This is a genomic window from Rhizobium mongolense subsp. loessense (genome assembly GCF_900099775.1).
Classification (GTDB): Bacteria; Pseudomonadota; Alphaproteobacteria; order Rhizobiales; family Rhizobiaceae; genus Rhizobium; species Rhizobium loessense.
The window spans coordinates 57,412-172,754 of record NZ_FMTM01000006.1 but is presented as its reverse complement, the minus strand read 5'-3'; the positions used below and the strand labels follow the sequence as shown (position 1 = coordinate 172,754).

General features: G+C 58.3%; 98 protein-coding genes, 1 tRNA gene and 2 pseudogenes (2 of these 101 only partly in view). 47 read left to right on the top strand and 54 right to left on the bottom strand.

The window, feature by feature from the left end; all coding sequences use genetic code 11:
• Positions 1-341, bottom strand: the beginning of a protein-coding gene (locus BLP23_RS20160) for an autoinducer binding domain-containing protein (protein WP_092586623.1). 400 nt of this gene lie to the left of the window's left edge; only the first 341 of its 741 coding nucleotides appear in the window; the start codon lies at positions 339-341; the stop codon falls past the left edge of the window.
• 306 nt (positions 342-647) lie between these two features.
• On the opposite strand from BLP23_RS20160, the gene BLP23_RS20155 reads away from it, so the two are divergent.
• Positions 648-2,411: a glucan ABC transporter ATP-binding protein/ permease gene (locus BLP23_RS20155; protein ID WP_092586622.1), complete on the top strand. Its 1,764-nt coding sequence runs from the start codon at positions 648-650 to the stop codon at positions 2,409-2,411.
• Positions 2,412-2,689: 278 nt separating this feature from the next.
• On the opposite strand, the gene BLP23_RS34645 is transcribed toward BLP23_RS20155, so the two are convergent.
• From BLP23_RS34645 to BLP23_RS20080, 16 genes are all read right to left on the bottom strand, one after another.
• Positions 2,690-3,013, bottom strand: coding sequence for a DUF6074 family protein (locus tag BLP23_RS34645; protein WP_092586621.1), 324 nt, complete (start codon positions 3,011-3,013; stop codon positions 2,690-2,692).
• A gap of 142 nt (positions 3,014-3,155) precedes the next feature.
• Positions 3,156-4,469, bottom strand: a complete 1,314-nt coding sequence (locus BLP23_RS20145) for an MFS transporter (protein ID WP_092586620.1) — start codon at positions 4,467-4,469, stop codon at positions 3,156-3,158.
• A 157-nt stretch (positions 4,470-4,626) separates the two neighbouring features.
• Complete coding sequence (locus BLP23_RS20140; protein ID WP_092586619.1) at positions 4,627-5,856, bottom strand: OpgC family protein; 1,230 nt, start codon at positions 5,854-5,856, stop codon at positions 4,627-4,629.
• Between the two features lie 98 nt (positions 5,857-5,954).
• Positions 5,955-14,471, bottom strand: a complete 8,517-nt coding sequence (locus tag BLP23_RS20135; protein WP_092586618.1) for a glycoside hydrolase family 94 protein — start codon at positions 14,469-14,471, stop codon at positions 5,955-5,957.
• Positions 14,472-14,903: 432 nt separating this feature from the next.
• Positions 14,904-15,068 (bottom strand): hypothetical protein, encoded by a 165-nt coding sequence (locus tag BLP23_RS33750; RefSeq protein ID WP_167363946.1) that lies wholly within the window; start codon positions 15,066-15,068, stop codon positions 14,904-14,906.
• Between the two features lie 123 nt (positions 15,069-15,191).
• On the bottom strand, positions 15,192-15,380 hold the full coding sequence (locus BLP23_RS20130; protein ID WP_092586617.1) for a hypothetical protein: 189 nt from the start codon (positions 15,378-15,380) through the stop codon (positions 15,192-15,194).
• Positions 15,381-15,513: 133 nt separating this feature from the next.
• Positions 15,514-16,287, bottom strand: a complete 774-nt coding sequence (locus tag BLP23_RS20125; RefSeq protein ID WP_092586616.1) for an ABC transporter ATP-binding protein — start codon at positions 16,285-16,287, stop codon at positions 15,514-15,516.
• Positions 16,284-17,117, bottom strand: coding sequence for an ABC transporter ATP-binding protein (locus tag BLP23_RS20120; RefSeq protein WP_092586615.1), 834 nt, complete (start codon positions 17,115-17,117; stop codon positions 16,284-16,286). The genes BLP23_RS20125 and BLP23_RS20120 overlap by 4 nt, the downstream gene beginning before the upstream one ends.
• Complete coding sequence (locus BLP23_RS20115) at positions 17,114-18,049, bottom strand: ABC transporter permease (RefSeq protein ID WP_092586614.1); 936 nt, start codon at positions 18,047-18,049, stop codon at positions 17,114-17,116. Before BLP23_RS20115 ends, BLP23_RS20120 begins: the two co-directional genes overlap by 4 nt.
• The gene (locus BLP23_RS20110) at positions 18,046-19,113 is read right to left on the bottom strand and encodes an ABC transporter permease (protein ID WP_208603178.1); all 1,068 of its coding nucleotides are present in this window, start codon (positions 19,111-19,113) and stop codon (positions 18,046-18,048) included. Before BLP23_RS20110 ends, BLP23_RS20115 begins: the two co-directional genes overlap by 4 nt.
• A gap of 18 nt (positions 19,114-19,131) precedes the next feature.
• Complete coding sequence (locus BLP23_RS20105) at positions 19,132-20,775, bottom strand: ABC transporter substrate-binding protein (protein WP_092586612.1); 1,644 nt, start codon at positions 20,773-20,775, stop codon at positions 19,132-19,134.
• 46 nt (positions 20,776-20,821) lie between these two features.
• Positions 20,822-21,880: a dipeptidase gene (locus BLP23_RS20100; RefSeq protein ID WP_092586611.1), complete on the bottom strand. Its 1,059-nt coding sequence runs from the start codon at positions 21,878-21,880 to the stop codon at positions 20,822-20,824.
• A gap of 152 nt (positions 21,881-22,032) precedes the next feature.
• A complete protein-coding gene (locus BLP23_RS20095; RefSeq protein WP_092586610.1) occupies positions 22,033-23,058 on the bottom strand; it encodes an ABC transporter permease in 1,026 nt (341 codons plus the stop codon).
• A gap of 34 nt (positions 23,059-23,092) precedes the next feature.
• Positions 23,093-24,634: a sugar ABC transporter ATP-binding protein gene (locus tag BLP23_RS20090; RefSeq protein ID WP_092586609.1), complete on the bottom strand. Its 1,542-nt coding sequence runs from the start codon at positions 24,632-24,634 to the stop codon at positions 23,093-23,095.
• 78 nt (positions 24,635-24,712) lie between these two features.
• Positions 24,713-25,642 (bottom strand): sugar ABC transporter substrate-binding protein, encoded by a 930-nt coding sequence (locus BLP23_RS20085; protein WP_092586608.1) that lies wholly within the window; start codon positions 25,640-25,642, stop codon positions 24,713-24,715.
• 1 nt (position 25,643) lies between these two features.
• Positions 25,644-25,952, bottom strand: coding sequence for a hypothetical protein (locus tag BLP23_RS20080; protein WP_139187092.1), 309 nt, complete (start codon positions 25,950-25,952; stop codon positions 25,644-25,646).
• 21 nt (positions 25,953-25,973) lie between these two features.
• Here BLP23_RS20080 and BLP23_RS20075 point away from each other — a divergent pair, with 21 nt between their 5' ends.
• Positions 25,974-26,483, top strand: coding sequence for a DUF1993 domain-containing protein (locus BLP23_RS20075; protein ID WP_092586606.1), 510 nt, complete (start codon positions 25,974-25,976; stop codon positions 26,481-26,483).
• A gap of 4 nt (positions 26,484-26,487) precedes the next feature.
• Here the strand turns inward: BLP23_RS20075 and BLP23_RS20070 are convergent, their stop codons facing one another.
• The 3 genes from BLP23_RS20070 to BLP23_RS20060 form a co-directional block, all read right to left on the bottom strand.
• Entirely contained in the window at positions 26,488-28,005 is a 1,518-nt protein-coding gene (locus BLP23_RS20070; RefSeq protein ID WP_092586605.1) for an alkaline phosphatase family protein, read from the bottom strand.
• A gap of 9 nt (positions 28,006-28,014) precedes the next feature.
• Entirely contained in the window at positions 28,015-28,995 is a 981-nt protein-coding gene (galE, locus tag BLP23_RS20065; protein WP_092586604.1) for a UDP-glucose 4-epimerase GalE, read from the bottom strand.
• A 169-nt stretch (positions 28,996-29,164) separates the two neighbouring features.
• On the bottom strand, positions 29,165-30,100 hold the full coding sequence (locus tag BLP23_RS20060) for a HEPN domain-containing protein (RefSeq protein ID WP_092586603.1): 936 nt from the start codon (positions 30,098-30,100) through the stop codon (positions 29,165-29,167).
• Between the two features lie 361 nt (positions 30,101-30,461).
• Here BLP23_RS20060 and BLP23_RS20055 point away from each other — a divergent pair, with 361 nt between their 5' ends.
• Positions 30,462-31,898, top strand: a complete 1,437-nt coding sequence (locus BLP23_RS20055; RefSeq protein WP_092586602.1) for a DUF6880 family protein — start codon at positions 30,462-30,464, stop codon at positions 31,896-31,898.
• A gap of 237 nt (positions 31,899-32,135) precedes the next feature.
• On the opposite strand, the gene BLP23_RS20050 is transcribed toward BLP23_RS20055, so the two are convergent.
• Positions 32,136-33,062: a cyclic di-GMP phosphodiesterase gene (locus tag BLP23_RS20050; RefSeq protein ID WP_139187091.1), complete on the bottom strand. Its 927-nt coding sequence runs from the start codon at positions 33,060-33,062 to the stop codon at positions 32,136-32,138.
• A 611-nt stretch (positions 33,063-33,673) separates the two neighbouring features.
• Here BLP23_RS20050 and BLP23_RS20040 point away from each other — a divergent pair.
• Positions 33,674-33,979, top strand: coding sequence for a hypothetical protein (locus tag BLP23_RS20040; protein ID WP_233426772.1), 306 nt, complete (start codon positions 33,674-33,676; stop codon positions 33,977-33,979).
• A 145-nt stretch (positions 33,980-34,124) separates the two neighbouring features.
• Here BLP23_RS20040 and BLP23_RS20035 read toward each other — a convergent pair.
• A tRNA-Ser gene (locus BLP23_RS20035) sits at positions 34,125-34,214 on the bottom strand.
• 304 nt (positions 34,215-34,518) lie between these two features.
• Between BLP23_RS20035 and rplU the strand changes: the two genes are divergently transcribed.
• The 4 genes from rplU (at position 34,519) to BLP23_RS20015 (ending at position 36,484) form a co-directional block, all read left to right on the top strand.
• The gene (gene rplU / locus BLP23_RS20030; RefSeq protein ID WP_092586598.1) at positions 34,519-34,836 is read left to right on the top strand and encodes a 50S ribosomal protein L21; all 318 of its coding nucleotides are present in this window, start codon (positions 34,519-34,521) and stop codon (positions 34,834-34,836) included.
• Positions 34,837-34,870: 34 nt separating this feature from the next.
• The gene (gene rpmA / locus BLP23_RS20025; protein WP_022717527.1) at positions 34,871-35,140 is read left to right on the top strand and encodes a 50S ribosomal protein L27; all 270 of its coding nucleotides are present in this window, start codon (positions 34,871-34,873) and stop codon (positions 35,138-35,140) included.
• A 124-nt stretch (positions 35,141-35,264) separates the two neighbouring features.
• Entirely contained in the window at positions 35,265-35,897 is a 633-nt protein-coding gene (locus tag BLP23_RS20020) for a GNAT family N-acetyltransferase (protein WP_028740006.1), read from the top strand.
• Positions 35,897-36,484, top strand: a complete 588-nt coding sequence (locus tag BLP23_RS20015) for a GNAT family N-acetyltransferase (RefSeq protein WP_092586597.1) — start codon at positions 35,897-35,899, stop codon at positions 36,482-36,484. Before BLP23_RS20020 ends, BLP23_RS20015 begins: the two co-directional genes overlap by 1 nt.
• Before the next feature lie 38 nt (positions 36,485-36,522).
• Here BLP23_RS20015 and BLP23_RS20010 read toward each other — a convergent pair whose 3' ends face one another.
• Positions 36,523-37,386, bottom strand: coding sequence for an endonuclease/exonuclease/phosphatase family protein (locus BLP23_RS20010; protein ID WP_092586596.1), 864 nt, complete (start codon positions 37,384-37,386; stop codon positions 36,523-36,525).
• Positions 37,387-37,470: 84 nt separating this feature from the next.
• On the opposite strand from BLP23_RS20010, the gene obgE reads away from it, so the two are divergent.
• From obgE to modC, 9 genes are all read left to right on the top strand, one after another.
• Positions 37,471-38,550 carry a GTPase ObgE gene (gene obgE, locus BLP23_RS20005; protein ID WP_092586595.1) on the top strand — a complete coding sequence of 360 codons (1,080 nt, stop codon included), beginning with the start codon at positions 37,471-37,473 and terminating at the stop codon, positions 38,548-38,550.
• The gene (gene proB / locus BLP23_RS20000) at positions 38,537-39,706 is read left to right on the top strand and encodes a glutamate 5-kinase (RefSeq protein WP_092586594.1); all 1,170 of its coding nucleotides are present in this window, start codon (positions 38,537-38,539) and stop codon (positions 39,704-39,706) included. The genes obgE and proB overlap by 14 nt, the downstream gene beginning before the upstream one ends.
• Complete coding sequence (locus tag BLP23_RS19995; protein ID WP_092586593.1) at positions 39,699-40,982, top strand: glutamate-5-semialdehyde dehydrogenase; 1,284 nt, start codon at positions 39,699-39,701, stop codon at positions 40,980-40,982. The genes proB and BLP23_RS19995 overlap by 8 nt, the downstream gene beginning before the upstream one ends.
• Before the next feature lie 37 nt (positions 40,983-41,019).
• Positions 41,020-41,604, top strand: coding sequence for a nicotinate-nucleotide adenylyltransferase (locus BLP23_RS19990; RefSeq protein ID WP_208603181.1), 585 nt, complete (start codon positions 41,020-41,022; stop codon positions 41,602-41,604).
• A gap of 842 nt (positions 41,605-42,446) precedes the next feature.
• On the top strand, positions 42,447-43,694 hold the full coding sequence (locus BLP23_RS19985; protein ID WP_092586591.1) for a TadE/TadG family type IV pilus assembly protein: 1,248 nt from the start codon (positions 42,447-42,449) through the stop codon (positions 43,692-43,694).
• Positions 43,695-43,777: 83 nt separating this feature from the next.
• Positions 43,778-44,002, top strand: a complete 225-nt coding sequence (locus BLP23_RS19980; RefSeq protein ID WP_092586590.1) for a hypothetical protein — start codon at positions 43,778-43,780, stop codon at positions 44,000-44,002.
• A 56-nt stretch (positions 44,003-44,058) separates the two neighbouring features.
• Positions 44,059-44,853 (top strand): molybdate ABC transporter substrate-binding protein, encoded by a 795-nt coding sequence (modA, locus tag BLP23_RS19975; protein ID WP_092586589.1) that lies wholly within the window; start codon positions 44,059-44,061, stop codon positions 44,851-44,853.
• Between the two features lie 49 nt (positions 44,854-44,902).
• On the top strand, positions 44,903-45,601 hold the full coding sequence (modB, locus tag BLP23_RS19970) for a molybdate ABC transporter permease subunit (protein ID WP_092586588.1): 699 nt from the start codon (positions 44,903-44,905) through the stop codon (positions 45,599-45,601).
• Positions 45,598-46,665, top strand: coding sequence for a molybdenum ABC transporter ATP-binding protein (modC, locus tag BLP23_RS19965; RefSeq protein ID WP_092586587.1), 1,068 nt, complete (start codon positions 45,598-45,600; stop codon positions 46,663-46,665). Before modB ends, modC begins: the two co-directional genes overlap by 4 nt.
• Here modC and BLP23_RS19960 read toward each other — a convergent pair whose 3' ends face one another.
• Positions 46,666-47,043, bottom strand: coding sequence for a winged helix-turn-helix domain-containing protein (locus BLP23_RS19960; protein WP_092586586.1), 378 nt, complete (start codon positions 47,041-47,043; stop codon positions 46,666-46,668).
• A gap of 202 nt (positions 47,044-47,245) precedes the next feature.
• Here BLP23_RS19960 and rsfS point away from each other — a divergent pair, with 202 nt between their 5' ends.
• From rsfS to BLP23_RS19915, 9 genes are all read left to right on the top strand, one after another.
• Complete coding sequence (gene rsfS / locus BLP23_RS19955; protein ID WP_028740009.1) at positions 47,246-47,689, top strand: ribosome silencing factor; 444 nt, start codon at positions 47,246-47,248, stop codon at positions 47,687-47,689.
• Between the two features lie 113 nt (positions 47,690-47,802).
• Positions 47,803-48,285 carry a 23S rRNA (pseudouridine(1915)-N(3))-methyltransferase RlmH gene (gene rlmH / locus BLP23_RS19950; RefSeq protein ID WP_092586585.1) on the top strand — a complete coding sequence of 161 codons (483 nt, stop codon included), beginning with the start codon at positions 47,803-47,805 and terminating at the stop codon, positions 48,283-48,285.
• A 142-nt stretch (positions 48,286-48,427) separates the two neighbouring features.
• Positions 48,428-49,834 carry a murein hydrolase activator EnvC family protein gene (locus BLP23_RS19945; protein ID WP_092586766.1) on the top strand — a complete coding sequence of 469 codons (1,407 nt, stop codon included), beginning with the start codon at positions 48,428-48,430 and terminating at the stop codon, positions 49,832-49,834.
• Positions 49,824-51,146 carry a S41 family peptidase gene (locus BLP23_RS19940; RefSeq protein ID WP_092586584.1) on the top strand — a complete coding sequence of 441 codons (1,323 nt, stop codon included), beginning with the start codon at positions 49,824-49,826 and terminating at the stop codon, positions 51,144-51,146. The genes BLP23_RS19945 and BLP23_RS19940 overlap by 11 nt, the downstream gene beginning before the upstream one ends.
• A 77-nt stretch (positions 51,147-51,223) precedes the next feature.
• Positions 51,224-52,417 carry a divergent polysaccharide deacetylase family protein gene (locus tag BLP23_RS19935; RefSeq protein ID WP_092586583.1) on the top strand — a complete coding sequence of 398 codons (1,194 nt, stop codon included), beginning with the start codon at positions 51,224-51,226 and terminating at the stop codon, positions 52,415-52,417.
• 11 nt (positions 52,418-52,428) lie between these two features.
• Complete coding sequence (locus BLP23_RS19930; RefSeq protein WP_092586582.1) at positions 52,429-52,962, top strand: RNA pyrophosphohydrolase; 534 nt, start codon at positions 52,429-52,431, stop codon at positions 52,960-52,962.
• Positions 52,963-53,359: 397 nt separating this feature from the next.
• Positions 53,360-54,112, top strand: a complete 753-nt coding sequence (locus BLP23_RS19925; RefSeq protein WP_092586581.1) for a protein-L-isoaspartate(D-aspartate) O-methyltransferase — start codon at positions 53,360-53,362, stop codon at positions 54,110-54,112.
• Positions 54,109-56,619: a spermine/spermidine synthase domain-containing protein gene (locus BLP23_RS19920; RefSeq protein WP_139187090.1), complete on the top strand. Its 2,511-nt coding sequence runs from the start codon at positions 54,109-54,111 to the stop codon at positions 56,617-56,619. The genes BLP23_RS19925 and BLP23_RS19920 overlap by 4 nt, the downstream gene beginning before the upstream one ends.
• 31 nt (positions 56,620-56,650) lie before the next feature.
• Positions 56,651-57,619 (top strand): DUF429 domain-containing protein, encoded by a 969-nt coding sequence (locus BLP23_RS19915; protein WP_092586580.1) that lies wholly within the window; start codon positions 56,651-56,653, stop codon positions 57,617-57,619.
• 110 nt (positions 57,620-57,729) lie between these two features.
• Here the strand turns inward: BLP23_RS19915 and bfr are convergent, their stop codons facing one another.
• The 7 genes and pseudogenes from bfr to BLP23_RS34635 form a co-directional block, all read right to left on the bottom strand.
• On the bottom strand, positions 57,730-58,215 hold the full coding sequence (gene bfr, locus BLP23_RS19910; protein ID WP_074070070.1) for a bacterioferritin: 486 nt from the start codon (positions 58,213-58,215) through the stop codon (positions 57,730-57,732).
• A pseudogene (locus BLP23_RS34640) lies at positions 58,181-58,592 on the bottom strand ((2Fe-2S)-binding protein). Before BLP23_RS34640 ends, bfr begins: the two are co-directional and overlap by 35 nt.
• A gap of 621 nt (positions 58,593-59,213) precedes the next feature.
• The gene (locus tag BLP23_RS19900) at positions 59,214-59,645 is read right to left on the bottom strand and encodes a type II toxin-antitoxin system VapC family toxin (protein ID WP_208603177.1); all 432 of its coding nucleotides are present in this window, start codon (positions 59,643-59,645) and stop codon (positions 59,214-59,216) included.
• Positions 59,642-59,887 carry a type II toxin-antitoxin system VapB family antitoxin gene (locus BLP23_RS19895; RefSeq protein WP_022717560.1) on the bottom strand — a complete coding sequence of 82 codons (246 nt, stop codon included), beginning with the start codon at positions 59,885-59,887 and terminating at the stop codon, positions 59,642-59,644. The genes BLP23_RS19900 and BLP23_RS19895 overlap by 4 nt, the downstream gene beginning before the upstream one ends.
• A 227-nt stretch (positions 59,888-60,114) precedes the next feature.
• Entirely contained in the window at positions 60,115-63,570 is a 3,456-nt protein-coding gene (locus BLP23_RS19890) for an error-prone DNA polymerase (protein WP_092586577.1), read from the bottom strand.
• Positions 63,567-65,015, bottom strand: coding sequence for a Y-family DNA polymerase (locus tag BLP23_RS19885; RefSeq protein WP_267890097.1), 1,449 nt, complete (start codon positions 65,013-65,015; stop codon positions 63,567-63,569). Before BLP23_RS19885 ends, BLP23_RS19890 begins: the two co-directional genes overlap by 4 nt.
• A 10-nt stretch (positions 65,016-65,025) precedes the next feature.
• Complete coding sequence (locus tag BLP23_RS34635; RefSeq protein WP_233426771.1) at positions 65,026-65,970, bottom strand: ImuA family protein; 945 nt, start codon at positions 65,968-65,970, stop codon at positions 65,026-65,028.
• Between the two features lie 164 nt (positions 65,971-66,134).
• On the opposite strand from BLP23_RS34635, the gene BLP23_RS19880 reads away from it, so the two are divergent.
• Complete coding sequence (locus BLP23_RS19880; protein ID WP_022717564.1) at positions 66,135-66,572, top strand: metallopeptidase family protein; 438 nt, start codon at positions 66,135-66,137, stop codon at positions 66,570-66,572.
• Between the two features lies 1 nt (position 66,573).
• Here BLP23_RS19880 and BLP23_RS19875 read toward each other — a convergent pair whose 3' ends face one another.
• Complete coding sequence (locus BLP23_RS19875; RefSeq protein ID WP_022717565.1) at positions 66,574-66,780, bottom strand: DUF1737 domain-containing protein; 207 nt, start codon at positions 66,778-66,780, stop codon at positions 66,574-66,576.
• Positions 66,777-67,700, bottom strand: a complete 924-nt coding sequence (locus BLP23_RS19870) for an HpcH/HpaI aldolase/citrate lyase family protein (protein WP_092586575.1) — start codon at positions 67,698-67,700, stop codon at positions 66,777-66,779. Before BLP23_RS19870 ends, BLP23_RS19875 begins: the two co-directional genes overlap by 4 nt.
• Before the next feature lie 111 nt (positions 67,701-67,811).
• Here BLP23_RS19870 and BLP23_RS19865 point away from each other — a divergent pair, with 111 nt between their 5' ends.
• The 4 genes from BLP23_RS19865 to BLP23_RS19850 all read left to right on the top strand — a co-directional run bounded on the left by BLP23_RS19865 (position 67,812) and on the right by BLP23_RS19850 (position 70,915).
• A complete protein-coding gene (locus BLP23_RS19865) occupies positions 67,812-68,042 on the top strand; it encodes a hypothetical protein (RefSeq protein ID WP_092586574.1) in 231 nt (76 codons plus the stop codon).
• Positions 68,043-68,131: 89 nt separating this feature from the next.
• Positions 68,132-68,740, top strand: coding sequence for a 3-isopropylmalate dehydratase small subunit (leuD, locus tag BLP23_RS19860; RefSeq protein WP_092586573.1), 609 nt, complete (start codon positions 68,132-68,134; stop codon positions 68,738-68,740).
• A 179-nt stretch (positions 68,741-68,919) separates the two neighbouring features.
• Entirely contained in the window at positions 68,920-70,032 is a 1,113-nt protein-coding gene (leuB, locus tag BLP23_RS19855; RefSeq protein ID WP_022717569.1) for a 3-isopropylmalate dehydrogenase, read from the top strand.
• Between the two features lie 124 nt (positions 70,033-70,156).
• Entirely contained in the window at positions 70,157-70,915 is a 759-nt protein-coding gene (locus BLP23_RS19850) for a phosphatase PAP2 family protein (RefSeq protein ID WP_092586572.1), read from the top strand.
• 228 nt (positions 70,916-71,143) lie between these two features.
• On the opposite strand, the gene BLP23_RS19845 is transcribed toward BLP23_RS19850, so the two are convergent.
• A complete protein-coding gene (locus BLP23_RS19845) occupies positions 71,144-73,030 on the bottom strand; it encodes an MFS transporter (RefSeq protein WP_092586571.1) in 1,887 nt (628 codons plus the stop codon).
• 198 nt (positions 73,031-73,228) lie between these two features.
• On the opposite strand from BLP23_RS19845, the pseudogene BLP23_RS34090 reads away from it, so the two are divergent.
• The 3 genes and pseudogenes from BLP23_RS34090 (at position 73,229) to BLP23_RS19835 (ending at position 75,588) form a co-directional block, all read left to right on the top strand.
• Positions 73,229-73,434 (top strand): annotated as a pseudogene (locus BLP23_RS34090) (hypothetical protein).
• A 111-nt stretch (positions 73,435-73,545) separates the two neighbouring features.
• Positions 73,546-74,580 carry an aspartate-semialdehyde dehydrogenase gene (locus BLP23_RS19840; RefSeq protein WP_022717572.1) on the top strand — a complete coding sequence of 345 codons (1,035 nt, stop codon included), beginning with the start codon at positions 73,546-73,548 and terminating at the stop codon, positions 74,578-74,580.
• Positions 74,581-74,766: 186 nt separating this feature from the next.
• Positions 74,767-75,588, top strand: a complete 822-nt coding sequence (locus tag BLP23_RS19835; protein ID WP_092586570.1) for a lytic murein transglycosylase — start codon at positions 74,767-74,769, stop codon at positions 75,586-75,588.
• An 18-nt stretch (positions 75,589-75,606) separates the two neighbouring features.
• Here the strand turns inward: BLP23_RS19835 and BLP23_RS19830 are convergent, their stop codons facing one another.
• Together BLP23_RS19830 and pdxY are read right to left on the bottom strand one after the other, a co-directional pair.
• Entirely contained in the window at positions 75,607-76,248 is a 642-nt protein-coding gene (locus BLP23_RS19830; RefSeq protein ID WP_092586569.1) for a carbonic anhydrase, read from the bottom strand.
• 69 nt (positions 76,249-76,317) lie between these two features.
• On the bottom strand, positions 76,318-77,196 hold the full coding sequence (pdxY, locus tag BLP23_RS19825; protein WP_092586568.1) for a pyridoxal kinase PdxY: 879 nt from the start codon (positions 77,194-77,196) through the stop codon (positions 76,318-76,320).
• A 271-nt stretch (positions 77,197-77,467) separates the two neighbouring features.
• Here pdxY and BLP23_RS19820 point away from each other — a divergent pair, with 271 nt between their 5' ends.
• Positions 77,468-82,246: an NAD-glutamate dehydrogenase gene (locus BLP23_RS19820; protein WP_092586567.1), complete on the top strand. Its 4,779-nt coding sequence runs from the start codon at positions 77,468-77,470 to the stop codon at positions 82,244-82,246.
• A 31-nt stretch (positions 82,247-82,277) separates the two neighbouring features.
• On the top strand, positions 82,278-83,678 hold the full coding sequence (locus tag BLP23_RS19815) for an MFS transporter (protein ID WP_092586566.1): 1,401 nt from the start codon (positions 82,278-82,280) through the stop codon (positions 83,676-83,678).
• Positions 83,679-83,713: 35 nt separating this feature from the next.
• Here BLP23_RS19815 and purH read toward each other — a convergent pair whose 3' ends face one another.
• From purH to htpX, 4 genes are all read right to left on the bottom strand, one after another.
• Entirely contained in the window at positions 83,714-85,330 is a 1,617-nt protein-coding gene (gene purH, locus BLP23_RS19810) for a bifunctional phosphoribosylaminoimidazolecarboxamide formyltransferase/IMP cyclohydrolase (RefSeq protein WP_092586565.1), read from the bottom strand.
• Between the two features lie 97 nt (positions 85,331-85,427).
• Complete coding sequence (locus tag BLP23_RS19805; protein WP_092586564.1) at positions 85,428-87,101, bottom strand: heparinase II/III family protein; 1,674 nt, start codon at positions 87,099-87,101, stop codon at positions 85,428-85,430.
• Between the two features lie 112 nt (positions 87,102-87,213).
• A complete protein-coding gene (locus tag BLP23_RS19800) occupies positions 87,214-88,599 on the bottom strand; it encodes an RsmB/NOP family class I SAM-dependent RNA methyltransferase (protein ID WP_092586563.1) in 1,386 nt (461 codons plus the stop codon).
• Positions 88,590-89,552 (bottom strand): zinc metalloprotease HtpX, encoded by a 963-nt coding sequence (gene htpX, locus BLP23_RS19795; RefSeq protein ID WP_092586765.1) that lies wholly within the window; start codon positions 89,550-89,552, stop codon positions 88,590-88,592. Before htpX ends, BLP23_RS19800 begins: the two co-directional genes overlap by 10 nt.
• A 108-nt stretch (positions 89,553-89,660) precedes the next feature.
• Between htpX and BLP23_RS19790 the strand changes: the two genes are divergently transcribed.
• A complete protein-coding gene (locus BLP23_RS19790) occupies positions 89,661-89,885 on the top strand; it encodes a DUF1674 domain-containing protein (RefSeq protein WP_092586764.1) in 225 nt (74 codons plus the stop codon).
• A 263-nt stretch (positions 89,886-90,148) separates the two neighbouring features.
• Here the strand turns inward: BLP23_RS19790 and acs are convergent, their stop codons facing one another.
• Positions 90,149-92,104, bottom strand: a complete 1,956-nt coding sequence (acs, locus tag BLP23_RS19785) for an acetate--CoA ligase (protein WP_092586562.1) — start codon at positions 92,102-92,104, stop codon at positions 90,149-90,151.
• Positions 92,105-92,333: 229 nt separating this feature from the next.
• Here acs and BLP23_RS19780 point away from each other — a divergent pair, with 229 nt between their 5' ends.
• A complete protein-coding gene (locus BLP23_RS19780; RefSeq protein WP_092586561.1) occupies positions 92,334-93,041 on the top strand; it encodes a DUF1013 domain-containing protein in 708 nt (235 codons plus the stop codon).
• 71 nt (positions 93,042-93,112) lie between these two features.
• On the opposite strand, the gene BLP23_RS19775 is transcribed toward BLP23_RS19780, so the two are convergent.
• The 3 genes from BLP23_RS19775 to BLP23_RS19765 all read right to left on the bottom strand — a co-directional run bounded on the left by BLP23_RS19775 (position 93,113) and on the right by BLP23_RS19765 (position 96,847).
• Positions 93,113-94,018, bottom strand: coding sequence for a flagellin N-terminal helical domain-containing protein (locus BLP23_RS19775; protein ID WP_092586560.1), 906 nt, complete (start codon positions 94,016-94,018; stop codon positions 93,113-93,115).
• 175 nt (positions 94,019-94,193) lie between these two features.
• Entirely contained in the window at positions 94,194-96,104 is a 1,911-nt protein-coding gene (locus BLP23_RS19770; protein WP_092586559.1) for a propionyl-CoA synthetase, read from the bottom strand.
• A gap of 83 nt (positions 96,105-96,187) precedes the next feature.
• Positions 96,188-96,847 (bottom strand): YggS family pyridoxal phosphate-dependent enzyme, encoded by a 660-nt coding sequence (locus BLP23_RS19765; RefSeq protein ID WP_092586558.1) that lies wholly within the window; start codon positions 96,845-96,847, stop codon positions 96,188-96,190.
• 201 nt (positions 96,848-97,048) lie between these two features.
• Here BLP23_RS19765 and leuS point away from each other — a divergent pair, with 201 nt between their 5' ends.
• From leuS to holA, 3 genes are read left to right on the top strand one after another with little or no spacing between them, the layout of a single operon-like run.
• On the top strand, positions 97,049-99,679 hold the full coding sequence (leuS, locus tag BLP23_RS19760; protein WP_092586557.1) for a leucine--tRNA ligase: 2,631 nt from the start codon (positions 97,049-97,051) through the stop codon (positions 99,677-99,679).
• Entirely contained in the window at positions 99,669-100,190 is a 522-nt protein-coding gene (gene lptE, locus BLP23_RS19755; RefSeq protein WP_092586556.1) for an LPS assembly lipoprotein LptE, read from the top strand. The genes leuS and lptE overlap by 11 nt, the downstream gene beginning before the upstream one ends.
• A 10-nt stretch (positions 100,191-100,200) precedes the next feature.
• Positions 100,201-101,238 (top strand): DNA polymerase III subunit delta, encoded by a 1,038-nt coding sequence (holA, locus tag BLP23_RS19750; protein ID WP_092586763.1) that lies wholly within the window; start codon positions 100,201-100,203, stop codon positions 101,236-101,238.
• Between the two features lie 3 nt (positions 101,239-101,241).
• Here the strand turns inward: holA and BLP23_RS19745 are convergent, their stop codons facing one another.
• From BLP23_RS19745 to hemE, 8 genes are all read right to left on the bottom strand, one after another.
• Positions 101,242-102,126 carry a ParB/RepB/Spo0J family partition protein gene (locus BLP23_RS19745; RefSeq protein ID WP_022718399.1) on the bottom strand — a complete coding sequence of 295 codons (885 nt, stop codon included), beginning with the start codon at positions 102,124-102,126 and terminating at the stop codon, positions 101,242-101,244.
• Between the two features lie 19 nt (positions 102,127-102,145).
• Positions 102,146-102,940, bottom strand: a complete 795-nt coding sequence (locus BLP23_RS19740; RefSeq protein ID WP_022718400.1) for a ParA family protein — start codon at positions 102,938-102,940, stop codon at positions 102,146-102,148.
• 19 nt (positions 102,941-102,959) lie between these two features.
• The gene (gene rsmG, locus BLP23_RS19735) at positions 102,960-103,577 is read right to left on the bottom strand and encodes a 16S rRNA (guanine(527)-N(7))-methyltransferase RsmG (RefSeq protein ID WP_092586555.1); all 618 of its coding nucleotides are present in this window, start codon (positions 103,575-103,577) and stop codon (positions 102,960-102,962) included.
• A gap of 21 nt (positions 103,578-103,598) precedes the next feature.
• A complete protein-coding gene (mnmG, locus tag BLP23_RS19730; RefSeq protein ID WP_092586554.1) occupies positions 103,599-105,473 on the bottom strand; it encodes a tRNA uridine-5-carboxymethylaminomethyl(34) synthesis enzyme MnmG in 1,875 nt (624 codons plus the stop codon).
• A gap of 37 nt (positions 105,474-105,510) precedes the next feature.
• Complete coding sequence (gene mnmE / locus BLP23_RS19725; RefSeq protein ID WP_092586553.1) at positions 105,511-106,827, bottom strand: tRNA uridine-5-carboxymethylaminomethyl(34) synthesis GTPase MnmE; 1,317 nt, start codon at positions 106,825-106,827, stop codon at positions 105,511-105,513.
• A gap of 89 nt (positions 106,828-106,916) precedes the next feature.
• Positions 106,917-108,182: a transcription termination factor Rho gene (rho, locus tag BLP23_RS19720; protein ID WP_092586552.1), complete on the bottom strand. Its 1,266-nt coding sequence runs from the start codon at positions 108,180-108,182 to the stop codon at positions 106,917-106,919.
• 192 nt (positions 108,183-108,374) lie between these two features.
• Positions 108,375-108,911 (bottom strand): protoporphyrinogen oxidase HemJ, encoded by a 537-nt coding sequence (gene hemJ, locus BLP23_RS19715; protein WP_092586762.1) that lies wholly within the window; start codon positions 108,909-108,911, stop codon positions 108,375-108,377.
• Positions 108,912-108,916: 5 nt separating this feature from the next.
• Positions 108,917-109,951, bottom strand: a complete 1,035-nt coding sequence (gene hemE, locus BLP23_RS19710; protein WP_092586551.1) for a uroporphyrinogen decarboxylase — start codon at positions 109,949-109,951, stop codon at positions 108,917-108,919.
• Positions 109,952-110,354: 403 nt separating this feature from the next.
• Here hemE and BLP23_RS19705 point away from each other — a divergent pair, with 403 nt between their 5' ends.
• From BLP23_RS19705 to dnaQ, 5 genes are read left to right on the top strand one after another with little or no spacing between them, the layout of a single operon-like run.
• Positions 110,355-111,176, top strand: a complete 822-nt coding sequence (locus BLP23_RS19705) for a pyruvate, water dikinase regulatory protein (RefSeq protein ID WP_092586550.1) — start codon at positions 110,355-110,357, stop codon at positions 111,174-111,176.
• Between the two features lie 34 nt (positions 111,177-111,210).
• Entirely contained in the window at positions 111,211-111,810 is a 600-nt protein-coding gene (locus BLP23_RS19700) for a Maf-like protein (protein WP_092586549.1), read from the top strand.
• On the top strand, positions 111,803-112,663 hold the full coding sequence (locus BLP23_RS19695; protein ID WP_092586548.1) for a shikimate dehydrogenase: 861 nt from the start codon (positions 111,803-111,805) through the stop codon (positions 112,661-112,663). Before BLP23_RS19700 ends, BLP23_RS19695 begins: the two co-directional genes overlap by 8 nt.
• Positions 112,660-113,271, top strand: a complete 612-nt coding sequence (gene coaE / locus BLP23_RS19690) for a dephospho-CoA kinase (RefSeq protein ID WP_092586547.1) — start codon at positions 112,660-112,662, stop codon at positions 113,269-113,271. The genes BLP23_RS19695 and coaE overlap by 4 nt, the downstream gene beginning before the upstream one ends.
• Entirely contained in the window at positions 113,264-113,977 is a 714-nt protein-coding gene (gene dnaQ, locus BLP23_RS19685; protein WP_092586546.1) for a DNA polymerase III subunit epsilon, read from the top strand. The genes coaE and dnaQ overlap by 8 nt, the downstream gene beginning before the upstream one ends.
• 50 nt (positions 113,978-114,027) lie before the next feature.
• On the opposite strand, the gene secB is transcribed toward dnaQ, so the two are convergent.
• Both secB and BLP23_RS19675 read right to left on the bottom strand, forming a co-directional pair.
• Positions 114,028-114,504, bottom strand: a complete 477-nt coding sequence (gene secB / locus BLP23_RS19680; protein WP_022718412.1) for a protein-export chaperone SecB — start codon at positions 114,502-114,504, stop codon at positions 114,028-114,030.
• A gap of 81 nt (positions 114,505-114,585) precedes the next feature.
• Positions 114,586-115,095, bottom strand: coding sequence for an FxsA family protein (locus BLP23_RS19675; protein ID WP_092586545.1), 510 nt, complete (start codon positions 115,093-115,095; stop codon positions 114,586-114,588).
• A gap of 126 nt (positions 115,096-115,221) precedes the next feature.
• Here BLP23_RS19675 and BLP23_RS19670 point away from each other — a divergent pair, with 126 nt between their 5' ends.
• Positions 115,222-115,343: the beginning of a Tim44/TimA family putative adaptor protein gene (locus tag BLP23_RS19670; RefSeq protein WP_028740146.1), read on the top strand. The gene runs 580 nt beyond the window's last position; the window shows 122 of its 702 coding nt (coding positions 1-122); its start codon is at positions 115,222-115,224; its stop codon lies off the right edge, out of view.

Sequence of the window (115,343 nt, the reverse complement as noted above, 5' to 3'; positions counted from 1 at the left end):
GCATCCGCCATCATCTGTTCCATTCGCCGCTGATGCGGATCGCGGCGGTAGGCGGCAAGGCTTTCCTTCCATCGAAATGGCCTTTGCGCCTGGGCCAGATACCGCACTGTTGGATCTATCAGGACATATTTTTTTGCAACATATGTTTGCGGCCAGTTCTCAGGCCAATGCCCAGCAAGTACGAGACCCCAAGGATCGTGGTTCTGCTTCAGGTGACGCAGCAATCCATAATATTCGAAGCCATAGGAATGAACGGCTCGCCGGAGTTCCTCAACGACATTTTCGGACTTCGTGCATTCCTCTATGACGACGAGCAATTGAACCAAAGAATGGATATTCACAAAAAAGCCCCTTGCCCGGCAATGGGCGATCGGTGAAGGCCGTCGGTCGGACCACCTGAACGTGGCAACGACGGTCTTCGATTAACAAGCTGGCTTTCATATAAGGTTTATGGATTGCTAAAGCTTGGTTTAAATACAAGTGGAAATTGTTGCACTCCCGATCGGTTGAGCAGCTTCGCGCTACGGTTAATCTGTCGAATCCTGCAGAAACATCTCATCTGAATGCGCCGTTAATCGTCGGTTCAGGTGTTCTTTCATAGCATCGCGCCATCCCGTTTTTTGCAGATGCACACAAGAGGTACCGCCGTGTCATTATTCAAGGTCTATGCAAGAGCTTTGCGCTACCTTGGCGCTTACAAGCTCCGCGTATCCCTGGTGGTCGTTGCGAACATTGTTCTGGCTGCGATCACGATTGCGGAGCCTGTTTTGTTCGGTCGCATCATCGATGCCATTTCAGGCAATGGCGAGGTCAAGCCCATTCTGTTCATGTGGGCCGGGTTTGCCGTCTTCAATACAATCGCCTTCGTTCTTGTCGCCCGCGAGGCGGACAGGCTGGCCCATGGCCGGCGCGCGACTTTGCTGACGGAAGCATTTGGCCGCATCATCTCGATGCCGCTCTCCTGGCATCACCAGCGCGGTACGTCGAACGCGTTGCATACGCTGCTGCGCGCTTGCGAAACGCTCTTCGGTCTCTGGCTCGAATTCATGCGTAACCACCTCTCGACCGCGGTCGCCATTGCGCTTCTGGTGCCGACCGCCATGGCCATGGACCTGAGATTGTCCGGCGTGCTGGTCGTGCTTGGTCTTGCCTACTGGCTGATCGGCCGTCTGGTCATGAGCCGAACGAAGGACGGACAGGCTTCGGTCGAAAACCACTATCACACCGTTTTCTCGCATGTGAGCGACTCGATCAGCAACGTTTCGGTCCTGCACAGCTACAACCGCATCGAAGCTGAAACCAAGGCGCTCAAGGGCTTTGCCGACCGCCTGCTGCAGGCTCAGTACCCGGTCCTCGACTGGTGGGCCCTTGCCGGTGCTCTGAACCGAATGGCATCGACCATCGCCATGATGATCATCCTTGTGATCGGCACGCTTTTGGTGCAGGCCGGCGAGTTGCGGATCGGTGACGTCATCGCGTTCATCGGCTTTGCAAACCTCTTGATCTCGCGCCTCGACCAGATGCGCCAGTTCGCTACGCAGATTTTCGAAGCCCGCGCGAAGCTTGAAGACTTCTATATGCTCGAAGACTCCGTTCGCGAGCGCGAAGAACCGGCGGGCAATGCCGACATCAAGGACGTCAAGGGCGAAGTCGAATTCCGCGACGTCTCCTTCGGCTTCGGCAACTCGTCGCAAGGCCTGCACAATGTCTCCTTCTCGGTGAAGGCTGGCCAGACAGTCGCGATCGTAGGCCCGACAGGTGCGGGTAAGACGACGCTCGTCAATCTGCTGCAGCGCGTCTACGATCCGGACAGCGGCCAGATCCTGGTGGATAGCCACGACATCACCAAGGTCACCCGTAGGTCGCTGCGCCGTTATATCGCCACCGTGTTCCAGGATGCGGGTCTGCTCAACCGTTCGATCAGCGACAATATCCGCCTTGGCCGAGAAGGTGCCAGCGAGGAAGAGATGCGCCGTGCTGCGGAAGCGGCAGCCGCGGCGGACTTCATCGAGACGCGCGAGGAACAGTATGACACGCATGTCGGCGAGCGTGGCAACAGGCTCTCGGGCGGGGAGCGCCAGCGTGTGGCCATCGCCCGCGCCATCCTCAAGGATGCGCCGATCCTGGTTCTCGACGAGGCGACCAGCGCGCTGGACGTGGAGACCGAGAACCGCGTGAAGGCTGCAATCGACAACCTTCGCCAGAACCGAACCACCTTTATCATCGCGCACCGCCTCTCGACGGTTCGTGAAGCAGACAAGGTGCTCTTCCTCGACAATGGCCGGATCGTCGAACAGGGTAGTTTCGATGAACTCAGCCACAGCAACGGCCGCTTTGCAGCGCTGCTTCGCGCCAGCGGTATCCTGACGGACGAGGAAGTCCGCAAGGCTCATACGACCGAAGCTGCTTAACTAGGTTCGAAAGCGAAAATGAAAGGCCGGAGGGGAAACCTACCGGCCTTTTTTATCGGGGTTAGAAACTCGGGACGCGCTGCAAATGAGATCGTTGCCGGAATGCACCCGAGCCCTTTCTTCCGCCGCCGCAAAGTGGAATTCGATGCTAAGACAACGCTATGGCATTCGGGTGTTCAGTGAAGGGTTACGAACTGTAAAGCGATACGGCTCAGTACCTCAGACGGGTCTCAAGGCCTTGATGCCGTGACAGCTGCGGCAGCGGACGGTTTATCGCGTCAGAGGCGACGGCGCCCTCTGCCTTGCCTCGCGCGGCTTTCGGATAAAGCGCGCAACTGATGTCTCTCTACCAGAGCGGCCTGAACCGCGGCCTGGAAGGACAAGACGCGCTCCCGAATCTTCTCCTCGCGCAAGCCACATCTTGAAAGCTCCTCCGCCAGCAAACGGCACTCGGCTTTCCAGAACGCGACCGCCGGTTCTCCGTGCAGATCATCAAGCGTTGCGGCGCAGCGCTCGATATCGCCGGGCTGGGGGATGGTTGGAAATATCACGATTTCGCTTGCAGTCAGCGCGGCGAGAGGGGTGTCGAAAGAAGATGCCATCGAATCAATCCATGTTTCCATCAGACTGTTAGGCTTGTGTTGGTTAACGTTTACCTTCTCTCGCGGAATAATGCCGTTGCTGACCGACTAAAGCCAAAGCCCCAGGAGCCGATACTTCTGCTGGGACCTTGGCTTGGCATTGTTAGGATTGCGCGCGCTGTTGCACAGTTGCGCTCTCTACGGCGGGAATCTGTGTACGCGACATCACGCGTCCGACCACGAGCACCAGCAGCGCGGCGGCAGCCAAGCACGCGGCAAGAAAGAACATCGGCGCAATCGTGCTTCCCGTACTGTCCTTGATCCAGGGCACGACGTTCTGGGCGACAAAGCCGCCGAGATTGCCGACGGAGTTGATTGCGGCGAGCCCGGCCGCCGCACCAGCGCCTCTCAGAAAGCGTGACGGCAGGCTCCAGAAGACCGGCTGGCCGGCGAAGATGCCCGCTGCAGCGATGCAGAGAAATGCGAACTGGACGCCATGGTCCGGAATAACAGCAGAAAGGACAAGGCATATGGCGCCCAGCAGTGCCGGAATGACGATATACGGTGTCTTCGAAGCTGCCCTGTCTGCCATCGACGGGACGATGTAAAGCGCCACCGCCACGAGGACCCAGGGTATGATGTTCAGAAAGCCGTTGCCCGTGTTGCTGACGCCGAATTCCTTGACGATGGTCGGGAGCCAATAGCTCAGACCGTAGGCTGCAAGAGGAAAGCCGACGTAGCACAATGCCATGAGAAGTACCTTCGGATTGATGAGCGCCTTGAAGCCATTCTCCGCGTTCTTGTCCATGTCTGCATTTTCCGCCTCAATCCTGCGTTTGAGCCAGCTCTTCTCCGCATCGCTCAGAAAGTTCGCATTCTCTGGGCGATCCGAGAGGTAAAACAGCGTGACCACACCTGCCACGACGGCTGGAATACCCGTCGCGATGAACACCCATTGCCAGCCGGCGATGCCATAAAGCCCGTCGAGATCGAGCAGCATGCCGCCCAGCGGCGCGCCGACGGCATTGGCAAGGGCGCTGAAGATCATGAACAGTCCGACCATCGTACCGCGATAGGCGGACGGATACCAAAGTGTCAGCAGATAAAGGACGCCCGGAAAGAACCCGGCTTCGCAGGCACCAAGAAGAAAGCGGAGAATGTAGAACATCGTCGCATTCTGCGTGTAGGCCAGGGCGATCGTAACTGCGCCCCACGAGAGCAAAATACGCGCAAACCATTTGCTGGCGCCGTACCGCTCGAGCAGCAGATTGCTCGGGACTTCAAACAGGAAATAACCGATGAAGAAGAGCGAGGCGCCGAGGCCGTAGGCATATTCGCTCATTCCAAGCGCGCCGACCATTTCCAGCTTGGCGAAGCTGACATTTTGGCGATCGATGTAGGCGATGAGATAAAGAACGCCTAGGAACGGCATGAGCCGCCACGTGATTTTGGCAATCAGTTGCTTTTCGTCGACCATGAATTTCTCCTTGGGCAATTGCATTTGGGCGGGGAAAAGATACGGCGAGCTCGCCATCATCAATTGTCGGCCGATGGCCGAACTGCAGGCCAAGGCCGATCGATCAAAACCGGCTGACGGTTTCGCCAGCCGGTTTTGATATCGCAAAAAGAGAGAGCTATTTGTCGCGATAGAGCTTTCGTCCATCACCGACGCGGACGGCGACGGGAACGGAAGCACCACGCCCCATCGACCTGGCCTTCGCGGTACCGTCGATGCGTTTGCGCTCGAGGTGGTAGGCATACGCGAACTGACCCGAGATGCCTGCGACGACAAAGAGTGCACCGATCATCTGGTCGTGATTGGTAATGTAGAGCAGCACCTGGCCCGCCATCGCAAGAATTGTCCCTGCCACGAAGATATTCAGCGAGTGACGGCCAATGATGGTCAGCGGATGATCCGACGGACGGCGCAGGATACGAGACAGCACGGGAATATTGATCACGAGGTAGCTGAGCGCCAACACATGCAGCAGCCGCGGCAGTGACAGGAAAGTCTTGTCGAAACCGGTAAGCACAGGCGGCAAGCCAAGTGCTGCCAGTACATTGCCGAGGTCCCAGAGGTGACCGACAACCCAAGCAAAGGACAGCGCTACGTAGCCGGAAGCCAACACGAACAAAATCGGGTGCTCCGGCAGCTTGCCGCCACGCTTGACATGCATGATGCCAACGGCGCCGATCGTGAACAAGAACTGCCAGGAGAGTGGATTGAGGAACCAGTAGTCGGCGATGAGCATGTTGTGCGGCGCTATCTGATAGATGCCCGCAATGAGCCACACAGCACCCGAAACACCAAGCGCCAGAAGCGGATGGGCCGAGTAAAGAAGCAAGATGACCGGGACCATGAGCATCAGCGCGCCGTACATCGGCAATATGTTGTTGTAGCCGATCTGGTGGCCAAGCAGAAGCAGGGCGGGTATTCCCTCCGTCAGGTTCATCAAGACGGCGAGGATATTGATTTCGACCAGCAATCCCGGCCGGTGGAACAACCAGGCGCCGCAAATGAACAGCGCGAGCGTTATGAAGGTCGTGATCATGTGGGCGAGATAGAGGGTGAAGGCGCGCTTGATCGCCTTCTTCGCCATGTCAAGTCGCCTGCCGACCTTGAAGCCGGCGCCATAGGCCAGTCCGACCGCAATGCCCGAGATCAGCACGAAGGCTTCCGCAGCGTCCGAGAAGCCGAAATTCTTCGTCGTCACAAACTCGAATATCTGGCCGGGAACGTGATTGATGAAAATCGTGATGAGGGCAAGGCCACGCAGAACATCAAGCCTCGTGTCGCGCGCCGGTCGCACTGCTGATTGAGGCAAGCGCTCAGCGCCGATGGCGTTTTCCGGCGTAGCCGCCATGATGTTTCTCCTGTTTCGATCTGCAAACGCGGTTGCAGCCAAAAAGTTTCACCTTTTGGCTGCAACGAATCGCCGGAGTGTGAGCGTCGAAAATGCTGCTATCCGACCGAATATCCCTCATGGGGATTGGCGACTTCGCTGCCGTTGATGACCAGAGTGTAGCCGTCCGGATGGGACGATTTTGAGACCGAAATGCGATATTTCACACCTGAGTGTTCGATCTCCGCCGAAAAACCGTCCCAACCGCTCGGCAGTGCCGGACGAACAAAAATCCGTCCGTTTTTCAAACGGATACCGAGAATCCCTTCGACTGCGGCACGATAGAGCCAGCCCGCGGAACCCGTATACCACGTCCAGCCGCCGCGGCCCTTGAGCGCGCCTTCGCCGTAGACATCGGCAGCCACGGTGTAGGGCTCGACTCGATAGTGCTCGGCCGAAGCCTTGTCGCGCGCATGGGTGATCGGGTTCAGGAGTTCGAAGCAGGCCAGTGCATCATCGCCCCGGTTGAGCTCAGCAAGCGCCATAACCACCCACGTGGCCGCATGCGTATACTGGCCGCCATTCTCGCGAACGCCGGGAGGATAGGCCTTGATATAACCCGGATCCCTGACCGACGTGGCAAAAGGCGGGGTAAAGAGGCGGATGATTCGCGCTTCTTTGTCCACAAGACGGTTCAAAACTGCGTCCATGGCCTTGACCGCGTGATCGGGATTGCCTTCGCCGGAAAGCACGCTCCAGGATTGCGCGATCGAATCGATCTGGCATTCCAGGCTTTCCTTCGAACCGAGCAGGCTGCCGTCGTCGAATGTGCCTCGACGATAATAGCCGCCGTCCCAACCTTCACTTTCGAGCGCGGACTTCAGTTGACCGAGATGTTTCGTCCAGCGCTCGACGCGGGCAGCGTCGCTCCGCTCTTGCGCATAAGGAATGAAGGACCGCAGCGCGCCTGCCAGGAACCAGCCAAGCCAGACGCTTGTACCCTGGCCTTGGATGCCGACGCGGTTCATCCCGTCGTTCCAGTCGCCGCCCATGATCAGCGGCAGGCCGTTCGAGCCCTTTCGCTTGATCGCGAGATCAAGGGCCAAGGCAGCATGCTCGTAGATGCTGGCCTTGTCGTCCGAAACTTCCGGACGATAGAAGGAGTCGTGCTGGCCTTCGAGCAACGCCGGGCCCTCGAGGAACGGCAATTCCTCGTCAAGCACGCTCTTGTCGCCCGTTGCGCTGCAATAGTGATGGATCGCATAGGCGAGCCAGACCACGTCGTCCGAAATCAGCGTACGGACACCCGCGCCGGTTCCCGGCAGCCACCAATGCTGGACATCGCCCTCGCGGAACTGCCTCGAGGCAGCGTTGACGATCTGGTTGCGCGCGAGCGATGGCTCCTGAAGCACGAAAGCCAGCGTATCCTGCAACTGGTCGCGGAAGCCAAAGGCGCCGCTTGCCTGATAGAAGGCCGACCGTGCCATGATGCGGCAGCCAAGGCTCTGATAGGGCAGCCAGGCATTGACGAGATTGTTCATGGCCTGGTTCGGCGTCGAAATCTGAACCTTGCCCGTAAAGCTTTGCCAGAAATCACGGTTTGCCTGAACAGTGTCCTCGACAGAGGTCTTGCGGATCTCGGCGATCAAGCTTTGTGCCTCTTGCCTCGAGGCCGTGTCGCCCAGGAAGAACGTGACGTCACGCTCTTCTCCAGCACCGATTTCGATATCGATTGCGAGAGCCGCTGCCGGATCGCCGTCAAGTTCCGTGGCGCCGGAAAGCGCAACGGATGACTTGAGCGCCTGCGGAGCCTGAATCGTGCCCGCCTTGCCGATAAACTCGCGCCTGCTTGTCGTGAAGCTCGACGGCTTCACGCTGGCGGCAAAGAAGGATACCCGGTTCGAGAAGTCGATGCTGTACTGGTTGGCGGCAAGGAGTGCGCCGGTTTCCTCGTCGCGCGATGAGAGGATGAAGGGCACCGAGCGCTGTGGGTTGTTGCCGAGAACCCACTCGACATAGCCGTAGAGCCGCAGCTTGCGCGCGGTGGTGCCTATGTTGCGCAACCGGACGCGTTGCAGCTTGACCGGCCTTTGGCGATCGACCGTCTGTGTCACTTCGAGGGCGATATCGTTCTGCTCGCTGGAGAAGACAGAGTAGCCGAGACCATGGCGTGCCTCAAAGCGGACATCGCTCCTCTGCGAAAGCCCAGCAAAGGGCGTCATCAGCGCGCCACTTTCAAGATCGGTGACGTAAATCGCCTCGCCTGAGCGATTGACAACGGCATCGTTCGACCAGGAGGTCAACTGATAGTCGCGCGAGTTGACGCTCCAGGTGAAACCCGCGCCTTCCGCAGACACATGGAAGCCGAACTTCTCGTTCGAGATCACGTTGATCCAGGGCTGCGGTGTTGCCGTGCCGCCAGCAAGACGAACGACATATTCGCGGCCGTCGCGGGCAAAACCACCGAAGCCGTTCCAGAAGTCGAGATCGCCTTCCTCCTCGATCACGAGCGCCGGCGGCCTGGGCTGCACGACACGCGCCACGCGCTTGACCGGGGTCTTGCGCTGCTCGCGTTCCATTTCCGGCAGGTCGTCCTTGGAAGGTGCAGAAAGGGCGATGGCGCGGTTGATCTGATCGACAACCTTGCCGTTCTTCGCATGGAAGGTGACGCGCGAAGCGGCGATCAGGGCATGATAGGTCGCCTCCTCCATCAAATCCTTCCGGACGGCAAAGATGTGTTGCCGAAGGCCATCGGCCTGGCCAATGCGGCGCACGTTTTCGCACATCTGGTCCACGGCATGCTGCATGTCCTGCGCATAGGAGGATGCACGCTCGTTCATGATGACAAGATCGGCCGTCACGCCACGCGAGCGCAGATATTCCTCCGCCAGCAACGCCTCACGAACGATATCGAGATCCATGTCGTCGTCGATGCGCAGCATGAAGATCGGGAAGTCGCCGGAGATCGCAAGCGGCCACAGCGACGATTGTGACTGCATACCGGCTCGAACTGCCGCAGCATCGGCGCGCAAATCCATGTCGGGATAGACCAAATGCCGGCCGAGATACTGGAAGGCGGCAGCCTGCTGCGACGTCACGCCGACATGGCGCATTTGCACCTGGGTGCGGGTCCAGGCCTGGACAAGCTCATGGTTGAAGGCATCGGCGTGCCGATAGCGCTCGACAGCCTTGTCCACCTCGTCGCGGCTAGGAGCGGCGATCGTCCAGAAGATCACGCTGACTTTCTTGCCGGCCGGCACACGAACCGTGCGGCGCAGCGAAAGGACCGGATCGAGCGTGAAGCCGTCGGTGCCCGAAAGCGTCGCGCCAGGATCGAAGGCTGCGGCATCCGCAAGACTACGGCCGCGGCCGAGGAATTTGCGGCGATCGGTCTCAAATTCCGTTTGCCGGGAAGGACCGGCACTGTCGACGATCAGATGGGCAATGCTCATGTTCGGTTCGCCCGGATCGCGTCTGTTGCGTTCGGCACGGATGACGTCGCCGCGCCTGCCGAATTCCGTCTTCACAAACATGCGGGCGAAAGCCGGATGCGCATTGTCCGTGTCATCCAATGTGATCACCGGTTCCAAATAGGAGGTGACTTCGATGAAGCGGTCTTCCGATCCCATGTTGAGAAGTGTCAGCCTGCGGCCTTCCGCATCATGCTCAGTCGCAACGATGCATTCCAGTTCGCTGCTGAGGTCGCCAACGACCTTGGTGAATTCCGCCTTTTCGTCGGCGAAGAGCACATTGACCTTTTCGCCCTCGACACTTTTTGGTTCGGCCGTGGCCGACCACCATTCATTGGTCGCCGTGTCACGCAGGAAGATGAAGCTTCCCCAGCGGTCTTCCGTCGGGTCGGCTTTCCACCGGGTAACGGCCTGACCGTTCCAGCGTGCGTAGCCGGCACCGGTCGCCGTCAGCATCATCGAATAGTGACCGTTGGACAGGAACATGACTTCGCGATCGCGCGAAAGTGGATCGGCGATCTTGCGAAGCTCCGGCCGCAGCAGATCTTCCTGGATGCTGGCAGGCGTATCCGATTCGTGCTTGCCGCTCATGACGGGGATGTCGCGCGGTGCCTTTTCCTGCAGCAGCAGTTCGGCTGCTTCGATCACCGGATCGGAGTGGAAGAGCTCACGCAGATGCCCATTGAAAGCGACGTTGGCAACCGCCGCAATCGACATGCCATGATGGTGCGCATAGTAGTTGTAGACAACAGCGCATTTCTTGCCTTCCGGCACGCGGGTCGGCGTAAAGTCGACGGCATCATGGAATCCGAATTTGCCGAGCGCACCGAGCTTGCGCAGGCGCTGCAGATTTTCGAGCGCCCCTTGCGGGTCGTATTGGCTGGCGAGGATCGAGGCATAAGGCGCGATGACGGCGTTGTGGCCGAGGCCGCGCTTCAGGCCAAGCGTAGGTACGCCGAAGTTCGTGTACTGATAGTTGAGGTTATGGTCGCGAGCATTGAAGGCCGCTTCCGATATGCCCCACGGAATACCGAGCTTGCGTCCGTAGTTCATCTGCTCGACCACGACCAGATTGTTGGTCTGATTGAGAATACCCCCGCCGCGCTCCTGCATGACGAGCGGCGGCATCAGATATTCGAACATCGAGCCGGACCAAGAGACCAGAGCGCCGCGCGAACCGACCGGCACGACCTGGCGGCCGAGGCGATACCAATGCTCCGTCGGCAAGTCGCCCTTTGCGATGCCGAAGAGACTGGTCAGCCGGCATTCCGACGCCAAAAGGTCGTAGCAGGCCTGGTCGAGCTCGCCGCTTTCGACGCGATAGCCGATCGAAAGAAGCCGGCGTTCCGGACGGAACAGGAAGCTGAAGTCCATCGAGAAGGCGAGATCGCGGGCCTTGTCGCGAAGGGCAATCAGCCGTGGCCGCAAGGCATCGATATTTGAAAGGTCGAACGTGCTGTCGGAAATATGCGCTTCGCAAATCTTGACGAGTGCTTCGGCCCAACGGGTAAGTTCGCCGCTGAGTGCCGACTTCACTTCATGATCGAGATTTGCCGCAAGCTTTTGGATGTCACGCGCAAGAACCGCAAGGTTGATGACGCGGATCGAGGCGAACTCGTGCTCGCGCTTAACGGCGGCGAGCGCGTTCTGGAAGCCGACGATCCGTTCTTCCAGGCGGCGGCGGAGCGGACGGACCGTCTTGCGATCGTCTGGGAGGTCGGCCAGTACTTCGCCGAGGATGCCGGCAGTGTCGCCGACGCCATCGAGATTGCCCTGCATATGCGCCGACGGCGCCTCGGCCCAATTGCGGCAAGCTGACGAAACGGCAATCAGGTGACCGGCGAGATTGCCGCTGTCGACAGCGGAAACGTATCGCGGCCCAAGGGTCTGAAGCGTATCGGTGTGGTACCAGTTAAAGAGATGGCCGCGATACTTTTCCATCTTGTCGATGGTAGCGATCGTCTGCTCCAGCCGCTCGATCGTTTCCTCGAAGGAAAACCAGCCGAACTGGCGACCGGAAACGACCGAGAGCAGATATACGCCGATATTGGTCGGCGAGGTGCGGCTCGCGACGATGACGTGCGGCGTCTCCTGAATATTATCCGGTGGCAGGTAATTCTGTTCTGCCGTAGTGAACGTATCGAAGTAACGCCAGGTGCGGCGCGCGATCTTTCTGAGCTCGCTTGAGACCGAATCGGCGACTTCCAGGCGGTCTTCGGTTTCTGCCGACTGGCTGACATACCAGGCAACGAGCGGCGACAAGGTCCACAACATGGCAAATGGAATGCCGACGAGGAATGCATTGTCGCCGGGAAGTGCTGCAAAGCCGAGTGCGAGCAGCGCCAGCACCGGGGCGTGCCACATCGCGCCGTAGTAGGAGAGAATTGTTCCCTGCCCGCCCGCTTGGACGCTGGCAGCAGTGCGCCATTGCAGCATCAACTTATGGCTGACGAGAAGACGGTAGAGCGAGCGGCCGATCGCATCGGCCATCATGCAAGCCGTATCGGCAATGAAAACGATACGAAGCGCCACCTGGGCGTTCGCAGCGCGGATATCCGACCACACGGTATAAAGATGTGCCCGTGCAACGATATCGCTGGTGCGTGGAATGATGCCGTGTATGAGCGACAGCGTCGGCGCAACGAAGAGGCAGAAGATCAGGAGGATCTGCCATACGAGTGCGCCAAGCGGGCCCATAAAATACCAGCCGAGCACGGAAGCAAAGAACCAGGCGATCGGCGTCAGCGAGCGGCGCAGGTTATCGAACATCTTCCAGCGCCCGAGAGCGGTGACGCCGTATTTTGGATTGAACATATACGGCAGAAGCTGCCAGTCGCCACGCGCCCAGCGATGCTGGCGCGAAGCCTCGACTTCGTAGCGGATCGGGAAGTCCTCGACGAGCTCGAGATCGGTGACGAGTGCGCAGCGCGCCATCGAACCTTCGAGAAGATCGTGGCTCAGCACCGAATTCTCATCGATGCGGTCCCTCAGCGAAGCTTCGAAGGCATCGACATGATAAAGGCCCTTGCCGGTAAACGTGCCTTCGCCTGCGAGGTCCTGATAGACATCGGAAACCGTGAAGACGTAAGGGTCGAGGCCGCGGTTGATCGAGAAGACGCGCTGGAAGACCGAAGCGTCCTTGCCGGTCGTCAGCGACGGGGTCACGCGCGGCTGCAGCACGCCATAGCCGCTTTCGACGCGGCCTGTCTTCGGGTTTATCACCGGACGGTTGATCGGATGATAGAGTTTGCCAACAAGCTTTGTCACGGCATCGCGCATCAGGCGCGTGTCGGAATCGAGCGTCATGATATACTGAACGCCAGCCGGTACAATATTGGCGCCCGGCAGATAGGTCGTGTCGCTGTCGCCGCGCAAAAGCATGTTCAGCTCGTGCAGCTTGCCGCGCTTGCGCTCCCAACCCATCCAGACGCCCTCTGACGGGTTGTAGAGGCGGCGGCGATGCAGGAGATAGAAGCGCGTTTTGCCGTCATAGGCGTAACGTGCCGAAAGATTGGCGATTTCACGTCGGGCGTAGTCCAGCACTTCCAGATCGTTCGGCGTCTCCTCGAAGTCACTGTCCGGCCAGTCGCTCAGCAGCGCGAAATAGATTTCGCCGCGCGGATTGGCGAGATAGTGAACCTCGAGATTGCGAACCAGGTCGTCGACGCTGTCGCGGTTCGAAATCAGGCATGGCACGACAAGCAGCGTGCGTGCATCCTCCGGGATACCTTCCTTGAACTCGTAGCCGACAAGCCGCGATGGCGTCACGAAGAAGGACAGCAAGGTATTGAAAAGACCGGTCGCGCCCTCTGATGCCGGAAGAGAGAACATGAGCAGCAATACGGCGATTTCCAACGTGCCCATGCCGGCATTGGCCATGAAGCGCCCGACGATCGCCATCGCAATGACGGTAAGCAGCATGACGGGGACGGCAATCGACAGCCAGTTGAACTTGCGGACCGTTCGAACAAAATGCTGGACAAAGGTCGGACTATAGTTGGCACGTTCTTCAAGCTTCGGCCGGTGCATGCCGGCGAGAAAGCCGCCGACATTCGGCTCATGCGGTTGCGGCTCCTCGGAGGCTCTGGCTTCGCTGGTCATGTCGAGCGCCAATTGGGCGACTTCCATTTCCGTCAGCGGCGAGCGCTTGGCGAGCTTTTCGATCTGTTTGCGGTATTTGTTGCGTGATCCCGAATCGAGGATCCCGTAATCGGAATTCTCCCAGAGCAGCTTGTCGACATGGCTGACTTGCTCGACCCAGACCGACCATTCCGCATCGTCGATCTCGCGAAGGCTCCGGATGATGTTGCCCATCGTGACATTGCCGGAGGAGAGGCGGCTATGCTCCGCCATCGTCGCTTCCTCGGTATCACGGCCGAGCATTTCCAGACGCTCGTCGAGCCAGGCGATCGCAAGACTAGACGCCTGCGAACCGTCGCGCATGCGATAGAGAAACTGCGTCGAGAACGTATTGTCCTCAGCAAGCGGTTCGAGCGTCCTCAGATACTCTGCAGCCTTCGCCGGATCGTCCAAACGCACGAGTTCGTCGGCCGCCTCGTTCGCGCGGCGGCGTATGCGCCGGCTGCGTTCAACGCGACTGGAAATGCGACGGAGGTTTTCGACGAGAACATAACGCACGAGGGAGGGGACCGCCCAAAGCTCACCGATGCGCAACGTCTCTCCCAGCTGGAAGCCATCGACAAGCGCCGTTAGACTTTCCTGTGACACGGTGCTGTGGGTGTGAGCGACGTAGAGCCAGGCGAGCACCAGCGTGCGTGGTACCTGCACACCATCAACATCGATGGTCGGCAGCTCGCGGTAGAAGCGCCGCGGGAAGTCGCGGCGGACCTCCTGAATTGCCTCTTCGACGATATAGTGGTTGTCGAGAAGCCATTCGGCGGCAGGCGTGATTGTCTCGCCCGCTTCCACGTCGGCCGCGGTCGTGCGGTAAACGCGCAGGATTTCCTTCTCGTTCTCCTTATGTCGTGCAAAAAAATCGAAGGGAGTAAAAGCCGGCAGCGAATCGACGCCTTTGCGGGCGATCGATTCACCCATCGCCTTGATGTCTTCAATCGACAGGTAGGTCGAGCGGACCGAATCGTTGTGGTCGATGTGCTTGACTTCGGTTTCGCGTGACGGGTTTGGAGACGGAATGGAAATGGTCATGGGTTCGGTTCTGGGTCCAAACTAAGGTTATGGTAATTTTGCCTAGCCTTTTGCACCGGCAATTATGACTGCGACATGAACGGCCAAGGGGCTTTCCAGGAAGACGCGAAAGCCACAGATTTCCGATACGAAACGGTTTAGGCCCGATTTATGGCACGATTCTGCCGGTCAGAGCTGCATTTTGCCTCCACCCCCGAAGAACCATCCGGGAAAGTTGGACACCCTCCCGATAAATCAAGTCAAAAGGCACGGAATTGCCCAGCTTTGCTTACCTCAATTTTGGCAGTTCTTGGCTATCAAAATAAAAATCCGGCACCCATCGGGCACCGGATTTTCAAACGTGATTGGACCGCTGTTGTTGTTGGCCGACCCAGCCCGCGGACTTGAGAAGTAAGTTCGCAATGTGCCGGCAATGCCGGCACGACAGCTCGATCAGCCGATAACGCCGCAGACCAAGGCCGCAACGAAAGCGAACGCCGCGGTAAACAGCGTGGCATTGAGCGCAAAATGAAACTTCTGGCGCATTGAAGCCGGCTTCTTGGCCGGTACGGAACCATAATAGTTCGCTTGAGTATGCGAAATACCCAGGTCTGCCATGTGTTGCCTCCGTCTCTTATTATTGGCGCGGCGTCTGCCGGCACTGATATTCCTATATTCTCTATAAGCTAGGTAGAGATAAATTTCCTTCCACAGCGCGAGGGATAGAAAATCTGACCCGGCTCAGCAAAGAGTGCGCCATGCCCAGATCAACGAACGCTCGATTGCGTTTTCTTCTCTTTGGGCACCCGAGGAAGCCTCGATCAATCGGCGATCTCTTTCAGCGGGAATGGAAACGCTTGTCTGCTCGCTCCGTTCGACCTTGGCCGGAGGATCGAGATATCCCATGGTCATTCCGCCGAGAAAGAACATGCCTCACCTCCATGATCACGAAAGCTAACACTCGTTAACAGGATCATGACAGATGAAAATCGGCTGTCAATAGTCTAGTCGAATAGTCTTTTAACGGCTGCTTAACCTTGAATGACCAGTGTTCAAAAGGATTTCAAATATTTGAAAAATCTGCAGTTCTGGTTTTGACGAAGCCTTTGCTCGCGATCATCAAATTTCTCGTGTAATCCTCATGAATGTCCCCGCTGGCCAGCTGGCCGGAGGTCAGCCGTTCGACGACGGCGCCATTGCGCATCACGGCAAGCCTTTCACACATATGGGTAACGACACCAAGGTCGTGGCTCACCATGACAAAGGTCAGTTTGCGGTCACGCCTGATCTGTTCCAGCAGATTGAGCACCTCCGCCTGCACGGAAGCGTCGAGCGCCGACGTCGGTTCATCGAGCAGCAGGATCGACGGCTCGACGATCAGGGCGCGCGCAATCGCCACACGCTGCCGCTGGCCGCCGGAAAGCTGGTGCGGATAGCGGAAGCGGAAGCCGTTCCCAAGGCCGACTTCATCCAGTGCCCGCGCGATGCGCTTCTCGCTGTCGGCAATCCGGTGAATTGCCAATGGCTCGAGCAGCAGCCGGTCGATCGTCTGACGTGGATGCAGCGAGCCATAAGGGTCCTGGAACACCATCTGGACATTTCGATAGAAAGCCTTGCTGCGTTTTGGACCGTGCAGCAGCTGATCATGAATGCGAATTGCGCCACCCTTGACCGGCGCCAGGCCCGCTACCGCACGCAGCAGCGTCGACTTGCCGGAGCCGGATTCCCCAACCAGCCCGAATGAGCCGCCGGATGCCACCGCGATGCTGACATCTCGAAGCGCATGAAAATCGTCATAGACGACGCTGAGATTTTCGACCGAAAGCGCCACACTCATGCAGCCCACTCCGGCTTGCGGTCGAGCACTGGCAGCGGATGGCGGTCTTCTCCGATTTGCGGCATGCAGTTCAAAAGTCCCTGCGTATAGGGATGCTGTGCATTCTTAAGGTCAGAAGCCCTAAGCTCTTCAACGATCTTACCGGCATACATCACGATGACGCGGTCGCAGAACGAGGAAACAAGACGCAGATCGTGCGACACGAAGATGAGCCCCATGCCGCGCTCGGAAACAAGCTTGTCCAGGATCTTCAACACGTCGAGCTGCACGGTGACGTCGAGCGCCGAGGTCGGCTCGTCTGCGATCAGCAGTTCCGGCCCTGCAATCAGCATCATGGCGATCATTGCACGTTGGCCCATGCCGCCTGAGACCTCATGCGGGTAGAGATCGAAGACACGCTTGGGATCGCGAATCTGCACCGCCTCCAGCATGGCAAGCGCCCGTTCGGTCGCCTCGGCCTTGCTGACTTTCTCATGCGTTCTCAGCGTCTCGCAGATCTGCCGGCCGATCGACATCACCGGATCGAGCGAATACTTCGGATCCTGCAACACCATGGCGATGCGCTTGCCGCGCAGGAGCCGCCGTTCCTTCGCTGAAGCCTCTATGAGATCGATGCCGTTGAAGTCGAGCTTGTCGGCCGTGACGATGCCGTGCTTCGGCGTGAGCCCCATGATCGCTCGGCCGGTCTGCGACTTGCCAGATCCCGACTCCCCGACAATGCCGAGGCGTTCCCTGTCCAGCGTGAAGGAAACGCCGCGAACAGCTTCGATCACGCCGGTGCGCGTCGGGTAGCTGACCTTCAGATTGTCGACCGTCAGCAAAGCCGTCATTGGCCGCTCTCCTTGGGATCGAGCGCATCGCGCAGGCCGTCGCCAAGCAGGTTGAAACCGAGGCTGACGATGAGGATCGCAATACCCGGCATGGCTGCGACCCACCATTGATCGAGAATGAAACGGCGACCCGAGGCGATCATCGCACCCCATTCCGGCAGTGGCGGCTGCGCGCCGAGACCGAGAAAGCCGAGACCGGCAGCCGTCAGGATGATGCCCGCCATGTCGAGCGTTACGCGAACGATCAGCGACGAGAGGCAGAGCGGCATGACATGGCGGATGATAATGCGGGCCGGCGATGCACCCATCAGCTTGACCGCCGAGATGTAATCCGAGCGCCGCACCGTCAGCGTTTCCGCCCGGGCGATGCGGGCGTAAGGAGGCCAGGACGTGATTGCAATCGCGATGATCGCGTTTTGGATGCCCGGCCCGAGTGCCGCGACAAAGGCAAGCGCCAGCACCAGCTTCGGGAACGCTAGGAAGATATCGGTGATACGCATCAGCACTGCATCCACCCATCCGCCGGCATAGCCGGAGACCGTGCCCACAATCAGTCCAATCGGCGCCGAGATGATCGCCACCAGCACGACGACGAAGAGCGTCAGCCGCGACCCGTAGATCAGGCGCGAAAGGATATCGCGACCTTGGTCGTCCGTGCCGAGCAGGTACTCGCCGGTACCTGGCGGCAGCAGTCGCGCATTCTTTAGATCGCCGACCACCGGCGAATGCGTGGCCAAGAGATCAGCGAAGGCGGCAACGAAGAGCAGCACGATAATGATAACGAGACCAAGGACGGCAAGCTTGTTCGCACTGAATTGCCGCCAGGTCACATAGGCGCGCCCGAGACGGGCTTGTACGCGTGATTGCGGGCGATCGGAAAGCAGCCACTCGCGGCGGCTCATCGGCGCTGGCTGGCTGGCTGGGACCGTCATCGGCTTCGCGTCCTTGGATCGAGCGTCCGGTAGAGAAGATCGGACAGGAGGTTGATGCCGATGAACACCGTGCCGATGACGATCGTGCCGCCGAGGACAGCGTTCATATCGGCATTCTGCAGGGAGTTGGTGATGTAAAGGCCGATGCCCGGCCAGGAGAACACCGTCTCCGTCAGCACCGAGCCTTCGAGAAGCCCGGCGTAGGAGAGCGCAATCACCGTCACAAGCGGCACTGCGGCATTGCGCAATGCGTGGCCCCAAATTACCCGGGTTTCCGAAAGCCCCTTGGCGCGCGCAGCCACGATATATTCCTGACTGAGCTCGTTCAGCATGAAACTGCGCGTCATCCGGCTGATATAAGCGAGCGAGAAATAGCCGAGCAGCGATGCTGGCAAGATAATGTGCCGGAAGACGTCGTAAAAGACATCCCACTGCCCCTGCCAGGCGCTGTCGATCAGATAAAAGCCGGTAATCGGCGTGAACGTATATTCAAATACGATATCGATGCGCCCCGGGAAGGCCACCCAGCGCAGTTGCGCATAGAATACGACAAGCGAGATCAAGGCCAGCCAGAAGATCGGCACGGAATAGCCGACAAGCCCGACGACACGCACGAACTGGTCGGCAAGGCTGCCGCGCCGCACAGCCGCAAGCACGCCGAGCGGAATGCCAATCAGTGCGCCAAAAATGGTGCCGAGGGTCGCAAGCTCGATCGTTGCCGGAAAGACGCGGCGGATATCGGTCATCACCGGATTGGTGGTCAGCACCGAATTGCCGAAATCACCAGAAAGGATGCCTTTGATATAGATGAAGAATTGCTGATAGAGCGGCAGATTGAAGCCGAGCTCTTCACGCACGCGCTCCACGACATGCGTCGGCGCGCGGTCGCCAAGGATTGCAAGAACCGGATCGATCGGCACGACACGGCCGATGAAGAAGGTGACGGCCAGAAGTCCGAGATAGGTCGTCACGGCAGCGATCAGGAAGCGCCCGATTGCTTTCGCGAGAGGCACGGCACGACCCTTGGCGGGTCGCGCCTCCATTTTTGTTTCGATAATGCTCAACGAACGAATCCTGCCGGATTATTCCTTGGCGATTGGGCCAACGAAGTTCGTATCGAAGCTTGGTCCGAGTTTGAAGTCCCTCAGGTTCTTGCGATAGCCGGCGACTTCGATCTGCTGGAAGATGAAGATGAAGGGGCTGTTCTCCAGGTACTTCTTCTGGATATCCTGGTACATCGCGGCGCGCTTGGCACCGTCGCGCTCAAGCAGTGCTGCCTTGGCCTGCTTGTCGAGTTCCGGCGTTTCGAAGGTATTGCGCCATGCGAGCGTCTTGTTCGTGCCCGCATCCGAATTGTCCGGGTTCGCCGTGAAGGTATCGGCATTCGAGTTCGGGTCGAAATAGTCGGAACCCCATTGGCCGATATACATGTCGTGCGTGCGTGCGCGATATTTCGTCAGCGTCTGCTTACCGTCGCCCGGAATGATCTCGAGTTTCACACCGGCTTGTGCCAGCGTCTGCTGCATGGATTCGGCAATGCCGGTGACAGGCTGAGTGTTTCGCACGTCCATCGTCACCGAGAAACCATCTGCAAGACCGGCCTTTGCCAGCAGTTCCTTCGCCTTGGCGACGTCGAGTTTGAACGGATTTTCGTCAAGCGCGCCGAGCTGACCCTTCGGCAGGAATGTCTGGTGGATTTCGCCGATGCCCTTGATCAGCGTCGAGCTGATCGCATCGTAATCGACGAGATACTTGAAGGCCTGCTGCACCTCCGGCTTCTTCAGGTTCTCATTCTTGAGGTTGAGGCTGACATAATAGATCGTGCTTTTCGGTGCGCTCGTCGCCGCAAGGTCGGCGTTCTTCGAAACAGCGTCGAGATCGCCCGGCTCGAGATTGCGCGCGATATCGATATCGCCTGCCTCCAGCGCCAGACGTTGCGCGGCACTTTCCTTCATGTTGCGGTAGATGACGCGGTTCAGCTTCGGCTTGTCGCCGTAGTAATTGTCGTTCCGCTCCAGGACGACGACTTCGTTGGCGCGCCATTCACGAAGCTTGTAGGCGCCGGAGCCGGCATAGCCCGTCTTCAACCATTCATTACCGAAGTCGTTGTCATACTTGTATTCGGCACTCGGCGTCATCGGCTTGATGTGGTCCATCACCAGCTTCTTGTCGACCACGGAGGCAACCGTCGCCGTCAGGCAGTTCAGGACGAAGCTCGGCGCATAGGCCTTGTCGACCTTAAAGACGAACGTGTTTTCGTCCGCAGCCTTGGCCTTTTCAGTCACGTTGTCTCCGGTCAGGCCGAACTGCGTCAGGATGAATGCCGGGCTCTTGTCGAGTTTGACGGCGCGCTCGAAGGACCAGGCGACATCTTCAGCGGTGACCGGGTTGCCGGAGGCGAACTTCAGACCGGGCTTCAGCTTGAACGTATAGGTCAGGCCGTCATCGGAGACGCTCCAGCTCTCGGCAAGATCACCCTTGACCTTCGTCGTGTCGTTGAGGTCGAGGCGGACCAGCAGGCTATAGGAGTTGGTTGTCATTTCCGCCGTTGAAAGCTCGAAGGCCTCGCCTGGATCCATCGTAATGATGTCATCGATGGCGAAACCTTCGACGAGCGTATCCTTCGGCGTCTCGGCAAAAGCGGCAGGCGCCGTCAGCATGAGCAGCGAAAGCGCGGCACCCGCAGAAAGGGCACGAAAGTTGCGGCTGAGTTTAGTAATCATCATTGATCTGATCCCCTGTTATTGTTTGATTACAAAGCAATATTTTGGCTCAGGCGTTCTTCTCCCCCCACGCCGAAGCCAGGATGCGAAGCCAGTTTTCGCTGGCGAGTTTCCGTCGATCCTCCTCACCATATCCAACGTCCCGGAGAGCGGCAATCAGCTTCTGGTTGCCAGCCGCGTCGCCTATTTCGTCCGGAATTGTCGCGCCGTCGAAATCGGATCCGAGCGCAACGCAATCGATCCCGACGCGGTCGACGAGATAGTTGATATGGCGGATCATGTCCCTGATCGGCGTGTCGCCCTCGGAGCGGCCATCCGGCCTCAGCATCGCAGTGGCGTAATTGAGACCGATTAGCCCCTTGCTCTCCCTGATCGCATCAAGCTGCTTATCCGTCAGATTGCGCGCCACCGGCGTCAGCGCATGCACGTTCGAATGCGTAGCGACCAGTGGTTGATCTGTTGTCTTCGCGACGTCCCAGAAGCCCTTTTCCGTTATGTGGGACAGATCGATCATGATGCCCAGGCGATTGCATTCGCGCACCAGCTCAAAGCCGGCACCGGTCAGCCCCGGCGCAGTATCTGGCGACATCGGGAAGGCGAAGGGCACGCCGTGTCCGAAGACGTTATGCCTGCTCCAGACAGGTCCCAGAGAGCGCAGGCCCGCCGCATGGAAGACCTCGAGCGCGGAAAGGTCGGGCCCAATCGCCTCGCAGCCTTCCATATGCATGACCGCGGCAAAAACACCGCTTGCCATGGCGTTGCGGATGTCCTTCACCGTCCGGCAGAGGCGCCAGGCGCCTGCCTTGTCGAGACGTAACGCAATCGCCGCCATCTCGGTCGCGACGCCAAGTGACGGCAGCCGGTCGAGAGGTGCGGCCAGCGGCGTTTCGTAATGTCCGTTTTGATCGGGATCGGCGAAGACGAGATCGCCCGAGGGCACGTAGATGGCGCAAAGTCCACCAGCGAGACCGCCCTGCCGGGCGCGTGGTCCATCGATGTGGCCTGATGTCGCCCCGTTTAGAAATTCGGCAACCGGGTCGTTGCCGTCCCTTTCATGTGTCCAAAGCCTGAGGAGAACGTCATTATGGCCATCAAATACAAGCTGCATCTGTTTTCCTGCTCTGCCCTGCCGAGCAAATGACAAGCGTGCAGAATAGAAAAGCTGGCAGAATTGGCCAGCCCCCTTCTCAGAAATTTATAGCGGATCGGTAAATGCGCCTTGGCTTGAATGGAAACGGGGCCCGAAGGCCCCATTCTTGATCAGTGCTTTGTCCGCTTCTTCTGTCGGTAGACGTCAACGATGACGGCCGCGACGATGATCACGCCTTTGACGATCTCCTGGTAATAGGCATCCACCCGCAGGAAGGTGAAGCCCGACGTCATCACGCCGAGAATGACCGTGCCGATCACCGTACCGGTAATGCGGCCGACGCCGCCCGTCAGCGACGTGCCCCCGATAACGGCAGCGGCGATCGCATCGAGTTCGTACATCACGCCCATGCCGGCCTGTGCCGTTTGAGCGCGAGCCGCCGTGACGACGCCGGCAAGACCTGCCAGAAGGCCGGCGATCGCATAGACCTTGATCAGGTGTGCTTCGACATTGATACCGGAAACACGCGCCGCCTGCACATTCGCGCCGATTGCATAGGTGAACTTGCCGTAGCGCGTATAGCGAAGGGCGATGTGAAAGATCAGCGCGACGACAAGGAAAACGACGACCGGCCAGATGCCCGTGCCGATGAAATTGAACTGATCCGTAAGCCCTGATACCGGCTGGCCCTTCGTGTACCATTTGGAAAGACCGCGCGCCGAGACCATCATCCCGAGCGTAGCGATGAAGGGCGGAATCTTCGTCTTGGCGATCAACTGTCCATTGATGTAGCCGGCCAGGAGTCCGATCAGCAGGCCGACGCCGATAGGCACGAAAAACGGCATGTCGGTCAGGCCTGGATAAAGCGCGCGCGGCCATGTCGATGCTTGCGCGAAACTCGCCGCGATCATAGCCGTCATGCCGACGACGGAGCCGGAGGAGAGGTCGATGCCGCCGGTTATGATCACCTGTGTAACACCCACTGAAATAATGCCGATCACCGACACCTGCAGGATCATGATCGTCAGGCGTTGCGGGTTCATCAAGAAACTCTGGCCTACGAAAATCCAGCCGAGCATTTCGTAAACAAGCGCAATACCGATCAGCACCAGGAAGATGGTGAGTTCCGGCGGCACACGGTGCCGCCTCGGCCGGGTTGCGAGCGTGGCCTGGCTTTCGGCTGCCTCAGTATTCATGTTAACCTCCCTCCGGCGATTGATTGGGCCGCAATCACTGCGCGGCAAGCTCCATCACCTTGACTTGCGTTGCTTCGTCGCGATTGAGAAAACCAGTCACGCGTCCTTCATGCATGACCATGATGCGGTCACTCATGCCGAGCACTTCCGGCATCTCCGACGAGATCATGATGACCGCGACGCCGTTTCGGGCCATCTCCGTCACGAGTTTGTGGATTTCCGCTTTGGCGCCGACATCGATACCGCGCGTCGGCTCATCGAGAATGAGGATACGTGGGTTGGTCAACAGCCATCGCCCAATCAGCACCTTTTGCTGGTTGCCTCCCGACAGGTTCTCGACGCGTTCATCGAGGTTCGGCGTTTTGACGCGCAGCCTGCGCGCCATGTCCTCGCATGTCGCTTCTATCGCGCCTTCCTGCACGAAGCCGCCCTTGACGAATTTGTCCTGCAGCACGGCAATCTGCATGTTCTCGAGCACGTTGAGAATCAGCAGGCAGCCCGTTTCCTTCCGGTCCTCCGTCAGGAACGCCATGTGGTTCCTGATCGCCACCGTCGGCGAGCTGATATCGACCTTCTTGCCGAAAAGCTCGATCGTGCCGGAGCTTGCCGGCGTTACGCCGAACAGCGTCTCGGCAACGTTCGAACGTCCGGAGCCCACGAGGCCTGCAACACCGAGGATTTCCCCCGCGCGCACGTCGAAGGAAACCTCATGGAAGACGTTGTTGAGACTGAGATTCTTGACCGACAGTACCACGTCGCCGATCGGAACTTCTTCCTTCGGGAACATCTGCGTGATCTCGCGGCCGACCATCATCCGGATGATGTCGTTGCGCGTCACATCGGTCGATGCGTGCGTGCCGATATATTTGCCGTCACGAAACACTGAAAACTCATCAGCAATCTCGAACAGCTCGTTCATCTTGTGGGTGATGTAGACGATCCCGATACCCTGGACCTTCAGACCACGGATGATCTCAAAGAGATGGGCCACTTCGCGCTCGGTAAGCGCCGAGGTCGGTTCGTCCATGATGAGCACGTCGGAATTATAGGAAACCGCCTTGGCGATCTCGACCATCTGACGGCTTGCGACCGAGAGGTGCCGAACCTCGATGTCAGGATCGATGGTTATGTTGAGCCTTTGGAAAAGCTCTTCGGTCATGCGGTACATTTCGCCGTGGTCGACGAAGCCGAACCGGTTCTTGGGCTCGCGGCGGATCCAGATGTTTTCAGCAACCGTCATGAAAGGCATCAGGTTCAGTTCCTGATGGATCATGGCGATGCCGTTTTCCAGCGCATCGAGCGGCGATTTGAGTTGGATCTCAACGCCCTTCAGGTGCACATCACCCTTGTCCGGCGTATAGATGCCGGCCAGTATCTTCATCAATGTCGACTTGCCGGCGCCGTTCTCCCCCATCAGCGCGTGCACGGAGCCGCGCTTCAGCCGGAACTGCACATCATCGAGTGCGACCACACCGGGAAATTCCTTGCGGATGCCTTCAGCGCTCAGGAGATATTCCGCGTTCGGAATTGCTCCGCTTGCACGAACAGCGGCCATAGTGGAAGGGCTGACAGCCATCTCATCTCCTCTCCGGATATCCGACGACGGACGAAGCGGATGCGAGCCGGCTAGGGCCGCATCCGCAATTTCTTCGCCTCAGTTCTTGGCAACGAAGTCCTTGACGTTTTCCGGCGTGACGAGCTGGAAGGGAATATAGACCTTCTTCTCGATCTTTTCGCCCTTGGCGAGCTTCAGAGCCGCGTCAAGCGAGCCCTTACCCTGACCGGCAGCGTCCTGGAACACCGTCACGTCGAGGTCGCCGGCCTGCATGGCGGCGAGCGCATCCTGTGTGGCATCGACGCCGCCGATGACGATCTTGCTCAGATCCTTGCCGGCAGCCTTGAGCGCCTGGATCGCACCGATTGCCATTTCGTCGTTGTTCGAGATGACGGCATCGAATTCAATGCCGCTGGAGAGCCAGTTGGTCATCAGATCCGAACCCTGGGTGCGGGACCAGTTGGCCGTCTGCTCTTCGACGATCTCGATGCCTTTGCATTCGTCGGTCGCGACGACGTCGTGGACGTCCTTGGTACGCATGCGGGCAGCCTGGTTGGAAAGCTCGCCCATCATGACGACAGCCTTGCCCTTGCCACCGAGAAGGCGGCAGACTTCCTTCGTTTCCAGCGTGCCGGACTCCTGTTCGTTGGAAGCGACGAAGGCCTGCTTGTCCGGTAGCGCATCGACATTCACCGGCTCGCGGTTCACGTAGACGAGCGGAATTCCGGCATCGGCAGCAATTTTCGACATGGCGGTGGTGGCATCGGTATCGACCGGATTAACGATGATGGCGTCAACCTTGGATGCGATGAAATTCTGGATCTGGCTCTGCTGCTTGGCGACGTCGTTCTGTGCGTCTTCCACCTGCAGCGTTACGCCATCCAGCGTCTTGGCGTAATCCTGCATGCCGTTGCGCAGAACGGTCAGGAAGTTGTCATCGAAAAGCGCCATGGAAACGCCAATGGTTTCCGCGTGAGCCGCCGTCGACATGACGAGCGCCATCGCAGTGCCCAGGATAAACTTTCTCATTTTATTTCCTCCACAAAGCGGTGTCCGGCTGCACCCTCCTCACGCCGGAACTTCGGGCACTGCCCAAAAGCCGTATTGCGTCGCGCTGCCACTCCCATTCCGCAGCTTCTGTCAAAACGGAACAAACAAACCGTAAAATTTGTCTCGCGGAATATTCATTCCATTTTCCGCACGCGGCGTCAACTGTTTTTAAGGAGATGAAGACAGAAAGCCGCACTGGAAATATGAAGCCATGGGCGAGCAGGCCGATGAAATTGTCAGAGCGCGCGCCTAAATGTGCGGACGTGACGATCAAAACCGCCGCGCTCACGAAAATCCCCAAGGAGAAGCCATGTCCATTTCCATGTACCGCCTGACCGTTCCGATGTTTCAGCGCGGGCTTACGACGCTAAAAAACTACCTCGAAAAGGCCGAGGCTTATGCAAAGGAGAAGGGGATTGATCCGGATGAACTGGTCGCTGCCAGGCTTGCGCCCGATATGCTCCCGCTATCGGGCCAATATCAACGTGCGAGCGACAGCGCCAAGCTGGCGGTCGCCCGCCTGACCGCCACCGAAGCGCCGAAATTCGAGGACAGCGAAACGACGATCGCCGAACTGCGCGAGCGCATCGCCAAGACCGAAGGCTATCTCGCGACGATTGCGCCGCAAACGCTCGAAGGCACAGAAACGAATGAAGTGACGATTGCGCCGGGCGGCAACAAGATGACCTTCCGCGGCGACGAATATGTCGCGACCTTCGCACTGCCGAACTTCTATTTTCACGTCGCGACGGCACACGCGATCCTGCGCAATCAGGGCGTGCCGGTCGGCAAGATTGATTATCTTGGCCGCTTCTCGTGAGTCATCAGGGCCGGCGCGTGACCGGCCCTTCGTTCGTCAGCTCGGTATAGGCGAGCGTCTGATCGAGATGCCGCGCCCGGAGCGATAACAGCCTTTCGGCGCACTCCAGGCGTGTCGCTGCGTAGGCCGGATCAAGAGCGAGATTGTTGAGCTCCATCGGATCGGCCCTGAGATCGAAGAGCAGCGGCGGCAGGGCGGCAAAATGCACATATTTGAACCGTTCGTCCCGGATCACTGCGACATTGCACTGGTTCGATTTCAGGCCGAAGTGGCGCTCCGCTTCGCCATTGGCGATGTCGCGGAAATCAAATTCAAAGAATGCCGCCTCCCGCCAGTCGATCGCATCTTTATGATCGATGAACGAGCGCAATGAGCGGCCGTCGACATGGTTGGCTGTCTCGACACCCAGGCTGTCGCAAAGCGTTGGAAAGATATCCGCCGCACTCGTGAAGCGCTCGACCACGTGACCTCTCACCGCCGCTTTCGGGTCGCGGATGACCAGAGGAATGTGATAGCTGCCGTCAAAAAAACCGCCTTTGCCAAGCGTCCAGTGATCACCCATCATCTCGGCATGGTCGGAGGTGAAGATGACGATCGTATCGTTCCACACGCCGGCATCCTTCAGGGCCTGCCAGATCCGGCCGAGCTGCGCATCCACCTCGGCAATCATCCCATAATAGATCGCCCGGATCGCCGCGAAATCCTGGGCTTTCCAGTCGCTGACCGGACCCTCGGCGCCATATATGAAGCTGCCCTTGTCGTTTCTCGGCATCGAATAGCCAAGATAGGGATGCAGCGCCTCTTCGATCTCACGGCTTTTCGCCCGTGAAAATTCCGGTCCGTCGTCCGGTTTGAACATCCTGCCGAAGGGCTCAGGCACCGAAAATGGCGGATGCGGTCGCAGGAAGGAAACGTGGGCAAACCATGGCGCATCCTGTTCGCCGAGCCAGCGAATGAATTCGCAGGCAAGAAACGCAGTCTGCGTTTCTTGCCTGGAGTACGCGGTGGGTTCCGCCGAAATTTCGCCGCGGGCGGCACCAGGCGGAATATGGATGTCTCGGCTGACCGCATCGCGATGCCCGCGTGAGCGCAACCACGAAAGCCACTGCTTCTCATGCTCGGGCAGGAGCTGGCGTGCGGTAAACCCAGGCAGGAGACCTTCGTAGGTCTCAAGGTGCGGGTCGTTTTCATCAAGTTCGCGCGGATCGGGCGCAGTATCCGTATAGCCGAACAACGTCGGGTCATAGCCGGCGCGCCTTGCCGCCAGCGCCAGATTGTCGAAGCGGCGGTCCAGAGGCGAGCCGTTCCGGCAAACCCGGTGGTTCATCTGGTAAAGGCCGGTATAAAGCGTCGCCCGCGCCGGCGAACAGGGTGCCGCGCCGGCGAAGTGATTGCGAAAAAGAACGCCCTCCCTCGCCAGCGCATCCACATTCGGTGTCCTGACACAGGCGTGGCCGGTGGCCGAAAGGCAATCACCGCGCCATTGATCCGCGGTGATGAGAAGGACGTTCGGCCGCTTCATAAAGACGCCTCAGTGATTGGATCTGGAATGCCAGTTCCACGCCGACTGGATGATCTGCGAAAGATCATATTGCGGTGCCCAGCCAAGCACATCGCGGGCCTTGTCGTTATTGGCAACCAGCGTGTGCGAATCGCCTTCCCGGCGCCCGATATATTCAACCGGGAACGGCCGCTTCGACACGTCTTCGATCGCCCCGAGCAACTCCTTGACCGTCGTGCCCGTCCCCGTCCCGAGGTTTAGCGCAACGGAATCGCCGCCCTTCAATAGATATTCGACAGCGCGCACATGCGCATCCGCCAGATCGAGCACGTGGATATAGTCACGCACGCAGGTGCCATCGCGTGTCTCGTAGTCGCTGCCGAAGACCTTGAAACCCTGGCGGCGCCCGAGTGCCGCATCGATTGCAAGCGGAATGGCATGGGTTTCGGGCTGATGCCACTCGCCGATCCGTCCTTCGAAATCCGCACCCGCCGCATTGAAATACCGCAGGATTACGGAACGGAGACCCTTATACTGGTCGTAGTCGGCGAGCGCTTGCTCGACGATGTATTTTGTGCGCCCGTAGGGATTGATCGGCACCTGCCGGTGCGCCTCGTCAAGCGGCACGCTCTGCGGCAGCCCGTATGTTGCGCAGGTGGATGAGAAGACGAAAGCTTTGATGCCTGCGGCCTGCGCGGCCGAAAGCAGGGTCAGCGTCCCGATAACATTGTTCTCGTAGAAGGAAACAGGATCCTTCACCGATTCGCCGACTTCGATCAGCGCTGCAAAATGCAAAATCGCCGAAGGCTTGTGCTTGGCCAGTACCTCCTCGAGCCGGGCGCGATCACGAATGTCGCCCTCCTCGGCGGGACCCCACCTGACGAATTCGCGATGTCCATTCGAGAAATTGTCGAAGACGACAGGTTTGTAACCCTTGTTCGCCAGATCGAGGCACGTATGAGAGCCGATATAGCCGGCTCCGCCGACCACGAGAACAGTTTCACCTGCCATTTATCACCTTTGTTGCCACATCGGATATGAGAAGACTTAGCGGAGATCGACGGCAAGAAAAAGAAGGAATCCGCAAAACGTGCTGCAGCGCACCATGCCGATATCGCAAAGCCTCAACGGCGCCCCAAATTTTTCGGGCAGCTACCCCGCCCGGTCACGAAAGGCACTTTCACCCGTTCAGACGCTCCTTGCAGATCGTCTCCACAAGCGCCTGCAGATCTTTCACATGCGTTACGAGCCATTGCAGCTCTTCACTGCTGATCGCGTATTCCGACGAATAGCGCGCCTCGACATAGGCGCGCGACAACAGCTCGAATGAACGGCGGGCAAAGCGGGTATCGCGCGGCCAGGCGGAAACCAGCCGCGCATCCGTGCTTTCGGCTTGCGACCGCAGCACCCTGATCCGGTGCGATTTCGGGCTATAGAGATTAAGTGTCAACAGAAGGCTGTGATAGGCACGCTCCGTCGCTTGATGGAGCATGAAAGCGCCGTCCCGCCAAATTTCGTTTAAGATGCTGAACTCCGCAATCGTCAGCGCTTCACGCGAGAGCTTCATCCACTGATTGAAATACCGCTGTGCTTCGGTCTTCGCCTCCTCTGATGTCAGCGCCTTCGGCTGGGCAAGCGGATGGCCGGGCTCCTCGTAGAGCACGATCCCATCCTTGGCGATGTCGGTGAAGAACGGACGGCCGCGGGCAAGCTGGTCGTTGACGTCTGCCAGGCAGTGGACGATCGGGATCACCGGGGTTTCGATCCGGTGGCTGATCTGCTCCTGCAGCAACCGTTCCTCCAGCGCCTCCCACAGCTCATGCTCTTCCGCAAAGCTCTTGGTGTTGACGACGATGAGAAGGTCATAGTCGGAACGGTAGCCGCTTGCGCGATCCTCGACCCAGTCGCCGCGGGCATAGGAGCCGTAAAGGATGACCATGAGGACCTTGCCGGCGGCCTTCTTGCCGGACAGCTTGGTGGCACGGAACTGCTCGACCTCGAAAAACAGGATTTGCAGAATACGGGCGAGCTCTCGACGCTTCTTGTCGGGCAGATGGTCGAGATGGTCTGTCAGGGTCACTGCCGCGTCGAAGCCTTCGGTGGGAATCGTATCCATCGTAGCGGCTCATCGGTTGTTACGCATCTAAACTCTTTACGCGCATAGATAAAACATTACAACCATATTTCGCGGACTTGGTGCCCTGAATAAGATGACGTTCGCCGACATCGAGCAGACGCCGTGTTTTCCGAGGATGGGCTTGCCAGCGTGCTCTGAGCTTCCTGATTGTCGCCGCCATGTGATCTCCAATCGATGTTGAAGATCACGCCTAGGATACCCTGAAGGGGCGCCAAGGATTATCCCTGGCACACATCGATGTTTCGTCTACGGACGGTTGTCGACGTAAAGCTCAACCGGTTGTCGCCCTGAATGCTGCCGGCGTATATGGTTCTCGACGACTGAAATCTTGGAAAAATGGATGGCACCGAAAACGACGCTGAACGCCAAAAACCTGGAAGTGCTAGGCGCCGAGAGGCTGGCCGAGTTGCTGATCGAGATCAGCACGGGCAGCGCCGCGACCAAACGCCGGCTGCGGATCGAGCTCGCCGGAACGCAGAGCAGCGCTGAAGTTGCAAGGGAAGTAACAAAGCGGCTTTCATCGATCGAGCGCTCCCGCTCCATGATCAACTGGCGCCGGGTGAAGGCCTTGAAGAGCGATCTGGAGACGCAGCGGCACGTGATCGTTGATACGATCGCCAGCAGCGATCCGGACGAGGCGGTGGAGGTGATGTGGCGCTTCATGGGCCTGGCGCGTTCGATTTTCGAGCGATGCGACGATGGCAACGGCACGATCATGGATGTCTTTCATCAGGCCTGCGTTGATCTGGGCACGATAGCAAGCGCGGCAAGACCGGACCCGCGCCTGCTCGGCGAACAAACCTTCCGCGCGCTGCAGGACAATGGCTACGGACAGTATGATCGCCTAATCGAGAATCTGTCGCCGGCGCTGGGTGCGGAAGGCCTCGACCGGCTGAAGTCGTTGTTCGACGATTGGGCAAAAGCGCCGGTCGATACGCCGACTGAGGCAGGCCTTGCCGTAATCGGTTGGGCAAGCAGTGGCCCGGGTTACGAAGACGAATTCAATCTCCGCCATCGCGGCAGAACCATCAGGTCAGCATTGGAGCAGATCGCCGATGCCCAGGGCGACGTTGATGCCTTCATCGCGCAGCAGAGCGAGCAGGCGAGATCCGTGCCGATGATTGCGGCAGAAATCGCCCAGCGACTGCTGAAGGCGGGCCGGGCCGGAGAGGCATGGGATGCCATCAATCGCATTGAGATGAAGGGCCGACAATCCCCGTTCGAGTGGGAAAAAGCCCGCCTCGATGTGCTTGAAGCTCTGGGGCGGAGGGACGAAGCGCAGGCCTTTCGCTGGCAGTGCTTCGAACAATCGCTGAACGAGCGGCACCTGCGAGCTTTTCTGAACCGCCTACCGGATTTCGATGATCTCGAAGCAGAGGAAAACGCCTTCGATTGTGTGAGCCACTTCTCGGATGTCCACCAGGCGCTCGCCTTCCTGCTGTCATGGCCGGCGCTCGACAGGGCTGCGACTCTCATTCGCGCGCGTGCAGCCGAACTTGATGGCGATCACTACGAACTTTTGACGCCGGCGTCCGAGCATCTGCAGGAGAAGTATCCGTTGGCAGCGACCATCGTCCTGCGGGCTATGATTGACTTTACGCTCGATCGAGCGAAATCCAGTCGCTATCGCTTTGCCGCGCGACATCTCGTTCAATGTGAGCGATTGTCGACGAAGATTTGCGCCCTCGACACTTTTACGTCACATCCCGACTATGTTGCAGATCTGAGGGGCAAGCACGCGAAGAAGGCCGGATTCTGGACGGCCGCAGGACAGTGACGAAGGATCATCTGCAACGGCGCCAGCCAGACGCCCTCTTAGTTTTCTGATTGTCGCCATGTGGTCTCCAGCGGATGTTGAAGATCGCGCGTAGGACGCCCTCGGGGGTGAGCCAAGGATTATCCCGGCATCCTCACCTATTAATTCTCGCATGCATTCACTGCTCGGCGAGCCGGATCGACTTTTGAACTCCTGGAACGGGTTTTCTCCTCGGCAAACCATCAAACCAAACTGCACTTAGTTAATCAAGCTTCCGAGCCGCAGGACCAGTCTCCTGTCGAAGAGATGTCCCCTATCGAACATCCACTTCAGCGCTTCTGTGCTGGTCCATGCGCGCTTGTAGGGGCGGACGCTCGTAAGGGCGTCAAACACGTCGCACACGGTGCATATGCGAACAGGTAAACTCAGTCGATCAGCTCGAAGGCCAAGCGGGTAGCCGCTTCCGTCAAGGGCTTCGTGGTGAAATCGGCAGATTTCGAGAATCAGGTCAGATACCTCCGGATGCTGCTTAAGGCGGAGGTAGCCACGCTCAGGATGGGTGCGCATTACATGCCGCTCGGCCTCTGTCAGCTGTCCGCTCTTATTGAGGATAGCGTTGGGTATCAGCAACTTGCCAAGATCATGCAACAGCCCGGCTATGGTTAATTCCCTTGTCGTTTCCTCTCCCAGGTCCGACAGGTGACCGAGCCCCGTCATGAGCCCGCTGACCGCGAGCGAGTGGATATAAGTTCCCTCATCCTTGGTCTTTAGCCGCGTGACCTCGACCAAGACATGGGGCGAGGCGACTAAGGAAGCGGTGATGTTCATGGCGGCGGGGGCGAATCGATCGATATCGAACTTGCCTGATTTGATCTCGTCAAAACCGTCCCGCAAAGTCGCGGTTACTTGAGATACCGCATGCTGGATCCGTGTGCGCTGGTCTGATTCACGCAGGGATGTGGGCTGGACGTGCTCGTCCGGCTGGCGGCAAACAGGCAAACCGCAATCGACATTGCTTTTCGCACGGTTGATCAGAACGTATTCCGCCGAAGAGGCGAGTATGGAATGCAGGGCGGAATCCGTTTCAAGCAGGAAGCGTCGTCCGGAGAACTCCAAGTCAGCGCATTCTACCGCTTCAATATACATTCCTTTTCGAAGCAAGGACTTTCGAATACGCAGAACCACGATTAGCGACTCCTCACGTCTGCTAATACTTCTCGTTGTAAGCGTATATCTAATATCTAATAAAAGCGTTACGTGCTTCGAACTGCTACTGCGTTCTTGGATGACAAGTGCCTCCCGCTGTGTCCCAGATCAGCGCCCGAGGCAAATCTCGGTTGATTGAGAACGGGAGGATTTCTGGTTCAACGTAGCCTACAGCGAGGCTTCATACTGCGCCGGCGCACTTGTGCTTGCTATCGGCCTCTGAGCTGTGGAGGCGGCAGAAATCCCGAACGCAAGTTAGAATATCCAAATCTCCAATGATTCCAATGCGTATGGAATAAGGGAGCGTGCGCTACTTATTATCGAGGCGCTAGCCTTTGTAGAATTCGAGATGGCTGCTTCGCATAATGAGTGATGGTATCCAGAGCCGCCAAAGAGAAGGATCCCTTTTTCTCGGCAAAATCCCAGGTAACGAAACACGCTAGAATAAAAGCAGCGATGACGTATCTCATCGTATTCTTATATACGGAGATGCTTAAAGCAGCGTAAAGCACGGCCTCATCGACCCGCTCGTCGGGCATGAGGCATCGCTGAACGCAACATATGCAGGAAAAAGGAGAATAGAAATGCGAATGATGCTCAAAGTTTCGCTTCCCGTTGACAAGGGAAACGCAGCAATCAAAGACGGCAGCCTCGTCACCAAGATTCAATCCATCCTTGCTGATCTCAAACCCGAAGCGGCCTACTTCACTGAATTCGACGGGAAAAGAACGGGCCTGATTTTCTTCGACATGACGGACACCTCGGAGATTCCGGCCGTTGCTGAGCCATGGTTCCTTGCGTTTGATGCCAGTGTTGAGATCAAGGCGGTCATGAACCGCGATGACCTGGCGAAGGCCCGGCCCGGGATTGAGAGGGCAGTCGAGAGCTTCGGCTGAATCAGATCACAACGGCTTGAATAGTGCCCACTACAACGGACGCGCCGTCAGCGTGGCCTGCCATGATTTGTGATCGCAGCCACCCAACGGCAAAGGCTCTCGGCAGATGCCGAGGTTTCACAATCATTTGATTTCAAATAAAATCTGGCGGAGAGGGGGGGATTCGAACCCCCGATGCCCTTGCAGGCATGCCGCATTTCGAGTGCGGTGCATTCAACCACTCTGCCACCTCTCCGCGGTGCTGGTTGGCGCTTGTTTCGCGCGGGCTGTCTCATAGCGATCAAAAGGCAGGCTGGCAAGACGAAATTGTAAAGCTTTTCATCCTTTTGCCTTGACAGCTTTTTGACACTCGCGTATCTCGCTCACGCAATAGGCATGGAGAAGTCCGTGCCTTGCCAGCCTCGCGCTCGCGCGGGGTTTTCACCGGCAGACAGAGTTCCGGGCGAATGCCCTGAAATCCCTGCTTAACTTCGACTGATAAGAAGACAGCCACCTGCGGTTTGCGGGGAGAGCTGGATCGAACATGAAAGGATTAAAAAATGTTCGCAGTCATCAAGACCGGCGGTAAGCAGTACCGTGTGGCAGCCAACGACGTGCTGACCATCGAGAAGCTTGAAGCAACCGCTGGCGACTCCATCGAATTCACCGAAGTCCTCGTAATCGGCGAAGGCGCCGACGCTTCGATTGGTGCTCCCTTCGTCAAGGGCGCTTCCGTCAAGGCCGAAGTGGTCGAGCACAACCGCGGCAAGAAGGTCATCGCCTTCAAGAAGCGCCGCCGTCAGAACTCGAAGCGTTCGCGCGGCCATCGCCAGCATCATACGGTCGTCCGCATCACGGACATCGTGGCTGCCAAGTAAGATCACAAGACTAAAGGTTTAAAGGAGAACTCCAATGGCACACAAAAAAGCTGGCGGTTCATCGCGTAACGGTCGTGATTCCGAATCCAAGCGCCTTGGCGTGAAGAAGTTCGGCGGCGAAGCCGTCATCGCAGGCAACATTATCGTGCGTCAGCGCGGTACGCAGTGGCATCCGGGCGCCAATGTCGGCCTCGGGAAGGACCACACCATTTTTGCGCTTACGGCAGGCAATGTGGACTACCGAACGAAGGCCAATGGTCGCGTTTACGTGTCTGTAATGCCGAAAGCGGAAGCAGCGGAATAAGCCGGTAGCGCTCAAAAACAGCCGGCGTCTCATCGACCCGGCTGGCCGTACCAGGTTCAGTCCAGAAAACAGGGGAGATGGGGCGCCATCTCCCCTTTTTCTTTGTCCATAAGGAGGACTGAACATGCAAGGCGAACTGATAAGGGTTGACCAATCACGGTCACCCCAAGAGCGGCTGAGGCCGGAGCGGTTAAGGACCGATTGCCCTGTCTTGTTATCGGAAAGGCTCGTCATGCGCGCGCCCCACGAGGAAGACATTGACGCCCTTTCCCATCTCGCCAACAACGCCAAAGTCGCCACAATGGTATCGCGTATGCCGCACCCATATACCGCCAATGATGCAGCCGACTTCGTGCGTCGGACGAAGAACGGCGAGATTGGTAAGTGCGTCTATGCCATCACCAAAGCTGAAAACGGCGCCTTCATGGGGTGCTGCGGAGTTGAGCCGCATGCAGACGGGCGTACCGTCGAAATCGGCTATTGGCTCGGTGAACCCTACTGGAACCAGGGCTATACGACCGAAGCGTGCCACGCTCTGGTGGATATGGTCTTTCGCACGCGCGAAAACGTCGATCAGATCGATGCCCGTTGCCGGGTGATGAACATCGCGTCGCGGCGGGTCATCCAGAAGTGCGGCTTCCAGTTCCAGGGCTCAGGCCTTGCCGCATCTCTGGCACTCGGCAGCAACGTGCCCGTGGAATGGTACCGGCTCGACCGGAAGACCTGGATGTCGCTGAGAAGTTGGGGGAGCTTGTGATGAGCGCCGCCATCTTGCAGCGACCCAAGAGCGAGCAAGTGACGCCCGGCCCCGTGCCGGTCGTCACCACGCCCCGGCTGACGCTCCGCCCGCACAGGTTGGCCGATGCGAATGCGATTGCCGAATCGCTGTCCGACTTCGCAGTCACCCGCATGCTTGCCCGCGTGCCCGCGCCCTATGACAGGCAGGACGCGCTTGATTGGCTGGTTCCCGTGACGTCCGGTAGTCTGCCGGATTGGCACTTGGCGGTCACCGATGGCGACGACACGCATATCGGCGTCGTCTCCGTCGAGCTCCGCCACGGCCGCTGGCACCTTGGCTACTGGCTGAACCGCTACTTTTGGCGGCGCGGCTATATGAGCGAGGCTGTCGCAGCCGTGCTGGAGCGCTTCTCCCGGCGGATGCCGGAAAGCGCCGTTCATTCGGGCGTGTTCGCGGACAATCCAGCCTCGCTGAGATTGCAGGAAAAGCTTGGTTTCCGGATGACGGGATGTGCGGAGATCTACAGCTTCGCCCGCAACACCATGGTATCGCACGTCGAAACCGTGCTTCAGCCCGGCGCTCTGCAGATCACGAAGGCTGCCTGACCAGACAAGAACACCGCAGCCGCCGCTGCGGTGTTTTCCTATCCGCCGATCTCGACCCAGACAGGGAAATGGTCGGAGCCTACCGAAGCTGTATCCACATGAGCAGATTTCAGGCGGCCATGCAGTCCGCAACTGACAAAGCAGTAATCGAGATGCATGCGTTTTCCGTGGTTCTTCGGGTCCATCCAGCTATAGCTTGCGGGCGCATAGCCTTCGAGCGCGGCCAGCGCATCGACAGGTGTTCCGATGCGCGGCACGCGGCCGTAATATCCGTCCTTCGTCCCGGCAAACGAGCAATATTCCGGCGATTCCGGCACCATGTTGAAGTCGCCCAAGATGACGTAGTCTTCCGGAAGCGGCAGATCCGTGATCTCGAATTCGCAGGCACCCGACAGGCAACCGCCCTCGAACGGAAACGCATTGATGCGCTCGTTCAAGTAGGCGAGCTGGCGGATGCGCTCGTCGGGCGAAACATGATCGAGATGAACGGAATAGACGCGAAGCGCCCCTTCCGGCGTATGAATGACGGCCTCGGTCGCCCCACGCTGCAAATTGATTTTCGAAACTGTGCGGCTGCGCGGCAAAAGCAGGGTGCGCGCCGACAGGATGGGCCAACGCGAAAGGATCATGTTGCCGAACTGGAAGCGCGTGCCGCGCGGCGGAAAACCCTCTTCACCGGCGTCGACATGCAGATCGCAGGCCGGGCCATAGACCCAGAAATGGTTGGGAAAGAAGGCCGCAAGATCAGCCGGCATGTCGGAAAAATCGTTTCGCGAGAAGCCTCTGGTCACCTCCTGAAGCGCGATGATATCTGCGCCATCGAGTGTCTCCGCAATACGGCCGAGATCATAAATCCCATCAAGACCGAAGCCGTACTGTATGTTATAGCTCGCAAACTTCACGATAATCTTTGACCTTAGCTTGAACCGCCTATATCGAAAGCGGCAGGATGGGGCGCGCAAAAAGCCACCGATGATGGAAGTAAAATGAAATTTCTCGACGAAGCAAAGGTCTATATCCGGTCCGGTGACGGCGGCGCAGGCAGCGTCTCGTTCCGGCGCGAGAAATTTATCGAGTTCGGCGGACCGGACGGAGGCGACGGCGGACGCGGCGGCGATGTCTGGGTTGAAGCCGTCAACGGCCTCAATACGCTGATCGACTTCCGCTACCAGCAGCATTTCAAGGCCAAGATCGGCATGCATGGCATGGGCAAAAACCGCACCGGTGCCAATGGCGACGATGTGACGCTCAAGGTCCCGGTCGGAACACAGGTGCTCGAGGAAGACCAGGAAACGCTGATCTGCGACCTGACGGAAGAAGGACAGCGTTTCCGGCTTGCCGCCGGCGGAAACGGCGGCTTTGGGAATGCGCATTTCAAGTCCTCGGTCAATCAGGCACCGGATTGGGCAAATCCCGGCCTGCCTGGCGAGGAAAAGACGATCTGGCTGCATCTGAAGCTGATTGCGGACGCCGGCCTCGTCGGTCTGCCCAATGCCGGAAAGTCAACTTTCCTGGCGGCAGTCACCCGCGCGCGGCCGAAGATTGCCAATTATCCTTTCACGACCCTGCATCCGAACCTTGGCGTGGCAACGATCGACGGACAGGAGTTCATTCTCGCCGACATCCCGGGACTGATCGAAGGTGCGCACGAGGGCATTGGCATCGGCGACCGGTTCCTCGGTCATGTCGAGCGTACCCGCGTGCTCCTGCATCTAGTCTCGGCGCAGGAGGAAAAGGTCGGCAAAGCCTATACGACTGTGAAGAACGAGCTTGAGGCCTATGGTAACGAACTGACCGACAAAGCCGAGATCGTTGCGCTCTCACAAATCGACGTGCTCGACGAGGCGACGCTGAAGAAGAAGACGAAGGAACTTGCCAAGGCGTGCGGCAAGACGCCGTTCCAAATTTCGGCCGCAACCGGCAAGGGCATGACCGAGGTTCTGCGAGCCTTGCGCGACATCATTGTCGAAGCGAATGCAGGCGGCGAGAAGCCGGCCAAAGCGCCGAAGCTGCGGCATCGCGACATGATCGCGGCCGACGAGGACAGAACGGATGACGACGCGTAAGCCGCTCGATCGCTACCGCCGCATCGTCATCAAGATCGGCTCAGCACTCCTTGTTGACCGCAAGACCGGGCTCAAGAAGGCATGGCTCGATGCAATGTGCGCCGACATCGCCGGTTTGAAAGCAAAGGGCGCGGATGTGCTTGTCGTCTCCTCAGGCGCAATCGCGCTCGGCCGCTCGGTGCTCGATCTGCCTTCTGGTGCGCTGAAACTGGAAGAAAGCCAGGCGGCCGCAGCCGTCGGCCAGATTTCGCTTGCGCGTGCCTGGTCAGAAAGCCTTTCGCGCGATGAGATCGTGGCGGGCCAGATCCTGCTGACGCTCGGCGATACTGAAGAACGCCGCCGCTATTTAAACGCTCGCGCCACGATCAACCAGTTGCTGAAGATCGGCGCCGTTCCGATCATCAATGAGAACGACACCGTCGCGACCAGCGAAATCCGATACGGTGACAATGATCGCCTCGCGGCCCGTGTCGCAACGATGACAGGCGCCGACCTGCTGATCCTTCTATCCGATATCGATGGGCTTTATACGGCGCCGCCGCACCTCGATCCGAAGGCGGAGTTCCTCGAGACGATCGCCGAGATTACCCCGGAGATCGAAGCGATGGCAGGCGGCGCCGCTTCCGAGCTTTCGCGCGGCGGCATGCGCACAAAGATCGACGCCGGCAAGATCGCGACGACGTCGGGCTGCGCAATGATCATCGCTTCCGGCAAAACGGATAGCCCGCTAGCGGCGATTTCAAATGGCGCACGTTCCTCCTGGTTTGCACCCTCCGGCACTCCCGTGACCGCGCGCAAGACCTGGATCGCAGGTCAGTTGCAGCCAGCCGGAGAACTGCATGTCGACGACGGCGCCGTGACGGCGCTGGGTGCGGGCAAGAGCCTGCTTCCCGCCGGCGTTCGCAAGGTGACCGGGGTTTTTAGCCGGGGGGACACCGTGGCAATCATCGGCCCTTCTGGGCGCGAGATCGCTCGCGGCCTCGTCAGCTACGATGCAGAAGACGCCCGCCAGATCGTTGGCCGCAAATCGGCGGAGATAGAAGCGATCCTCGGTTATCCCGGCCGTACCGCCATGATCCATCGCGACGATATGGTGATGACGTCCCAGGTAAATTCGAAATCGGAAAGACAGAAGAAGGACACGGCCCATGCTTGAGACCGTTGTGCAAGGCCCTGACATTGATGCGCTGATGAACGACATCGGCCGCAAGGCCAAGGCAGCGGCACGACCGTTAGGCTTTGCGTCCACCGAGGCCAAGAACAAGGCGCTGTATGCAATGGCCGACGCGATCCTCGCAAGCAAGGAGCACATCCTTGCCGAAAACGCCAAGGATCTGAAGGATGTCGCTGGCACCGATATGCTTGCCTCCTTCATCGACCGCCTGACACTGAACGACCAGCGCATCACCGAAATGGCCGAAGGCATCCGCGCCATTGCCGCTCTGAAGGACCCGGTCGGCGAAGTGATTGCCGCCTGGGACCGGCCGAACGGACTGAAGATCGAGCGGGTGCGCACACCTCTCGGCGTCATCGGCGTCATCTTCGAAAGCCGGCCGAATGTGACGGCAGATGCCGGTGCGCTTTGCCTGAAGGCAGGCAATGCTGTGATCCTGCGATGCGGTTCGGATTCGCGCCGTTCGTCGCAGGCAATCCATGCCTGCCTCGTTGAAGGGTTGAAGACAGCCGATCTTCCAGAGCATGCCATACAGCTCGTTCCGGTTTCGGACCGTGCCGCCGTGGGCGCCATGCTGCGGGGCTTGGAAGGTGCAATCGACGTCATCGTGCCGCGCGGCGGCAAGAGCCTCGTCGCGCGCGTGCAGAACGAAGCTCGCGTGCCAGTATTTGCCCACCTCGAAGGCCTTTGCCACATCTATGTAGACAAGTCTGCCGATATCGAAATGGCAACGAGGATCATCGTCAACGCCAAGATGCGCCGCACAGGCATCTGCGGGGCCGTGGAAACCCTGCTTGTCGACGGCGCTGCAATCGGCACGCATCTGACACCGCTTCTCGAAGCGCTGGCCGAGGCAGGCTGTGAGATCCGCGCATCCGCCACGGTGTTGAAGGTTGCCCCGGGCATTAAGCCGGCGACCGAGGAGGATTGGTCGACCGAATATCTCGATGCAGTCATTTCCGTTGCCGTCGTGGACGGCATTTCCGGCGCGATCGCACATATCCAAAAGTATTCGTCGAACCATACGGAAGCCGTGATCGCGGAAGATCCGGTCGTCGTCGAGCGATTCTTCACCGAGATCGATTCGGCCATTTTGCTGCACAACGCTTCCACGCAATTCGCCGACGGCGGCGAGTTTGGCATGGGTGCGGAAATCGGCATTGCGACGGGCAAGATGCATGCCCGCGGTCCTGTAGGTGTCGAGCAGCTTACCTCCTTCAAATACCGCGTGCGCGGCACCGGACAAACGCGGCCCTGACGTGACGACAGCCGAAATAGACCGTCGCTACCTTCGCATGCCGCACACCGAACGCGGCATGGTCGTCGGTCTTTTCGGCGGATCGTTTAATCCACCGCACCAGGGGCACGCACTGGTTGCGGAGATCGCCATACGGCGCCTCGCCCTCGACCAACTTTGGTGGATGGTGACACCTGGCAATCCGCTGAAGAATCGCAACCATCTTGCGCCGCTTGCCGAGCGGATCGCACTCAGCGAAGCGATCACAACCGATCCGCATATCAAGGTGACTGCGTTCGAACAAACATTCGGCGTCAGTTACACGGCAAACACACTCGCCAGGGTAAAGGCGCGCAATCCGAACATCCATTTCATCTGGATCATGGGTGCCGACAGCCTGCAAACCTTCCACAAATGGCAAAAGTGGCAAGAGATCGCGCGCACCTTTCCGATCGCCGTCATCGATCGTCCCGGCGCGACGCTTTCCTATCTCTCGTCGAAAATGGCAAAAACCTTCGATTTCGCCCGTATCGACGAGGACGATGCCCGCGTGCTCTGGAAAAAATCTGCGCCTGCCTGGACCTTTATTCATGGCCCGCGCTCTGCGTTGAGCTCGACCGCTATTCGCAAAGCGGCTGAGTAGCGGCAATTTCAGGAAGGCTGACAAATGAAAAGCCCGACGGGGGAGGATCCGTCGGGCTTTATAAACTTGATCGACAGCTGGGAGGAGGAGTGCTGCCGACCCATATCTAACGGCTTTGGGAGGAGGAGATCGCCGTTTCGATAAGTATGTTTTATCATAACTTCGGAAAACTGGAATATCGTATATTGCATTGCAGCAATGCGATGTGCGCAGGGCTCCTCGAATCAATATTGCAACATTGCCGCTTTTTGCGGCATTGGGAAGATGGCCTAAGGCGTCGCACAGTCAGTGACCCTCTCAAAGGGTATCCCCGTGAGCGGAATTCTAGTTCCAGAAGAGAGGGCGGAGCGGTCCTCAAGCCGGAGAGGCCACAAAACCAACGAAGTTAGGATCAGGCCGGATTCGCCGCGTCACGCCGTAGCGGTTGCCGACTGGTCCACATATGTTCGGACATAAGTGGCAAACAAGATCACGGCAGGGCAGCATTTGGCCCGACGCGGCCTCCGATGCTGGAGCAATTGGGTCCGGACTCCCGAGCAGCTTACCAGCCGTCTCCGCCTTGGTATCTGATCGACCTCGGCCACCTTGGCCCTCGAAGCTCGGGGCAATGTGCCCCGCGTTTTCCGCGTGGCTGCTACTTGCCGAACAAAATGATGACCTGCGCATGAGCACTTGCGCTGGATAGGTCCAACTGTTCCAGGATGCGTAAAAACGGCGTCTCGGCATATACGGGTAGGACTTGTATTCTTTGGAATACGTACAATTCGAATGAACGTGGCAATCAATCGTATATTGCTAACATCTAATGTGTCGGCTTGGCTACTCGGAACTGGGGCGTACTAATGCGTGAAGTTCTCAAACGGCATGTCGATCGATTTATTCGTGACGAGGTCGGCAACTTTGGAATCCTGACTGCGGTTGCAATCGTCCCCTTGCTGGGGGCGGGCTCCGTCGCGATCGACTTCGTTAATGCCAGTTTCGAGGCCGACAAGTTGCAGGAGGCGCTGGACAGCGCCACGCTTGCGGCGGTGCGCCTTTACGGCGAGGGCTATAGCGAGGCGGAAGCAACGCAATTGGCGAACGAAATGTTCTTCGGCAATTATCAAGAGGCGGGTGCCGTCTCTCAGGGCAAGGATGCAATCAGCCCGGCAGCGGAACCTCCATCTTTGCATATCGCCTATTCCCTGGCGGGACAGCAGGTAATGGCGACAGCTGACTATGCAGTCAACTATCACCCGGTATTCCTGACTCGATTATCATTCCCTATCTCCCGCCGCAGCAGCACCGCTTACCAAGCGGGCAACGAAGCCTGCATTCTCGCGCTCAGCCCGACGGCAGATCGCGCCTTCGAGGTCACCGGTAGTTCGAAGGTCGACACGTCGAAGTGTGCGATCACCGCAAACTCGCGCAGCAACGAAGCCATCTATATCGGTGGATCAGGTAGCCTGAAGACGGAATGTCTTTATACGCCAGGTAAAGTCTCGGCCTCGCCGTCCAAAATCGATCTCGAATGCGACAAGCCGTACGAGGGAACGGCAGCGGCCCTTGACCCGTTCAGACAAAAAACGATGCCGAAAACAGGGGCGTTGGCCAAGAACAGGGGCCCCGGCGAACTGGAGCCCGGGACGTACAAGGGTCTCCAAATCAAGGGCGCTGTGAAGCTGCAACCCGGCGACTATATCATCGACGGGGGCAAGCTGAGTTTCGGGAGCCAGTCGGTCATCACCGGCGAAGGGATCACATTCTTTCTGCTCAACGGCGCTGAAATCGACATTCATGGCGGTTCGACCGTTAACGTCACTGCCCCGACATCGGGGCCATGGGCGGGTTTCGTTATCGTCGCCGACCGCGATAACACTGCATCCGCAGTGATCAATGGCAACAGCAACTCGAACATCAGCGGCATCATCTACATGCCTGCAGCTGAAGAAGTCGAGTATTCCGGCAATGGTACGACGTCTGGCGACTGCGTCCGAATCATCGCCCAGAAAATTACCATGACCGGCAACAGCACTTTCAAGCTCGATTGCAAGTCGGAACTGGCGAACAACGAGATCAATAATCTCGGTGCCGTCCGGCTTGTCCAATGAGGATGTGACGCATTTCGATTGCCCCGTGCTTGGCGGGTCAATTCCCTTGGGAGCCGGCTTTCGGCTACCACATGCGGCGGCATATGTCCTCCGTCGATGCCAAGGAAGCGAATTTCACCAACCCTGTCCTTGATTTCACCTGCCTCCAGTTGGGTACCGTCACCCCTGTTGACCAGGTTCGCATCGACCACACACGCCCCAACCGTCGGCCATCTCAAGGTACCGGCTATACTGCGGCAAGCCTGTCGTCCGTCTGGCCGATTTCGAACAATTTGGACGACGATATATTCCTCGAAACATATCCCTAGCCAATTTGATTGATATCGATATATTCCTCTGAATATTTCGAAGGAGAATTGAAGATATGTATAATCGCCGGCAATGGATGAAACGCGTAGTCGGAATGTTTTCCATGGCCTGGATTGGCGCTGCCGGGCTGCTGCCGCAGCCAGCAGGCGCCACAGATAGAATTACCGTTTTTGCGGCGGCGAGCCTCAAGAATGCGCTTGATGCCGCAAATGCAGCCTGGGGAAAGGAAAGCGGCAAGGAGGCCGTCGCTTCCTATGCAGCGAGCTCCGCACTCGCCAAGCAGATCGAAAGTGGCGCACCAGCCGATATCTTCATCCCCGCCGATCTCGACTGGATGGACTACGTCGCCAAGAAAGGCCTGATCAGGGAAGACACCCGCGCAGACTTCCTTGGCAACCGCATGGTGCTGGTGACTGCCAGCGATAAGGCAAAGCAGGTCGATATCAAGCCGGGCTTCGATCTTTCCGGTCTTCTTGGTGATGGCAGGCTCGCCATGGGAGAAGTGACATCCGTCCCCGCTGGCAAATACGGCAAGGCCGCGCTCGAAAAGCTCGGCGTCTGGACATCGGTGGAGCCAAAGATTGCAGGTGCGCAAAGCGTGCGTGCTGCTCTTGCGCTCGTCTCCCGCGGCGAAGCGCCTTATGGCATTGTCTATCAGACAGATGCGGCGGCAGATGAAGGCGTCGCAATCGTCGGCATGTTTCCAGCCGATTCACATCCGCCGATCATTTACCCTCTCGCCCTGCTTGCCGCCAGCAAGAACCCGGACGCGGTTTCCTATCTAAAGTTTCTAAAGTCGGAGAACGCCGCCCCCTTCTTTACTGCGCAGGGCTTTACGATCCTGAAGTGAATAGGGATTTTATCCTCAGCTTCGAACCGATCTATCGGAGATACCCAACTTGGATTTTGGCCTGAGCAATGATGAGTGGACGGCGATCTTGCTCAGCCTGCGGGTTTCCGTTGTCGCCATGTTCGCGAGCTTGCCGTTCGGCATTGCGGTTGCGCTGCTTCTTGCCCGCGGCCGCTTCTATGGCAAGGCTGTTGTCAATGGCATCGTTCATCTGCCGCTGATCCTTCCGCCGGTCGTCACCGGCTTCATTCTTCTGATCCTTTTCGGACGCAGGGGGCCGATCGGCAGCTTGCTGGATCAATACTTCGGGATCGTCTTTTCCTTCCGTTGGACAGGCGCAGCTCTCGCCTGTGCGGTCATGGGGTTCCCGCTGATGGTCCGAAGCATACGGCTTTCGATCGAGGCGATCGACCGCAGGATCGAGGAAGCGGCAGGCACCCTTGGCGCGAGCCCGCTATGGGTGTTCCTGACCGTCACGCTGCCGCTGACGACGCCTGGAATCATCGTTGGGATGATCCTGTCCTTTGCCAAGGCCATGGGCGAATTTGGCGCAACCATCACTTTCGTGTCGAACATCCCGGGTGAGACGCAGACGCTGTCGTCCGCCATCTACACATTCACCCAGGTCCCAGGCGGCGATGCCGGCGCTATGCGCCTTACGCTGGTTGCTATCGTCATCTCCATGTCAGCGCTGCTGGCGTCTGAATTCATGGCGCATCTCGCGGGCCGAAGGATAGACCCGGAATGACGCTCACCATCGAAACCAGGCACCGCCTCGGTGCCTTCACCCTTGATGCAGCCTTTACCTCCGAGGTCGGCGTGACAGCCCTCTTCGGCCGGTCCGGTTCGGGCAAGACATCGATGATCCGCATCATTGCCGGCCTCGTCCGACCGGATGAAGGCCGGGTTCTGTTGGACGGTACGCCACTCACCGACACGGGCAAAGGCATCTTCGTTCCCCGCCATCGCCGCCGTTTCGGCTATGTCTTCCAGGATGGCAGGCTCTTCCCGCACTTGAGCGTTCGAAAGAACCTCTCCTATGGAAGCTGGTTCGCGCCGAAGGCTTCGCCAACCGGAAACTTTGACCACATCGTCGACCTGCTCGGTATCGAAAGCCTGCTCGATCGGAGCCCTTCCAACCTCTCAGGCGGAGAAAAGCAACGGGTGGCGATCGGCCGTGCGCTGCTTTGCTCTCCGCGTCTTTTGCTGATGGACGAACCGCTCGCAGCGCTTGACGAGGCCCGCAAAGCCGAGATCCTGCCCTATCTCGAACGGCTGCGTGACGAGACACAGATTCCGATCGTCTATGTCAGCCATTCGATTTTAGAAGTGGCACGCCTCGCCAATCAGGTCGTCGTGATGCACGATGGCAAGGTTGAGGCCGCGGGCAGCGCGACCGATGTGCTGAGCCGGCCTTCGGCGGCCGAAGACCGGCGCGAAGCAGGCGCCCTTCTGGAAGGCGCTATCGAAAGCTTCGATGAAAAACATCGGCTTGCGACGCTCGCATTGAAGGCGTCCCGCCTTTATGTGCCGGGTGCTACGGTGCCGTCGGGCAAGCGCGTTCGCGTCCACATTCCTTCCCGCGATGTCATGCTGGCGACCGTCAGGCCGGAAGGTTTAAGTGCATTGAATATTATTGACGGCATCGTCCGACAGATATCGCCTGCGGAAGACGGAACGGTCGAGGTGCAGATCGACTGCGGCGGCGATATCATCCTGTCGCGCATCACCGCACTGTCGGTTGAGAGGCTCGATCTTGTGCCCAACAAGCCTGTCTTCGCTGTCATCAAGACAGTCGCCCTGCAGCCTTGACTATTTTCTTGCCGCTTCGGCCTGACTGCGGTTGCCTTCCAGCCAGGCAAGATCACCCGCAAGGGCAGTTCGCATGGCATCCTCCATATGCCGAAACCGGGACAGCAACTCCTCGCCAAATGGCGTCAGCGCAGCGCCGCCACCCTTCTGGCCGCCGCGCTGGGATTCGACTACCGGCGCGTTGAACATGCGGTTCATGTCGCTGACGAGCAACCAGGCGCGCCGATAGGACATGTCCATCGCCCTGCCGGCTGCCGAAATCGAGCCGGTTTCGCGGATGCGCTCCAGGAGTTCCATCTTGCCGCGGCCTAGGCGATCCTCGTGTGGAAAGCTGATGCGTAGGATGGGAACGAGTTGATTTCTGGCGGTAGTGTCCATTCGGTTCTGCAGTTACGGAAACTCGAAGCCACTTTACGCTTGGCCGTTGGCGCTGTACACAGCCGCCTTGCTGCCGGTAACGACATAAATCTTGAACGCGAATTTAAGTCTTCGCGAAATGATAACCGGCTCGTGTCTTGAAAGATTAACGGTTTGATGCCTATCTTAACCATGATTTGGTTCGCCCAAATCAGTGATGCGCATGTTCTGTTATTGCAGGAAAGGAAAAGCACTGACAACAGTACACGCCAAGGGAAGAACGCTCGCCGTTGTCCCGAAGAGCCTGGAACGTGGCGCCGATGCTGCCGCCCGCGCTCTGCAAGCTGTCCTCACAAGCCTTGAGGACTCCAAAGCTGAAGATATCGTCACCATCGACATTGCTGGGAAATCTGCGTTGGGGGACTATATGGTCGTCGTCTCCGGCCGATCGAACCGCCATGTCCTGGCGATCGCGGATCATCTGCTCACCGACTTGAAAGACGAGGGCTTTGGCGCAGCCCGCGTTGAGGGCAAGGACGGCGGTGATTGGGTCCTGATCGACACCGGCGATATCATCGTGCACGTCTTCCGCCCCGAAATCCGCGAGTTCTACAACATCGAAAAGATGTGGGCAGCGCCGGATATGGACGAAGAAACGCGGCACTGATAGGCGGGCCGGCTTGTCCGGCGCCTGAGCGCGGCAGTAAACAGGCCGGAAACATGAGAACCCGGCCCAAAGCCGGTATTGTGCCTTCTGGGCGCATGACAGGAGCGGATGGGATGCGGGTTGGTCTTTTTGCGGTGGGACGGCTGAAGTCCGGCCCCGAGAAGGATCTTGCGGCCCGCTATTTCGACCGTTTTGCCAAGGCTGGTCCTGCGATCGGTCTCGAATTCTCCCGCGTTGCCGAGGTTGCTGAAAGTCGCGCCGCCAATGCAGAAACGCGCAAGCGCGAAGAAGCAGCCATGCTTCAAAAGGCGATGGCTGAAGGCAGCATTCTCATTCTCCTCGACGAACGCGGCAAGGCGTTGGACAGCGAAACTTTTGCAAAGGTCCTCGGCAACTATCGCGACCAGGGAAAGCGGGATCTGATGATTGCCATCGGCGGTGCCGACGGCCTTGACCCTACGCTTTACGACCGTGCGGACATGACCCTCTGCCTCGGCAAGATGACCTGGCCGCATCAGTTGGTGAGGACGCTCATTGCCGAACAGCTCTACCGCGCCGTCACTATCCTTTCCGGTCACCCCTATCACCGCGTCTGATCAGTCACGCAGCCGTGTTTTGCCAAGTGTGGCCTTGTTCGCCAATCTTTCTGGCAAATGACGGCAAATCGGCATAGTCTCCGCGCGATTTGAAAGTTACCCCTGAACACGTATGACGAGAACTGCCCGCAAGCGAAAGCGACTGATCCTGCCCGCATTCGCGGGTGGCCTCGGCGCGACAGTCATTTTCGTCCAGTTCGATATTGGTGGAGCGGGCGCGTTCGCCCAGAATGCACCAGTCGCAGCGCCTGTGGCCGGAACATCTCAACAGGCCGATCAGACGTTGCCGGACCCGGCTGCCGAGCTTAAAAAAAAGCGCGACGAGACCCGCACTCAACTCGAGGCCATATCAAAAACGATCAATCTTTCGTCAGATAAAGTGGCGGCGCTGCAAAAAAGCATCGCCGATCTGGACAAAAGCAGCACGAACATCCGCCAGGCGCTGATCGATTCCGCCGCGCGGCGCAAGACGCTCGAAAAACAGATCCTCGAAAGCGAAAAGAAACTTGCCGATCTTGGCATCAAGGAGGATGCCATCCGCCACTCGCTTCATGGGCGGCGCGGGCTGCTTGCCGAAGTGCTCGCCGCCCTTCAGCGCATGGGCCGCAATCCGCCGCCCGCTCTCCTTGTCACGCCGGACGATGCGCTTGCCTCGGTGCGTAGCGCCATCCTGCTGGGTGCTGTCGTGCCCGGCATGCGCAAGGAGACCGACAAGCTTGCCGCAGATCTCGCCAACCTCGCGGCCTTGCAGGCTGCGAGCGTGCTGGAGAAGGCAAATCTAACCGCCACCATGACGAATGGTATCGAAGAGGAGCGGCGCATGGACCTGCTCCTTGCTGAAAACGATAAGCTAAGCCGTAGCAACGCTGCCGATCTCGAAGCCGAAAAGAAACGCTCTGAGGAACTGGCAGGCAAAGCGACGACGCTCGAGGGACTTGTGGCTTCGATGGAATCCGAGATTGCCTCCGTGCGCGAAGCCGCTGAAGCAGCCCGGCAAGAGGAAGAGAACCGGAAGCTGCTCACGGACGAGCAGCGGGCACAGGCCAGGGCACTTGCCGATAGCGGTGTGCCCGATAAAAACCGCATTGCGCCCGCATATCCGTTCGGAGAATTGAAGGCGAAATTGGAGCTGCCCGTGGCGGGCGATACTCTGCGCCACTTCGGCGACGCCGACGGCACTGGACACGAGGCCATGGGAATGACGCTAGCCACCAATCCGGATACGGTGGTGACTGCGCCAGCGGATGGACTGGTGGTTTTCGCCGGCGCCTTTCGCAGCTACGGCCAGATGATCATCCTCGATGCAGGCGACGGATATCACTTGGTCCTCTCTGGAATGGACATAATCAGCACGCGCCAAGGAAAATTCGTTTTCGCAGGCGAACCGCTTGCGGTGATGGGTGCAAAAAGAGTCGCGAGCGCAACAGCATTGGCGCTGGAAACCAACCGGCCAACGCTTTACATTGAATTTCGAAAGGACGGAAAACCGGTCGATTCCCGACCGTGGTGGTCCGCCAAAGACACTGGAAAGGCACGCAATGATTCGTAGGGCTTCTCTTGTTCTGGTCGGCGCATTGATGGGTGCGACTGCCATGAGCGTAATTTATGCGGCAGGAGTGCCGGCCGAAGCGGCCGGGGCATCCACCTACAAGGAACTCTCCGTGTTTGGGGACGTCTTCGAGCGCGTCCGCGCCCAGTACGTCACACCGCCGGCAGAAGACAAACTGATCGAAAATGCCATCAATGGCATGCTGTCATCCCTCGATCCGCATTCGAGCTATATGAATGCCAAGGATGCCGAGGACATGAGCACCCAGACGAAGGGTGAATTCGGCGGTCTCGGCATTGAAGTCACGATGGAAGACGAACTCGTCAAGGTCATCACGCCGATTGACGATACGCCCGCGGCCAAGGCAGGCGTTCTTGCCGGCGATTATATTTCCGAGATAGACGGCCAGTCCGTCCGCGGATTGAAGCTCGAAGAAGCTGTCGAAAAGATGCGCGGCGCCGTCAACACCCCGATCAAGCTCACACTCATCCGCAAGGGTGCGGATAAGCCGATCGAGTTGACGATCGTTCGCGACATCGTCGCCGTACAGGCCGTCAAGTCTCGCGTCGAGGATGATGTCGGCTATCTCCGGGTGATCTCCTTCACCGAAAAGACCTATCCGGACCTCGAAAAGGCGATCGCCAAGATCAAGGCGGCGGTTCCGGCCGACAAGCTCAAGGGTTATGTGCTCGATCTGCGTCTCAATCCCGGCGGTCTGCTCGATCAGGCAATCAAAGTTTCTGACGCACTGCTGCAGCGTGGCGAAGTGGTCTCGACCCGGGGCCGCAATCCGGACGAGACCCGCCGCTTCAATGCCGGCCCGGGCGATCTCACGGATGGCAAGCCGGTGATCGTGCTCGTCAACGGCGGCTCGGCCTCCGCTTCGGAAATCGTCGCCGGTGCCCTGCAGGATCTACGCCGCGCGACTGTTCTCGGCACGAGGTCCTTCGGCAAGGGCTCTGTCCAGACGATCATCCCGCTTGGCGAAAACGGCGCACTCCGCTTGACGACCGCGCTTTACTACACGCCGTCGGGCCGCTCGATTCAGGGCACCGGCATTACGCCGGACATCAAGGTCGAAGAGCCGCTGCCGGACGATCTGAAAGACAAGATGGCAACCGAGGGCGAATCCAGCCTGCGCGGTCATATCAAGGGCCAGAGCGAGACCGATGAGGGCTCAGGTTCCGTTGCCTATGTTCCCCCGGATCCCAAGGACGACGTGCAGTTGAATTATGCGTTCGACCTGCTTCGCGGCAAGAAGACCGACCCGGCCTTCCCCCCGAACCCGGACAAGGCGGTTTCCGCCAAGTAACTTTTGTAGGTCATCAGGCCGGATTTTTGATCCGGCCTGATTTTTGCTGTTTCCCGGTTTTGGAGCGGGCGAGGAAATTGGGAACGGATTTGCATGCACCATTGGGCCAGAACCGCAAGGCTGGCCGAAAGCGGCCGAATATCCTGCGGATCGGCCGGATTGCCGCCAGCCTCTGCCTGATAGCGATCGGCGGCTTTTCTCTCTACACCATGCTCAGTGACGATGGACTTCAGCGGACAAAGCCACCTGTTGCCGATCGAGCGGCGTCACCACCCACAGATACCGTTCAAAAACCCCCGACGCAGAGCCAGGCCGCAAATGGCATGCCTCGCTCCGATCCGCGTTCCGGTGCGAATGTCGAGCGGATGGTGACCGGGGACGGCTCGGTTGTGACCAAATACAGCCCGCGGCCACGCGATGACCATGGCCCGGCGCTAGTGGACGCCATGCAGGTCGGCCAGGATCCGCGCATGGCAGCGATGCCGAATGAGAGCCTTCTGGAAGACAGTCAATTTGGCCGCCTACCCGTCATCGGACCGGATGGCCGTCGCCCGATGGATCAGTATGCGCGTCCATGGTCCGGCGCACGCGGCACCCGTGTGGCGATCGTGGTCAGCGGTCTCGGCCTCAGTCAGACGGGTACGCAGCGCGCCATCAAGGAACTTCCGGAGGAAGTCACCCTCGCATTTGCCGCAAGCGGCAACAGCCTGCAGCGCTGGATGCAGGAGGCGCGCCGCAGCGGCCATGAGATCCTCCTGCAGGTTCCACTGGAGCCCTTCGATTACCCGGCAAACGATCCTGGCCCTGAGACGCTGCTGACCTCGAAGTCGCCAGCAAGGAATATCGAAAACCTGCACCGCGCGATGGGCGAAATCACCAATTATACGGGTATCATGAACTATCTGGGAGGGCGTTTCCTCTCCAATCCAGACGCGATGGAGCCGGTGATGCGCGATATCGGCAAGCGCGGCTTGCTGTTTCTCGACGACGGTTCGTCTGCGCAATCGAAGACGGAAGCTGTGGCGAAGGGAACGGAGCTTCCCTATGCTTTTGCAGATCTGCAGCTCGATGGTCAGGTCGATGTCAACGCCATCCTGAAGAGGCTTGACGAGCTCGAGCGCATTGCCAAGCGCAACGGCCAGGCAATTGGCGTTGCGGCGGCTTTCGACGAGAGTATTGAGGCAATATCCAAATGGAGCGAAGAGGCGGGCATGCGCGGCATCGAGATCGTCGGCATCGCAGCGCTTTCTACAGATCCAAAGAATCCTTGAGGAGCTTCCCCTTGAACCAGGCGACAACCAAAGCCGAAGACCTTCCTTACCGTCCCTGCGTCGGCGTGATGATCCTCAACCGCGACGGGCTTGTATGGGCAGGCCGGCGTGTCCCGGTTGGCAATTCCGAATATGATGGCTCACCACAACTGTGGCAAATGCCCCAAGGTGGCATCGACAAGGGTGAGGATCCGCTCGAAGCGGCATACCGTGAACTCTACGAGGAAACCGGTATCAGAACGGTGACCTTGCTCGCGGAGGCGAGAGATTGGATCAACTATGATCTGCCGCCGCAACTGATCGGCATTGGCCTTAAGGGAAAGTTTCGCGGCCAGACGCAACGCTGGTTCGCCTTTCGCTTCGAAGGCGACGAAAGCGAAATCGCCATCAACCCGCCGCCCGGCGGCCACGAGCCAGAGTTTGATGCCTGGGAATGGAAATCCATGCACGAGCTGCCTGGGCTGATCGTGCCCTTCAAACGCGCCGTCTACGACCGGGTCGTATCGGAATTCAGCCACTTGGCCGGCCTGCGAGCGCCGGACTGACGGCGGCAGCAGATATAATTTGCCGGTCCCCGAACAACCGAGGACGCCAGGGCTTACCGTCGATGATTTTGGCCTTTCCCGTTCAAGCTTGGAAATTTGGAGAAAACAGGTAGCCGCCGGCAAGCCTTTCAACGGCAGTCCTGCTTCGCCTCCCGACGCCCTCCCATGTTCAATCCTGTTCAATCCTGTTCAACATGGACAATCTTTTGATTTCACGGGGCTGAAGGTTCTGCAATTCATCGAGGGTGAGGGGTTACAGTAGACGCGGCCACTTTCCAGCAGCCACGTCGCTTTTGTTGCGAAGCCTCAAGCCGGAGAGCGGCTGAAAGCCAAGCGAACCCTGTTCAAAATTGCCTCCGCAGCCACTATACTCTTTGCCTTGGACGGGAGAGAGCTCATGCGTCCATTAGCCCAGTGCCAAACGTTAATGGCCGCGGTTCTGGCGGGCGCTGCCGCTGTGGTTTCGACATCTGCGTCCGCTCAGGATCGCGTCGCCGAGCGTACGGCGATGATCGAAACAATCAATTTGCACGCCCGCTCAGCGCCGTCGGCCGTCGAGGGCAAGGGTATCGATCCGGTGGTACTGAAGACCATGGGGAAGGTGCCGCGCCATTTCTTCGTGCCCGAGGAGCTGCGCAGGGCGGCCTATCGAGATCGACCACTGCCGATCGGATACGGTCAGACAATCTCGCAGCCCTTCATCGTCGCGCTGATGACCGACCTCATCAACGTCGGCCCTGGAGACGTTGTCCTCGAGATCGGCACTGGCTCGGGGTATCAGGCAGCCGTCTTGTCGCCGCTCGCAGCAAAGGTTTACTCGATCGAGATCATACCGAAACTGGGCGAAAGTGCAGCCGCCCGGCTCGCGGGGCTCCACTTCGACAATGTCGAGGTGAAGGTAGGCGACGGCTACTATGGTTGGCCAGCGCACGCGCCATTCGACGGGATCGTGGTCACTGCTGCTGCCAGCCACATCCCCCCGCCGCTGGTCGAACAGCTCGCACGGGGCGGCCGGATGGTCGTCCCCGTCGGAGGTCCCTTCGCGACCCAGTTTCTCATGCTGGTCGAGAAGCGTGTAGACGGAAGCATCACGACCCGGCAGCTGTTGCCGGTCAGCTTTGTGCCACTGAGGGGAGGTCAGGCCCGATGAGAGTGGGTCGCCTGCTGCCGGTCGGTCTCATATCGGCGGCGACCCTTGCCCACGAAGTGCTCCTTATGCGGCTCTTCTCGATCATTCAGTGGCATCATTTCGCCTATATGATCATAAGCATCGCGCTCCTGGGCTTCGGCGCGAGCGGTACATTCCTTGCGTTTGCCCACCGCCCTCTCGTGGAGCGCTATCCCGCCGCGTTCGCGGCGTCGGCAGCGCTGTTCGGCATTACTGCGGTTGCCAGTGTCGCCGGTGCCGAACGGCTTCCGTTCAACGCGCTCGAGATTATCTGGAATCCGGGGCAGCTCGGTTGGCTCGCGGCCAGCTATGCACTTCTGGTTCTGCCGTTCTTTTTCGGCGCAACCTGTATCGGCCTTGCCTTCATCCGCCACCCTGGCCAGATTGGACGCGTCTATGCCTTCGACCTGGTTGGCGCAGGGATCGGTGCGCTGGGCACCGTCGGGCTCTTGTTCCTCCTCGCTCCCCCTGCAGCACTGTACTTCGTCGCAGCGCTGGGAATCGCTGCGGCTGCCCTCGCCGCAACGGACATGGCTCGTTATCGGCTCGCCGTGGGCAGTTTGGGGCTTGCAGCCTTGCTCATGGCGGTGTGGCTACCACCGTCCTGGACGGCCCCCGGCCCGCACATGTCGCAGTACAAGGGCCTGCGCATGGCGCTCGAAGTGCCGAACGCGCGAGTGGTCGAGGAGCGGTCAAGCCCGTTGGGACTGCTGACGATCGTCGAGAGCCCGACCGTGCCTTTCCGGTACGCGCCGGGCCTCAGCCTCGCCAACACCCAAGAGCCGCCCGAGCAACTCGCCATCTTCACCGATGGTGACAGTATTACGACGTTCACCGCCTTTGGCGGCGATCCGACGACAGTCGCATATCTCGATCGGACGATAGCGGCGCTCCCGTACCGCCTCCTTAAGCGACCACGAGTGCTGATCCTTGGTGTCGGCGGCGGCGAGCAGGTGCTGCTCGCGCTGCGCGCCGGAGCCGACACCGTGGATGCCGTAGAGCTTAACCCGCAGATGATCGACCTTGCTCGCAATCGCTTCGCGGATTTCGCCGGCGGCATCTTTAGCCGCCCGAACGTGCATCTGCATTTGGCCGAGGCGCGCGCCTTCGCCGCGGCTACTGGTGAGCGTTACGACCTGATCCAGATGCCGCTCCTTGACTCTTTCAGTGCGGCCGCGGCCGGCGTACAGACCATGCATGAGAACTACACCTACACACTGGAGGCGCTGCGGGATTACCTCGCAGTGCTGAAACCGGATGGTATCATCGCCATCACGCGATGGCTGCGGGCGCCGCCACGCGACATCCTCAAGCTGTTCGCCACCGCTACCGCAGCGCTTGAAGCTGATGGCGTAGCCGAGGCAGGCCAGCACCTTGCACTGATCCGCAGCTGGAACACCGCAACCCTCCTCGTCGCCAAGTCGGCGTTCACCGGCGAAGACGTCGCAGCCATCCGCGGCTTCGCGGCCGAGAATTTCTTTGACCTTTCCTGGGCGCCGGGCATCTCGTTAGCCGACGTGAACCGCTACAACCAGCTCGACCAGGAATATCTTTACGAGGGAGCCCTCGCTCTCCTCGGCCCCGAGCGGACCGACTTCATCGAGCGCTACAAGTTCGATATTGCACCGGCCACCGACGATCGGCCTTATTTCTTCGATTTTTTCCGCTGGCGCGCCCTTCCCGAACTCCTGACGCTGCGCACGCAAGGTGGGGCAGCGATGCTCGACTGGGGCTACCTGATCCTCGCGACGACGCTCGTTCAGGCCGCGATCCTGAGCGTCGTCCTGATTCTGCTGCCGCTCTGGCTTCGCCGGCGGGCACTCGGGAGAGGAGTACATCGGCTGCGCTTCGGGCTCTATTTCCTTTCCTTGGGCCTGGCCTTCCTCTTCATCGAGATCGCCTTCATTCAGCGCTTCGTGCTGTTCCTCGGCCATCCGCTTTACGCTGTCGCCGTCGTGCTTGCGGGATTCCTTGCCTTCGCGGGCCTCGGTAGCGCCGTTGCCGCACGCTGGATGGCGGTCGTCGGACGCGGATCGGCGGTGCGCGGCATTGCACTCGCCGTCGTGGTGATCGCATGCCTGGCTACCACCTACCTGCTCGTGCTGCCTTTGATATTGGAACGGCTGCTCGCACTCCCGGATGCCGCGAAGATCGCGATCGCACTCCTCCTCATAGCGCCGCTCGCCATCTTCATGGGCATGCCCTTCCCCCTCGGCCTTTGCCACGTTGGCGTCTGCTCGGTGGCGTTTATTCCCTGGGCGTGGGGGATCAATGGCTGTGCATCGGTGCTGAGCGCAATCCTCGCCGTACTGCTTGCCATGCATATCGGGTTCACTGGCGTCGTGGTGATCGCCACCATCCTCTATCTTGTCGCCCCGGCCCTACTCGCCGGGTCGTGGGACAATACGATCAGCAGACGCCGCAAGGCTTTGTCCCGGATCGAGACCGGGCGCGAGTTGAACCAGCGTCTGGAAACCCGATCCGGCTAGCGAGTGCGCCGATCGAATCCGGGAGGGGACGATGTCCATAGCCCTCGTCGCACATTGTGACTGGAGCATCGATCGACAGAAACGCTGGCAGTGCGTCGCTGTTTGCAACGGTAGCCGTTGGATAATATCGGCACCGGAGCCCGTCAGTGATACGGCGATACTGCTTTCCCGGCTACGGCAGTGTGCCAAATTCGCTGGTGCGACGCTTGTGGGCTTCGACTTTCCGATCGGACTGCCAGAGGCTTATGGCAGGGCGCTCGGGCTTTTTTCTTTCCGCGAGGCCTTGCAGACCTTCGGCACGGGTTCCTTTGCCGAGTGGTTCTTGGTCGCCGAGCGTCGCAGCCAGATCTCGCTGCACCGGCCGTTCTATCCAATGCGCCCGGGCGGCACGCAACGCCAGCATCTGTTCGACGCGCTGGGAGTCGCGACAGGTAACGATCTTTTGCGCCATTGCGAGCGTGCCACTGGCGAGCGGGGAAATGCCTGCATAATTTTCTGGACATTGGGCGGCAATCAGGTGGGTAAGGCCGCGATAGCCGGTTGGCGCGAGATCATCATCCCCAACCTTGCTGAGATCGCCCTCTGGCCTTTCGACGGTGGGATCGACGCCCTCGCGAACCCTGACGTCACCATCATCGCCGAGACCTATCCCGGCGACGTCTATGGCCAGCTCGGTATCCCACGCCGACCCATCTGGAGCAAACGACGGCAATCAGGCCGTCAATCCATAGGCCACCATCTCATCGGTTGGCTGGCTGCACGCCCGCGGGTCGACGGGACGGCGATACTCGACGTCATTTCCGACGGATTTGGGTCAGACAAGACCGGCGAGGACCGTTTCGACGCAACGGTCGGCCTGTTCGGTATGCTCGATGTGGTCGATGGCTATCGGGGTGATGGCGTGCCGGATGATAAGGTTGTTGGTCGGTGGGAAGGTTGGATCCTCGGCCAAGCAGGCGCAAGGGGCCGAGGTTCGCGACGGCGTGAGGGGCCGCCATGAGGTACTACCCTTGTTCGCCAGAATACAATTCCATCCTGCCGCAACACGCGTCCTCGACGTGAAATGCCAACCGGCCGCATTTTTGCGGCCGGTTGGCATTGAAGGTTCAATCACTCGGCCTCGTTGGCAGAGTCGGCGTTCAGCTGGCCATACTTGGCTTCGCCGATCTTCTCGAGCAAGTCGAGCTGCGTTTCGAGGAAGTCGATATGGCCTTCCTCATCGGCAAGGAGCTCCTCGAAGAGCTTCATGGAGACATAGTCACCGGCGTCATGACAGATGTCGCGCGACTTCTTGTAAGCTGTGCGGGCATCATACTCGCCGGCGAGATCGGCTTCCAGAACTTCCCTGACGTTCTGGCCGATGCGCAAGGGAGCAAGCGTCTGCAGGTTTGGATGCCCCTCAAGGAAGATGATGCGTGCGACAAGACGGTCGGCATGATGCATCTCTTCAATGGATTCGGCGCGCTCCTTCTTGGCGAGTTTGGTATAGCCCCAGTCTTCCAACAGGCGGTAGTGAACCCAATATTGGTTAACTGCGCCGAGTTCGAGGAAAAGTGCCTCGTTAAGCCGCTCGATGACCTTTTTGTCGCCTTTCAATGTCCGCTCTCCTGTTTTCTTCATGGAATTGTTTCAGGCGGGACATGAAATCAAATATCTCGTCATCCGTCGAGTCGCGGCGGGCGTGATATTCTTCGGTCGTTCGGATGATGATATCGACGACGTTGGGGAAACAGCCGCAGCAACGGCCGCGCTTTTCCATGGCGTGATAGACCTTCGCAGGCACGATAAGCTGCCAACAGTCTTCATCGAGAAGGCCGTTGATGACCTCCCGGATTTCCTTGTCGGTTATATAGTTGCAACTGCAGACGAGCACGTCTTCATTTCCAAACATGATACTGACTATCGTGTTTTCTGCAAAAGAAGATGGTGACTGTCAAGAAAAAAATCGAGGTAGAAGGCGCGGCGAGCGACAGGAATCGTTGACCACCTGTCGGAAATATCCAGCTGCGATGAGCAAGCACAGCTACAAGAACCACCGCTTTTGGCCGCAGATCATCGCTCGCGCGGTCTGGCCGTATTTTTCGGTTCCCGTTGTCTGTGGCATCGGCGCGCGGGCATTGTCCCAGAAGCGGGTGCGCAATCTGGATTCGTCTATCGAGAAGACGATCCTTATGACGGTCCCTCCCCTGCTCTCCTCGCGTTGTTACGATGCAGAAAAGTTACAACGTCTCGGGCTGGTTCCTATTATCCGACGACAATCCCTACGACACGGCTCTTAAGCCCACCTGGCCGGTTATACCGTTTCCCAAAAAAGGTATAACGACGGAGAGAAGCTTTCGGCGGCCTGCTGAAGCGGGACAATCTCGCCAAGTGAGCGGGACTGGCGGGACAGACCAGCCAGTGATCTCCAAGCACGACTGCAGACGACCCGCACCGCAGGCGGTGACCAGGCCAACGTCGACGCGACCATCGGCCCGATCGCTCTGCGCGGTAGGACGTCGCGCTTTGCGGTCCTAGCACCAGCACCGCCCGCGAAGAAAGTCCGAGGCTGCGACGGACATCTCGGTCCTGATCGCACTTGTGTCCTTTCCGACCTAAGCCAAATCGGTTTTGGCGAAGTCGTCGCCCTTATAGACGAGCTTGAGGCGATAAGCCTTGGCGCACGCATAGGCGTAGCAATCCCCGAAATTGAGGTCGGCCGGGTGGCTGATGGCCTTTCCGTATGTCATGGCCGCGTCGATCGCAATCCGGCCGATGTCGCTCGATATCGCGATCTCGCGCGCCTCCAGGTCCTGAACGAAATAGTCGACTGCCTCGCGGGCGATCGCGACCATTTCGGGAGTCGGAGCGGTGTTCTTCTTGATCTGCTGCGCTTGAGCGCGGGCAAGAGAGATTGTCGCCTCGTATCGAACGAGCGGTGAGACAAAGAAAGGGCCCCCGGCCTTCTCGAGCCGATCCATTAGTTCGTTTGCATCCGGTTCCGGCCTGAGTATGGCGACGATCGCGGAAGCGTCGATGAACATCACATGTCGCCCCACATTTCATCGGTGTACTTCTTCATGTCGAAATTCGGATCGCCGGGGCCGATCTCCTGCGCCTTTGCGCGCGCCCTTGCCAAACGCTCGCGAATGGGCATGCTTTTGCGCGTGCGCTCGATCTCATGGCGCAGCGCGGTCCTGACAGCCTCCGTCTTGCTGGGCGCTTTCATGAGCTTCTGCAGCTCGGCGGCCATCGCCAGCACATCATCATCGCGGACATAAAGTGGCATTGGATATCTCCCTTACGGATATTCGAATATCATTAAAATGAATATCCCGCCAGAAACTTTTAGGGCCTGTGCCAAGTTGAGTGCGGTAAGGGCTTGAGGGCACTGCTCGCAACGACGGCGTGCCCGCGCGACAAAGTTACGTGACGGGGCAATCACGAGGCGCGCTTGGAGCGTCTCATGGCTGGGCACGCTGACATGGCAACATCATCGATCAGCTAGCTAACCCATCAGTGAAAGTTGCGCCCCTTCGGCATGACCTTTGCGGTCTCCCCAGCATTCGTCTCAATGCCTGTTGATATCACTCGACTTTCGATGGCCCCCTTTTCGAGGATACGCGCCATCTCTTTTCCACGCGGATCGGCCGTCGGCCGCATCGCCTCGTCGGCGCGTTCGCAAAGACCAAAGCGCTGCGCTTCCTTCTGCAGAAGGCCGAGAGCGGGCGTCATGTCTTCGATATTCTCGACCACAGTGTGAATGACGCCGCTCTGACTTTGCAATTTGCCATGGATTTTCACGAGCCGCGCGCCCATGACAACCGAGCGGTATTTCTCGAAGGCCTTTTTCCAAACAATGGCATTGGCAACACCCGTTTCATCCTCAAGCGTCATGAAGATCACGCCCTTGGCCGAACCCGGGCGCTGGCGTACCAACACCAGCCCGGCAATCGTCACCCTCTTTCCGTTCGGCACGGCCAGAAGATCGACATTGCGCGTAATCCCTGCTCTTTGGAAATCCTCTCGCAGGAAGGAGATAGGGTGCGCTTTCAGTGACAGCGAGAGATAGCGATAATCCTCGACCACCTGTTCGCCCGGCATCATTTCAGGCAATGTCACCCTCGGTTCGACCTGGAGATCGACATGGGACACCCGATCGAACAAAGGCAACCTTTCTGCGGCACTTTTCACATCAAGCGCCCGCGCTGCCCAGAGCGCCTCTCGCCGCGACAAGCCGATGGAACCGAACGCATCTGCATCTGCCAGCCGTTCGATATCCGATTTTTCAAGGCCCGAGCGTAGCCATAGATCGCGGATCGAGCTATAGCCGGCACCTCGATTTGCGATCAATTTCGCTTTTATCAGGTCGCCGGAAAGGCCCTTCACCTGCCGGAAACCGAGGCGAACTGCCCTCTTCGTCCGGATGATCTTGTTCATGTCCCTGTGCCGGAAGTCGATCTTTGACTTGTCGAAATGCGCATCCTCCAAGAGGCAATCCCAATCCGAATGATTGATATCCACCGCACGAATTTCCACGCCGTGCTCTCTGGCATCCCGGACCAATTGCGCCGGCGCGTAAAACCCCATTGGCTGCGAGTTCAGCATCGCCGCACAGAAGACATCGGGATAGTAGGCCTTGATCCAGGATGAAGCATAGACGAGCAACGCGAAGGAGGCCGCATGGCTTTCCGGAAAGCCGTATTCGCCGAAGCCTTTGATTTGATTGAAACACTGCCGCGCAAATTCAGACGAATAGTTTCTCGAAACCATTCCTTCGATGAATCGCTTCTCGAAATTGCCGATCGTGCCGGTTCTCTTGAACGTCGCCATCGCCCGCCGAAGCCGATCGGCTTCCGCCGGCTTGAAGCCTGCGGCGGTGATCGCAATCTGCATTGCCTGTTCCTGAAACAGGGGAACGCCGAGGGTTCTTTCCAGCACCGCCTTCAATTCCTTGCTGGGGTACTCGATGGGTGTTTTCTGCTCCCGTCTCTTGAGGTAGGGGTGCACCATGTCGCCCTGTATCGGTCCCGGCCGGACGATTGCCACCTCGATGACGAGATCGTAGAATTCCCTCGGCTTCAGACGCGGCAGCATGCTCATCTGCGCACGGCTCTCGATCTGGAAGACGCCCAGCGTATCGGCCCGGCACATCATCTCGTAAACCGGTTTGCCCTCTTCCCCATGCTCCTTGTTGCCGAGATCGGCGAGCGTTTTCTTCACGTCGTAGTGCAGCTGAAGAAGTTCGAAGGCCTTGCGAAGACAGGTCAGCATCCCAAGCGCCAGAACATCGACCTTGAGAATCTTGACATTGTCGAGATCATCCTTGTCCCACTCGATCATGTAGCGGTCCGGCATCGCCGTCTTCATGATGGGCACGACTTCGTCGAGCCGGTCCCGGGTGATGACAAATCCGCCGACATGCTGGGTGAGGTGACGCGGAAAGCCGAGAAGCTCGGACGCATATCTGAGGACGTTCTTCGTCACCGGATCGCTAATGTCGAGACCGGCCGCCTTTGCATCGCGCTCCGACAGATTGTCTTCCGACCAGCCCCAGACGAGGCTGCTGATTGCCGATTGGACATCTTCCGAAAGCCCGAAGGCCTTGGCGACTTCGCGGCCAGCAGAGCGGGTGCGATAGGTGGTCACCCCCGCTGTCAGCCCGGCATGCTCTATACCGTATCTTTTATAGATGTACTGGATGACTTCTTCGCGCCTGTCGTGCTCGAAATCGACATCGATATCCGGCGGTTCATCCCGGTCCATCGAGATGAACCGATCGAAAAGCAAGGTGGCCTTGTTCGGATCGACTTCCGTTATTTCAAGGCAATAGCAGATGACAGAATTCGCAGCCGATCCGCGGCCCTGGCACAGAACCCCGAGCTCATAGCGGGCGTGTTGAATGATTTTGTAAACTGTCAGGAAATAGGAAGCGTAGTTTTTCTGTCTTATGAGATCCAGTTCGTATTCGATCTGCGTCACGATTTTCTGCGGAACAGGCTGCGGGTGGTAGCGCTTTCCAGCTCCGGCCCAGGTCAACCGTTCGAGCGTTTCAAACGGCGTTTCGCCGGGATCGTTTTCAGGCGGATAATTGTGCTCCAGCTCCTTGAGCGAAAAGGTCAAGCTGGAGAAGAATGCACGCGTGTTGTCGATCGCGTCGGGATAGTCCTTGAAGAGACGCACCATTTCCCGCGTTCCTTTGAGATAGCGCTCTGCGTTCGGCGCCAGAAGGAAACCGGCTTCGGCAATCGGAACATGCTTGCGGATCGCAATCACGATATCGGAAAGAGGCCGCCGGTCAGGATGATGATAAAGAGGCTGATTGGTCACGATCAGCGGAATGCGGTTGCGGGCGGCAAGCATGGAAAGGATTGCAAAAACCTGTTTGTCGCGGCCGTCATAAGCCGGCGCCAGCGCCATATGGAATGACTTGCGAAAGCGTTTTCGAAACCGCTGCAGGCAATTCTCAAATGCTTGTTGGCCAACGGCATCATTCACAACGAGCCGGTCAGGAACAAGGGCGAGCATCATCTCGTCTCCCCATTCCATAATCTCCGCCTCGGTGAGGATGCAGGAGCCTTTCTCCGCCTCCGGCTTTAGATTTCCCGCGCTCAGAAGACGGCAGAGATGCGCCCACCCTCGCCTGTTCCTTGGATAGGCAAGAACATCCGGAGTTCCATCCGAAAAGACGAGACGCGCACCTGGCTGGATTCGGATCGGATCGGGAATGATCTGCTTCTTCTCGTCCTCTTCCAGAAGGCCGGCTTCCTTCCTCTCGAATTTTTTCCTGATCTCCTCCGCCTGCGCATGCGCCCGCACGACCCCGGCAACCGAATTCTTGTCAGCTATCCCGAGTCCACCGAGCTTCAGGCAACCTGCCTGCACCACCATCTCCTCAGGACTGGAGGCTCCTTCAAGAAACGAGAAGTTGGTTCTTGCACCAATCTCGAAAAATGGGGGCGTCGTGTTCATGCAAAGAGCCCATGCATGAACCAGCGAGGAGGAAGGTCATGCCCGTAAAAACCTTCGCGATAGATCCAGAAGCGGTGACCGAAATCATCCTCTATTCGGAAATAATCCCGTGCCTCGGCGTCCGCGCCATCGATCCACCATTCCATGGCAAGTCGCTCCGGTCCCTCGCTTCTTGCGACGCGATGCTGCATGCGCCGCCAGAGGAAGATTTGCGGCGGACCGTCGGGCACTTCGGCAAGCAGGGCCTCCACTTGCTCGGCCCTGGCAAAAAGCCGCAGGGGACGCTCACTTCTGGAAGGAAACGGATTTCCTTCCTCCGCCTTGCGGCGTGCCTGAGCGCCCTCCATGGCGGGTATTGCAATCGCCGCCCGCTCCGGCACATGGCTCTCGCGCAGTTGAAATCCCTGCAGGCAATCCGCGCCGAGGCGGGCTGCAATTTTGTCGATGAACGCCGCAAGCGATGTCTCCCTCTGTCGGCCTCCTTCGAAATCCCCCTGCGCCGCATTGAAGGGATCATGGCGCAGCACATTCAGCCGCAGGATTTCAAAGCCGTAGCCGACATCGAAATCGTCGTGGATTGCCTGCAGACGCTCGCAGAAAAGCGAAGCGATATGTTTCGGATCCCTGAGAGGCTGTGAGGCCCCGACGGAAATCCTGAAGACCCTGCCGTCGACGCGAAACAGCACGAGTTCGAATACACGACCACCGGCGCCGCGTGCCTCAAGCGAGGCTTTCAGTGATACGGCGATCTGGCCGGTGACGGCGAGGATATCTTCTTCCGTACCGATCGGCTCGAGGAGGCGTCGTTCGGCGGAAAGACTGGCAACGGGCCGCCGCGGGGAAACCGCCTCCTCTTCCACTCCAAGCGCCTGGTCGAGCCTGAGCAGGAGTTGCGGGCCGAAACGGCGGGCCAACGGTGCGCGTGGGGCAGACAGGAGGTCGCCGATATATTTGAGGCCGAGCTTCTTCAGTGCCTCGATCGTCCCTTCCTCCAGGCGAAGGGCTGCGACCGGCAGTGATGCCAGCGCATGTTCCATCTCATCGGTTTCGATGACGCCACCATCCCCGAAGCGGGAAACGGCCCAGGAAAGGCCCGGCGACGAAGAGATCGCGCCGCGGACATCGAACCCCATATGGAAGAGCCGGGAAAGGATATCCTTGAGCATGGCCTTTTCGCCGCCAAAGAGATGAGCGCAGCCGGTAATATCCAGAAACAGTCCGTCCTGGCCGTCGAATGCCACCAGCGGCGTATAGCGGTCGCACCAATCGGCGATGCCTTCGAGAAGCCGGCGATCGGCGGCCAGGTCTTCCTCGATGACATCCAGAAGCGGGTATATGGCACGCGCTTCTGCCACGCCCTGGTTTTTCTTCAGTTTAATCCGTTCCGCCACCTCATCGAGCGCCGTTAGCCGCATGGCATTGCTGAGCCGTCCAGAACAGACGATCGGCGGCGCGTCAGGGCGTCCGGCCGAACGCCAGGACAGACCCCACCTCTTGCGGGCGATCCGGTCGGTTGGAAGATGGGGAAAGCTGAGCGACAGAATGCGCTGATTGCTCGCCTGGAGAACGAGTGCGCTCTGGTTGGCTAACGGGGAAAAACCGGCGGTCATGAGGGTTCCACTCCAGAAGAAGGGAGAGGGGAGCCGGGTTGCGGCTCTTCTCCAGGATGAGACGAAAAACCGGATTGCCGATGCCGCCGTCTAACATCGAACCATCCGGCAGAGGCCGTGTGCTGGCTGGCGCAGGTTCGGCACGGAATCGGAAAAAGGCGCTGCTCGCCTCCTCCTCGCCGCCCTGTCGCAACAGAAAGAGTGGGCGGCCGGAAGCCCTTGCCCGCATGCTCAATCGCCGGCTTTCTGTAAGACCGAATTGGGCCGGATTGCCGCGGACCTCCAGGATCGTTGCTGGGAAGACGCCGCTTTCGACAGCCGTTTCGGCAAGCCACAGCGCCTCTTCCAGCTTGTGTGGCGAGGCCATGAGAAAGCGTTCCGGCTCCAATCCGAAATCCTTGAGGCCAACAGCATAAGGACGCCCTGCTTCCATTGTGCATATTCTGTCACCAATCCAAAGAACCGGCATGCCATCCGTCGCCTCCAGCCGCTGCAGCCAGGCCGCAAGCGCCAGCACGAAACCGCTGGCGCCAGCTGCATCCCGCAGCATCGGAGACCGGACTTCGGTAATGCCGTTAAGCGGCAGACCGCCTTCGAGCGCTTCATCGAGAATTGGAATGTCAAAGGAGAGACGCAGCGGCGTTTTTGCAGGTCTCGAATAGGTTTCATCGCCAGCCGCAAAAGCCGCTTGCGCCGCCGCCGCAAGCGCCGGTGCCGGCTTGCCTTCGAGTTTCGCAATGGTCTCGCGGAGCGCAAAAAGCTGCTCGCGCGCCACGGCCGTCTGCGCCATGACGTTCACTCCAAAGTCAGATTGTTCCTGTTATGTTCCTATGGATTCCAGAGCTTTCCAAAAGAGTCAACAACCAATTCTTATGAATTTATTCCTGCCTTTGATTCCACACTCGAAAATCCTCCGCAAAGGTTCTATATGGGCGCCAAAGGAAGGGAATTTTCATGGCCCGCATAGACCAGAGCGAGGATTGGCGGGACCGCCATGCCCCAACGCTCAGCACATTCGAGTCCCTGGCGATGGAGGCCTATAGCCACTTGCCAGATGAATTCCGCTCGCTCACCGACAATCTAACGATCGAAATCGAAGATTTTCCGGACGACGATGTTTTCGAGGATATGGCGCTGGAAACGCCGTTCGACCTACTTGGCCTCTTCGAAGGCCGGGGCATTTCCGAGCGCTTCACGGTCGAGACCGGCGAGATGCCCAATCGTATCCGCCTCTACCGGCGTCCCATTTTGGATTATTGGGCGGAAAACGATGAAACGCTCGGAGACATCATCACCCACGTCCTCATCCATGAGATCGGTCACCATTTCGGCCTGAGCGATGACGACATGGAGCGGATCGAAGCGAGCGTCGAGGAAGCGGTCGAGCGTTAAGCTATTGCTCCGAGAGCTTCATCTCCGGATGATAATCCTTGCCTTCGACCTCTTTGACGATCGCCTGGCCGGCAATCACCTGGCCGGTCTGAATATTGTAGGTCAGCGACGGTGCACCGTGAAGCGACCAACCCTTGTTGAGCGCATCGGTTACGCGATGGCAGAACGCGGCGTCGTCCTGGCCGGTCAAAAGGCGATAGAGCTTCATGATAAAGGCTTTCGTTTAATAGTCTGGCGTTCAGCAATCAGGCGGGCTTTATGGACCAGGCTTTGCGCCTGGACAAGATGCAGCCGCTCGATCATCCGGCCGTTCAAAGTGATGACGTTGAGGCCTTCGGCCGAAGGATCGCCGAAAGCGGCGATGATTTCTTCCGCCTCCCGGATGGCAGTCTCATCGGGAGCGAAGTGCCGGTTGGCAGCCTCGATCTGCAGCGGATGGATCAGCATTTTGCCATCGTAGCCCATGGCCCGGGCATGCGCGCATTCGGCCTCAAAGGCATCTGTTTCCTTAAAATCATTGAAAACGCTATCGATCGCATCGAGACCATAGGCGCGCACGGCGAGGATGACCTGCATCAGCCACGGCACGAGATAGCTTCGGCCCGGTTGAGGCAGAACGCCGGTCTCCTTGCGCAGATCGTTCAGCCCGACGACGAAGCAATCGAGTCTCGAGCCGAGCGTGCGGCCAGCCTCTGCGATTGCCGCCGCGTTCAGGATACCGCGCGGCGTCTCGATCATCGCCCAAATACGCAAGGTCTCTGGCTGATCGGCATCAGCAAGAAGGTCGCTCACGGCCATGACATCCTGCGGTTCGTCCACCTTCGGCAAAAGCACCGCATCTGGCCGCAGCGCCTGTACTAGCTCCATGTCGGCATGGCCGAAACCCGACGAAAGCGCATTGATACGGATGATCTTTTCCTTGTTCGTAAGTGGCTTGCCCGAAAAGAAGGCTTTCAGGTTTTCACGAGCCTCCTCCTTCTTTTCCAACGCCACGGAATCTTCGAGATCGAAAATGACGGCATCGCAGTCGAGCGCATGGGTCTTTTCGAGCGCGCGGAGATTGATTGCGGGAACGCTCAGCACAGAGCGGTGCAAACTGAAGGAACGGATGGGCGAATTCTGGTCCATCACGAATGTGTGCCAAGCTTTGTGAAGAGTGACAAGACAACAAAAAGCCATGCTTGACTTGCAGAAATAAAAAACAAGGACCACATTCCTTTCGAAGAAAGGTCTAAACTCATGCAGAATATACGCTCCGTCTTCCTCATGCTGGCAGGGATCACTGTATTCGTGGCGCTCGCTGCTCTCACCTTTTCGGTGACGCTCGCCGTTGGCGGTATCCTGACCGTGCTCATGGCCGGCCGCGCGCTTTCGATGAAGATGAAGCCGGCGCCCGTCCGCGCCAAGGCTGAGCCAAAGCGCGAAATGCGCATCTGGAACGACGGCCGCGGCACGATCATCGATCTCTAAACGCGTTCCAAGATTCTCCTTCATTTTTACGGCGTTTTGCTCTATTGCCGGAGCAATCGTTGAAAAACGGCATACAAAGGCAGGTTTCCATGGAAAAGTTCGTGAAGCTCACGGGCGTTGCAGCACCCCTCCCGGTCGTCAATATCGACACGGACATGATCATTCCCAAGGATTATCTGAAGACCATCAAGCGCACCGGCCTCGGCAAGGGTCTCTTCGCGGAAGCCCGCTACAACGAAGACGGCACGCCGAACCCGGATTTCGTGCTCAACAAGCCGGCCTATCAGAATGCCAAGATTCTCGTTACTGGCGATAATTTTGGCTGCGGTTCCTCGCGTGAGCATGCCCCGTGGGCGCTTCTCGATTTCGGCATCCGCTGCGTCATCTCCACAAGCTTCGCGGACATCTTCTACAACAACTGTTTCAAGAACGGCATTCTCCCGATCAGAGTCAGCCAGGAAGACCTCGACAAACTGATGGATGACGCTTCGCGCGGTTCCAACGCCATCCTGACAGTCGATCTCGAAAACCTGGAAATCACCGGCCCGGACGGTGGTTCGATCAAGTTCGACCTCGACGAATTCAAGCGCCACTGCCTGCTGAACGGTCTCGATGATATCGGCCTGACGCTGGAAAAGGCCTCGGCGATCGACAAGTTCGAAAAGTCGAACGCCGCATCGCGTCCCTGGGCAGCTTAGTCGCCCAAACACGGCATGTGATCAAGCCGGGCTTCGACCCGGCTTTTTCTTTGCTTCCAAGCCGGGATGCACATCGCCATCGTGCGGCAGCAAACCGTACCGATTCAGCTGTTCTGTTCCTTGAAATGGCGTCCGGCGGGGTCTAAGAAGCCGCAACTTGTTTTTACGCGGAGGGTTTCATGACAGCGCGCAATCTTTTCCTGCTGCCGGGCGACGGCATCGGTCCCGAGGCAATGGACGAGGTCCGCAAGATCATTGCTTACATGAACGAGGCGATGAACGCCGGCTTCGTTATCGGTGAAGGCCTTGTCGGCGGCAGTGCCTACGATGCGCATGGCGCGGCCATCTCCGAAGACGACATGAAAAAGGCGCTGGCGGCAGATGCGGTTCTCTTTGGTGCAGTCGGCGGTCCGAAATGGGACAGCGTGCCTTATGAAGTACGCCCGGAAGCGGGCCTTCTGCGCCTGCGCAAGGACTTGGAACTCTTCGCAAACCTGCGCCCGGCAATCTGCTATCCGGCGCTTGCCTCCGCCTCCTCCCTGAAGCCGGAACTTGTCGAAGGTCTCGACATTCTCATCATCCGCGAGCTGACGGGCGGCGTCTATTTCGGCGAGCCGAAGGAGATTATCGATCTTGGCAACGGCCAGAAACGCGGCATCGATACGCAGGTCTACGACACTTACGAAATCGAACGCATTGCCGGCGTCGCCTTCGAGATGGCCCGAACCCGTCAAAACCGTGTCTGCTCCATGGAAAAGCGCAACGTCATGAAGTCGGGCGTGCTCTGGAATCAGGTCGTGACCGAGACACACAAGGCAAAATATTCCGACGTCCAGCTTGAGCACATGCTGGCCGATGCCGGCGGCATGCAGCTGGTGCGCCAGCCTAAACAGTTCGATGTCATCGTCACCGACAACCTCTTCGGCGACATGCTTTCCGACGTCGCGGCGATGCTGACCGGCTCGCTTGGCATGCTGCCGTCTGCTTCTCTCGGTGCGCCGGATGGCAAGACAGGCAAACGCAAGGCGCTCTACGAACCGGTCCACGGCTCCGCTCCCGACATCGCCGGCAAGGGCATCGCCAACCCGATTGCGATGATCGCCTCCTTCGCCATGTGCCTGCGTTATTCCTTCAACCTCGTGAAGGAAGCCGACAATCTTGAGAAGGCGATCGCCAACGTTCTGGATAAGGGTATCCGCACGGCCGACATCATGGCCGAAGGCGCCAAGAAGGTTGGAACTGTTGAAATGGGCCAGGCGATCCTTGCCGAGTTCAAGACGCTTTCTGCCTGATATTTCACGTGAAACGCTTTTCCGCCCTTCGTATCTATCGGTACGGAGGGCTTTTTATTGAAGGTATCAGCCCCGGTTCCTATGTCCTGCAAAACGACGAAGGGCAAAACGACGAAGGGATGGAATGAGCAATATCGCCGATCACAAACCAGGCTGCCGGTCCTATCTCGGCAAGCGCTATGACGCCCGACGCACGATCCATCGCAGAGTTCCCTGGAAGGCGTTCACGCTTTCCGCGATCAATTTGGTCGTCATTGCCTTTTTTGTCTTCGACAGGCCGCTCGGACAGGCAGCGAAAAGCCTTTCGCCTCCCTTGGTATCGATCGCCGGCGACGTAACGGATATCGGCCGCCTTGCTTGGATCCTTGCGGGGCTCTGCACCATTCTCGCCACCGGTTACGCCGTTCGCCGGCGCCTTTGGAAAGTCCGCCGTCAATTCCGTATGGTCTATTTCGTCCAGATGACAGCCTATGTCGGTCTCTCCGTAATCCTGGCCAGTGTCTGTGCCAACACTTTGAAATTTTTGATCGGGCGGGCGCGCCCGCTCATTTATGAGCAGGAGGGCATTTTCAGTTTCTCGCCCTTGAACATGGATTTCCTGCATCAAAGCTTCCCCTCAGGTCATTCGGCCAATATCGGCGCGCTCTTTGTGGCACTCATCCTCCTTTTTCCGCACGTCAGGCTCATTTTCATAGGTATCGGGCTCTGGCTCGGTGCGACCCGCATCATCATCGGCGTCCACTATCCGAGCGATGTCGTAGCAGGACTGGCACTCGGCGCCTGGCTCGCATTTGCCGTCTCAATCCTTTTTGCCCGTTTCGGTCTGGTCTTTGCCGTCGGCCGCGAAGGCTGGCCTGTGCCACGGCTCAGCAGGCTTATTTGAGCCTCTGCTCAAAAAACTGTCGTTGCCTTCTGCTGCCGTTGTGCTGTTCCTAAACAGTTTCGAACGGATGATGCGGCCACGGACGACCGCGATCGTCTGTTCGCGCTAAGGCCTGCTCTTCAACCCGGGTCGTGACGGACGGCCGACGCCCGGCGGGCTGCTGCGGATGTAAAAAACCCGGCGCCGTTAGAGGCGCCGGGTCCCGTTTCTCAAATCTGATGGTTTGTCTCAGTCCATCGTGCGGATATCGCGGTCCTTGGTTTCCGGCAGGAAAATCATGCCGATGACCAGGGTGATGCCCGCAAAGATGATCGGGTACCAGAGACCGTAATAGATGTCGCCCTTAAAGGCGCTCATCGCGAAGGCGGTTGCCGGAAGCAGACCACCGAACCAGCCGTTGCCGATGTGATAGGGCAGCGACATGCCGGTATAGCGGATCCGGGTCGGGAAGAGCTCGACCAAAAGGGCAGCGATCGGCCCGTAGACCATCGTCACGTAGATGACGAGGACGGTCAGGACAGCGATGACGCCCACCCAGTTGAGCCTTGCCGGATCGGCAACCATGGTGAAAGTACCACCGTTGGCGACCGTGTAGACAGTCATGTCGGTGACGCCCTTGGCCTCGTCGGCTGTCAGCAGCTTGTCGGTCACGAGCTTGGAGGCCGGGACGGTCTCCTTCTGACCTGCACGAACCGCATCAGCATTGAGAGCCAGCTCCGGATTGGCGGCGATAAAGGCATCGAGCTTGGATTCCGGAACCTTGGCCGCACCGCGAACCAGGGGGTAGCCAGCATCGCGAAGTGCGATGTTGATGCCCTTTTCGAAGGCGCCGTTCATGGCTTTTGCCTTGTCGCCAGCGGCCGCGGCATCATAGCTGGTAATCGTGTCGTCGGCGATTTTGACCGTGGCGGCCGAACCGGCGGCGCCGCTGACGACATCATAAGGCACCGAGTTCTTCGTCAGGAATGACGTGGCGATATCGCACGAAGTGGTAAACTTCGCGGTACCGGTCGGGTTGAACTGGAACTTGCAATCGCCCGGTGCCGCAGTGACCGTTGCGCGGATCGTGGCCTGCGCCTCTGCAAGCGCCGGATTGGCGAAATTGGTCAGAGCCTTGAACAGCGGGAAGTAAGTCACCATGGCGAGCAGGAGGCCGGCCATGATGATCGGCTTGCGGCCGATCTTGTCGGAAAGCCAGCCGAAGAAAACGAAGAAGCCGGTGCCGAGCAACAACGATGCAGCGACCATCAGGTTCGTCGACTGCGCGTCTACTTTCAGGATGTTCTGCAGGAAGAACAGCGCGTAGAACTGACCGCAATACCAGACGACAGCCTGCCCCATGACGGCGCCAAAGAGCGCAAGCAGCGCCACCTTAGCGTTGCGCCACTGGCCGAAGGCTTCCGTCAGCGGTGCCTTCGAACCCTTGCCCTCGGCCTTCATCTTCTGGAAGGCAGGGGACTCGTTCATCTTCAGACGGATCCAGACGGAAACGCCGAGCAGCACGACCGAGACGAGGAACGGGATGCGCCAGCCCCAGGCGGCGAAATCGGCGGCGCCGAGCATGGACTGGACGAAGAGAATGATCAGCAGCGAAAGGAACAGGCCGAGTGTTGCCGTCGTCTGGATCCATGACGTGAAGAAGCCGCGCCGGCCGTGCGGCGCATGTTCGGCCACATAGGTCGCTGCACCACCGTATTCACCGCCGAGCGCCAAGCCCTGCAGCAGGCGAAGACCGACCAGGATGATCGGGGCTGCGATACCGATCGACGCCGCCCCTGGAAGGATACCGACGAGGAAGGTCGACAGACCCATGATCAGGATCGTGATCAGGAAGGTATATTTGCGGCCGACCAGATCGCCGAGGCGGCCGAAGACCAGAGCGCCGAACGGGCGCACCAGGAAACCCGCTGCAAAGGCGAGCAGCGCGAAGATGTTTCGCGTCGTTTCCGGATACTGGCTGAAAAAGGTAGCGCCGATATAGGTGGCGAGTGAACCGTAAAGATAGAAGTCATACCATTCGAAAACAGTCCCGAGCGACGAGGCGAAGATGACCTTCTTCTCCTCGCCTGTCATCGGGCCGACCCTCGCGTCTCCGACGCTTGCGACATTTGCCATTGTCTGTCCTCCACAGAGTGATAAGCAACGAGACGCGTCCCAAGCTCTCCTCAAAGCATCCTTGGACGCAACTCGCCTGACGAGAGTGTGACAGAAAAGGATTCGGAGAAAGAGAGCGGCTTTGGGATTATGACTTTAGTCTAATGCCTATGCACAGATTGTCGCAGGCAAGGCTTCTTCCGATTTGGGCCGCAACCTCTGCCCAGGTGCTTAACAGAGCAAGGTTGCAAAAACCTTGACTCCTGTGGAAAACCTTTTATGAGCAACGGCGGAAAGGAATATCCATGGTTCGCGACGAACATGCCATTGCCGCACGCAATGATCTGGCACCAGGTGCCGGGATGGATATTGCTGTTCCGGTTTCTTCCAAAACCAAGGCCAAAACGACGACGAAAACCGTCTGACGTCTCTGGCCTGCCGCTCTCTCCCCGGCCCGGCTGGGGACAGGAAGCCGCGATCGTTTCGCGCTTTCCCCCCTCACCGGACAAGAGGAGAGAAGAGAAAGAGAGCTTGAAATGGGTTTCAAAGTTGCAGTTGCGGGAGCGACCGGAAATGTGGGCCGGGAGATGCTCAACATCCTCTCGGAGCGCGGCTTCCCCGCCGACGAAGTCGTGGCGCTCGCCTCCGCGCGTTCGCAGGGTACGGAAGTTTCCTACGGTGACCGGACACTAAAGGTTTCCAATCTGGAGAACTACGATTTCTCCGACACAGACATCTGCCTGATGTCTGCGGGTGGCGAGGTGTCCAAGAAGTTCTCCCCGAAGATCGGCCAGCAGGGATGCGTCGTGATCGACAACTCCTCGGCCTGGCGCTACGACGCCGACGTGCCGCTGATCGTTCCGGAAGTGAACCCGGATGCCGTGACGCAGTTCACCAAGCGCAACATCATCGCCAACCCGAATTGCTCGACCGCACAGCTCGTCGTTGCTTTGAAGCCACTGCATGACTTCGCCAAGATCAAACGCGTTGTCGTCTCGACCTACCAGTCGGTTTCCGGCGCAGGCAAGGACGGCATGGACGAGCTCTTCAACCAGACACGCGCCGTCTTCGTTGCCGATCCGATCGAAAACAAGAAGTTCACCAAGCGCATCGCCTTCAATGTCATTCCCCATATCGACGTCTTCATGGAGGATGGCTACACCAAGGAAGAATGGAAGGTTCTAGCCGAGACGAAGAAGATGCTCGACCCGAAAATCAAGGTCACGTGCACGGCGGTACGCGTTCCGGTTTTCATCGGCCATTCGGAATCAGTCAATATCGAGTTCGAAAACGAGATCACCGCCGATCAGGCGCGCGAGATCTTGCGTGACGCTCCAGGATGCCTCGTCATCGATAAGCACGAAAACGGCGGCTATATCACGCCTTACGAATCTGCCGGCGAAGACGCGACCTATATTTCGCGCATCCGCGAAGATGCGACCGTCGAGAATGGCCTCAACATATGGGTGGTCTCAGACAACCTACGCAAGGGCGCTGCTCTGAATGCAATCCAGATTGCGGAGCTCCTCGTCAACCGTGGCCTCATCAAGCCACGCAAGAAGGCAGCCTGATACCAAAAATTAACCATAATTTACTATCAGCCCCGCATATCGCCTGATTATGCGGGGCTTCCTACGAAAACTGGCCGACGGCCATCAGGTTGCAAGGGCCTACCGAAAGGTGATCGTGACAAAATTATCTGCTGCTGGCATTCTTGCGCGGCGCCAAGCTTATGCAGATCGAGATCGGGGTTTCTGATGAGCATGACAAAATTCTTTGTGGCGATCGTCGCAGCGGCGAGTGTACTCCACGCTCTTCCGGCAGTGGCAGAGGCTGCCCAGTGCGGCAACAACAGCGCGGGTTTCCAAGCCTGGGTTGCCGACTTCAAGCAGGAAGCGGCCGCCAGCGGCGTCAGCCCATCGGTGCTGAACCGGGCCTTCGCCAATGTAAGCTATAATAAATCGACAATCGCAGCCGACCGGGGCCAAAAGAGCTTCAAGCTGTCCTTCGACGCATTCATGAAGAAGCGGGGCGGCGCAACGATCATCTCCCGCGGCAGAAGCATGAAACGCGCCAATCAAGGGCTCTTTGCCTCGATCGAAGGCCGCTACGGGGTTCCGGCCGGTCCGCTGATTGCGATCTGGGGAATGGAGACCGGCTTCGGCAGTTATATGGGCAATCAGCATACCCTGTCTGCCGTTTCGACGCTCGCTTACGACTGCCGCCGCTCGGATTATTTCACCGATCAGCTTTACGCCGCTCTGCAACTTGTTTCCGAAGGCTATCTGAACCCGCAGGCTCGCGGCGCTGCGCATGGCGAAATCGGCCAGACGCAGTTCCTGCCGCGCAATGTAGTCCGTTTCGGAGCCGATGGCGACGGCAACGGCCGCGTCGACATGGTTGGCTCGCGCGCTGATGCCCTGGCTTCGACCGCAAACTTCCTCAAAGGCCACGGCTGGCAGGCCGGCGCCGGTTATCAGCCAGGCGAAGCGAACTTTGCAGCAATCGCCGGCTGGAACGCCGCAACGGTCTACCAACAGGCAATTGCTTATATCGGCCAGCAGATCGACGGCCAGTAAGCTTCCCGCCCGCGAAGCTTATACTTCCGGGCGGATAAAATCGCGCGTTTCCGCGTCCATCACCCATAATTCGCCGGTCGATATATCGAACCAGGCCCCATGCAGGGCGATCTTCCCCGCCTCTTCAAGCGCCTTGATGTCCGGAAAACTTCTGAGGTTGTTGAGCGAGTTGCGGATCGAGACGCGCTCGAGCGCCGTCTGGCGCTCAGCGGCAGTCATCACGTCATTGCTTTGGATCTGCTCGGCAGCGGGCCGGACGAGCGACATCCAGCGGCCAATGAAATCACCAGGCGACAGCGGTTCGGAATTGGGATCAAGCGCTGCACGGATACCGCCGCAGCGGCCATGGCCCATGACGACGATGTCGGAAACCTTCAAGACCTGTACGGCAAATTCCAAAGCGGCGGACGTCGAGTGGAAATGGCCATCCGGCTCGTAAGGCGGCACCATGTTTGCGACGTTGCGGATGACGAAGAGCTCACCGGGGCCGGCGTCGAAGATAAGTTCCGGTGCTGCGCGCGAGTCTGAACAGGCAATAACCAGCGTATTCGGACTCTGACCGTTTTCGGCCAGCATCTTATAGCGGTCGCGGGCGTCAGCGTAACGCCCGTTCATGAAGTTGCGATAGCCGTCCAGAAGTGAACTTGGAAAACACTGCATGACTGTCGATTAGCGCGCAGACGCCCCAAGATCAACTGCTGCGCATGCGAAATGCGAAAACTGGCGCCGCTAACTCTTTTTCCGCTGGGCGGGATGCATGAGGCGGCGCATCTGCACCATGGCCATCGGTGTCGAGAGGCTTGATGCATCGCTTGCGAGCGTAAGCTCATCGCTGCCGCGTTTGACCGCACGCACCAGCACTTCATAGACGCTGGCTGTTGCAAGCTGCAACGCCTTTTCGTCGTCCATCCCGGAAAGAAGCCGCGAGAGGAAGACGGCCGCCAGCAGATCGCCCAGTCCATTCGGCGGCTTGTCGACGACACGATGCTCGGCAAGCAGAGCATGGCGGCCGGAAAGATAGAGATTTCCGGTGCCGCCAGCCATCATCGGAACAGCGGAGGTGACAAGCATGCGGGAAGGGCCGAGTGACAAAGCAGCCTCCATGACAGCTGTATTGTCCTCCAACGGTGCGCCCACCATCCAGGCCAGCTCATAGCGGTTGGGTGTCGCCAAAGACGCAAGCGGGATCAGATGGTCGCGGATCGCCTCAGCCGTCGCTTCGGGCACATAGAGGCCGCCCAGATCGCCCATCACCGGATCGCAGACATAAAGCAGCTCGGGATTCTTTTCGCGCAAGGCACTGATCAGACGGGCAACAGAACCAGCCTGGGCAGCGTTTCCGAAATAACCAGACAAGACCGCCTTCACTTCTCCAACCCACGGCGCACGGATGAGATCATCGATAGCGGCATCGAAATCGGCCTCCGCAAAAGTGAGCCTGGTCGAACGGCCATGACCGGGATGCCAGGGCAGAATGATCGTCGGCAGTGCCCAGACCTGATGGCCGAGCGTCTCAAGCGCGAAGACGGCGGCACGATTGCCGACCGAACCGCGAACGACATGGCTGGAGATCACGATCACCGTTCCTGCGACACTATTATCCGGCATTGTAATTTTGAACCCTGAATTCGATGCGCTGTTGATCGTCCTTTTGCCGCGCAGCTGTCAACCATTCTTCATCCATGCATGGAAATCTCGGCGAGCCGAAAAAATCCAAGACCGGCCTGCACTTTCCTAGAATCGGAGAATCCTCTGAAATTTTACTGAAACAAGGTCAAAAACGCACAAAAACTGCCAAGGCGGAGGCTCTTTTAGGGGTTTTTTCGACAATTCTTCTGCTAACTTGCGGCAAATCACACAAATCGGGGGAATGTCTTCAATGGCTGCCAAAAACCATCCGCGACGGGAAAAGCTGATCGAAAGCGCAAAGAAGATCGCTGCTGCAGCCAAAGAGCAGCATCTCGATCCGGAAATCCTCTTCGGCCGGGCGAGCGGAGACGACCTCGATCGCTACACACCGCAGATGCTGGCGCTTTCGGCCGCTCATTCTGCCAAGGAGCTTGCGGGCTGGGACGGCAAGGTCCCGCGCGTTACGATCGAAACGCTGGCCGATGTCGAACCCGACGGCGTTGCGGTCTCGGTCCTGACGGTCACCGATCACAATAAGCCGTTCCTTTACGAGTCCGTCATGAGCGAGGTCACAAGCACTTATCGCGATCTCTATATGGCGGTGCATCCGATCCTGGTGATGGAGCATGGCAAGACGCCGGTCCTTTATTCAGCTGAGGAGGCGAGCGATCCGGCAAAACGTGTCAGCCATATCCAGATTCACATTTCGCCGTTGACTACCGCGCAATCCGACGACCTTCGCAACCGCGTCATGATCGTGCTGGAGCAGGTCCGCCAGGCTGTTTCCGACTGGAAGCCTATGCTTTCCAAACTCGACACCGTGATTGCCGAATTGGGCAGCTACAGCGCCAGCCGCAAGAAGGCCGATCGGGACGAAGCGTTGGCTTTCCTCACCTGGCTACGCGATGAAAACTTCACCTTCCTTGGCATGCGTGAATATGTCTATTCGGGCAAGGGCAGCGAAGCGAAGGTCGAGCGTGACAAAGGCGCCGGCCTCGGCATTCTTTCTGATCCGGATGTATTGGTGCTGCGCACCGGCAAGGATGCCGTAACGACGACGCCGGAAATCCTCGCCTTTCTCGATGGTCCGGATTTCCTGATCGTCACCAAGGCGAATGTGAAATCTGTCGTCCACCGCCGCGCCTATATGGACTATGTCGGCGTCAAGCGATTCGACAAGGACGGCAACGTCACTGGCGAGCTGCGCATCGTCGGCCTCTTTACCTCTACGGCCTACACCTCCTCGGCATCGGAAATTCCGCTCATCCGTTCCAAAGTCGCCAAAGTGACAGATCATTTCGGCTTCGATCCCATGAGCCATTCCGGCCGAATGTTGGACAACACGCTGGAATCTTATCCACGCGACGATCTTTTCCAGATCGACACGACACTGCTCGCGAATTTCGCCGAACAGATCAACGATCTTGTCGAACGACCGCGCGTCCGCGTTCTGCCGCGCATCGATCATTTCGACCGTTTTGTGTCGGTCATCGTCTATGTACCACGCGAGGAATACGATTCCATCGTACGCGAAAAGATCGGCACTTATCTGAAGACCGTTTATGACGGCCGGGTCTCTGCCTATTATCCGGCCTTCCCGGAAGGGCGGGTTGCGCGCGTACACTTCATCATCGGCCGGTCCGGCGGCAAAACGCCGCGCATCCCCCAATCGAAGCTCGAGGAAGCGATCCGCGCCATCACCGCCCGCTGGGACGATCGCTTCGAAGCGCTGGCTGGGCCGAAGGCGCCGAAAATCGCCGTCAGCAATGCCTTCCAGGATTCCTTCACCGCTGAAGAAACGGTTGCCGATCTACCGGATATCACCGATTGCGCCTCCGGCGAGCCGATACGCATCGAGTTCTATTACCGCAATGATGCGGAACGCGGCCGGATCTTCTCACTCAAGATTTTCCATGCTGGCGAGCAGCTTCCGCTCTCGCGCCGCGTGCCGCTTCTCGAAAATCTCGGTTTCAACGTGCTGAGCGAGCGGACCTTCGACATCGAAGTTCCAACCGCAGACGGCTCGGTCAACATCGTCGTACTACACGATATGGAGCTTGAAGACCGCAGTGGCGCCGAAATTGACCTCAGCCGTCATGGTGCTGCCCTGGAAGAGGCCTTCATTTCTGCTTTCGACGGCACGATCGACAATGACAGTTTCAACCGGCTGATCCTTTCAGCCGGGCTTTCCGCACGCGAGACGAATGTCCTGCGGGCCTATGCGCGTTATCTTCGTCAGGCAGGTATCGCCTATTCGCAGGATTACATCGCAACGACCCTCGATAAATACCCAGAGATTGCCGCTTCGATCTTCCGCCTCTTTTACGATGCGCTCGATCCGCAGCTCAACGAGAAGGCGCGCATGAAAAAGCTCGCCGACCTGCATCGGTCGATCGAGGCGGCGCTCGCCAATGTGCCGAGCCTTGACGATGACCGCATCCTGCGCCGGTACATCAATGTCGTTGATGCGACGCTGCGGACCAACTACTTCCAGCGTAATGCCAATGGCTCGCCGAAGGCGATGCTTGCCTTCAAGCTCGATCCTAATCTCGTCGATGGCCTGCCCGAGCCGAAGCCTTTCCGGGAAATCTTTGTCTATGGCGTCGAAGTCGAGGGCGTGCACCTGCGTTTCGGCAAGGTTGCCCGCGGTGGCCTGCGCTGGTCCGATCGCGCCGAGGACTATCGCACGGAAGTCCTAGGCCTTGTAAAGGCGCAGCAGGTGAAGAACGCCGTTATCGTCCCAGTCGGCGCCAAGGGCGGCTTTTATCCGAAGAAACTGCCCGCTGGCGGCAGCCGAGATGAGATCTTCAATGCCGGCCGCGAAGCCTACAAGACCTATATCCGCACCCTGCTTTCGATCACCGACAACATTTCAGGCACCGATATCGTGCCTCCGGCAGATACAGTACGGCTCGATGGCGACGATCCCTATTTCGTCGTTGCCGCCGATAAGGGAACGGCAACCTTTTCCGACACCGCCAACGCACTGGCTCAGGAAGCTGGTTTCTGGCTCGACGACGCCTTTGCGTCAGGCGGCTCGGCCGGCTACGACCACAAGAAAATGGGCATTACCGCGCGTGGCGCCTGGGAAACCGTTAAGCGTCATTTCCGCGAGATGGATATCGACATCCAGACGACACCGTTTACGGTGGCCGGTGTCGGCGACATGTCCGGCGACGTTTTCGGCAACGGCATGCTGCTTTCTCCGAAGATCAAGCTCGTTTCCGCCTTCGACCATCGTGATATCTTCATCGATCCCGATCCGGACATGGAAAAGACGCTCGCCGAACGGCAGCGACTTTTTAACCTGCCGCGTTCAAGTTGGCAGGACTTCGACAAGTCGGTTCTTTCGAAAGGGGCGATGGTCATTTCACGCGCGGCGAAATCCGTCACGCTAAACCCGGAAGCGGTTGCCGCGATCGGCATCGACAAAGCGGTGGCAACCCCCTTCGAGATCATCACAGCAATCCTGAAGAGCCCGGTAGATCTTCTCTGGTTTGGCGGCATCGGCACCTATGTGAAGGCGCAGACGGAAACCGATACGGAAGTGGGCGATCGTTCCAACGATCCGATCCGCATCACGGCTGATGAGGTACGGGCGAAGGTGATCGGCGAGGGCGCCAACCTCGGTGTCACGCAAAAGGGCCGCATCACTTATGGCCTGAAAGGCGGACGGAGTAATTCCGATGCGATTGACAATTCAGCCGGCGTCAACACTTCGGACGTCGAGGTGAATATCAAGATCGCGCTCGCCAATGCGATGCATGACGGTCGGCTCACACGGGCAAAACGCGATCAGCTGCTTTCCTCGATGACGGACGAAGTCGCGGCCCTCGTTCTGCGCAACAACTATCTGCAATCGCTGGCGATTTCGCTGACCGAACGCAAGGGAACCGCTAACGGCCTTGAGCTCGCGCGCTTCATGAGCGTGCTGGAAGGGGCCAAGCAGCTCAACCGGAAGGTGGAAACGCTTCCCGACGAGGCGACGCTTGCCGAGCGCTATGCTGCTGGTAAGCCGCTCACGCGGCCGGAAATCGGCGTGTTGCTCTCTTACGCCAAGATCGTGCTTTTCGATGCCGTTACCGCAAGCGACCTCCCGGATGATCCTTATTTTGCGTCGACCCTTGCAAACTACTTCCCGGCTAAGATGCAAAAAACCAATGCCTCCGACATCGCAACTCACCGGCTGAAACGCGAAATCATCGCAACAGTGCTTGCCAACGAGGCAATCAATCGCGGCGGCCCCGGCTTTGTGGTAAGCATGATGGATGCGACAGCGGCGTCCGCGCCGGAAGTCGTTCGTGCCGCGATCATCGCTCGCGATGGCTTCGACCTGACCAGGCTTTGGACAGAGACCGATGCGCTGGACGGCAATATTTCCGGACAGATGCAGAACCGTGTCTATGAAGAGATCGGCCACAGCTTCACCGTCTTGACTCGCTTGCTCCTGAGGACCGGCATGGCAAAAGGCGGCATAGCAGAAACCATTAGTCGGCTTCAGACTGCGTTGAAGAAACTGAAGCCTTCCTTTGCCGCGCAAGCTCCCGCAGAGTTCGAGGCGCGTGCCATGGAGTATCGCGAAGCCGGGCTGCCAGAGAGATTGGCCGCCGTTATTGCCGGGCTGCCGGGCTTTGTGCTGGTGCCGGAGATCATGCAGATCGCCGAACGCACAGGCGAGGCGCTCGGACGTGCCGCGGAAAGTTATTTTGCCGTATCGCAGACCTTCCGCGTGGGAAGGCTGCTCGCAGCCGGCGCCCGCATTCTCACCTCGGATCACTACGAAAGCCTGGCCCTGGCCCGCAGCATCGACCAAATTGCCAGTGCCCGTCGCGATATCGTCATCTCGGCGCTGTCCGAGCATGGCAAGGAAAAGCTGCCGGTTCAGGCGTGGCACGGAGTCGATCGCATCAGGATCAACCGCATCGCCGAAGAGCTGTCAAACCTCAGCGACAGCGGCGATCCAACGCTTGCGCGAATCACAGTGGCCGCCGGTCTTTTAACCGATCTTGCGCGCGACCGGGCGAGGTGACACAGTCCGCCGCGAAAGCGGGAGCGTAGGCGTGAGTAGAATAGACTGGACCGGAACGGGAACGCCGGCGCCACAGAAGGCGTCGGAAAAGGGCATCTGGAGCTGGATGCTTTTCGATTGGGCCGCGCAACCGTTTTTCACGGTCGTGACCACGTTCATTTTCGGACCCTACTTCGTCTCACGCCTGACGGACGATCCGGTTTCGGCACAAGCGATGTGGAGCAATACGGCGACGATCTCTTCGGTGATCATAGCCCTGCTCGCTCCCATCCTCGGCTCCATCGCCGATCAGTCCGGCGCCCGCAAGCCCTGGATCGCCTTTTTCGCTATCATCAAGGTTGTCAGCCTCTTCGGCCTTTGGTTTGCCGCGCCCGGTTCGCCGGTTGTCTATCCGGTGATGTTGATGATCCTGGCGTCGATCGCCGCGGAATTCTCGATCGTCTTCAACGATTCCATGATGCCGCGCCTTGTGGGCAAGGATGAGGTCGGCAGGCTGTCCAATACGGCCTGGGGGCTTGGCTATCTCGGCGGCATGATCGTGCTCATCACTGTTGTGACGCTGCTTGCGGGAAACCTGGAAACGGGAAAGACGCTGTTGGGGCTCGACCCGTTGTTCGGGCTTGATCCTCATACCGGTGAGGACGCGCGCATTACAGGGCCGATTTCCGCTGTCTGGTATCTCGTCTTCATCATTCCGATGTTCCTCTTCACACCCGATGCGGCGAAGGGATTGCCGCTCGCCGCTGCCGTCCGTACCGGCCTCAGGCAGGTCGCAAACACAATCAGCGAGTTGAAGATCCGAAGAGGCATCCTGAAATTCCTGATTGCCCGCATGATCTATCAAGACGGGGTCAACGGGTTGCTGATCCTTGGCGGCGCCTTTGCCGCCGGCATGTTTGGCTGGGCGACGATCGAAATCGGACTTTATGGGATCATCCTCAATGTCGTCGCGATTTTCGGCTGCGTCATCGCCGGACGCGTTGATCGCCGGATCGGATCAAAAGCAACGATCCTGATCAGCCTGACGCTGCTTTTGCTCGCAACCCTCGGGATCATTTCGACGGGGCCGGGTTATACGCTTTTCGGCCTGCTGCCGATGTCAACGGCGGATGCCGGAGGGCTTTTCGGCACCGCGGCGGAAAAAGCCTATATTCTTTACGGGCTGTTGATCGGCCTCGCCTTCGGTCCCGTCCAGGCTTCGTCGCGCTCTTATCTGGCGCGCAGCGTCAGCACCCAGGAGGCAGGGCGGTATTTCGGCATCTATGCGCTATCCGGCCGCGCCACGAGCTTCATGGCAACGCTCTTCTTCTCGCTGATAACCTATGCCAGCGGATCAGCGCGTCTAGGCATGGCAACGCTGATCCTTTTCCTCGCGGGCGGATTGATCCTGCTGATCACGACCCCTTATCCGGCGGACAGGAAGCAGGATTGAAACGTACCCCGGCTGAGCGCTGAGGTTCTGTCCGCTCAATGCCGGAAATGGCGCATGCCGGTGAATACCATCGCGACGTCGTGCTCGTTTGCAGCGTCGATCACCTCTTGGTCGCGCATCGAACCACCCGGCTGGATGACTGCCGTCGCGCCCGCTGCAATCATCGACAGAAGACCATCGGCGAACGGCAGGAAGGCTTCCGAAGCGACCGCAGAGCCGCGTGTCATCGGAGTAGGCAAACCCAGGGCCTTGGCGGCTTCCTCTGCTTTCAGAGCAGCGATACGGGCGGAATCGACACGGCTCATCTGGCCGGCCCCAATGCCGGCCGTCTGGCCATCTTTGGCGTAAACGACGGCATTCGATTTCACGTGCTTGCCGACCTTGAAGGCAAACTTCATGTCTTCCAGTTCCTGTGCCGTTGGCGCGCGCTTGGTTACGATCTTCAGCGCCAGATCCTCGATCATGCCGTTGTCACGGCTTTGGACCAGCAGACCGCCGGAGACTGTTTTCGCCGTCAGGCCAGCGGCACGCGGATCGGGCAGATCGCCGGCAGAAAGCAGGCGCAGATTCGGCTTCCTCGCAACGATCGCCTTGGCTTCTTCGGTTACATCCGGAGCGATGATCACTTCGGTGAAGAGCTTGATGATTTCTTCGGCGGTCTCCGCATCGAGCGTGCTGTTAAACGCAATGATGCCGCCGAACGCAGAAACGGAATCGCAGGCGAGCGCCCGTTTGTAGGCTTCGACAAGGCTTGGCCCCGTGGCAACGCCGCAAGGATTGGCGTGCTTGATGATGGCGCAGGCGGGTGCCTTTTCAGGCAGGAACTCAGCGACGAGTTCGTAGGCCGCATCGGTGTCGTTGATGTTGTTGTAGGAGAGCTGCTTGCCCTGCAGCAGCATCGCCGTTGAAACACCTGGTCGCTTTTCACCGGTGACGTAGAAAGCCGCCTTCTGATGTGGATTTTCACCGTAGCGCATCTCTTCCCTCAGAACGCCGCCGATCACCCGATGGCGCGGCGTATCGATGGAAAGCGCTTCAGCGAACCAGTTGGAGATCGTCGCGTCATAGGCAGCGGTGCGGGCATATGCCTTGGCTGCCATACGCTGGCGGAACGCATAGTTCGTCTGGCCGGCATCGGCCGTAAGCTGTTCGAGCAATTCCGGGTAATCTGCAGGATCGGTGAGGATCGTAACGTAAGCATGGTTCTTGGCAGAGGCACGGATCATTGCCGGACCGCCGATATCGATATTCTCGACCGTCGTGGGGTAATCACCACCGGCGGCACGCACATCTTCGAATGGATAGAGGTTTATGACGGCAAGATCGATACCATCGATACCATGCGCCTTCATAGCTTCCTGATGCGCGCTATCATCACGGATTGCCAGGAGACCGCCGTGGACCTTCGGATGCAGCGTCTTCACACGGCCGTCCATGATTTCCGGAAAGCCGGTGACTTGGGAAACGTCGGTGACGGCCAAACCCGCGGCTGTGATGGCCTTGTGCGTCCCGCCTGTCGAAAGCAGGCGGATGCCCTTTTCGGAAAGAGCGCGGGCAAGCTCGACAATACCCGCCTTGTCGGAGACGGAGAGCAGCGCGGTTTTGACCTTGACCTTATCAGGGGCGGCGATTTTCTTGGAAGTGACGGCCATGAACCTTCTCCGTTCGGGCTTCGGGAGACATCCGGCAAGGGACGTATAGGATAATGGCGCCGCGTTAGCACGAGCTATGCCGCTGCGCAAACGGCGACTAGCTCTTGCGGGACAAAAACCAGCGAATTTCTGGCTTCTCGGCAAAAACGAAGTCGATCTCGATCTGGTCGGAACCGCAGATGCCGGAGGCGTCGGCAAAGAAGATATCTTCAGTGATCAGAACTTCGTTCCCCGGCGACGAAAAGAGCCAACTGTCGCCATCCGGCGCTGTCAGCAACACGGACTCGCGATCACTCTGCTTCACATTTATGGCCGGATGGATATGGAAGCGCGCGGCCGCACGAAGAGGTTCGTCAATGACGCGCTCGCCCTGCCGCACCAACCGATCACGGCCAGTGACGATGGAACCTGCAGCATTCAGCGTCAGTTCGCGCTCATGGAGGATGCCGAAATTTTTCAGATAGCCGTCGTGACTGACCTTGATGCCATCGCGTCCGTCGTCGGTTTCAGCGCGCTCGACGCTGACGGTCTTCACCGAATCCGTCATGACATAACCGAGAAATTCCGAGGCCGAGAAACGGCTGGATGAGGTGTCGTTCAGTGTCACGGTCGAATGCGTCGCAGTCGTGCGCGCCATCTGCACATAGCGGCGGCCAGCGAATTTCGGTGAGCCGGAGTTAACGATAAAGCGATGACGACCCGACGACATTTCGAATGAAAGGCAGCCCGCATGCGCCGTGCGCGACAGGGGGCCAGCTGTGGGAGGGCCGGTATCGGCGATCAAAATGGTATTTCCCGCCGCAAGACGTTGAAAGCGCGAATGCGGCATTGCCTTGAAAGGTAGGCCGGCCGTTTCGTCATAGCGCAGAACCGACATCAGCTCGTTGGCAAGCGTCGAGGTCGCGCCGTTAAAGAGCGCGAGATCGCCGTTGTGGTGGCGGAAAAAGCGCAGCGCCGGATACATTCGATCGATGCCTGAAATCAGCTTCTGCGGCAGATCGTGACCAAGATTCACATAGGTCTGCCGGAGCGGCAGGAGATCGAGAAGCAATTCTAGGCCTGTGCGCGGATTGCGGGAGATGTGCCCGCCGTCGGGTAGAATCTGGCTATCGAATTCATTATCCAGCGCCTGGGCGGCCTTGCGCAGCACACCTTGTCGCGCTGGCATTGCAATCGAGGCCATGGCGAGGGCGATCCGCAGGCGGAAAAGAACTTCCCCCGCCGGCGCGAAAGCCGCCATACGCCGCAGGAAGCGAACCTGAAACGCCAGAGACTTCATAAAGCGGCGGTAAAAGCCGCGATCAGCATTCTGCAGCACGACTGGCGAATGCGAAAGCCAGGCAATCACTCGCTGTGAAGTGACATCGATCTCCCAGGCGATGCCTTCCATGCGGCCAGCGTGCAACGACAGCCAGCTATCGACGATCGCCCGGGCAACCGCGGAAGCTTGATCGTTTTTGTAGGCACGCATGTGGCGAAGCCAGCCAAAGCCATGCAAACGGCTGGCAAAAGCGCGTGAAGGAAGCGTAAAGCCGAAGGGTGACTTGCCGTTCGTCTCCAGCAGGCGGCCTGCCAGAGCAAAGCGGCCGTTCATGATCTCCTCGGCGATATGAGGATCGATCGCGCGAAGATCGGTCGGCGCAACGATAAGCCTCTCGGGCACCTGGATTGTATGGCGCAAAAGACGAAGGCGCAGCGATGCGATGCGCCGCGACATGCGGCGCCAAGCCTCCCGAACATATAAACTCCAAAACCGCCGGCCGGACTGCATATTCTATTGTCTATTGACCCTCATGATTAAGAATAGGTGAAGGAGGGCCGCATTCAGCGGTAAGACTGCATTAATTTGTGACAGAAACGAAATCTAGGGAAGGTCCATGCAATCAGGCAACACGCCGCAACACTGCAGCGTAAAAACCGTCAATACCTGAAGCGACCGTTGCGGGCATGCGCAGCATGGCCGGGGTCGTCCGGAATTCGCCAAGCGGACCGATCGCCATTTCCAAACCGGGCCATCGAGCAGCGTCGATCCGGACGCGCTCGACATTCGGTGTGTCCGCCAAGATGCGGCTGACGACATTCTCGCCCTCGACGGGATCCAACGAGCAATTTGAAAAGACGAGAGTACCGCCAGGCTTCAGGAGCGTCAGCGCATGGCGAAGCAACCGTTCTTGCACGCCAGCAAGCTTTGCGATGTCCTCCGGCCCCTTCGTCCAGAGAACATCCGGATGACGGCGCGTCGTGCCCGTCGAGGAGCAGGGCGCGTCGAGCAGGATGGCGTCAAACAGCTCCGTTGGCTGGTATTTCATAAGATCCGTCGCCAGCGTTTCTGCCTTGAGGGCGAGGCGATCGAGATTGGAGCGTAGGCGCTTCAATCGGCTTTCGGATTGATCAATCGCAGTGACGCTACCTCCGGCGAGAATGAGTTGTGCGGTCTTGCCGCCCGGTGCGGCGCAAAGATCGACGACGCGTTTGCCAGACAGGTCGCCAAGGAGCTTGGCCGGAATGCTTGCCGCGGCGTCCTGCACCCACCATTCGCCTTGATCGAAACCTTCAAGGGAGGGGATAGTGCCATCAAAGGCTGCGAGACGCACACCACCGGTCGGCAGAACTTCCCCATTCAACCTTGCTGCCCAGCCTGCCGGATCCGACTTCACGGTGAGATCGATTGCCGCCGGCTCAAGCTGAGATTCGACGATCGCCGCGGCGGCCTCTTTCCCGTAAGCCTTTTCAAGACGGTTGATAAACCAAACCGGCATCGGCGAAACCTTCGCGATGTCTTCGAGGACCTTCTCCTTCTCGCGGCCAAGACGTCGCAGGATCGCATTCACCAGTTTTGCGAAGCGGCGATTGCGAGGATCCTGATTTGCCTGCTCGACGGCAAGGTCGACCGCCGAATGGTCGGGGACGTCGAGATAAAGGATCTGCGCCGCTCCAACCGCAAGCACATGATGAAGTGCGCGCGCGCCTTCCGGCAACGGCGAGTCTAATAGAGAAGCAATCGCCGCATCGATGCGGGGCAGGTGACGGAGCGCAGTGTTGAGAATAGCGCGAACCAATGCGCGATCGCTCTCCCCGAGTGCCTTATATGCGGGATTGCCGTGTTCGTGATCCAATGCACCATCTAGTGGCAGTTTGCGATCAATCACGGCAGCGAGAATCTTCGCTGCGGCCGCACGCGCCGCCAGGCCAGGCTTTACGGCGAGGCGTTCTGCAGGCGGTTTCTTTTTGTTGAATGGCTTATTTCTGCCGTCTGAGTTCAAGACCAGGGCCCTTTTGGCGGTTGGGAACCACCGCGGCCAATACCCGTATTAGGAACCGAGCGCGATCTGCGCGACGGATTAGCAGTGCGAACCGTTGCCGTCGAGCCATTCATACCGTTGCCTGCCATTTCCTGAAGTGCGGCAATACGGTTTTCCGTATTCGGGTGTGTCGAAAACAGATTGTCCATCCGTTCCCCGGAGAGGGGATTGATGATGAACATATGCGCCGTCGCAGGATTGCGCTCGGCATCATAATTCGGGATATGCGCCGCTCCACGGGCAATCTTGCCGAGCGCGGAAGCGAGCCAGAGCGGGTCGCCACAGATTTCGGCGCCGCGACGGTCGGCAGAATATTCTCGCGTCCGGCTGATCGCCATCTGCACGAGCATGGCGGCGAGCGGCGCTACGATCATCGCAAGAAGCACGCCGACGAAACCGAACGGGTTGTTGTTGTTCTCGCGATTGCCGCCAAAAAAGAATGCGAAGTTACCGAGCATCGAGATTGCGCCGGCAAGCGTCGCCGTGATCGTCATCGTCAGCGTGTCGCGGTTCTGGATATGCGCCAGTTCATGCGCCATCACACCTGCCACCTCTTCCGGCGAGAGCGCGCTGAGCAGCCCCGTCGAGGCTGCAACGGCGGCATTCTCCGGATTGCGGCCCGTGGCAAAGGCATTCGGCTGCGGATTGTCGTAGAGATAGACTTTCGGCATGGGCAGGCCGGCATTTCGCGCAAGGTCGCGAACGATGCGGAAGAATTCCGGCGCATTGCGCTCATCGACCTCTTGCGCCCGGTAGGCCGAAAGCACCATCCGATCCGAATTCCAGTAGGAAAAGAAATTCATGCCCGCAGCGATCAAGAAGGCGATCATCATGCCGCCGCGACCACCGATCAGGAATCCGACGAACATGAACAGGGCCGTCATGAAGGCAAGCAACATGGCAGTGCGAACGAGGTTCATCGAGGTCTCCATCTCCCGTCTGCGGCAAAAGGGTTTCAATCGAGCCGCCGGCGCACTATGATTTGGTTATTCGCCAGCCATTTTCAATATTTCCGGCGGGAGACGCAATTGCAGCCAGCGGACAACGACAACGTAGATAGCACTGTGGCCGAAGGAGCAGAACTGCCGCGCAAGGTTCTGTCACCCGCTGCCAAACGCGCGCTTGCCGAGGCCGAGGAACGACGTAGGAACCAGAAATCCCTGGAACTGCCACCGGAGATCGGTGGAAGGGGAGGAGCCGAGCCAGCGCGCTTTGGCGATTACGAAATCAACGGCCGCGCGATCGACTTTTAAGTAAATATTGGTGTTCTTTTCGCCCCTTGAAGTTCTCGCGATTGTCCTGGACTGGAGTCGGCACGGCAACAATTGACGGCGGGTTCACCGCGCGTGCGGTTGATGAAGGGCGACCAGTATCTTCGCCAGAGTCGCCAATGTGGTTCTTTGAGAAGGTCGGAACCCGGCCGAAGCCGTGAATACGACGACGCACGCAAGCTGCGCGCCGTCTGTGTCAGCAAGACTGTAAAGCGACTTCCGGGTTTCCGGGAGCCGCTCTGATTTCAGGCGGTTGCCTTGTTTTGCCTGTTGGCGATGAGATCATCGACGACCGCCGGATCGGCAAGCGTGGACGTATCTCCGAGCGCGCCGAAATCGTCTTCGGCAATCTTGCGCAGGATGCGGCGCATGATCTTCCCGGAACGGGTTTTCGGCAAGCCGGGGGCAAACTGAATCTTGTCCGGGGATGCGATCGGGCCGATTTCCGTGCGAACATGCTTCACCAACTGTTGGCGCAATTCATCGGATCCTTCGTTGCCCGCCATCAGCGTGACATAGCAATAGATGCCCTGTCCCTTGATCGAATGCGGGTAGCCAACGACCGCGGCTTCCGAAACCAGATTATGCGAGACGAGCGCGGACTCCACCTCGGCCGTGCCGAGACGGTGGCCGGAGACGTTCAGCACATCGTCGACACGACCTGTGATCCAGTAGTAGCCGTCTTCATCGCGGCGGCAGCCGTCGCCGGTGAAGTACTTGCCCTTGTAGGTGGAAAAGTATGTCTGGATGAAGCGCTCATGGTCGCCGTAGACCGTGCGCATCTGCCCGGGCCAGCTGTCGGTAATGCACAGGTTGCCGTCGGCGGTGCCTTCCAGCACTTTGCCTTCATTGTCGACGAGCTGCGGCTTCACGCCAAAGAACGGTACGGTCGCTGAACCCGGCTTCAGGTCGATCGCACCAGGCAGCGGCGTGATCAGGATGCCGCCGGTCTCTGTCTGCCACCAGGTATCGACGATTGGGCAACGGCCATCACCGACGACATTGTAATACCACTCCCAAGCTTCCGGGTTGATCGGCTCGCCCACCGTCCCGAGCAGGCGCAAGGACGAGCGGGATGAACGGGTGACAAAATGGTCGCCGGCGCCCATCAACGAACGGATCGCTGTCGGAGCGGTATAAAAGATGTTGACCTTGTGCTTGTCGATGATCTCCCAGAAGCGGCCCTGGTCGGGAAAGTTCGGCACACCTTCGAACATCAGCGTCGTCGCGCAGTTCGCAAGCGGACCGTAGACAATGTAGGAATGGCCGGTCACCCAGCCGACATCGGCCGTGCACCAGTAGATATCGCCATGGTGATAGTCGAAGACGTATTCATGGGTCATCGACGCATAGACAAGATATCCGCCTGTCGTGTGCAATACGCCCTTCGGCTTACCGGTGGAGCCAGAGGTATAGAGGATGAACAGTGGATCCTCCGCTTTCATCTTCACAGGCGGGCACTCGGCTTTCACCGTCGCCGCTTCCTGGTGGTACCAAAGGTCGCGGCCGGGTGCCCAGCCCGTCCTGCCGCCGGTCCGGCGCACGACGAGGACCTTGCTGACCGTCACATGCTGGCGGGCCGCGATGTGGATCGCGGTATCGGCATTGTCCTTCAGCGGCACCGGCTTGCCGCCGCGCACGCCCTCGTCGCAGGTGATGATGAACGTCGATTCACAGTCTACGATACGTCCGGCAAGCGCTTCCGGCGAAAAGCCACCGAAGACGACAGAATGCACGGCGCCGATGCGGGCACAGGCGAGCATGGCATAGGCTGCTTCGGGTATCATCGGCATATAGATGGTGACGCGGTCACCCTTCTTGACGCCATGCTTCTTCAACACGTTCGCCATGCGGCAGACATGCTCGTAGAGCTCGTTGTAGGTGATCTTCTTGTCGATATAGGGATTGTCGCCTTCGAAGATGATGGCGACCTGGTTACCGTGCGTTTTCAGGTGGCGGTCGATACAGTTGTAGGAAACGTTCGTCTGACCGTCTTCGAACCACTTGATCGAGACCTTCCCGGTAAAGGACGTGTTCTTGACCTTCGTATAGGGCTTGAACCAGTCAATCCGCTTGCCGTGCTTGCCCCAAAATTTGTCCGGGTTCTCGATGCTCTCCTCGTACCATTTCTCATACTTGGGCTTATCGATCAGGGCATGGCTCTTCACCAGTTTAGTAACCGGATGGATCTTTTCCGACATGTGGTTCCTCCTCAGCACAGGCACCGGCAAACTGCGCAAAGCGATCGCCGGAACTCGATTTATGGCATTCATAGCAGGTCAAAAGCACCCGGCAATTAGACAAAGGTCATTTCATTCCTGATCAATTGCAATTCTGCGTCACTACAGTTATATAGCGCCATATTTCCCGGATATTATGGTGATATCCACGGACCGCGACACCGGCGCGGACGACAGAAGGACTATATCCATGGCTCAACAATTGCTCATGCCGAAGGCGACCGCCATCTGGCTCGTCGACAATACGGCGCTGTCTTTCGATCAGATCGCCCAGTTCTGCAAGCTGCATCCGCTCGAGGTGAAAGCAATTGCCGACGGCGAGGCAGCGCAGGGCATCAAGGGCCTGGACCCGATCTCGACCGGCCAGCTTTCACGTGATGAAATCGCCCGCGCCGAAGCAAACCCCAACCACAAGCTGAAACTCTCGGAGCCGAAGGTCCGCGTCCCAGAATCCAAGCGCCGTGGTCCGCGTTACACGCCTGTTTCCAAGCGCCAGGACCGTCCGAATGCCATTCTCTGGCTCGTTCGCAATCACCCTGAGTTGAAGGACGCTCAGATTTCACGCCTCGTCGGTACGACGAAATCGACGATCGAGCAGATTCGTGAACGCACGCATTGGAACTCGGCCAACCTGACGCCGATGGATCCGGTCACGCTCGGCCTCTGCAGCCAGATCGACCTCGATATGGAAGTGGAAAAGGCATCCAGGGGCCGGCCACTGCCGACCGCCGCCGAACTTGGCGCCACGCTGCAGTCCGCCCAGGAAACTGAGCGCATGAGCCCGAATTTCGAACGCGAAGAAGAGCGCGAAATCGACGCCGATGCCGTCTTTGCCAAGCTCAAGTCTCTGAAGTCTTCCTCCAAGGATAAGGATGAAGACGAAGACGAGCACTTCTGACCTGTTTGCATAAAGTGAAACGACCCGCCGGATCGCTCCGGCGGGTCTTTTGTTTTCTGCTATTGCCGCGTTTAGCTGCGGAAGAGCGACAGGATGTTCTGAGATGCCGAGTTCGCAATCGAGAGAGATTGGATTGCAAGCTGCTGCTGCGTCTGAAGAGCGGTCAGCTTGGATGATTCTTCCTCCATATCGGCGTCGACGAGACGGCCGATGCCAGAGTCGATCGAGTCGCTCAAAGTCGAGACAAAATCTTCCTGCAGTTGGATGCGAGTGGAGATCGAGCCGAGCTGTGCACCGGCGCTGGTCATCGCCTTGAGAGCGGATTCGACAGCCGTCAGCGCAAGACCGACGTCATCTGTGGTGAAATTGGTGATGTCCATCTTATAGACGGAGCCGATCGTACCGTTCGAGGTGCCGATAATACCCGTGGACGTTTCGATCAGGCCTCCGCTCATACCGAACAGGACGTTGCCGACCGAGGTATCGTCGAGGATGTATTCGGTCTGCTTGACGGATACAGCGTTCGAGCCATCGCGAACGAAGGTCGAAACGACGCTCTTCGTACCCTCGCCGGCGACCCAGTTCTCACCGGAGAAGGAAGCAGACTGAGCGATGCTCAGCAGCTGAGCCTGAAGCTGGGAAATCTCTTCCTGAACCTTGGCCTTGTCGACGCCCTTTTCGGTAGCGGCAACCAGCTTGGCCTTGATTTCGGAAACAATATCGATGGCGCTGTCCATCGCAGCATAGGCAGTATCGACCTTGGCGGCACCGAGGCCGAGAGCGTCGGAAACAGCCGAAAGTGCCTTGTTGTCGGAACGCATGGTCGTTGCGATCGACCAGTAAGCGGCATTGTCGGCGGCCTTGCCGACACGCAGGCCGGACGAAACGTGGTCCTGGGTTTCCTTGAGGCTCTGGTTTACACCGCGAAGGGTCTGCAGTGCCGCCATTGCGGCAGTGTTCGTTAGAATGCTTGACATCGCTTTTTGTCCAATTCGCTTGGGTGAAAGGGCATTCCGGCCCGAGGCCGAGAGCGGCGGTGCTTCATGCTCACCTGCAACAGGTGTCCGTGCGCCGAACCTAGCGAAAACATGGTTAACAACTCGTCAACGGTGGTTACATCTCGTCAACGAATCTTACCGAGTAGGTAATTTCCTACATTGGAAGCGAGCCAAAACCCTTGCTGCGCAGGGCATCCGCAATTTCATGCAGAATAGCCGGATCGTCGATGGTCGCCGGCATTTTCCATGGTTCGCCGTCCGCGATCTTCTGCATCGTGCCACGCAGAATCTTACCCGAACGGGTCTTGGGCAGACGTTCGACGACAATCGCCGTCTTGAATGCGGCCACCGGACCGATCTGGTCGCGAATCAGTTTGACGACCTCAGCTTCGATCGTTGCCTTCGCCCTTGTGACGTTCTTCTTGAGCACAAGGAAGCCACACGGCACCTGACCCTTGAGCGGATCAGCAATACCGACGACGGCGCACTCCGCAACATCTGCATGTTTTGCGCAGACCTCTTCCATTGCTCCTGTCGAAAGCCTGTGGCCTGCACAGTTGATGATGTCGTCCGTGCGCGACATGATGAAGAGATAGCCGTCGTCATCCACATAACCGGCGTCCGCGGTCTTGTAGTATCCCGGAAATTCCTCGAGATAAGCCGAGCGAAAACGCTCGTCTGCCTCCCACAGTGTCGGCAGACAGCCCGGCGGCAAGGGCAGCTTGGCGACGATGTTGCCGAGGGTGCCGGGCGGCACCTGATGCCCTGCGTCGTCGAGAACCTGGATCTCGTAGCCAGGCACCGGGACGGACGCTGATCCGTGCTTTGCTGGAAGCACACCGAGACCGAGTGGATTTGCAGCGATTGGCCAGCCGGTTTCCGTCTGCCACCAATGATCGATGACGGGAACTTTAAGCATCTTTTCCGCCCATTTGAGGGTTTCGGGATCGGCTCGTTCACCCGCAAGAAAAAGAGCCCGGAAATGCGGTTTCGAATAGTGGTGCACGAATTCGCCATCGGCATCTTCCCGGCGAATCGCGCGGAAGGCTGTCGGAGCAGTAAAGAGAACACGCACGTCGTATTCGCAAATTACGCGCCAGAACGCGCCGGCATCGGGTGTGCCGACGGGTTTGCCCTCAAAGATTACAGTAGCCACACCCGCAAGCAACGGAGCATAGACGATATAGGAATGACCAACCACCCAGCCGATATCGGAGGCCGCCCAGAAAACTTCGCCGGGTTTCATTGCGTAGATGTTTGCCATCGACCAGTGCAGCGCGACCATATGCCCGCCATTGTCACGAACGACGCCCTTCGGCTGACCGGTGGTGCCGGATGTGTAAAGGATATAGAGCGGATCGATCGCTTTGACGGCCACGCAAGGAATGCTCCTGCCATGGTGAAGCGCGACGGCCTCTTGGAAAGCATGATCGCGCCCAGGCACAAGTTCGGCCATCAGTTGCGGCCTTTGCAGAACGAGGCAATGTGCGGGCTTTGATTTCGCCGCAGCGATGGCTTGATCGACAAGCGGCTTGTAAGCCACGACACGGCCGGGCTCCAATCCGCAGCTGGCAGTGACCACGAGCTTTGCGCCTGAATCATCGATGCGGGCGGCAAGTTCGTTGGCAGCAAACCCTCCAAAAACCACGGAGTGGATGGCGCCGATGCGAGCGCAGGCAAGCATGGAAAAAATGGCTTCGGGCACCATCGGCATGTAGATGATGACACGATCGCCTTTGCCGATGCCGAACGCTTGAAAGGTCGCCGCGATCGCCTGCACTTCGGCAAGCGTATCCTCGTAACTAAAACGTGCCTTCGCGCCACTCATGGCGCTGTCGAAGATGATGGCTGTTTCGGTGCCGCGGCCTGCCAATACATGACGGTCCAGGCAATTGTAACAGGTGTTGGTCTCACCGTCTGCGAACCAGCGGCCGTAAACGCCCTGTGATGGCGAGAAGATCTGCTGCGGCTGCTTGAACCAGGCGATCGCTCTTGAAGCGTCGCGCCAGAATGCTTCCGGATCGCTCTTCCAGCTTGCATAGACCTGATGATAGCTGCTCTGCATTTGCTCCTCCCCAGGACATGCATGCCGTGTGGCAAGTTTAGGCGAGGGGAGGCTGGACCGGAAGCCCGACGAAAGCAGAAGGACTAACGTGCGCCGAAAATAGCAGATCCGACGCGCACGCTCGTCGCACCGAAGGCCACGGCCGTTTCGTAGTCCCCGGACATGCCCATGGAGAGTTTTTCCACTCCGCATTGTCCTGCGATCTTAGCCAGCAGGGCAAAATGTGGACCGGGATTTTCCTCGGCTGGGGGGATGCACATCAGGCCTTCAATCGAAAGGCCAAGCTCATTCCGGCAGAAATCGACGAATGCGGGTGTATGGGCGGGCGCAATACCGGCCTTTTGCGGTTCCAGACCGCTATTGACCTGGACATAGAGCCGAACGGTCCTGCCTTGCCGCTTCATTTCCCCGGCGATCGCGCGGGCGATCTTTTCGCGATCGACAGTTTCTATGACATCAAAGAGCGCAACTGCATCTGCTGCCTTATTCGATTGCAGCGGCCCGATAAGGTGCAGCTCGATGCCGGGCGTCTCGGTCCTGAGTTCCGGCCATTTGCCTTGGCTTTCCTGGACGCGGTTCTCGCCGAAAACGCGCTGACCAGCCGCAATCGCGGGGCGGATGGCCTCCGCATCAAAGGTCTTCGAAACGGCAACGAGTTGAACCGACCCGGCAGGACGCTGAGACTGACGCTCTGCTGCCGAAATGCGCGCGCGAACATCGTTCAACCGCTCTTGAAGTTCCATTACCTGATCCCGACATGTCCGCATAAGGAGGATGGCATGCACTAACCGCGCCTGACATTCTTGCCAAGGCCCTGTCTGCCAAAAAAGGCAGTTTGCTGCGAGGGATCGGACGCTTGCAGTACCCGCGAAACTTGACGCTACAGCGGTTTCATGGTGAAGGTCACCACCAACCTCCCCTGATTTTCCGGAAATTCGAATACCATGGCTACCGAACGTTATAATCCGCGCGATGCCGAGCCCCGCTGGCAGCAAAAATGGAACGAGGCGAAGGTCTTTGAGACCGACAACGCCGATCCGCGCGAAAAATATTATGTACTTGAAATGTTTCCCTATCCGTCGGGCCGAATTCACATGGGCCATGTGCGCAACTACGCCATGGGTGACGTCGTGGCCCGTTACAAGCGGGCGCGGGGCTTCAACGTCCTGCACCCGATGGGCTGGGATGCCTTCGGGATGCCGGCAGAAAACGCTGCCATGGAGCGCGGCGTACATCCGGCCTCATGGACCCATCAGAATATCGACTCTATGAAATCGCAGTTGAAGGCCATGGGGCTTTCACTCGATTGGACGCGGGAATTTGCCACCTGCGACGTCGAATACTACCAGCATCAGCAGCATCTTTTCCTGGATTTCCTGGAGAAAGGCCTCGTCTACCGGAAGCAGTCGAAAGTCAATTGGGACCCGGTCGACAATACCGTTCTTGCCAATGAACAGGTTATCGACGGCCGCGGCTGGCGCTCGGGTGCTCTGGTCGAGCAGCGGGAACTCACGCAGTGGTTCTTCAAGATAACCGATTTCAGCCAGGACCTGCTTGACGCTCTGGAAACGCTCGACCAGTGGCCGGACAAAGTTCGTCTGATGCAGAAGAACTGGATCGGTCGCTCCGAGGGTCTGACGATCCGCTTTGAAATCGTGCCGCAGACGGCGCCTGCCGGCGAAACCGAGGTGACGGTTTACACCACACGTCCCGACACGCTGTTTGGCGCCTCCTTCCTTGCGATCGCAGCTGACCACCCCTTGGCAAAGGACGCTGCCGCGGCAAATCCAGCTCTCGAAGCCTTCTGCGAAGAATGCCGCCGGGCCGGCACCTCGCTGGCAGCCCTCGAGACGGCCGAGAAGAAGGGCATGGATACCGGTATCCGGGTCAAGCATCCGCTTGATTCATCGTGGGAACTTCCGGTCTATATCGCGAATTTCGTGCTGATGGACTATGGCACAGGCGCCATTTTCGGCTGCCCATCCGGCGACCAGCGAGACCTCGATTTCGCGCGCAAATATGGTTTGCCCGTTGTTCCGGTGGTCATGCCGAAGGACGGCGATGCCGCAACCTTCACGATCGGTGACACCGCCTATGACGGCGACGGCGTGATGATCAACTCCCGCTTCCTTGACGGCAATACGACAGACGAAGCCTTCAAAATCGTTGCCGACCGCCTGTCGGGCACAATGCTCGGCAATGTGCCACAGGGCGAACGCAAGGTGAATTTCCGCCTGCGCGACTGGGGCATTTCGCGCCAGCGCTATTGGGGCTGCCCGATCCCGGTCATCCATTGCGATGCCTGCGGTGTCGTGCCGGTACCGAAGAAGGACCTGCCCGTCAAGCTGCCGGCAGACGTAACCTTCGATCAGCCGGGCAATCCGCTCGACCGCCACCCGACCTGGCGGCATGTCGCCTGCCCAACTTGCGGCAAGGACGCCCGGCGCGAAACAGACACGATGGACACCTTCGTCGACTCGAGTTGGTACTTCACGCGCTTTACGGCACCTTGGGAAGGTGTCCCCACTGATCCGGCCGTCGCAACCCGTTGGCTTCCCGTGGATCAGTATATCGGCGGCATCGAACATGCCATTCTGCATCTGCTCTATTCGCGTTTCTTCACGCGTGCGATGCGCGAGACCGGCCATGTCGACGTCAAGGAGCCATTCAAGGGCCTCTTTACCCAGGGCATGGTCGTCCACGAGACCTACAGCCGCGGTTCGGGCACGATCCGCGACTGGGTGGCGCCTGCAGATATCCGTATCGAGGAGATCGAGGGCAAGCGCCGCGCTTTCCTGCTGGATGGGGGCGAGGAGGTCTCAATTGGATCGATCGAGAAAATGTCGAAATCCAAGAAGAACGTCGTTGATCCGGATGATATCATAGCATCCTACGGCGCTGACACGGCGCGGTTCTTCGTTCTCTCGGATTCACCACCCGAGCGTGATGTGATCTGGTCGGAAGCAGGTGTCGAAGGGGCGCATCGCTTCACGCAGCGCCTGTGGCGCTTGATTTCCGAAGCATCCGACGCCCTGGCTTCCATAACGCCGAATCCGGCTAAGGACGGAGAGGCGCTTTCGATCTCGCAGGCCGCCCATAAAACCTTGAAGGCTGTCCAGAACGACTACGACAAGCTTTGGTTCAACAAGGCCGTCGCGCGCATCTATGAACTCGTGAATACATTGTCGGGCCCGCTGGCGAAAGTAGCGGCAGGCGAGGGCGACGTCGCCTATTGCGCCGCTGTTCGTAACGCGGCGGAAATTCTGGTCCAGCTCGTTGCGCCCATGACGCCGCATCTGGCCGAAGAATGCTGGGCGACGCTTGGCAACAGCGAGATGCTCGCCCGTACCGCTTGGCCTGTCTATGACGAAGCTCTGGTCGTGGAAAATGACGTCGTCCTGCCGGTCCAGATTAATGGCAAGAAACGCGCCGAATTGACAATTTCGAAAGACGCAGATCAGAATGCCGTGACACAGGCCGTCTTGAAACTCGACGCCGTCATCAATGCGATGAACGGTCAGGCGCCGAAGAAAATTATTGTGGTTCCGCAAAGGATTGTGAACATTGTCGTTTGATATCGCTCCCAGGTTCGCACGCGGCGGCGCAATCACCGTTGTCCTTGCGTTTGCAGCCTTGCTTTCCGCCTGCCAGGTTCGTCCGCTTTACTCGGAAACGTCAGGAGTTGCCGGAAAGCTCGCTTCCGTCGGCTTCTCGGACGCAACGACTCGTGTCGAACAGGAAGTTCGCAACCGCCTCATCTTCCTTGCTACGCGCGGCGCGGGCGAGCCTGTCAAGCCAGCCTACGAAGTAGAGCTGCAGGTGCGGTCTGACGTCGTCGACGCACTTCTTGTCGAATCGTCCGACACGTCGCGCGCCGGTCGCGTGACCGTCAGCGTGGATTACACGCTGCAGGCGACGGCGAACGGCCAGGTTATCAAGTCGGGTAACCGCTTCGCCACAGCGCTTGTCGATTTCCCGACCCAAGAATTTGCCAAGCAGCGCGCAATCCGTGATGCCGAAAACCGCGCGGCACGCGAGGCTGCCGAGCTTGTCGGCCTGGATATTGCCGGCGCGCTCGGTCGCTGAGGAGAAGGGCGTGGCGGAAATTAAATCTCACGAATTTGAAGGTTTTCTTCAACGTTCGGTTTCCGCCTACCGCATCTTCGTCATCTACGGGCCGGATCGCGGCCTGGTTTCCGAACGGGCGGGGCAAATAGCCGCTAAAAGCCGCGTTGCTCTGGATGATCCTTTCTCGCTTGTCAAACTCGACATCGGCGACCTACAGAAGGATCCCGGGCGCCTGCTGGATGAGGCAGGTGCTATCGGACTCTTCGGGGGAGAAAAACTCCTTTGGGTACGGGGCGCGGCGAATGAAAAATATCTGGTTGACGCCCTCGACCACCTTTCCCAAAAGCCGCTCGACGCAACCTCCATCATCGTCGAAGCCGGAGATCTGAAGAAGGGCTCGCTACTTCGCAAGCTTGCCGAAGGGACGCGCAGTATCGTTGCGATCCCTTGTTATTCGGATGATGTGCGCGCCTTGAATGGCTTGATCGACAATGAATTGGCATCGGAAGGCCTGCGCATCACGCCTGCCGCACGGCAGGCTTTGATCGGACTGATCGGCGGTGATCGCATCGCTTCACGCAATGAAGTCAGAAAGCTCGCCCTCTACTGCCGCGGCATGGAGACGATCGAGGAGCATCATGTGACCGAGATTATCGGCGACGCCAGCGCCATTTCGGTCGACGACGCCGTGGACGCCATTTTAAGCGGAAACACCAGTAATTTCCTGCATGCCATGCAGAAGATCACGACGTCCAAGACGGCTGTCTTCCTCGTCATCCAAGCCTGCCTGAAACAGTTTCAGCTTTTAGACGCAATGCGCGCAGAAATGGACGAAAAGCGGCTTCAGACAGCTCAGGTTATGCAGACCCATGGTCGCCATCTGCATTTCCGGCGCAAACCAATTATCGAACAGGCGCTACGCACCTGGAATGCCGACGCCATCAGCCGTGAAACGAGCAGGCTGCAGTCGGCGATCTTGCAGACAAGAAGGCGTCAGAGCCTGGAGGACAGCATCGCGCTACAAACATTGCTGTCCACAACGCTGCAAAGCGGGCGAAAAGGCTAAGGCTTACCGCCGCTCAAGGAGCCGGCAGACTTCTTCAAGCTGCTCCAGCGACTTATAGGCAATGCGGATCTGGCCACCGCTGGACTTGTGATTGATGGTAACATCAAGGCCAAGTGTATCGGAAAGCGTGCGCTCAAGCGCCAGTGTATCAGAATCCTTCTGATCACGTGGAGCAGCCGCACGCTGCGGCTCGGATTGCGCCTTGATATCGTTCTGCGCAAGCTTTTCGGCATCCCGAACGGACATTCCCTTCGAGACGATCGTGCGAGCAAGGGCCGTCGGATCAGAGGTCGGAACCAGTGCACGTGCATGCCCCGCCGACAGACTGCCGGCCGCAAGAAACTCACGAACGGGCTCTGGAAGCTTGAGCAGACGCAGAGAATTTGCGACATGGCTGCGGCTTTTGCCGATGATCTCGCCCAGGTCGTTCTGAGTATAGCCGTATTCGGCGATAAGCTGTTCGTAACCCAATGCCTCTTCGAGGGGGTTGAGATCCGATCGCTGAACATTCTCGACGATCGCAATCTCGAGCGCCGTCTTGTCGTCGACATCGCGGATGATCACCGGAATTTCGACGAGCCCTGCAAGCTGGGCGGCGCGCCATCTTCTTTCGCCGGCAATTATTTCATACTGGTTCGTCGCAAGGGTCCGAACAACGATTGGCTGGACAATCCCATGCTGACGAATAGAGCTGGCAAGATCGTGCAACTCGCTGTCATCAAAAAAGCGCCGCGGATTGCGCGGGTTCCGGCTCACGAATTCGATCGGGATGAGGCGGTCTGCGCTGACACCGCTCTTTTCACCATCGACAGGCACCGGCTGGTCCATCTCGCCAATCAGCGCAGCAAGCCCGCGGCCTAAACGTCTCTTCGATACATCGTCATTCATTGGAATACTCACTTGAAGCTTAAGCGGCGAGACGCTGACGTTCACGCTGGATGACCTCCGAGGCCAGCTGCAAATATGCCTGGCTGCCAGCGCATTTCAAATCATAAAGGATCGCAGGCTTTCCATATGAGGGCGCTTCGGAAACCCGGACATTGCGCGGGATCAGCGTGTGATAAACTTTCTCGCCGAGATGCGTCCGAACGTCGCTCACCACCTGCTGGGCAAGATTGTTTCGCGCATCGAACATCGTCAGCACGATACCTTGGATATCCAAACGCGGATTTACCGTTCGCCGGACCTGATCAACCGTCTCCAAGAGCTGACTCAGCCCCTCCAATGCGAAGAATTCGCATTGTAACGGCACCAAAACGGAGTGTGCCGCAGCCATTGCGTTCATCGTCAACAGGTTGAAAGAAGGCGGGCAATCCAGCAAAATATAAGTAAATTCAAAGGCTTGCGGAGTTGTGAGTGCCTTGCGGAGCTTGAATACCCGATCGCTCTGTTGAGCGATTTCCATTTCTATACCAAGCAAATCCATTGTCGACGGCACGATCGAAAGATTTGGGACAGCGGTGGGCAAAGACGCCTCCGTCACCCCGGCCTCGCCAATCAGCAAATCATAAGAAGAGAGTTTGCGATCCTTCCGATCGATCCCGAGACCAGTGCTTGCGTTACCCTGTGGGTCCAGGTCGACGATCAGGACTCGTTCGCCGATGGCGGCCAACGCGGTCGCCAAATTGATGGCAGTGGTCGTCTTTCCAACGCCACCTTTTTGATTTGCTATTGTAATAATCCGGTTTCGTTCAAAGGCCATGGCCGCATCATCCGAACTGTTAAACCAAGCGTTGGAGATTGAAGACCTCGAGTATGACCGAATCTCGCTCGACAACGCTTCGATGTTCTAGCAGATCAAAACGCCATCGACCACGTGCCTTGGCAATTTCGGCAGCGTAATCCCGGCCTTTATGGAAAAATGCACGGGTATTTCTATTGCGAAGCATCCAGGGCTCGGCAAACTCGCATAGTTTATCGAGATCGGCGAGGGCCCGTGCGGAGACAGCATCACAGGAGGGGACAATATCCGGTCCATCCTCGATACGGATGGAATGCACGGAACCGCGTGCGCCTGTCTCGCGAAGGGCCAGCCTGAGGAAAGACGCTTTCTTGTTGTTGCTTTCAATGAGATGGGCCCAACCATCACCAAGCTCGGCCAGGAAGATTGCGGTGATCACGCCGGGAAAACCGCCGCCACTACCCAAATCCACCCAGCGTTTCGGGCCGGGACTCAATTGAAAAATTTGAGCGCTGTCAGCGACGTGTCTTTGCCATGTATCACTCAACGTCGACGGAGCGACGAGGTTGATGGATTTGGACCATTTGCTAAAGAGAGCAACAAAATGCTCCAGTCTGTCTTGTGTTTCACGTGAAACACTTTGACCGTTCAACTCCATGGAAGACTCTCAAAACGTGTGTTAGGCGACTGACCGGTCTGCAGCCTCTACCTTTCGCAAATGAACGAGCAGAAGCGAGACGGCCGCGGGCGTCATACCATCTATCTTTGCAGCCTGAGCGACATTGAAAGGTCGTTGCTTGCCAAGCTTCTGCTTGAGCTCATTCGAAAGGCCAGCCAGAGTGGAGTAGTCAAAGTCGTGTGGAATAAAGCGATTCTCGTCGCGCTGAATATCTGCAATATCCGAAGACTGCCGGCGCATATAGACGGCATATGATGCTTCGATCTCCACGGCTTGCGCAATCGGCTTGCTCAACGCCTGAAGTTCCGGCCATACATTTGACAGAAGCCCCATGTCGAAATCGGGGTAGGCGAGCAGCTCATAGGCCGAACGCCTCTGCCCATCCAAGTTGATTTTCAAGCCATACTGTCGGGCCTCATTCGGTGTAATATGCAATGCCTTCAGCTGTTCTCGCGCACTGTCAAGCGCACATTTGTATTCGTGGAATTTGGCACGGCGAGCCTGTCCCAGACATCCGATCTCTTCCGCAAGCGGAGTGAGCCGCATATCTGCGTTGTCCGCACGCAGAGAAAGCCGGTATTCCGCACGTGAGGTGAACATGCGATAAGGCTCTGCAACGCCCCTCGACGTCAGATCGTCGATCATGACGCCGATGTAGGAGTTTGTCCGGCTCAGATAGACCGGTGCTTGGTTGCCCGCCCGGCGAGCGGCATTGAGACCCGCCACGAGGCCCTGGGCCGCTGCCTCCTCGTATCCCGTCGTTCCGTTGATCTGCCCTGCGAGGTAAAGTCCCGGCATTCGCTTCACTTCAAGAGCAGGCGTCAGTTCGCGCGGATCGACGTGATCATATTCGATCGCATAGCCAGGTTGGATGATCGAAACCTTTTCCAGGCCTGGTATGGTGCGGATGAACGCATCCTGCACCTCTGCCGGCAGCGATGTCGAAATGCCATTCGGATAGACGGTATCGTCGTCCAAGCCTTCCGGTTCGAGGAAAATTTGATGGCCGTCCCGCTCGCCGAACTTCACGATCTTGTCTTCGATTGAGGGACAATAGCGCGGTCCGACGCCCTCGATCTGGCCGGAATACATTGCCGAACGATGCAGGTTGTCCTGAATGAATTTATGCGTGGCAGCCGTAGTGCGCGTTACCCCACATTCAATTTGCGGATTCGCGATTGCACCGGTCATGAATGAAAATGGCGTTATCTCCTCATCTGCGCCCTGTCGGCCGACGGCTCGCCAGTCAATCGTCTTACCGTCAAGACGCGCCGGCGTGCCGGTCTTGAGGCGGCCGAGCCGAAGCCCCATTCGCGATAATGTTGCAGACAAACCGAGCGACGGATCTTCGCCGGCACGGCCCGCTGGAATCTTCTTGTCCCCGATATGAATAAGCCCGCGCAAGAAGGTTCCTGTCGTAAGGACGACGGCGCCGCAGCTTAGAATCCGGCTATCTTTCATGACGACACCCGCGATGCGGCCGTCTGATATATCAAGATCAAAGGCATCACCTTCGATAACGTCAATATTATCAATAGCTTCGATTGCTGCTTGCATTGCCGCCCGATAGAGCTTTCGATCGGCTTGAGTTCGCGGACCACGGACTGCTGGGCCTTTTTTGCGATTCAGCATCCGGAACTGGATACCGGCTGCATCGGCGATACGACCCATGAGGCCGTCCAGCGCATCCACCTCCCGCACCAGGTGGCCTTTCCCCAGGCCGCCAATCGCAGGGTTGCACGACATGACCCCGACCGTATCGCGCCGATGCGTCACCAGGGCTGTGCGAGCACCGAGGCGGGCCGCTGCGCTGGCCGCCTCGCAACCTGCGTGACCACCTCCGATTACAATGACGTCGTATTGACAGACACTCATTTCGCTTTCCCGCACGCTTCCAGGTGTTTCACGTGAATCATTTTCCGATGCAAAACTCTGAAAAGATCACGTCGAGCAAATTCTCAACATCAACGCGCCCTGTAATTCTGCCCAAGGCGTTGCCGGCGATACGAAGGTTCTCGGCCCTGATATCGAGCTCCGACGACGGATGGGCCAAAGCAGCCTCGATCGCCTTCAAGCATTCCGCAAGCGAATCCTTTTGCCGCCTGCGGCTTGGGATCGCAAGGCTATGGCTGCCGACCTGCCGCTCCAGCCGCTCGGCGATTGCGACGCGAAGCGCGACCAAACCCACGTCCGTGACGGCAGATATCGTCAGATCGTAGGCGCCCGTACCATTTCCCGCGGATATATCGGCCTTTGTCCCGACCCGCAAGACTTCCGTGTTGGCGATTGGCGGGAGCGCATGTGGACCTTCGGCCATATCCTCAAGATAGAGTACAAGGCTCGCTTGGGAGATGACCTGCTCGGCGCGACGTATACCCTCCCGCTCGACCAGTTCATTTGCTTCCCGCAAACCTGCCGTGTCATAAAGCTTTACGAGGAAGCCATTGATATCGAGATCGACGTGAAGAACATCTCGCGTCGTTCCCGCGATGTCCGTCACGATGGCAACCTCTCTCCGTGCAAGGGCATTCATCAGGGTCGATTTTCCGGCATTCGGCGCCCCCGCGATAACGACCTTGAAGCCATCGCGAATAATCTCTCCGGCCTTCGCGAGCGCGAGATGGCTTGCTAACTCTGCCTGTAGTCGGCCAACATCATCCCAGACCAGTTCCGACACCGAACCGGGTACGTCATCCTCGTCGGCAAAGTCGAGTTCGGCTTCGATCAGAGCGCGCGCCCGTGTCAATCGTTCCGCCCACGAATCGTATAACTGCGAGAGTTTTCCCTGGCTATGCTCGACCGCCAGACGTCTCTGCATCTCTGTTTCTGCGGCTATGAGGTCAGCCAGGCCCTCGATTTCGACGAGGTCGAGTTTGCCGTTCTCAAAAGCCCGACGCGAGAATTCACCTTCGGTGGCCATCCGCACGCCGTCGATCGTCTCCAGTTCCTCGAATAGTGCATTAATAACGGCCCGGCTGCCGTGCAGCTGGAGTTCGGCGCAGTCTTCGCCTGTAAAGGACGCCGGAGATGGAAAGAAGAGCACTAAACCGCTATCGACGATTGAACCGTTACGTAGGCGAATCGTTCGCAGCGACGCCTTTCGTGGCGGTGGAATGTCGCCGACCAGCAATTGCACAGCATCGCGCGTCTTCACACCACTGAGGCGGATAACCGCAACGCCGGAGGGGACTGCTCCGCTCGATAGTGCATAGATGGTTTCGTTCGACATCCTCGGTTACTCTGGCCGCCCGGATTCCTCAAAAACAAAAGCCGGCCACGCAAAATGACCGGCTTTATTATCAGACATCCGGCTATCTGTTAGGTGTTCATCGACTCGAAGAAATCCGGATTGTTCTTCGTCTGCTTCAGCTTGTCGATGAGAAACTCTATCGCGTCAGTCGTACCCATGGGGGCAAGAATACGACGAAGCACGAAGATCTTCTGCAGGTCCTGACGCGGGACAAGCAGGTCCTCCTTGCGCGTGCCGGACTTCAGAATATCCATCGCCGGGAAGATGCGCTTGTCCGCTACCTTGCGATCGAGAACGATTTCCGAGTTACCTGTGCCCTTGAATTCTTCGAAGATGACTTCATCCATACGGCTGCCGGTATCAATGAGCGCCGTTGCGATAATCGTCAGGGAGCCGCCTTCTTCGATGTTACGAGCAGCGCCGAAGAAGCGCTTTGGCCGCTGTAGAGCGTTTGCATCGACACCACCAGTCAGAACCTTGCCGGAGGACGGTACCACGGTGTTGTAGGCGCGTCCGAGGCGCGTGATCGAATCAAGCAGGATGACGACATCGCGGCCGTGTTCGACAAGCCGCTTTGCCTTTTCGATCACCATCTCGGCGACCTGCACGTGACGCACAGCTGGCTCGTCGAATGTGGAAGAAATCACTTCGCCGCGCACCGAACGCTGCATATCCGTCACTTCTTCAGGACGTTCATCGATCAACAGAACGATCAGGTAGCACTCCGGATGATTTGCAGTGATTGAGTGCGCAATATTCTGCAGAAGAACGGTTTTACCGGTTCTGGGCGGGGCCACGATGAGACCACGCTGGCCTTTGCCAAGCGGCGCGACGAGATCGATGACGCGTGAAGACAGATCCTTCGATGTCGGAACGTCGAGTTCCATCTTGAATCGTTCATTCGGATAAAGCGGCGTCAGATTATCGAAGTGAACCTTGTGACGGATCTTTTCCGGATCGTCGAAATTGATCGTGTTCACCTTGAGCAGAGCAAAATAGCGCTCGCCTTCCTTCGGACCGCGGATCGGCCCCTCGACCGTATCGCCGGTTTTCAGCGAGAAGCGGCGGATCTGCGAAGGAGAAATATAGATATCGTCCGGACCCGGCAGATAGTTGGCGTTTGCCGAACGCAGGAAGCCGAAACCATCTTGCAGCACTTCCACGACGCCCTCGCCGATAATCTCTATATCCTGGCTGGCGAGAACCTTCAGGATCGCAAACATCAGTTCCTGTTTGCGCATGGTGCTTGCATTTTCGACCTCGAGCGATTCGGCGAACGCCAGCAGATCGGTCGGGGATTTGCTCTTAAGTTCCTGAAGCTTCATTTCAGCCATGAAGTGACCATTACTCTATATTTCGAAGGGGGAAGGCTATGTTGCGTCGTTTCGGTGTTGCGAAAGGTCTCGCAGACGACTGAACTCAAAACACATGCCACGAAGATGAGATGCGCGGAAAATAGCGACTAAGATAAGACCCCGCAAGGGGGCTCCTAAAAATGAAGTAAATTTAAGCGGCGCCCATTCACTTCAAAACGGTTTAACGACGACAAGGATGACAATCAGGATCATCAGCAGCGTCGGAGCTTCGTTCATGAATCTCCAATACCGCGCCGAGCGTCGGTTTTCGTCACGGGCAAAAGCCGTGACCGCTCGGCTGAAAAACATGTGAACGACCGTCAGGAGAGCGACGAGGGCAAGCTTGGCATGCAACCAGCCGCCCTGAAAACCGTAGACAGACCAAGCCAGATACAAGCCGAAGACCCACGTCAGCATCATCGCCGGGTTCATGATGACCTTCAGCAGACGTCGCTCCATGATCTTGAAGGTCTCCGACTGCAAGGAACCTGGCTCCGCATCCGTATGGTAGATGAAGAGTCGCGGCATGTAGAACAGCCCGGCCATCCAGGAGATCACCGCGATGATATGCAGCGCCTTGATCCAAAGGTAGAGGTCGTCAGGGTTCCATACGAACAGCCCGACAGCAAGCAGCAGAAAGAGGGCGAGGGCAAAATGCGCTCGTCGCCGCGCGTAGCTACCGGATCGCCGATCCGTCTGCCTTTCCATCATTCTCAATTCCCACCGCGGCGAACGCGCTCGACCAGCAGGCGAACATTTTCCGGATCGGCCTGCGGCGTGATTCCATGACCGAGGTTGAAGATCAGCGGCCCACCACCGAGATGCGCCAAGATTTCGTCGATGCCCTCCTCAAGCGCCCGCCCGCCGGCAACGACCCGCATCGGATCAAGATTACCTTGAACCGCTCCCCCCTTTTGAAGTTCAGCAGCAAACTCAAGCGGCACCGACCAATCAAGGCCAATTGCGTCAGCACCGGTCTTCTGCCTGTAGGTCTTTAAAAGATAGCCCGCACCCTTGGCAAACGAGATGACCCGCGCATTCGGACGCCGTGCCTTGATAGCGGCAATCATCCGAGCAACTGGCTTGACGGCAAAAGCCTCGAATTCCTTTTCCCCAAGAACACCGGCCCAAGAATCGAAAATCTGCACGGCATCAGCGCCGGCATCTATTTGCGTGACCAGATATTCGGCTGAGATATCCGCAAGCAGCATCAACAGCCGTTCAAACGCTTTTGGATACTGGTAGGCGAAAAGCCTCGCAGGCGCTTGGTCAGATGTGCCGTGGCCCGCAATCATGTATGTTGCCACCGTCCAGGGGGCGCCACAAAAGCCGAGAAGCGTTGTTTCTTCAGGGAGCTCTGCGCGCAACCGCCGCACTGTCTCAAACACTGGCTTCAGATAGTCGATAGCTCCCCCCGCATCCAGACGTGAAATTCCAGCCTCGTCGATCGGGTCCATCTCTGGACCATGGCCTTCCGTAAAACGCACATTGCGCTTCATGGCATCGGGAATGACGAGAATGTCAGAGAATAAGATCGCCGCGTCGAAGCCGTAGCGGCGGATGGGTTGCAGCGTCACTTCGACAGCGTGTTCCGGTGAATAGCAAAGATCGAGGAAGCTTCCCGCCTTTGCACGCGTTTGCCTGTATTCGGGCAGATAGCGACCTGCCTGTCTCATAAGCCAGACCGGCGGAGGGGAGAGAGTCTCGCCGTCAAGAACTCTCATGATTTTCCGGCGTGTTTCGCTCAAGCGCTTCGTCCCTATAAAAATCTAAAGATATTTTAAAAGGTTTCTATTTCTTAGAGTCGGTGTCTATCAAGGATTAAAATCCATCCACTGGTGATGCCAAATGTCACGCGCGTCTACGATATCGGGACGACAACGAAAGCCTTTCATCGTAGTTTTATGGAGAAGCTCGAATCTAAAAGTGATTCCAGAAACTTGTGTTGAAGGCTGAGGCGCTTCTTTCTGTGGATATCTTGTGTATTCCAAATGAGCTCTCGAGCGCGGACCACAAATCCACAGGCCGCACTGCAGTACCCTCCAGAAGATCCGAAATGTGGATAAGGGGTCATGTTTTCCCTTGCCTCAGGCCATGCCGGTCCCTTAGCTCTTTCCTATCCAGTCTTTTCAACAGGCAGCAGAAAATAGCGTGGAGAACCGCACGAACTTCTTCCATCTGCATCTGATTTCTGACTCGACCGGTGAGACTCTGATCTCAGCCGGCCGCGCTGCTTCCGCCCAGTTCAAATCTGCCCAAGCGGTCGAACACGTCTATCCGTTGATCCGCAACCGCAAGCAGCTGCTTGCGGTTCTCGATGCGATCGACAACGAGCCAGGCATTGTTCTTTACACGGTCGTCGACCGGGAACTCGCTGCGCTGATTGATGAGAGGTGCGTCGAGATGGGCGTCGCCTCAGTGAATGTGCTTGAGCCAGTGATGGCCGCTTTCCAGCTTTATCTCGGGGCTCCGCTGCGGCGGCGTGTCGGCGCTCAACATGTCATGAATGCCGGCTATTTCGCGCGCATCGAGGCTCTCAACTTCACCATGGATCACGACGACGGGCAAATGCCCGAGGACTACAACGACGCCGACGTCGTCATCATCGGTATCAGCCGTACGTCCAAAACGCCGACGAGCATCTATCTCGCCAATCGCGGCATCAAGACAGCGAATATTCCGATCGTCCATGATGTGCCTTTGCCGGAAGCGCTTTTCACTGCGACGAGGCCGTTGATCGTATGCCTCATCGCAACGACGGATCGCATATCGCAAGTGCGTGAGAACCGGGTGCTGGGTGCGACGCCCGGCTTCGATCGAGGCCTATATACGGATCGAGCCGCGATCTCCGAAGAACTGAAATATGCCCGTTCGCTCTGTGCGCGGCACAATTGGCCGTTGATCGATGTGACCCGTCGCTCCATCGAAGAGACGGCGGCCGCGATCGTTGCCCTGCGCCCCAAGCTACGCTAAGCGCTGACATTATGAACCACGAGTTATGAGACGCATGACATCGAAACTGATTCTTGCCTCGTCCAGTCCATTCCGGCGGATGCTGCTTAAGAATGCCGGCGTGGAGTTTGAAGCGCATGCGGCAAAGATAAGCGAGCGCGCAATCGAAGCACCGCTCGAACGAGAGGGCGCATCTCCAGATACTGTAGCTTTGGTGCTTGCAAGGGCTAAAGCACACGAGGTGAGCGGCCGTTTTCCCGACGCGCTCATTATCGGCTCGGACCAGACTATGTCGCTTGGCGATCGTGTGTTTCACAAACCGCACGACATGGCTGACGCTGCCAATCATCTGAGATTACTCTCGGGACAAACACATCGTCTGAATAGTGCAATCGCCATCATCCGCAATGGTGCACTGCTATGGGAGCATGTGTCACACGCGTCGCTTACGATGCGTGTTCTGTCGGCGGATTTCATATCGCGCCATCTTGCACGCGTTGGCAACACGGCGCTTGGCAGCGTTGGCGCCTATCAGCTGGAGGGCGAGGGCATTCAACTTTTCAGCCAGATCGACGGCGATTACTTCACGATCCTTGGCCTGCCGATGTTGCCGCTGCTCGCGAAATTAAGGGAATTGGATGCGATTGATGGATGATTCACGTGAAACATTCGGCCCGAATGCCTTTGTCACCGGCTTCCCGGTGCGGCATTCTCGTTCGCCTCTGATCCACGGATACTGGCTGAAAAAGCTTGGGCTTCGCGGAAGCTACCGCGCATACGAGGTTGCTCCCGCCGATTTTGCAGCATTCATTCGATCTCTCAAGGATCAAAGGTCGGGCTTTATCGGCGGCAATGTAACCATCCCGCACAAGGAGATGGCCTGTCAGCTCGCGGACAGGCCGGACGAACTCTCCCAGGAACTCGGCGCATCCAACACGTTATGGCTGGAGGAAGGAGAACTCCATTCGACCAATACCGACGGTCACGGATTTACCGCAAACCTGGACGCGCGCCACCCTGGCTGGGATAAGCACGAGACTGCAATAATACTCGGTGCAGGCGGCGCCAGCCGGGCGGTCATACAGGCCGTTCGCGACCGCGGCTTCCGGGAGATCCATGTCGTCAACCGAACCGCTGCTCGCGCGCAGGAACTTGCCGATCGTTTTGGAGAAAAAGTCTATGCGCATCCGATGGGAGCGCTCGCGGAAGTCATGAAAGGCGCGGGTCTTTTCGTCAATACGACATCGCTCGGTATGGACGGCGAATCAGCACCGGTAATCGATTTTTCCCTGCTCGACGGTAACGCGGTCGTCACGGATATCGTCTATGTGCCGCTGAAGACACCCTTGCTGAAACAAGCCGAGGAACAGGGTTTCGCGATCGTAGATGGACTTGGTATGCTGCTTCATCAGGCGGTGCCGGGCTTCGAGAAATGGTTCAGCAAGCGGCCGCTCGTTGATGACGAGCTTCGTGCACTCGTCGTCGCAGATATGGAAAAACACAGATGATCCGGATCGGTCTCACGGGTTCCATAGGGATGGGGAAATCAACTGCGGCAAAGCTTTTTGCCGAAGCCGGTATTCCCGTCAATGATTCCGACGCTGTGGTCCATGAGCTTTATGCCGGCGAGGCAGCGCAGTTGATCGAAGCTGAGTTCCCGGGCACGGTCCGGAACGGCGTCGTCGACCGTCAGGAACTTGGCCGTCAGCTTTCACGCCGACCAGATGGCTTCAAAACGCTTGAAGCAATCGTTCATCCACTGGTTCGCCAGCGCGAAACGGAATTCGTGGAACGCGAACAAGCGCGAGGATCGGAGATAATCCTGCTCGATATCCCGCTACTTTTCGAAACTGGTGCCGAGACCCGGGTCGACATCATCGTGGTCGTGAGCTGCGATCCACAGATTCAGCGGGATCGGGTGCTTGCGCGACCGGGCATGACCGAGGAAAAATTCAATATGATTCGCTCGCGACAGACCCCGGACGCCGAAAAGCGGGAGCGTGCCGATTATGTCATCGACACGGGGCACGCCATCGAAATCACGCGGTCGAGGGTGAGTGAAATCATCGCGATCTTGAAAGCGCGGATCGCGAAGGGAGATTTCCAGAATGCGTGAAATCATTTTTGATACGGAAACCACCGGTCTCGACAGCCGCGTGGATCGGATCATCGAAATCGGCGGCGTCGAGCTTTTGAACCATTTCCCGACCGGTCGCACGATCCATATCTATATCAATCCGGGGGATCAGAAAGTCCATCCCGATGCGCTCGCCGTTCACGGCATTACCGACGAGTTTTTGAAGGACAAGAAGCCTTTCTCAGCAGTGGTTGAAGAGATCATCGAGTTCTTCGGTGACGCAAGGTGGATCGCGCACAACGCGACCTTCGACATGGGTTTTGTCAATGCCGAACTCGCTCGCCTTGGCATACCGCCGATCCTGCCGGAGAGGGTCGTCGATACGCTTTCCCTCGCTCGGCGCAAACATCCGATGGGACCGAATTCGCTCGATGCCCTCTGCCGCCGCTACGGTATAGACAACTCACACCGCACGAAACACGGTGCACTTCTCGACTCGGAACTGCTTGCCGAGGTCTATATAGAGATGATCGGCGGGCGTCAGACTGCTCTCGGTTTGAGCGTTGCGGCAACAAGCGGGCCAGGCGACGCTGAGATCGTTCTGGAGGAGGCCGTTGACATCGGATTGGAGCGGCCCCGGCCACTCGCACCGCGCCTTAGCGAAGCGGAAGCTCATGCTCACGATGCGTTGATTGCCGCGCTCGGCAGTAAAGGTATCTGGGCCAGATACGATCGCCCAAATTAAAAATGCCCGGGCTTTGACCCGGGCACCGCAGTCAAGTCACGTGCTTCGAATCAATTTGTCTGCACCTTTGCGCGCGTCTGTTCTTCGGCGACGCGTTGCGCAAACATCTGTGCGAAGTCGATCGGGTCGATCATCAAGGGCGGGAAGCCGCCATTGCGCGTAACATCGGCAATGATCTGGCGGGCAAACGGGAAGAGCATGCGCGGGCATTCGATGAAGAGAACCGGCAGCATGTGTTCTTGCGGGAAGCCGGCAACGCGGAAGACGCCGCCGTAAACGAGTTCGGCATGAAAGACCGTCTTGTCGCCATCCTTGGCCTCGGCGTTGAGCGATAGCACAACGTCGAAATCCGTATCCGAAAGCGGATTGGCATTGACGTTGACGTTGATATTGATCGCCGGCGCCTTGTCGCGCGCTTGAAGCGAACGCGGCGCACCCGGATTTTCGAAGGAAAGGTCCTTCGTGTACTGAGCGAGAATGGTGAGGCTCGGGCTTGTCGTGCCGCTGCCGTTGTTTTCATCAGCCATTGGATTTTCCTCGAGGGGCATTGGATGTTGCCGCCATCTAACATTTCGGGAAAAGGCTTACAACCCTGGGCGAATCGGTCTCTACTCGCCGAGACGCTTGCCTGACCAGGGAGACTTGTTGTTAGGCTCGCGGCGATAATCGTCCTCATCAAGATCGACAACTTTTGAATCCGGCTTGGATTGGTTTCTAAATCCGGACGATTGCGACGCACTAGAGCCCCTCGTCGTCTCAACGATAACGAATCGCTTGCGGATGTAGTTCCAGGCAAGATCACGAACGGCAGGGATGAAAAGCGCGATGGCGATGATGTCTGAAATAAATCCCGGAACGATGAGAAGCAGCGACGCGATGACGAGCATGGCTGGCCGCAGAAGCTCCCGGCCAGGTATTACGCCGTTTCGCCCCTCGGTCGACATACGCTGCAGGATGCCTATACCCTGGCGACGAAGCAGAGCCATGCCGATCACACCACTCAGGACGACGAGACCAAGGGTCGCCAGTAGGCCGACTGCGCGCCCGACGATCACGAAGCCCGCTATCTCCGCCAGCGGCAGCAGCAGCACAAAACCTGGAAGCATTGCAAGTCGCATCGTCTCTCCAACCGGCGCTCGCCGGGCCTCAATGGCAATCGCAAGATTGCGGCTATTTGAATCATCTGTCTATGCGGACTATATGGGAGTACAAATCATAGATGTTAACGGTGGCTGCGGCACGATATGAGTTCAAACGACTTCATCACTTTGTTTTTCCTTGTGGCGGCGGTGCTGATTTTTTTCCAGCTCCGCAGTGTTCTGGGACGCCGCACGGGAAATGAGAAGCCGCCGCGCGATCTCTTTAC

Bases quoted from the DNA above. Each gene is read 5' to 3' on its own strand.
- BLP23_RS34645 (WP_092586621.1), bottom strand. From the start codon at position 3,013: ATGGCATCTTCTTTCGACACCCCTCTCGCCGCGCTGACTGCAAGCGAA.
- BLP23_RS20145 (WP_092586620.1), bottom strand. From the start codon at position 4,469: ATGGTCGACGAAAAGCAACTGATTGCCAAAATCACGTGGCGGCTCATG.
- BLP23_RS20140 (WP_092586619.1), bottom strand. From the start codon at position 5,856: ATGGCGGCTACGCCGGAAAACGCCATCGGCGCTGAGCGCTTGCCTCAA.
- BLP23_RS20135 (WP_092586618.1), bottom strand. From the start codon at position 14,471: ATGACCATTTCCATTCCGTCTCCAAACCCGTCACGCGAAACCGAAGTC.
- BLP23_RS33750 (WP_167363946.1), bottom strand. From the start codon at position 15,068: ATGGCAGACCTGGGTATTTCGCATACTCAAGCGAACTATTATGGTTCC.
- BLP23_RS20130 (WP_092586617.1), bottom strand. From the start codon at position 15,380: ATGTTCTTTCTCGGCGGAATGACCATGGGATATCTCGATCCTCCGGCC.
- BLP23_RS20125 (WP_092586616.1), bottom strand. From the start codon at position 16,287: ATGAGTGTGGCGCTTTCGGTCGAAAATCTCAGCGTCGTCTATGACGAT.
- BLP23_RS20120 (WP_092586615.1), bottom strand. From the start codon at position 17,117: ATGACGGCTTTGCTGACGGTCGACAATCTGAAGGTCAGCTACCCGACG.
- BLP23_RS20115 (WP_092586614.1), bottom strand. From the start codon at position 18,049: ATGACGGTCCCAGCCAGCCAGCCAGCGCCGATGAGCCGCCGCGAGTGG.
- BLP23_RS20105 (WP_092586612.1), bottom strand. From the start codon at position 20,775: ATGATGATTACTAAACTCAGCCGCAACTTTCGTGCCCTTTCTGCGGGT.
- BLP23_RS20100 (WP_092586611.1), bottom strand. From the start codon at position 21,880: ATGCAGCTTGTATTTGATGGCCATAATGACGTTCTCCTCAGGCTTTGG.
- BLP23_RS20095 (WP_092586610.1), bottom strand. From the start codon at position 23,058: ATGAATACTGAGGCAGCCGAAAGCCAGGCCACGCTCGCAACCCGGCCG.
- BLP23_RS20090 (WP_092586609.1), bottom strand. From the start codon at position 24,634: ATGGCTGTCAGCCCTTCCACTATGGCCGCTGTTCGTGCAAGCGGAGCA.
- BLP23_RS20085 (WP_092586608.1), bottom strand. From the start codon at position 25,642: ATGAGAAAGTTTATCCTGGGCACTGCGATGGCGCTCGTCATGTCGACG.
- BLP23_RS20075 (WP_092586606.1), top strand. From the start codon at position 25,974: ATGTCCATTTCCATGTACCGCCTGACCGTTCCGATGTTTCAGCGCGGG.
- BLP23_RS20070 (WP_092586605.1), bottom strand. From the start codon at position 28,005: ATGAAGCGGCCGAACGTCCTTCTCATCACCGCGGATCAATGGCGCGGT.
- galE (WP_092586604.1), bottom strand. From the start codon at position 28,995: ATGGCAGGTGAAACTGTTCTCGTGGTCGGCGGAGCCGGCTATATCGGC.
- BLP23_RS20060 (WP_092586603.1), bottom strand. From the start codon at position 30,100: ATGGATACGATTCCCACCGAAGGCTTCGACGCGGCAGTGACCCTGACA.
- BLP23_RS20055 (WP_092586602.1), top strand. From the start codon at position 30,462: ATGGCACCGAAAACGACGCTGAACGCCAAAAACCTGGAAGTGCTAGGC.
- BLP23_RS20040 (WP_233426772.1), top strand. From the start codon at position 33,674: ATGATGCTCAAAGTTTCGCTTCCCGTTGACAAGGGAAACGCAGCAATC.
- rplU (WP_092586598.1), top strand. From the start codon at position 34,519: ATGTTCGCAGTCATCAAGACCGGCGGTAAGCAGTACCGTGTGGCAGCC.
- rpmA (WP_022717527.1), top strand. From the start codon at position 34,871: ATGGCACACAAAAAAGCTGGCGGTTCATCGCGTAACGGTCGTGATTCC.
- BLP23_RS20020 (WP_028740006.1), top strand. From the start codon at position 35,265: ATGCAAGGCGAACTGATAAGGGTTGACCAATCACGGTCACCCCAAGAG.
- BLP23_RS20015 (WP_092586597.1), top strand. From the start codon at position 35,897: ATGAGCGCCGCCATCTTGCAGCGACCCAAGAGCGAGCAAGTGACGCCC.
- obgE (WP_092586595.1), top strand. From the start codon at position 37,471: ATGAAATTTCTCGACGAAGCAAAGGTCTATATCCGGTCCGGTGACGGC.
- proB (WP_092586594.1), top strand. From the start codon at position 38,537: ATGACGACGCGTAAGCCGCTCGATCGCTACCGCCGCATCGTCATCAAG.
- BLP23_RS19995 (WP_092586593.1), top strand. From the start codon at position 39,699: ATGCTTGAGACCGTTGTGCAAGGCCCTGACATTGATGCGCTGATGAAC.
- BLP23_RS19990 (WP_208603181.1), top strand. From the start codon at position 41,020: ATGCCGCACACCGAACGCGGCATGGTCGTCGGTCTTTTCGGCGGATCG.
- BLP23_RS19985 (WP_092586591.1), top strand. From the start codon at position 42,447: ATGCGTGAAGTTCTCAAACGGCATGTCGATCGATTTATTCGTGACGAG.
- BLP23_RS19980 (WP_092586590.1), top strand. From the start codon at position 43,778: ATGTCCTCCGTCGATGCCAAGGAAGCGAATTTCACCAACCCTGTCCTT.
- modA (WP_092586589.1), top strand. From the start codon at position 44,059: ATGTATAATCGCCGGCAATGGATGAAACGCGTAGTCGGAATGTTTTCC.
- modC (WP_092586587.1), top strand. From the start codon at position 45,598: ATGACGCTCACCATCGAAACCAGGCACCGCCTCGGTGCCTTCACCCTT.
- BLP23_RS19960 (WP_092586586.1), bottom strand. From the start codon at position 47,043: ATGGACACTACCGCCAGAAATCAACTCGTTCCCATCCTACGCATCAGC.
- rsfS (WP_028740009.1), top strand. From the start codon at position 47,246: ATGTTCTGTTATTGCAGGAAAGGAAAAGCACTGACAACAGTACACGCC.
- rlmH (WP_092586585.1), top strand. From the start codon at position 47,803: ATGCGGGTTGGTCTTTTTGCGGTGGGACGGCTGAAGTCCGGCCCCGAG.
- BLP23_RS19940 (WP_092586584.1), top strand. From the start codon at position 49,824: ATGATTCGTAGGGCTTCTCTTGTTCTGGTCGGCGCATTGATGGGTGCG.
- BLP23_RS19925 (WP_092586581.1), top strand. From the start codon at position 53,360: ATGCGTCCATTAGCCCAGTGCCAAACGTTAATGGCCGCGGTTCTGGCG.
- BLP23_RS19920 (WP_139187090.1), top strand. From the start codon at position 54,109: ATGAGAGTGGGTCGCCTGCTGCCGGTCGGTCTCATATCGGCGGCGACC.
- BLP23_RS19915 (WP_092586580.1), top strand. From the start codon at position 56,651: ATGTCCATAGCCCTCGTCGCACATTGTGACTGGAGCATCGATCGACAG.
- BLP23_RS19895 (WP_022717560.1), bottom strand. From the start codon at position 59,887: ATGCCACTTTATGTCCGCGATGATGATGTGCTGGCGATGGCCGCCGAG.
- BLP23_RS19890 (WP_092586577.1), bottom strand. From the start codon at position 63,570: ATGAACACGACGCCCCCATTTTTCGAGATTGGTGCAAGAACCAACTTC.
- BLP23_RS34635 (WP_233426771.1), bottom strand. From the start codon at position 65,970: ATGGCGCAGACGGCCGTGGCGCGCGAGCAGCTTTTTGCGCTCCGCGAG.
- BLP23_RS19880 (WP_022717564.1), top strand. From the start codon at position 66,135: ATGGCCCGCATAGACCAGAGCGAGGATTGGCGGGACCGCCATGCCCCA.
- BLP23_RS19875 (WP_022717565.1), bottom strand. From the start codon at position 66,780: ATGAAGCTCTATCGCCTTTTGACCGGCCAGGACGACGCCGCGTTCTGC.
- BLP23_RS19870 (WP_092586575.1), bottom strand. From the start codon at position 67,700: ATGGACCAGAATTCGCCCATCCGTTCCTTCAGTTTGCACCGCTCTGTG.
- BLP23_RS19865 (WP_092586574.1), top strand. From the start codon at position 67,812: ATGCAGAATATACGCTCCGTCTTCCTCATGCTGGCAGGGATCACTGTA.
- leuD (WP_092586573.1), top strand. From the start codon at position 68,132: ATGGAAAAGTTCGTGAAGCTCACGGGCGTTGCAGCACCCCTCCCGGTC.
- leuB (WP_022717569.1), top strand. From the start codon at position 68,920: ATGACAGCGCGCAATCTTTTCCTGCTGCCGGGCGACGGCATCGGTCCC.
- BLP23_RS19850 (WP_092586572.1), top strand. From the start codon at position 70,157: ATGAGCAATATCGCCGATCACAAACCAGGCTGCCGGTCCTATCTCGGC.
- BLP23_RS19845 (WP_092586571.1), bottom strand. From the start codon at position 73,030: ATGGCAAATGTCGCAAGCGTCGGAGACGCGAGGGTCGGCCCGATGACA.
- BLP23_RS19840 (WP_022717572.1), top strand. From the start codon at position 73,546: ATGGGTTTCAAAGTTGCAGTTGCGGGAGCGACCGGAAATGTGGGCCGG.
- BLP23_RS19835 (WP_092586570.1), top strand. From the start codon at position 74,767: ATGAGCATGACAAAATTCTTTGTGGCGATCGTCGCAGCGGCGAGTGTA.
- BLP23_RS19830 (WP_092586569.1), bottom strand. From the start codon at position 76,248: ATGCAGTGTTTTCCAAGTTCACTTCTGGACGGCTATCGCAACTTCATG.
- pdxY (WP_092586568.1), bottom strand. From the start codon at position 77,196: ATGCCGGATAATAGTGTCGCAGGAACGGTGATCGTGATCTCCAGCCAT.
- BLP23_RS19820 (WP_092586567.1), top strand. From the start codon at position 77,468: ATGGCTGCCAAAAACCATCCGCGACGGGAAAAGCTGATCGAAAGCGCA.
- purH (WP_092586565.1), bottom strand. From the start codon at position 85,330: ATGGCCGTCACTTCCAAGAAAATCGCCGCCCCTGATAAGGTCAAGGTC.
- BLP23_RS19805 (WP_092586564.1), bottom strand. From the start codon at position 87,101: ATGCAGTCCGGCCGGCGGTTTTGGAGTTTATATGTTCGGGAGGCTTGG.
- htpX (WP_092586765.1), bottom strand. From the start codon at position 89,552: ATGAACCTCGTTCGCACTGCCATGTTGCTTGCCTTCATGACGGCCCTG.
- acs (WP_092586562.1), bottom strand. From the start codon at position 92,104: ATGTCGGAAAAGATCCATCCGGTTACTAAACTGGTGAAGAGCCATGCC.
- BLP23_RS19780 (WP_092586561.1), top strand. From the start codon at position 92,334: ATGGCTCAACAATTGCTCATGCCGAAGGCGACCGCCATCTGGCTCGTC.
- BLP23_RS19775 (WP_092586560.1), bottom strand. From the start codon at position 94,018: ATGTCAAGCATTCTAACGAACACTGCCGCAATGGCGGCACTGCAGACC.
- BLP23_RS19770 (WP_092586559.1), bottom strand. From the start codon at position 96,104: ATGCAGAGCAGCTATCATCAGGTCTATGCAAGCTGGAAGAGCGATCCG.
- BLP23_RS19765 (WP_092586558.1), bottom strand. From the start codon at position 96,847: ATGGAACTTCAAGAGCGGTTGAACGATGTTCGCGCGCGCATTTCGGCA.
- leuS (WP_092586557.1), top strand. From the start codon at position 97,049: ATGGCTACCGAACGTTATAATCCGCGCGATGCCGAGCCCCGCTGGCAG.
- BLP23_RS19745 (WP_022718399.1), bottom strand. From the start codon at position 102,126: ATGAATGACGATGTATCGAAGAGACGTTTAGGCCGCGGGCTTGCTGCG.
- BLP23_RS19740 (WP_022718400.1), bottom strand. From the start codon at position 102,940: ATGGCCTTTGAACGAAACCGGATTATTACAATAGCAAATCAAAAAGGT.
- rsmG (WP_092586555.1), bottom strand. From the start codon at position 103,577: ATGGAGTTGAACGGTCAAAGTGTTTCACGTGAAACACAAGACAGACTG.
- mnmG (WP_092586554.1), bottom strand. From the start codon at position 105,473: ATGAGTGTCTGTCAATACGACGTCATTGTAATCGGAGGTGGTCACGCA.
- mnmE (WP_092586553.1), bottom strand. From the start codon at position 106,827: ATGTCGAACGAAACCATCTATGCACTATCGAGCGGAGCAGTCCCCTCC.
- rho (WP_092586552.1), bottom strand. From the start codon at position 108,182: ATGGCTGAAATGAAGCTTCAGGAACTTAAGAGCAAATCCCCGACCGAT.
- hemJ (WP_092586762.1), bottom strand. From the start codon at position 108,911: ATGGAAAGGCAGACGGATCGGCGATCCGGTAGCTACGCGCGGCGACGA.
- BLP23_RS19700 (WP_092586549.1), top strand. From the start codon at position 111,211: ATGACATCGAAACTGATTCTTGCCTCGTCCAGTCCATTCCGGCGGATG.
- BLP23_RS19695 (WP_092586548.1), top strand. From the start codon at position 111,803: ATGGATGATTCACGTGAAACATTCGGCCCGAATGCCTTTGTCACCGGC.
- coaE (WP_092586547.1), top strand. From the start codon at position 112,660: ATGATCCGGATCGGTCTCACGGGTTCCATAGGGATGGGGAAATCAACT.
- dnaQ (WP_092586546.1), top strand. From the start codon at position 113,264: ATGCGTGAAATCATTTTTGATACGGAAACCACCGGTCTCGACAGCCGC.
- secB (WP_022718412.1), bottom strand. From the start codon at position 114,504: ATGGCTGATGAAAACAACGGCAGCGGCACGACAAGCCCGAGCCTCACC.
- BLP23_RS19675 (WP_092586545.1), bottom strand. From the start codon at position 115,095: ATGCGACTTGCAATGCTTCCAGGTTTTGTGCTGCTGCTGCCGCTGGCG.